The organism is Bdellovibrio sp. ZAP7 (assembly GCF_006874645.1).
Taxonomy (GTDB): Bacteria; Bdellovibrionota; Bdellovibrionia; order Bdellovibrionales; family Bdellovibrionaceae; genus Bdellovibrio.
On record NZ_CP030082.1, the window covers coordinates 57,672 to 173,014 of the forward strand.

Annotated in this window: 108 protein-coding genes and 4 tRNA genes (2 of these 112 cut by a window edge); 54 read left to right on the forward strand and 58 right to left on the reverse strand. The window is 44.4% G+C overall.

Features of this window, described 5'->3' with window-relative positions; all coding sequences use genetic code 11:
• Both DOM22_RS00285 and DOM22_RS00290 read left to right on the forward strand, forming a co-directional pair.
• Nucleotides 1-73, forward strand: the final stretch of a protein-coding gene (locus tag DOM22_RS00285; protein ID WP_142698481.1) for a DUF192 domain-containing protein. Its footprint begins 377 nt before the window's first position; the window shows 73 of its 450 coding nt (coding positions 378-450); its start codon lies beyond the left edge, outside the window; the stop codon is at nt 71-73.
• 105 nt (nt 74-178) lie between these two features.
• On the forward strand, nt 179-1,507 hold the full coding sequence (locus DOM22_RS00290; RefSeq protein WP_142698482.1) for a LysM peptidoglycan-binding domain-containing protein: 1,329 nt from the start codon (nt 179-181) through the stop codon (nt 1,505-1,507).
• A gap of 93 nt (nt 1,508-1,600) precedes the next feature.
• Here the strand turns inward: DOM22_RS00290 and DOM22_RS00295 are convergent, their stop codons facing one another.
• The gene (locus tag DOM22_RS00295; protein ID WP_142698483.1) at nt 1,601-1,969 is read right to left on the reverse strand and encodes a PilZ domain-containing protein; all 369 of its coding nucleotides are present in this window, start codon (nt 1,967-1,969) and stop codon (nt 1,601-1,603) included.
• 375 nt (nt 1,970-2,344) lie between these two features.
• Here DOM22_RS00295 and rho point away from each other — a divergent pair, with 375 nt between their 5' ends.
• On the forward strand, nt 2,345-4,090 hold the full coding sequence (rho, locus tag DOM22_RS00300) for a transcription termination factor Rho (protein WP_142698484.1): 1,746 nt from the start codon (nt 2,345-2,347) through the stop codon (nt 4,088-4,090).
• A gap of 67 nt (nt 4,091-4,157) precedes the next feature.
• Here the strand turns inward: rho and DOM22_RS00305 are convergent, their stop codons facing one another.
• Nucleotides 4,158-4,538, reverse strand: a complete 381-nt coding sequence (locus tag DOM22_RS00305) for a hypothetical protein (protein ID WP_142698485.1) — start codon at nt 4,536-4,538, stop codon at nt 4,158-4,160.
• 310 nt (nt 4,539-4,848) lie between these two features.
• Here DOM22_RS00305 and DOM22_RS00310 point away from each other — a divergent pair, with 310 nt between their 5' ends.
• The 4 genes from DOM22_RS00310 (at nt 4,849) to murA (ending at nt 8,415) form a co-directional block, all read left to right on the forward strand.
• Nucleotides 4,849-5,094 carry a type B 50S ribosomal protein L31 gene (locus DOM22_RS00310; protein WP_142698486.1) on the forward strand — a complete coding sequence of 82 codons (246 nt, stop codon included), beginning with the start codon at nt 4,849-4,851 and terminating at the stop codon, nt 5,092-5,094.
• 114 nt (nt 5,095-5,208) lie between these two features.
• Nucleotides 5,209-6,282, forward strand: a complete 1,074-nt coding sequence (gene prfA / locus DOM22_RS00315; protein ID WP_142698487.1) for a peptide chain release factor 1 — start codon at nt 5,209-5,211, stop codon at nt 6,280-6,282.
• Nucleotides 6,283-6,287: 5 nt separating this feature from the next.
• On the forward strand, nt 6,288-7,169 hold the full coding sequence (prmC, locus tag DOM22_RS00320) for a peptide chain release factor N(5)-glutamine methyltransferase (protein ID WP_142698488.1): 882 nt from the start codon (nt 6,288-6,290) through the stop codon (nt 7,167-7,169).
• Entirely contained in the window at nt 7,162-8,415 is a 1,254-nt protein-coding gene (gene murA / locus DOM22_RS00325; RefSeq protein ID WP_142698489.1) for a UDP-N-acetylglucosamine 1-carboxyvinyltransferase, read from the forward strand. The genes prmC and murA overlap by 8 nt, the downstream gene beginning before the upstream one ends.
• A gap of 90 nt (nt 8,416-8,505) precedes the next feature.
• Here the strand turns inward: murA and DOM22_RS00330 are convergent, their stop codons facing one another.
• On the reverse strand, nt 8,506-9,282 hold the full coding sequence (locus tag DOM22_RS00330; protein WP_142698490.1) for a hypothetical protein: 777 nt from the start codon (nt 9,280-9,282) through the stop codon (nt 8,506-8,508).
• 471 nt (nt 9,283-9,753) lie between these two features.
• Nucleotides 9,754-10,152 carry a hypothetical protein gene (locus DOM22_RS00335; RefSeq protein WP_142698491.1) on the reverse strand — a complete coding sequence of 133 codons (399 nt, stop codon included), beginning with the start codon at nt 10,150-10,152 and terminating at the stop codon, nt 9,754-9,756.
• 259 nt (nt 10,153-10,411) lie between these two features.
• Here DOM22_RS00335 and DOM22_RS00340 point away from each other — a divergent pair, with 259 nt between their 5' ends.
• From DOM22_RS00340 to DOM22_RS00360, 5 genes are all read left to right on the forward strand, one after another.
• A complete protein-coding gene (locus DOM22_RS00340; RefSeq protein ID WP_142698492.1) occupies nt 10,412-13,321 on the forward strand; it encodes a tetratricopeptide repeat protein in 2,910 nt (969 codons plus the stop codon).
• Nucleotides 13,322-13,355: 34 nt separating this feature from the next.
• Nucleotides 13,356-13,664 carry a hypothetical protein gene (locus DOM22_RS00345; protein WP_142698493.1) on the forward strand — a complete coding sequence of 103 codons (309 nt, stop codon included), beginning with the start codon at nt 13,356-13,358 and terminating at the stop codon, nt 13,662-13,664.
• A gap of 17 nt (nt 13,665-13,681) precedes the next feature.
• Nucleotides 13,682-14,974: a serine--tRNA ligase gene (serS, locus tag DOM22_RS00350; protein WP_142698494.1), complete on the forward strand. Its 1,293-nt coding sequence runs from the start codon at nt 13,682-13,684 to the stop codon at nt 14,972-14,974.
• A gap of 100 nt (nt 14,975-15,074) precedes the next feature.
• Nucleotides 15,075-15,164, forward strand: a tRNA-Ser gene (locus DOM22_RS00355).
• 171 nt (nt 15,165-15,335) lie between these two features.
• Nucleotides 15,336-16,418, forward strand: a complete 1,083-nt coding sequence (locus DOM22_RS00360; protein WP_210415658.1) for a hypothetical protein — start codon at nt 15,336-15,338, stop codon at nt 16,416-16,418.
• 6 nt (nt 16,419-16,424) lie between these two features.
• On the opposite strand, the gene DOM22_RS00365 is transcribed toward DOM22_RS00360, so the two are convergent.
• On the reverse strand, nt 16,425-16,976 hold the full coding sequence (locus DOM22_RS00365; protein WP_142698496.1) for a hypothetical protein: 552 nt from the start codon (nt 16,974-16,976) through the stop codon (nt 16,425-16,427).
• 88 nt (nt 16,977-17,064) lie between these two features.
• Here DOM22_RS00365 and DOM22_RS00370 point away from each other — a divergent pair, with 88 nt between their 5' ends.
• Nucleotides 17,065-17,697 carry a DedA family protein gene (locus DOM22_RS00370; protein ID WP_142698497.1) on the forward strand — a complete coding sequence of 211 codons (633 nt, stop codon included), beginning with the start codon at nt 17,065-17,067 and terminating at the stop codon, nt 17,695-17,697.
• Nucleotides 17,698-17,713: 16 nt separating this feature from the next.
• Here DOM22_RS00370 and DOM22_RS00375 read toward each other — a convergent pair whose 3' ends face one another.
• From DOM22_RS00375 to DOM22_RS00385, 3 genes are all read right to left on the reverse strand, one after another.
• Nucleotides 17,714-17,932, reverse strand: a complete 219-nt coding sequence (locus tag DOM22_RS00375; RefSeq protein ID WP_142698498.1) for a hypothetical protein — start codon at nt 17,930-17,932, stop codon at nt 17,714-17,716.
• 160 nt (nt 17,933-18,092) lie between these two features.
• A complete protein-coding gene (locus tag DOM22_RS00380; RefSeq protein WP_246845773.1) occupies nt 18,093-20,045 on the reverse strand; it encodes an adenylate cyclase in 1,953 nt (650 codons plus the stop codon).
• A 112-nt stretch (nt 20,046-20,157) separates the two neighbouring features.
• On the reverse strand, nt 20,158-22,152 hold the full coding sequence (locus tag DOM22_RS00385; RefSeq protein WP_210415659.1) for a hypothetical protein: 1,995 nt from the start codon (nt 22,150-22,152) through the stop codon (nt 20,158-20,160).
• A 116-nt stretch (nt 22,153-22,268) separates the two neighbouring features.
• Here DOM22_RS00385 and DOM22_RS00390 point away from each other — a divergent pair, with 116 nt between their 5' ends.
• The 6 genes from DOM22_RS00390 to DOM22_RS00415 all read left to right on the forward strand — a co-directional run bounded on the left by DOM22_RS00390 (nt 22,269) and on the right by DOM22_RS00415 (nt 29,851).
• Nucleotides 22,269-23,411: a hypothetical protein gene (locus DOM22_RS00390; RefSeq protein ID WP_142698500.1), complete on the forward strand. Its 1,143-nt coding sequence runs from the start codon at nt 22,269-22,271 to the stop codon at nt 23,409-23,411.
• Nucleotides 23,412-23,475: 64 nt separating this feature from the next.
• On the forward strand, nt 23,476-23,943 hold the full coding sequence (locus tag DOM22_RS00395) for a nucleoside deaminase (protein WP_142698501.1): 468 nt from the start codon (nt 23,476-23,478) through the stop codon (nt 23,941-23,943).
• Between the two features lie 61 nt (nt 23,944-24,004).
• Entirely contained in the window at nt 24,005-26,041 is a 2,037-nt protein-coding gene (locus DOM22_RS00400; RefSeq protein ID WP_142698502.1) for a hypothetical protein, read from the forward strand.
• Nucleotides 26,042-26,112: 71 nt separating this feature from the next.
• A complete protein-coding gene (gene queF / locus DOM22_RS00405) occupies nt 26,113-26,622 on the forward strand; it encodes a preQ(1) synthase (RefSeq protein ID WP_142698503.1) in 510 nt (169 codons plus the stop codon).
• Nucleotides 26,623-26,631: 9 nt separating this feature from the next.
• Entirely contained in the window at nt 26,632-28,977 is a 2,346-nt protein-coding gene (locus DOM22_RS00410) for a phosphoenolpyruvate carboxylase (protein ID WP_142698504.1), read from the forward strand.
• Nucleotides 28,978-29,113: 136 nt separating this feature from the next.
• On the forward strand, nt 29,114-29,851 hold the full coding sequence (locus tag DOM22_RS00415) for a hypothetical protein (protein ID WP_142698505.1): 738 nt from the start codon (nt 29,114-29,116) through the stop codon (nt 29,849-29,851).
• Here the strand turns inward: DOM22_RS00415 and DOM22_RS00420 are convergent.
• The 5 genes from DOM22_RS00420 to DOM22_RS00440 are packed head-to-tail and all read right to left on the reverse strand — an operon-like array spanning nt 29,819 to nt 34,897.
• On the reverse strand, nt 29,819-30,886 hold the full coding sequence (locus tag DOM22_RS00420) for a hypothetical protein (RefSeq protein WP_142698507.1): 1,068 nt from the start codon (nt 30,884-30,886) through the stop codon (nt 29,819-29,821). The two genes, DOM22_RS00415 and DOM22_RS00420, sit on opposite strands and share 33 nt — an antisense overlap.
• Nucleotides 30,883-32,418, reverse strand: a complete 1,536-nt coding sequence (locus DOM22_RS00425; RefSeq protein ID WP_142698508.1) for a spermidine synthase — start codon at nt 32,416-32,418, stop codon at nt 30,883-30,885. The genes DOM22_RS00420 and DOM22_RS00425 overlap by 4 nt, the downstream gene beginning before the upstream one ends.
• Nucleotides 32,400-33,092 carry a hypothetical protein gene (locus tag DOM22_RS00430; RefSeq protein ID WP_142698509.1) on the reverse strand — a complete coding sequence of 231 codons (693 nt, stop codon included), beginning with the start codon at nt 33,090-33,092 and terminating at the stop codon, nt 32,400-32,402. Before DOM22_RS00430 ends, DOM22_RS00425 begins: the two co-directional genes overlap by 19 nt.
• Nucleotides 33,093-33,860 carry a hypothetical protein gene (locus DOM22_RS00435; protein WP_142698510.1) on the reverse strand — a complete coding sequence of 256 codons (768 nt, stop codon included), beginning with the start codon at nt 33,858-33,860 and terminating at the stop codon, nt 33,093-33,095.
• An 11-nt stretch (nt 33,861-33,871) separates the two neighbouring features.
• Nucleotides 33,872-34,897: a prepilin-type N-terminal cleavage/methylation domain-containing protein gene (locus DOM22_RS00440; protein ID WP_142698511.1), complete on the reverse strand. Its 1,026-nt coding sequence runs from the start codon at nt 34,895-34,897 to the stop codon at nt 33,872-33,874.
• Between DOM22_RS00440 and DOM22_RS00445 the strand changes: the two genes are divergently transcribed.
• Nucleotides 34,868-37,765 (forward strand): type II secretion system protein, encoded by a 2,898-nt coding sequence (locus DOM22_RS00445; RefSeq protein ID WP_142698512.1) that lies wholly within the window; start codon nt 34,868-34,870, stop codon nt 37,763-37,765. The two genes, DOM22_RS00440 and DOM22_RS00445, sit on opposite strands and share 30 nt — an antisense overlap.
• Nucleotides 37,766-37,767: 2 nt before the next feature.
• Complete coding sequence (locus DOM22_RS00450; RefSeq protein ID WP_142698513.1) at nt 37,768-38,796, forward strand: hypothetical protein; 1,029 nt, start codon at nt 37,768-37,770, stop codon at nt 38,794-38,796.
• On the opposite strand, the gene DOM22_RS00455 is transcribed toward DOM22_RS00450, so the two are convergent.
• Together DOM22_RS00455 and DOM22_RS00460 are read right to left on the reverse strand one after the other, a co-directional pair.
• A complete protein-coding gene (locus DOM22_RS00455) occupies nt 38,797-39,705 on the reverse strand; it encodes a chemotaxis protein CheX (protein ID WP_142698514.1) in 909 nt (302 codons plus the stop codon). It abuts the gene before it with no gap.
• A 265-nt stretch (nt 39,706-39,970) separates the two neighbouring features.
• A tRNA-Ser gene (locus DOM22_RS00460) sits at nt 39,971-40,061 on the reverse strand.
• A gap of 154 nt (nt 40,062-40,215) precedes the next feature.
• Here DOM22_RS00460 and DOM22_RS00465 point away from each other — a divergent pair.
• From DOM22_RS00465 to DOM22_RS00495, 7 genes are all read left to right on the forward strand, one after another.
• A tRNA-Arg gene (locus DOM22_RS00465) sits at nt 40,216-40,292 on the forward strand.
• Nucleotides 40,293-40,372: 80 nt separating this feature from the next.
• Nucleotides 40,373-40,825 (forward strand): hypothetical protein, encoded by a 453-nt coding sequence (locus DOM22_RS00470; protein ID WP_142698515.1) that lies wholly within the window; start codon nt 40,373-40,375, stop codon nt 40,823-40,825.
• A gap of 53 nt (nt 40,826-40,878) precedes the next feature.
• Nucleotides 40,879-40,954, forward strand: a tRNA-Asn gene (locus DOM22_RS00475).
• A 262-nt stretch (nt 40,955-41,216) separates the two neighbouring features.
• Nucleotides 41,217-41,969 (forward strand): formyltransferase family protein, encoded by a 753-nt coding sequence (locus tag DOM22_RS00480; protein WP_142698516.1) that lies wholly within the window; start codon nt 41,217-41,219, stop codon nt 41,967-41,969.
• Nucleotides 41,966-44,347, forward strand: a complete 2,382-nt coding sequence (locus DOM22_RS00485; RefSeq protein ID WP_142698517.1) for an alpha/beta fold hydrolase — start codon at nt 41,966-41,968, stop codon at nt 44,345-44,347. The genes DOM22_RS00480 and DOM22_RS00485 overlap by 4 nt, the downstream gene beginning before the upstream one ends.
• Nucleotides 44,340-45,209, forward strand: a complete 870-nt coding sequence (locus DOM22_RS00490) for a UbiA family prenyltransferase (protein WP_246845774.1) — start codon at nt 44,340-44,342, stop codon at nt 45,207-45,209. The genes DOM22_RS00485 and DOM22_RS00490 overlap by 8 nt, the downstream gene beginning before the upstream one ends.
• Nucleotide 45,210: 1 nt before the next feature.
• Complete coding sequence (locus DOM22_RS00495) at nt 45,211-47,892, forward strand: phosphoenolpyruvate synthase (protein WP_142698518.1); 2,682 nt, start codon at nt 45,211-45,213, stop codon at nt 47,890-47,892.
• A gap of 4 nt (nt 47,893-47,896) precedes the next feature.
• Here the strand turns inward: DOM22_RS00495 and DOM22_RS00500 are convergent, their stop codons facing one another.
• The 3 genes from DOM22_RS00500 to DOM22_RS00510 are packed head-to-tail and all read right to left on the reverse strand — an operon-like array spanning nt 47,897 to nt 50,797.
• Nucleotides 47,897-49,036, reverse strand: a complete 1,140-nt coding sequence (locus DOM22_RS00500) for a DUF3419 family protein (protein ID WP_246845775.1) — start codon at nt 49,034-49,036, stop codon at nt 47,897-47,899.
• A complete protein-coding gene (locus DOM22_RS00505) occupies nt 49,008-50,093 on the reverse strand; it encodes a hypothetical protein (RefSeq protein ID WP_142698519.1) in 1,086 nt (361 codons plus the stop codon). The genes DOM22_RS00500 and DOM22_RS00505 overlap by 29 nt, the downstream gene beginning before the upstream one ends.
• Nucleotides 50,090-50,797, reverse strand: coding sequence for an outer membrane lipoprotein-sorting protein (locus DOM22_RS00510; RefSeq protein ID WP_142698520.1), 708 nt, complete (start codon nt 50,795-50,797; stop codon nt 50,090-50,092). The genes DOM22_RS00505 and DOM22_RS00510 overlap by 4 nt, the downstream gene beginning before the upstream one ends.
• A gap of 76 nt (nt 50,798-50,873) precedes the next feature.
• On the opposite strand from DOM22_RS00510, the gene DOM22_RS00515 reads away from it, so the two are divergent.
• The gene (locus DOM22_RS00515; RefSeq protein WP_142698521.1) at nt 50,874-51,554 is read left to right on the forward strand and encodes an ABC transporter ATP-binding protein; all 681 of its coding nucleotides are present in this window, start codon (nt 50,874-50,876) and stop codon (nt 51,552-51,554) included.
• A 4-nt stretch (nt 51,555-51,558) separates the two neighbouring features.
• Entirely contained in the window at nt 51,559-52,767 is a 1,209-nt protein-coding gene (locus tag DOM22_RS00520; RefSeq protein WP_142698522.1) for an FtsX-like permease family protein, read from the forward strand.
• 4 nt (nt 52,768-52,771) lie between these two features.
• Here the strand turns inward: DOM22_RS00520 and DOM22_RS00525 are convergent, their stop codons facing one another.
• Genes DOM22_RS00525 through DOM22_RS00535 form a run of 3 tightly spaced genes read right to left on the reverse strand, consistent with a single transcriptional unit; the run spans nt 52,772 to nt 56,899 of the window.
• Complete coding sequence (locus DOM22_RS00525; protein ID WP_142698523.1) at nt 52,772-54,895, reverse strand: dehydrogenase; 2,124 nt, start codon at nt 54,893-54,895, stop codon at nt 52,772-52,774.
• Complete coding sequence (locus DOM22_RS00530) at nt 54,864-55,934, reverse strand: SDR family oxidoreductase (protein WP_246845776.1); 1,071 nt, start codon at nt 55,932-55,934, stop codon at nt 54,864-54,866. The genes DOM22_RS00525 and DOM22_RS00530 overlap by 32 nt, the downstream gene beginning before the upstream one ends.
• Nucleotides 55,892-56,899 (reverse strand): diacylglycerol kinase family protein, encoded by a 1,008-nt coding sequence (locus DOM22_RS00535; protein ID WP_142698524.1) that lies wholly within the window; start codon nt 56,897-56,899, stop codon nt 55,892-55,894. The genes DOM22_RS00530 and DOM22_RS00535 overlap by 43 nt, the downstream gene beginning before the upstream one ends.
• Before the next feature lie 262 nt (nt 56,900-57,161).
• Between DOM22_RS00535 and DOM22_RS00540 the strand changes: the two genes are divergently transcribed.
• The gene (locus DOM22_RS00540; protein ID WP_142698525.1) at nt 57,162-57,626 is read left to right on the forward strand and encodes a hypothetical protein; all 465 of its coding nucleotides are present in this window, start codon (nt 57,162-57,164) and stop codon (nt 57,624-57,626) included.
• A gap of 2 nt (nt 57,627-57,628) precedes the next feature.
• On the opposite strand, the gene DOM22_RS00545 is transcribed toward DOM22_RS00540, so the two are convergent.
• Genes DOM22_RS00545 through DOM22_RS00555 form a run of 3 tightly spaced genes read right to left on the reverse strand, consistent with a single transcriptional unit; the run spans nt 57,629 to nt 59,936 of the window.
• Complete coding sequence (locus DOM22_RS00545; RefSeq protein ID WP_246845777.1) at nt 57,629-58,165, reverse strand: hypothetical protein; 537 nt, start codon at nt 58,163-58,165, stop codon at nt 57,629-57,631.
• Nucleotides 58,141-58,971, reverse strand: a complete 831-nt coding sequence (locus DOM22_RS00550) for a metallophosphoesterase (RefSeq protein ID WP_142698526.1) — start codon at nt 58,969-58,971, stop codon at nt 58,141-58,143. The genes DOM22_RS00545 and DOM22_RS00550 overlap by 25 nt, the downstream gene beginning before the upstream one ends.
• Nucleotides 58,968-59,936, reverse strand: coding sequence for a hypothetical protein (locus tag DOM22_RS00555; protein ID WP_246845778.1), 969 nt, complete (start codon nt 59,934-59,936; stop codon nt 58,968-58,970). Before DOM22_RS00555 ends, DOM22_RS00550 begins: the two co-directional genes overlap by 4 nt.
• A 152-nt stretch (nt 59,937-60,088) precedes the next feature.
• On the opposite strand from DOM22_RS00555, the gene DOM22_RS00560 reads away from it, so the two are divergent.
• The 4 genes from DOM22_RS00560 to groL all read left to right on the forward strand — a co-directional run bounded on the left by DOM22_RS00560 (nt 60,089) and on the right by groL (nt 63,504).
• Complete coding sequence (locus DOM22_RS00560) at nt 60,089-60,619, forward strand: hypothetical protein (RefSeq protein WP_210415660.1); 531 nt, start codon at nt 60,089-60,091, stop codon at nt 60,617-60,619.
• 120 nt (nt 60,620-60,739) lie between these two features.
• Nucleotides 60,740-61,318: a hypothetical protein gene (locus DOM22_RS00565; protein WP_142698528.1), complete on the forward strand. Its 579-nt coding sequence runs from the start codon at nt 60,740-60,742 to the stop codon at nt 61,316-61,318.
• Between the two features lie 223 nt (nt 61,319-61,541).
• Nucleotides 61,542-61,829: a co-chaperone GroES gene (gene groES, locus DOM22_RS00570; RefSeq protein WP_168196705.1), complete on the forward strand. Its 288-nt coding sequence runs from the start codon at nt 61,542-61,544 to the stop codon at nt 61,827-61,829.
• A gap of 28 nt (nt 61,830-61,857) precedes the next feature.
• Nucleotides 61,858-63,504, forward strand: coding sequence for a chaperonin GroEL (gene groL / locus DOM22_RS00575; RefSeq protein WP_142698529.1), 1,647 nt, complete (start codon nt 61,858-61,860; stop codon nt 63,502-63,504).
• 102 nt (nt 63,505-63,606) lie between these two features.
• Here the strand turns inward: groL and DOM22_RS00580 are convergent, their stop codons facing one another.
• The gene (locus tag DOM22_RS00580; RefSeq protein WP_246845779.1) at nt 63,607-65,175 is read right to left on the reverse strand and encodes a hypothetical protein; all 1,569 of its coding nucleotides are present in this window, start codon (nt 65,173-65,175) and stop codon (nt 63,607-63,609) included.
• A 76-nt stretch (nt 65,176-65,251) separates the two neighbouring features.
• Between DOM22_RS00580 and DOM22_RS00585 the strand changes: the two genes are divergently transcribed.
• The 3 genes from DOM22_RS00585 to DOM22_RS00595 are packed head-to-tail and all read left to right on the forward strand — an operon-like array spanning nt 65,252 to nt 67,097.
• Entirely contained in the window at nt 65,252-66,415 is a 1,164-nt protein-coding gene (locus tag DOM22_RS00585; protein WP_142698530.1) for a hypothetical protein, read from the forward strand.
• 42 nt (nt 66,416-66,457) lie between these two features.
• Nucleotides 66,458-66,850, forward strand: coding sequence for a response regulator (locus DOM22_RS00590; protein ID WP_142698531.1), 393 nt, complete (start codon nt 66,458-66,460; stop codon nt 66,848-66,850).
• Nucleotides 66,837-67,097 (forward strand): hypothetical protein, encoded by a 261-nt coding sequence (locus tag DOM22_RS00595; RefSeq protein WP_142698532.1) that lies wholly within the window; start codon nt 66,837-66,839, stop codon nt 67,095-67,097. The genes DOM22_RS00590 and DOM22_RS00595 overlap by 14 nt, the downstream gene beginning before the upstream one ends.
• On the opposite strand, the gene DOM22_RS00600 is transcribed toward DOM22_RS00595, so the two are convergent.
• The 19 genes from DOM22_RS00600 to DOM22_RS00690 all read right to left on the reverse strand — a co-directional run bounded on the left by DOM22_RS00600 (nt 67,098) and on the right by DOM22_RS00690 (nt 82,372).
• Nucleotides 67,098-67,280 carry a hypothetical protein gene (locus tag DOM22_RS00600; protein WP_142698533.1) on the reverse strand — a complete coding sequence of 61 codons (183 nt, stop codon included), beginning with the start codon at nt 67,278-67,280 and terminating at the stop codon, nt 67,098-67,100.
• A 246-nt stretch (nt 67,281-67,526) separates the two neighbouring features.
• Nucleotides 67,527-67,736, reverse strand: coding sequence for a hypothetical protein (locus tag DOM22_RS00605; protein WP_142698534.1), 210 nt, complete (start codon nt 67,734-67,736; stop codon nt 67,527-67,529).
• 186 nt (nt 67,737-67,922) lie between these two features.
• Nucleotides 67,923-68,195 carry a hypothetical protein gene (locus DOM22_RS00610; RefSeq protein WP_142698535.1) on the reverse strand — a complete coding sequence of 91 codons (273 nt, stop codon included), beginning with the start codon at nt 68,193-68,195 and terminating at the stop codon, nt 67,923-67,925.
• Between the two features lie 12 nt (nt 68,196-68,207).
• A complete protein-coding gene (locus tag DOM22_RS00615) occupies nt 68,208-69,860 on the reverse strand; it encodes a DUF6531 domain-containing protein (RefSeq protein ID WP_142698536.1) in 1,653 nt (550 codons plus the stop codon).
• Between the two features lie 32 nt (nt 69,861-69,892).
• Nucleotides 69,893-70,792, reverse strand: a complete 900-nt coding sequence (locus tag DOM22_RS00620) for a type II secretion system F family protein (protein WP_142698537.1) — start codon at nt 70,790-70,792, stop codon at nt 69,893-69,895.
• Between the two features lie 3 nt (nt 70,793-70,795).
• Entirely contained in the window at nt 70,796-73,003 is a 2,208-nt protein-coding gene (locus DOM22_RS00625; protein ID WP_142698538.1) for an ATPase, T2SS/T4P/T4SS family, read from the reverse strand.
• 53 nt (nt 73,004-73,056) lie between these two features.
• The gene (locus DOM22_RS00630; RefSeq protein ID WP_142698539.1) at nt 73,057-74,580 is read right to left on the reverse strand and encodes a type II secretion system protein GspD; all 1,524 of its coding nucleotides are present in this window, start codon (nt 74,578-74,580) and stop codon (nt 73,057-73,059) included.
• Nucleotides 74,581-74,630: 50 nt separating this feature from the next.
• Complete coding sequence (gene cpaB, locus DOM22_RS00635; RefSeq protein WP_142698540.1) at nt 74,631-75,542, reverse strand: Flp pilus assembly protein CpaB; 912 nt, start codon at nt 75,540-75,542, stop codon at nt 74,631-74,633.
• 8 nt (nt 75,543-75,550) lie between these two features.
• The gene (locus DOM22_RS00640) at nt 75,551-76,051 is read right to left on the reverse strand and encodes a hypothetical protein (RefSeq protein WP_142698541.1); all 501 of its coding nucleotides are present in this window, start codon (nt 76,049-76,051) and stop codon (nt 75,551-75,553) included.
• Complete coding sequence (locus tag DOM22_RS00645; RefSeq protein ID WP_246845780.1) at nt 76,045-76,662, reverse strand: hypothetical protein; 618 nt, start codon at nt 76,660-76,662, stop codon at nt 76,045-76,047. Before DOM22_RS00645 ends, DOM22_RS00640 begins: the two co-directional genes overlap by 7 nt.
• A 30-nt stretch (nt 76,663-76,692) precedes the next feature.
• Nucleotides 76,693-76,950 carry a hypothetical protein gene (locus DOM22_RS00650; protein ID WP_142698543.1) on the reverse strand — a complete coding sequence of 86 codons (258 nt, stop codon included), beginning with the start codon at nt 76,948-76,950 and terminating at the stop codon, nt 76,693-76,695.
• Entirely contained in the window at nt 76,947-77,135 is a 189-nt protein-coding gene (locus DOM22_RS00655; RefSeq protein WP_142698544.1) for a hypothetical protein, read from the reverse strand. The genes DOM22_RS00650 and DOM22_RS00655 overlap by 4 nt, the downstream gene beginning before the upstream one ends.
• Nucleotides 77,136-77,162: 27 nt before the next feature.
• Nucleotides 77,163-77,351, reverse strand: a complete 189-nt coding sequence (locus DOM22_RS00660; protein ID WP_142698545.1) for a Flp1 family type IVb pilin — start codon at nt 77,349-77,351, stop codon at nt 77,163-77,165.
• Nucleotides 77,352-77,497: 146 nt separating this feature from the next.
• Nucleotides 77,498-77,809: a hypothetical protein gene (locus DOM22_RS00665; RefSeq protein WP_246845781.1), complete on the reverse strand. Its 312-nt coding sequence runs from the start codon at nt 77,807-77,809 to the stop codon at nt 77,498-77,500.
• 13 nt (nt 77,810-77,822) lie between these two features.
• Entirely contained in the window at nt 77,823-79,310 is a 1,488-nt protein-coding gene (locus DOM22_RS00670; RefSeq protein WP_142698546.1) for a methyl-accepting chemotaxis protein, read from the reverse strand.
• A gap of 216 nt (nt 79,311-79,526) precedes the next feature.
• The gene (hpt, locus tag DOM22_RS00675) at nt 79,527-80,045 is read right to left on the reverse strand and encodes a hypoxanthine phosphoribosyltransferase (protein ID WP_142698547.1); all 519 of its coding nucleotides are present in this window, start codon (nt 80,043-80,045) and stop codon (nt 79,527-79,529) included.
• A 17-nt stretch (nt 80,046-80,062) separates the two neighbouring features.
• Nucleotides 80,063-80,788: a lipopolysaccharide assembly protein LapB gene (locus DOM22_RS00680; protein WP_246845782.1), complete on the reverse strand. Its 726-nt coding sequence runs from the start codon at nt 80,786-80,788 to the stop codon at nt 80,063-80,065.
• Nucleotides 80,785-81,504 carry an outer membrane protein assembly factor BamD gene (locus tag DOM22_RS00685; protein WP_246845783.1) on the reverse strand — a complete coding sequence of 240 codons (720 nt, stop codon included), beginning with the start codon at nt 81,502-81,504 and terminating at the stop codon, nt 80,785-80,787. Before DOM22_RS00685 ends, DOM22_RS00680 begins: the two co-directional genes overlap by 4 nt.
• 88 nt (nt 81,505-81,592) lie before the next feature.
• Nucleotides 81,593-82,372, reverse strand: a complete 780-nt coding sequence (locus tag DOM22_RS00690; RefSeq protein WP_142698549.1) for an SH3-like domain-containing protein — start codon at nt 82,370-82,372, stop codon at nt 81,593-81,595.
• A 111-nt stretch (nt 82,373-82,483) separates the two neighbouring features.
• Between DOM22_RS00690 and DOM22_RS00695 the strand changes: the two genes are divergently transcribed.
• Genes DOM22_RS00695 through mltG form a run of 5 tightly spaced genes read left to right on the forward strand, consistent with a single transcriptional unit; the run spans nt 82,484 to nt 88,874 of the window.
• Nucleotides 82,484-83,860: an aminotransferase class III-fold pyridoxal phosphate-dependent enzyme gene (locus tag DOM22_RS00695; protein WP_142698550.1), complete on the forward strand. Its 1,377-nt coding sequence runs from the start codon at nt 82,484-82,486 to the stop codon at nt 83,858-83,860.
• Nucleotides 83,861-85,213 (forward strand): M20 family metallopeptidase, encoded by a 1,353-nt coding sequence (locus tag DOM22_RS00700; RefSeq protein ID WP_142698551.1) that lies wholly within the window; start codon nt 83,861-83,863, stop codon nt 85,211-85,213.
• Entirely contained in the window at nt 85,210-86,238 is a 1,029-nt protein-coding gene (locus DOM22_RS00705; RefSeq protein ID WP_142698552.1) for an arginine N-succinyltransferase, read from the forward strand. Before DOM22_RS00700 ends, DOM22_RS00705 begins: the two co-directional genes overlap by 4 nt.
• A gap of 3 nt (nt 86,239-86,241) precedes the next feature.
• On the forward strand, nt 86,242-87,759 hold the full coding sequence (locus DOM22_RS00710) for a succinylglutamate-semialdehyde dehydrogenase (RefSeq protein WP_142698553.1): 1,518 nt from the start codon (nt 86,242-86,244) through the stop codon (nt 87,757-87,759).
• Nucleotides 87,759-88,874 (forward strand): endolytic transglycosylase MltG, encoded by a 1,116-nt coding sequence (gene mltG / locus DOM22_RS00715; RefSeq protein WP_142698554.1) that lies wholly within the window; start codon nt 87,759-87,761, stop codon nt 88,872-88,874. Before DOM22_RS00710 ends, mltG begins: the two co-directional genes overlap by 1 nt.
• A 1-nt stretch (nt 88,875) precedes the next feature.
• Here mltG and DOM22_RS00720 read toward each other — a convergent pair whose 3' ends face one another.
• The gene (locus DOM22_RS00720) at nt 88,876-89,373 is read right to left on the reverse strand and encodes a hypothetical protein (RefSeq protein ID WP_142698555.1); all 498 of its coding nucleotides are present in this window, start codon (nt 89,371-89,373) and stop codon (nt 88,876-88,878) included.
• Between the two features lie 82 nt (nt 89,374-89,455).
• On the opposite strand from DOM22_RS00720, the gene lysC reads away from it, so the two are divergent.
• The 7 genes from lysC (at nt 89,456) to DOM22_RS00755 (ending at nt 97,730) form a co-directional block, all read left to right on the forward strand.
• Complete coding sequence (gene lysC, locus DOM22_RS00725; RefSeq protein ID WP_142698556.1) at nt 89,456-90,823, forward strand: lysine-sensitive aspartokinase 3; 1,368 nt, start codon at nt 89,456-89,458, stop codon at nt 90,821-90,823.
• Entirely contained in the window at nt 90,820-91,419 is a 600-nt protein-coding gene (locus DOM22_RS00730) for a nitroreductase family protein (RefSeq protein ID WP_142698557.1), read from the forward strand. The genes lysC and DOM22_RS00730 overlap by 4 nt, the downstream gene beginning before the upstream one ends.
• A gap of 110 nt (nt 91,420-91,529) precedes the next feature.
• Nucleotides 91,530-93,035 carry a methyl-accepting chemotaxis protein gene (locus tag DOM22_RS00735; protein WP_168196515.1) on the forward strand — a complete coding sequence of 502 codons (1,506 nt, stop codon included), beginning with the start codon at nt 91,530-91,532 and terminating at the stop codon, nt 93,033-93,035.
• Nucleotides 93,036-93,109: 74 nt separating this feature from the next.
• Nucleotides 93,110-94,123 (forward strand): tRNA dihydrouridine synthase DusB, encoded by a 1,014-nt coding sequence (dusB, locus tag DOM22_RS00740; protein WP_142698559.1) that lies wholly within the window; start codon nt 93,110-93,112, stop codon nt 94,121-94,123.
• A 78-nt stretch (nt 94,124-94,201) separates the two neighbouring features.
• Nucleotides 94,202-96,016 carry a translational GTPase TypA gene (gene typA, locus DOM22_RS00745; protein ID WP_210415661.1) on the forward strand — a complete coding sequence of 605 codons (1,815 nt, stop codon included), beginning with the start codon at nt 94,202-94,204 and terminating at the stop codon, nt 96,014-96,016.
• The gene (locus DOM22_RS00750) at nt 96,016-96,942 is read left to right on the forward strand and encodes an ABC transporter ATP-binding protein (RefSeq protein WP_142698560.1); all 927 of its coding nucleotides are present in this window, start codon (nt 96,016-96,018) and stop codon (nt 96,940-96,942) included. The genes typA and DOM22_RS00750 overlap by 1 nt, the downstream gene beginning before the upstream one ends.
• On the forward strand, nt 96,942-97,730 hold the full coding sequence (locus DOM22_RS00755; protein ID WP_142698561.1) for an ABC transporter permease: 789 nt from the start codon (nt 96,942-96,944) through the stop codon (nt 97,728-97,730). Before DOM22_RS00750 ends, DOM22_RS00755 begins: the two co-directional genes overlap by 1 nt.
• 1 nt (nt 97,731) lies before the next feature.
• Here the strand turns inward: DOM22_RS00755 and DOM22_RS00760 are convergent, their stop codons facing one another.
• From DOM22_RS00760 to DOM22_RS00770, 3 genes are read right to left on the reverse strand one after another with little or no spacing between them, the layout of a single operon-like run.
• Entirely contained in the window at nt 97,732-98,625 is an 894-nt protein-coding gene (locus tag DOM22_RS00760) for a biosynthetic peptidoglycan transglycosylase (RefSeq protein WP_142698562.1), read from the reverse strand.
• A complete protein-coding gene (locus DOM22_RS00765; protein WP_142698563.1) occupies nt 98,626-99,612 on the reverse strand; it encodes an SDR family oxidoreductase in 987 nt (328 codons plus the stop codon).
• Complete coding sequence (locus DOM22_RS00770) at nt 99,609-100,196, reverse strand: phosphatase PAP2 family protein (protein ID WP_142698564.1); 588 nt, start codon at nt 100,194-100,196, stop codon at nt 99,609-99,611. Before DOM22_RS00770 ends, DOM22_RS00765 begins: the two co-directional genes overlap by 4 nt.
• Before the next feature lie 23 nt (nt 100,197-100,219).
• Here DOM22_RS00770 and DOM22_RS00775 point away from each other — a divergent pair, with 23 nt between their 5' ends.
• Together DOM22_RS00775 and DOM22_RS00780 are read left to right on the forward strand one after the other, a co-directional pair.
• Nucleotides 100,220-101,047, forward strand: coding sequence for a flagellar motor protein (locus DOM22_RS00775; protein WP_246845784.1), 828 nt, complete (start codon nt 100,220-100,222; stop codon nt 101,045-101,047).
• 22 nt (nt 101,048-101,069) lie between these two features.
• The gene (locus DOM22_RS00780) at nt 101,070-101,786 is read left to right on the forward strand and encodes an OmpA family protein (RefSeq protein WP_246845785.1); all 717 of its coding nucleotides are present in this window, start codon (nt 101,070-101,072) and stop codon (nt 101,784-101,786) included.
• Between the two features lie 66 nt (nt 101,787-101,852).
• Here DOM22_RS00780 and DOM22_RS00785 read toward each other — a convergent pair whose 3' ends face one another.
• From DOM22_RS00785 to DOM22_RS00800, 4 genes are all read right to left on the reverse strand, one after another.
• Nucleotides 101,853-102,548, reverse strand: coding sequence for a hypothetical protein (locus tag DOM22_RS00785; protein ID WP_142698566.1), 696 nt, complete (start codon nt 102,546-102,548; stop codon nt 101,853-101,855).
• 176 nt (nt 102,549-102,724) lie between these two features.
• On the reverse strand, nt 102,725-105,589 hold the full coding sequence (locus DOM22_RS00790; protein ID WP_142698567.1) for a hypothetical protein: 2,865 nt from the start codon (nt 105,587-105,589) through the stop codon (nt 102,725-102,727).
• Nucleotides 105,590-105,737: 148 nt separating this feature from the next.
• Nucleotides 105,738-107,528 (reverse strand): DUF4105 domain-containing protein, encoded by a 1,791-nt coding sequence (locus tag DOM22_RS00795; protein ID WP_168196516.1) that lies wholly within the window; start codon nt 107,526-107,528, stop codon nt 105,738-105,740.
• Between the two features lie 22 nt (nt 107,529-107,550).
• Nucleotides 107,551-108,027: a DUF3015 family protein gene (locus tag DOM22_RS00800; RefSeq protein WP_142698569.1), complete on the reverse strand. Its 477-nt coding sequence runs from the start codon at nt 108,025-108,027 to the stop codon at nt 107,551-107,553.
• 88 nt (nt 108,028-108,115) lie between these two features.
• Here DOM22_RS00800 and trxA point away from each other — a divergent pair, with 88 nt between their 5' ends.
• Both trxA and DOM22_RS00810 read left to right on the forward strand, forming a co-directional pair.
• Nucleotides 108,116-108,460, forward strand: coding sequence for a thioredoxin (trxA, locus tag DOM22_RS00805; protein WP_142698570.1), 345 nt, complete (start codon nt 108,116-108,118; stop codon nt 108,458-108,460).
• 185 nt (nt 108,461-108,645) lie between these two features.
• Complete coding sequence (locus DOM22_RS00810) at nt 108,646-109,383, forward strand: hypothetical protein (protein ID WP_142698571.1); 738 nt, start codon at nt 108,646-108,648, stop codon at nt 109,381-109,383.
• 73 nt (nt 109,384-109,456) lie between these two features.
• Here DOM22_RS00810 and DOM22_RS00815 read toward each other — a convergent pair whose 3' ends face one another.
• The 6 genes in view from DOM22_RS00815 to tolQ are tightly spaced (at most 33 nt apart) and all read right to left on the reverse strand, a layout consistent with a single transcriptional unit that may run on beyond the window.
• Nucleotides 109,457-110,191, reverse strand: coding sequence for a peptidylprolyl isomerase (locus DOM22_RS00815; RefSeq protein WP_305764560.1), 735 nt, complete (start codon nt 110,189-110,191; stop codon nt 109,457-109,459).
• A gap of 33 nt (nt 110,192-110,224) precedes the next feature.
• Complete coding sequence (locus DOM22_RS00820; protein WP_142698572.1) at nt 110,225-112,528, reverse strand: glutamine-synthetase adenylyltransferase; 2,304 nt, start codon at nt 112,526-112,528, stop codon at nt 110,225-110,227.
• Complete coding sequence (locus DOM22_RS00825) at nt 112,521-113,906, reverse strand: PD40 domain-containing protein (RefSeq protein WP_142698573.1); 1,386 nt, start codon at nt 113,904-113,906, stop codon at nt 112,521-112,523. Before DOM22_RS00825 ends, DOM22_RS00820 begins: the two co-directional genes overlap by 8 nt.
• Before the next feature lie 9 nt (nt 113,907-113,915).
• Entirely contained in the window at nt 113,916-114,749 is an 834-nt protein-coding gene (locus DOM22_RS00830; protein ID WP_142698574.1) for a cell envelope integrity protein TolA, read from the reverse strand.
• On the reverse strand, nt 114,746-115,168 hold the full coding sequence (locus DOM22_RS00835) for a biopolymer transporter ExbD (protein WP_246845786.1): 423 nt from the start codon (nt 115,166-115,168) through the stop codon (nt 114,746-114,748). Before DOM22_RS00835 ends, DOM22_RS00830 begins: the two co-directional genes overlap by 4 nt.
• A gap of 3 nt (nt 115,169-115,171) precedes the next feature.
• Nucleotides 115,172-115,343, reverse strand: partial view of a protein TolQ gene (gene tolQ / locus DOM22_RS00840; RefSeq protein ID WP_142698575.1) — the end only. It continues 566 nt past the right edge of the window; the window shows 172 of its 738 coding nt (coding positions 567-738); its start codon lies beyond the right edge, outside the window; its stop codon occupies nt 115,172-115,174.

Genomic DNA, 115,343 nt, shown 5'->3' on the forward strand with positions numbered 1-115,343 from the left:
TCTGGAGATGAATAAGGGCTGGTTTGACAAAAATAAAATTAAGCTTGGAACAAAGTTAAAAATCAATCCATAGTCTAGGCTAAGCATAAATAATTGCCAGCCTTCTATACTTGGCTTTAGATTGATATTAACGGTTTACTGAAACAGTATGTTTCGTAGCATCACTCAAGGACGAAAAATGATGAAAAAACTCGTTGTACTACTAGCGTGTTTCGGTTTGGTTGCAAATCTTAGTGCCTGCAGCCTTTTTAGTAAGGATTCTAAATCTGGTGAAGAAGTCACTTCTGACTTTGATTCAGCTGATTTGGAAAAACTTGAAGGCGAAGACGCTCTTCAAGCAGAAGGTGGCGCAGCTCCAGCAGCATCCGACCAACTTCCAGAAGATGCACTTGGCGAAACTCACACTGACACTGCGGCAGCGGCTCCAACTGATATGCCAGCTGAAGCTCCAGCAGAACCAACTGTAGCCGATCTTCCAGCAGATCCGTTTGCTCCACAACCAGATGCAGCCGCTCCAACAGACACAGCATCTTCGTCTGTACCAGAGCCAACAACTCCAGATATGCCATCACCAATGTCGGATTCTTCAAGCACGGCTTCGACTACTTATGTAGATCAAAGCTCTGAGCCTGCAGCTCCGAAAGTTTCTAAACCACTTCAAAAAGTTGCAACAGCACCTTGGCAAGTTGGTAAAGTTTGGTACAACACGGTTTATTTTGCGCGCCCAGGTGACTCTTTGAAGAGCATCAGCACAATGATCTATGGCAACAGCAAAAAAGTTGGCGAACTTAAAAAAGGAAATCCAACGATTGCTTCTCGTGGCGTAAAACCAGGTGACAAAGTTTATTACAACTCTCCTCACCGCGCTGACGACTCTGGCCGTTTGATTACTTATTACGAAGACAACGGCATCCAACCAGAAGTTTACACGGCCCAAGAAGGCGATGATCTTAAGAAAATCTCCAAAGAACTTTTGGGTTATAAAGATGCATGGAAAGAAGTTTGGGCAAGCAACTCTGTTGAATCAAAAACAAGTTTGCCTGCAGGAACTCAATTGCAATACTGGAAAGGTGGCCAAGTGGCTGCCGCAGCTCCGGCTGAACAGCATCAAGAGGTAGCAGGAACTCAAGCTCCTCCTCCGATGCCGGAAGCACCAGCAATGCCAGAGGCTCCGCCGATGCCAGAAGCTCCTCCACAACAGGCAGCTGCTGATATTCCGCCTCCACCAGATATGCAACCTCCAGCTGATCAGATGGCACCTCCACCTCCTCCGCCACCTGAAATGGCGCAAAATATGGCGCCGCCCCCACCGCCGCCTCCAATGCCGGTTATGAATCAACCGCACCAGGAAGCAGCTCCAGGTGGTATGGATAACGACACGACTATGGCTTTGGGTGTAGTTGGTTTGGCAGCAGCAGGTCTTGCAATCTTGATCGTGATGAGAAAGAAACGCAGACAACGTGAACTTGAACAACAGTCAATGGACAATACTCACGTAGGAACGTAGTAAAATCGGAGATTCGAAATCTGAAAAAGAAAAAGCCCACTTTATCAGTGGGCTTTTTTATTTTAAACCTACAACGAGCTACTTTGTGATAACCTATCCGACCTTTTTAAAGATCGAATCAATCACTGAGCGAGATTCACTGCGACCGTTCTCAACGAAATAAATCAAATCATCAACGATTTGAACGTCTCTGTTGTTCACGGGCATGAACTTCACTCCGCACCCATTTGAATTTGCCCAAATTATATGAGCGGCAACCTTGCGCTCTCGTCCTGCAACGACAAATATAAGGTGCAACTTTTCATTGGCGCGCACTTGGCCACCTGTAAACTCTAAGAAGGCTCCCGAGATGCTGATATTCTTAAGCGTGCCTTTAGTTTCCTCACGCGCATAATTACGCTTGAAAGAAACCTCTAGGTTTAGAGGGGTTCTTGGTGCCGGAACCTTTGCAGTGTCCTCCACATTAACTCCTTGGAATTGCTTAAAGTAGCTAGATAACTTTTCGGAATTGCGGGCGAAAAATTAAGAGTCTTGCGCTAAAAATACTTATTATTATGGTTACAGATAGGGAACGGAAACGCCTCATAATGAGACTAAGTGTTTGAAATGACGAAGCTTTGATCGAACTCGTAAACTTTCGGTTGGAGCCGGCTTTCGGGTCGCTAAAAAGTGAGCCGTATCCAAATAGGACTCCAAAGACATCCTTTTTCCCATTGACAAGATATCACCATTTCAAGGACAGTGGGGAAAAGCACACGATACCAGGTCCAGTCGGACTATCTCTAATATAGTATTTCCCTTTTCTCTCTTTATTTAAATTCCACAAGGAGTATTTGTTTGTCCGAACCAAAAGATTCATCAGGCGTTGAAGTCGTTAAAAAACGTACTCGCACCACGAAGTCTGCAGAAGCAGCTCCAGTAGAGTCTGCACCAGAAGTTGCTGCCGCGCCGGTCGCAGCAGAACCTCCTCCCCAGGCACCCGCTGCACCAGCTCCAGCTGAAGCCTCCGCAGCCGGTTCTTCAGAACCCGCTCCACAGCAACAACAACAAAGACAAGATCGTCCCCAACAACACCAACGTCGTGACTTCCGCCCCAACAATAGAGACAACCGCGATCGCGGTGACCGTAACGACCGTGGTGATAGAAATGACAGAAACGATCGTAACGACAGAGACCGTGGCCCACGCCACAGCAATGGCCCTCGTCGTGACTTCCACCGCGGAAGAAATGAAGACCACCAACCAGGTGGCGATGATCAAAACGCAACTCAACAACAGCCTGATGTAGATTTGGCAGATATCCAACTGACTGACGAGGAGAAATCTTGGTTATCGTCTAAGGATTTGAAATCCAAAAACATCACTCAGCTGACTGAGCTTGCTACAAAACTTAAAATCGAAAATGCTGCCGGCCTTCGCCGTCAGGATATGATTTTCGAAATCTTGAAACGTGCAGCTAAACTTGGTCAGGACATTTACGGTTCTGGTGTTCTTGAAATCTTGCCAGATGGTTATGGTTTCTTGCGTTCTCCAGACTATAACTATCTTCCAGGTCCGGATGATATCTACGTTTCTCCTTCTCAAATCCGTCGCTTCGGCTTGAGAACTGGTGACACTGTTACGGGGACGGTTCGTCCACCTAAAGAGGGTGAACGTTACTTCGCACTTTTGAAAGTTGATTCTCTAAACTTCGAGACAACTGAAAAAGGTAAAGACAAAATCCTATTCGACAACTTGACGCCGCTTTACCCAAATCAGCGTTTAAAACTTGAACACAATCCGGGCGACTACACGACTCGCGTTGTAGACTTGATGGCGCCACTTGGAAAAGGTCAACGTGCATTGATCGTTGCTCCTCCAAGAACAGGTAAAACAGTTCTAATGCAACAAATCGCCAACGCGATTACTGCAAATCACCCGGAAGTGAAGTTGATCGTTCTATTGATCGATGAACGTCCGGAAGAGGTGACTGACATGCAACGTACCGTTAAAGGTGAAGTTGTATCGTCAACGTTCGATGAACCACCAACTCGTCACGTTCAAGTTGCAGAGATGGTTATCGAAAAAGCAAAACGTTTGGTTGAGCACAAGCACGACGTAGTTATCTTGCTTGATTCCATCACTCGTTTGGCCCGCGCATACAACACAGTTGTTCCGCCGTCAGGAAAAATCTTGTCAGGTGGTGTGGACTCCAACGCCCTTCACAAGCCAAAACGTTTCTTCGGTGCCGCTCGTAATATCGAAGAAGGTGGATCTTTGACAATCATCGCAACAGCGTTGATCGACACAGGTTCTCGTATGGATGAAGTTATCTTCGAGGAATTTAAAGGTACTGGTAATGCTGAGATCCACTTGGATCGTAAGCTTATGGAAAAACGTATCTTCCCTTGTATGGACATCAACAAATCAGGTACTCGTAAAGAGGACTTGTTGATTGATAAAGCAGACTTGAACCGCCTGTGGATCCTAAGAAAAGTATTGGCGCCAATGAACGTTGTCGATGCGATGGACTTCTTGTTGGATAAAGTAGGCAACACGAAATCTAACGCTGACTTCTTGAAAGCGATGTCAGGAAACGGATAAATCCAGGCGAGAATGGAAAATTGAAAATAGATTTATAAGGGAGTCGCTAGACTCCCTTTTTCTTTTTCTATTTTTGGCTGTAGCCATGCAAAGTGCTGAGTTTCTTTTTTAAATGGTCAGTCTCACAGCCACCGTACAAAGTGCCATTGATAATACCTTCAAATGGATAGATAAAATCCGACATACCGTCACTGCCGGCCTTTGTCGTATCAATCACCATGGTGTTGTTAACTCCCACCACGGAAATTTGAATCTTGCCGCCTTTATCAAAGATGACTTGTGCAACACCCGCTTGATCTTCTTCGCCGGGGCTGCTGTGAACAACCTGATTGGTGTCGGAATCATAAGTCAGATTAATGAAGGGCTCCGTAAAAAAGCAGTAGATCTTTTCGGCTTTCGCCGCTTGCGTAGCCAACAAAATTGCGAAAACAGGCAATAAACGTTTCATAAATTCCTCTTTGATTCGGGGAATATCTGTGAGGTGGCAGAAAATCACAAGTTTCAATCAGGCAACGGTGGTGGTGCAAATCAGGTCTGGTTTTAAAGCCAAAAGGGGTCCTATTGGGAATTGACTGGTGGGCCCTGATAATTTGACTAAGATGCTGATATTATGAGATATTTTATAAACTATTTGTGGTAAATTAAGGTCTTTCGGGTGCTAAAAAAAGCAGCGATTAATGCTCGACAGCGGGTAACCCCTGTGTTACATCCTTACAGCTTAAGACCCACAGGTTAAATTATTTAAAAGGAATCAGGTCATGAAACAAAACCTTCATCCAAAAGTTAATACTGTAGTTTTCAAGGATATCTCTTGTGACTTCAGTTTCTTGGGAACTTCTACTCTTCACTCTAACGAAAAAGTTACGTGGGAAGACGGTAAAGAGTACCCTCTAGTTAAAGTTGAGATCTCTTCAGCATCTCACCCATTCTTCACTGGTAAACAGCGTGTAATGGATACTGAAGGTCGTATCGATCGTTTCAAAAAACGTTACGGCAAAAAGTAAATTGCAGACCTCCATCAGGAGGACTCTCTTATGTGAAATGCGGTTCTTAACTCGAACCGCATTTTCATTTCTGAATACCAACTCGATCTTGCAGCTGACCTAGGAGCAATCCCCATGTTCTCGAAATTGGAAGAAGTTGAATCACGTTACGAAGAAGTGAATATGTCACTTCAGCGTCCTGACATTGCTTCAAACCAAACTCAGTACCGCGCTCTCATGAAAGAGCTAGGGAACTTGGAAAAGATTGTGGTCCCATTCCGCGATTACAAGAAAAAGACTGAGAACTTGAAAGCCAGCAAAGAACTTTTGACGGCCGAGCAAGATCCAGAAATGCGCGAGTTGATCCGTGAAGAAGTAAAAGAGCTTGAAGCAGCCCTTCCCATACTTGAAGCAGAGTTAAAAATCGCCCTAATTCCTAAAGATCCAAACGACGACAAGAATATCATTCTTGAGATCCGGGCGGGTGCGGGTGGTGACGAAGCTTCATTGTTCGCCGAAGAAATGTTCCGTGGCTACACTCACTATGCTTCTTCTCAAGGCTGGAAAGTTGAAGTCATTTCTTTCTCCGAAGGTAACGTCGGGGGAGCAAAAGAGATCATCGCTTCTGTGTCTGGGGATTCCGTATTTAGCAAATTGAAATTCGAATCTGGTGTTCACCGTGTTCAGCGTGTTCCTGCTACTGAGGCTGCGGGTCGTATTCATACGTCCACCGTAACAGTTGCGGTGATCCCTGAAGTTGAAATCAAAGAAGTGAATATCCCAATGTCTGACGTACGCATCGAAACAATGCGTTCTCAAGGTTCGGGCGGTCAGTCTGTGAATAGAACTGAGTCAGCAGTGCGCGTTGTGCATTTGCCAACGGGCCTTGATGTAAAGTGCCAAGAGGGTAAATCTCAATCTGCCAACCGTGAGCGTGCATTCCAAATCCTTTACGCTAAACTTCAACAAATTGAAGACGAAAAAGCACGTAAAGAAGCTTCTGATGTTCGTTTGGACCAAATCGGTACTGGCGATCGTTCCGAACGTATCCGTACTTATAACTTCCCTCAGACACGTATCACTGATCACCGTATCGGTCTTACCATCCATCAGCTGGATCAAGTCATGAGCGGATCTTTTGGGTTGCTGATTGACCCACTCATTGCTAACTTCCAAGCAGAGGCTCTTAAAAAACAGACCTCTGCTTAGGGCTAATGAAACTCAAAGAAGTACTCGATAAGACCACCGCTTTTTTCAAAGATAAAAAACTAGAGACGCCTCGCCTCGATGCGGAGCTTTTATTCGCCCATAGTCTAAAGCTTGAGCGTATTCAGCTTTACTTAAAGTTCGACCAGCCTCTTTCCGAAGCCGAACTTGCAGGTCTGCGAGAATTGGTTCGCCGTCGTGGCCAGGGTGAACCCGTCGCATATATCCTGGGTTACCGTGATTTCTATAAATCCCGTTTTGAAGTTTCCCCCGCAACTTTGATCCCTCGTCCAGAAACTGAACAAATAGTTGAAGAAGCTTTGGCGTGGGCCAAAGATAAAGATCAAGCTTACACCCTTTTGGATCTGGGAACCGGCACAGGTTGTTTGGGACTTAGCATTCTTAAAGAGCTTCCAAATGCCAAATTGGTTTCCGTTGATGTGTCGGCTGATGCTATTGCGGTTGCAAAACGTAACGCTCAGTCCTTGGGTTTGGCTGATCGGGTGGAGTTTGTTAATGGCGATGCATCCAATGTCGATCTTGTAATGGCATCTTGCAGGAACTTCATGGGACAGAACACGCTAGACATATTAGTCTCTAATCCTCCCTATATTGCGAACGATGATCCCGCGGTGCAGGAGAACGTAAGAAAGTTTGAACCATCTACTGCACTATTCGCAGAAGACAATGGATTAGCACTTTTGAAATCGTGGTCCAAGGCGTATGCTCCTTACTTGTCATCAGAGTCCGTGATGATGATGGAAATGGGCATGAGCCAAGGCTCTGCAATGCAGAGTTATTATTCTGATTTAAATATTTTTAAAAACGTGCGCGTACTGAAAGATCTTTCAGGGCTTGATAGAGTTATCGCAGGAGTGAAGCATGGATAAAATGGTTGTGATGGGCAATGGCCCACTTAAAGGTACAGTGGCAGCAAGCGGCGCAAAAAATGCGGCACTTCCGATTTTGTTTTCCACGTTGCTGGCTGAAGGCAATCACGTTTTCACAAACATGCCTAAACTAAAAGACATCGAATCAACTTCTGAATTGTTGAATAGCCTTGGTTGCGCAACAAAATGGGTTGGTGACGAATTCCATGTGACTGTCAGCAAACCAGAATCTTTCGAAGCCTCTTACGACCTGGTTCGTAAAATGCGCGCAAGCTTCCTATGCATGGGCCCCATGCTTGCGAAATACGGTGAAGCCGTAGTTTCTCAGCCGGGTGGTTGTGCCATTGGCTCCCGTCCTATCGATTTACACTTGGATGGTTTCAAAGCTTTGGGTGCAACTATCACTCAAAAAGAAGGTTACGTTCACGCAGCTTCTCCAAAACTTCAGGGTGCAACTTTCTTGTTTGAAACTGTGACAGTGGGTGGAACAGAGAACGTGATGATGGCAGCCACTCTTGCAAAAGGTGTGACTATTCTTGAAAACGCAGCGAAAGAACCAGAAATCGTAGACCTTGCTGAGTACCTAAATAAAATGGGTGCGAAAATCACGGGTCACGGTACTTCAGTTATCCGCATCGAAGGTGTTGATAAATTGCATCCAGCAAAACACGCGATCATGCCAGATCGTATCGAAGCAGGAACTTTGTTGATCGCTGGTGCTATCACAAAAGGCCAAGTAACAGTTACTAATTGCGTACCTGCACACTTGGAAGCTTTGATTTTGAAAATGCGTGAATCAGGTTTCAAAATCGAAACAACAAAAGACACAATGACCGTATTCCCTGCTGATAAATGGGAAGCAGTGGATGTTACAACGGCTCCGCACCCATTGTTCCCCACAGATCTTCAAGCGCAATTCATGGCCTTGATGACTGTTGCTAACGGAACAAGCGTGATTACGGAAACAGTTTTCGAAAACCGCTTCATGCACGTAACCGAGCTTTGCCGCCTAGGATCTGACATCACTCCAAAAACCAGAGTAGCCGTCATCCGCGGAAACCCAGGTCAACTTACTGGCGCTCCAGTAATGGCAACCGACCTACGCGCCTCAGCCTCCCTAGTACTAGCGGGCCTAGTAGCAAGCGGCGAAACAGTAGTAAGCCGCATCTATCACTTGGACCGCGGCTACGAAAAACTAGAAGATAAGCTTTCAAGCTTAGGCGCAAAAATCCGCCGCCAGGAATAGCCCTACAAAAAAATCGGAAAACAAAAAAGGCAGGACCAAAAAATCCTGCCTTTTTTTATCGGGTTTGAGCCCCGTCTCCCGCTCAATACTTTAATAAGATAAATTCATATGAAAAGCATAAGCTAGATCGTGATCAGTGAGAGTATCGTATTCAGTCTGCTTAGGGTTGATCATGGGAGTGTAACAAGAAATCTCCTGAATAACTTCTCCAGCGGACCTATTGTCATACCAAAATCGAACGCCAGTAAATTTGGGCAGCAATCGAAAATCAGCTTTCTTCTCAATCACCGAGTAAGAACTCTTTAATTCTGTCTTAATATTTTCTTTGCGACGAACCGTTATTGAACAAAACGGAACATTCTTCACCGCCAACAAAGAAGTCATATGCCCTTCTTGAAAATAAAAAGTCCCAGCAGCTCCCGTATCAACCAGCTTCTGCAAAGCCACACCACTGTGCTCACAAAAATGCCCAAATAAAACACGGCCTCGATTTTCAAATATCAGCCGCTCATTTCGTTTATTTTCAATTCTAGAACCAATGTCGTAGTCCGGAAACTTAAACTTAGAAATAATTTTCTCAGAAGCGTCTGACCGACCTCTCCGCTCATGCACATGCCGAGACTCAACAAGCCACTTACTCAATCGAGCCCGATAAGAACTATTGTTTTGAGGAGAAACAAATGAAGCCGACCACGGCATCGAAGCGGGAGATGAAACCACAGAAGCAACTCGCCGAACCGGCGAAGACTCAACAACCAAAGAAACAGGCTTACGAACAAGCGGAGCAGACTCATCCTCCCCAGAACGAACCCCAACAAAAAAACAAACCCCAGCCAACCCTAAAAGAACCCAATTAGCTCTATCCACCAACTAAATGATACAACCAAGAACCAACAACCCAACTAAACATTTAAAAGATTATCAAAAAGAGATGGAATCCCCCGAACCAACAACGACTCTCACGAATCGATCCGGATCTAATCATGAAAAAGAGTCCGACAATCTTATAAATCCCCTCTTCTGACTGTTTTGTTTGAACATGTTTCAACAAGCCTAGCAAAATTCAGCGAAAGCAATTTGAGCTGCCCGTCCGAAGAGAGGCCTTCGGCGGCGCATGGATGCGCGAACCGGCAAAGCCGGCGCCGATGAGTCACGATGACGTGCCGACCGAAGCGACGGGTAGAACAAATTGATTTCGATGAATCTTCGATCAAGGTCTCTAGTTGCAGAAAAAAGGCAAAAAAAAGGGCCAGCAAGGAGGGGATTTATGCTGACCCTGTTAGGACTAAAAAAAATGATCTCAGCCCACGGAGGGGATTGGGGCTGAGACCTTTACGATTACTGAGTAACCTCAGAGATACCGAACACTACGAAGACAATCGTCTTATTCCCAGAAGCCATTCCAGGGAGGGGATCCACGGAATAACTTCCATATGCGGGAGCAAGCTGATGCTCTTGTTCGATACCGCTAATCATAACTTTGAAACCGATGAAAGGTGTAAGATCGAAGTCGGATTGAAGAAGGATTGTGTTTTGTGCATCAAGAACTAAAACGAAAGTTCCATCAGCCAAAACCGCAACTTCACCTACACGTGTCTGATAGTTGTAGTTTGAGGATTCTGTTCCAGTGATTTCATCGCCGTTAACTGCATTGTTTGGTAATACACCAGCACGAGCCACTGCGGAAATCGCAAGGACTAGTAAGATGTATACTGCAATCAGAGCATTTTTAATCACGAGAGATTCCCCCAAATAACTAAAAGACACTAATCCCTAGAGCAAGGTCTGTGCCAGACTGAGACACTCCCCATCTCGAACGTGCTCGATTTGGCGGCAACTCTGTCGGGGATACGCACTCAAATCGGAACTAGAGGTAATTCCAATATGGGTTTGCAGTTCAACTTTGGAACCAGTTTCCCGACTAAAGCACAGAGTGAGACATCGGAATCAGGGGAGCTTGGTTGTTTGACAAAAAAGCCAGTATTATTAAGCATCTATGTCTCGCATTCAAATCACCTGGGTAGTTCGAACACGCAGTGGGCAAGTTAAAGGCCCTTACTCTACTGAAGCCATTCTTCGCATGATTGGTGAGGGTGTTTTTTCGGGTCAGGAGATGATTTCAAAATTGCCTGATGGTCAGTGGACGCAAATTTCTAAAGAGGCCGCGTTCTATGATAAGTTACTCGAAGCACTTGAGGGTGTTGTCGACGTCGATCCAAAAAAAGTTCAAAAGATGGAAGCAGAAACGGTGATAATGAAACCACCGTCTGGCCAAACGAATTCTTCGTCAACGATCCCTGGTGGGCCGACGAAGGATAGCTTGGCAAATATCAAAGTCGATCCGAATGCGGGTCGAAAAATTGATATCTATGATTCTCCGTCGCACGTAGCACCCGTCACTATTCCGGGAACTATTTCTTCGAATAAAACAAAAACGGATGCGAAAGCAACAGTCATCGATCTTTCAAATTTGAAAAACATGGAGAAAGATCAGCTCGTAAAAACCTTGAAGCTTCCATTGTTGGGGCTTGCTGCAGTCATTCTGATTGGTATCTGGTTGTTGATGGATGACGGTCCTGCGCGCGGAGATAAAATTCATCTTTTAGCTCCAGCCAAGCAGACGTCTCCGATGTCAGATGCTGACGTGAAAAAGAAACTGAACGAAGCCTTGGTCGCAATGGAGTACGATACTTTTGAATCGTATTTGGATGCACAAAATAAACTTGTCTCTATCGTTGAAGGTTCTTCTTCTAATCTTGAAGTGCGTGGCTTACTGTGTGTGGTTTACAGAGAGCTTTGGCCTTTTGCCAAACAAGATGCCCAGGATTTTAAAACCATTTCTGCAGTGACGCAATCCACCCGCGCCATCAATGTCGTAAGCCCATTTGGGCGCGTGTGTGAGGCGGTCAAACTTTTAACGCTTGGTAAATACCGCGAAGCACGCAGTAACATCGAAGCGACCTTGGAAAGCCCCGAGCAATTCTCTTTGGTGCCGATTCTTTACACATATAAGGCTGAGCTTTTAGAATTAGAAAAAGACTATAACAACGCCGTCCCCTATTTTGAAAAAGCCAGTCAGATGTGGGACAAATGGCTTCACCCACAAGTGATGTTGGGTAAGCTTTATATGTCCGTGGATAAATACAACGAGGCATCGCAAGTTTTAAGAAACGTTCTGGCCAAGAATCCAAAGCATCGTGAAGCTAAAATTTTGATGGGCATCACAGAATATCGCGGATTTAAAAAGTCAGATTCTGCATTTAGCTTTTTAAGTGCAGCGCTGGAATCAAAAAGCCAGGTTTCACCTATCGTCGAGTCGACAGGCTTGCAAGTTCTGGCTGAAATTTACGTCGAAAGAAATGAAAAGAAAAAAGCTCTAAGCATGGCGCAAAAGGCGTTCGCTCTGAACCCGAACAACGGTGGTCTTCGTCAGTTGGTATTACGCCTGGGTGGTTCCGATAAAATTTCTGGTGGTAAAAATCAGACTAGCGACATTCTGTTCTTGGGTGACCAATACGTCCGCCAAGGTGACTATCTTGCGGCACAAGCCGAATTTAAAGCGGCTTTTGAATCGGATCCCAAGAATGGGACTGCAGCTCTTAAAGCAGCAAAAGCATTGTGGCAATTAAATCAAAGTTTCGAAGCGATTGAGTGGCTTAACAAAGCTATTAAAGCTGAACCGAAACTGGTTTCTGCTTATGTGACTCAAGCCGACTATCTGTCTCAGCGTTTTGACTTTGCAAAAGCCACGACGGTTTTAACGAATGCCATTCGTATCGCTCCAAATAACTATGAGGTTTTGCGTGGATTGGCGTTGTTAGAGTTCCGTAAAAACAATATGCCTGGCGCAGTTAATTACGGAATGCGTTCGTTGAAAGCTTATGATGGTGACATCGAAACGTATATTTTACTTTCGAAAGCAAATGGTGCTCTTGCCCTTTCGATCATGCCTTTAAATAAAAAGGAAATTGAACGCAAAGAAATCGCTGGGAAAGACGCGGTTCGCTTTGCAACGAAAGCTGTCGAGGTTGATGGAACCAATCCAGAAGCGCAAATCACCTATGCAAAAATGTTGGCTGCCACGAATGGTGTGGATTCCGGCATCACGTATCTTAATGAGTTGATCAAACGATTCTCGTACACGTTAGATTACCGTATTGCCTTGGCAGAGGTGATGAAATCAGAAGATCGTTGGAACCAAGCCAAAGATATTTATGAAAGAGTTGTCGAGGCAGATCAGCGTAATAAAAAAGGTTGGTTGGGTCTTGGTGAAAGCTATAAGGCGTTGGGACTTAACGATAAATCTTTGAAAGCGTTCCTTCAGGCGGCCATTCTTGATCCGTCTGATGGTGAAGCTTTATTTCAAGCAGGGAAATTGTATTTGGAAACGGCTCGTTATGACGATGCGATCAAACAATTTAAACGTGTTCAGGCTACTAACCCGAACTACCCTCGTACCTGGTACAACATTGGTAAAGCGGCCTTTTCTTCGGGTGATTTGAATGGCGCAGTTGAAGCAGCGAAGATGGAAAAAAAACTAAATCCAAATATCGCAGACTCCTACATACTGGCGGCAGAAGTGTATGCGGCTCGCAAACAGTTTACAGAGTGTGCGGGTGAATACTCCCAGGCCATGAAACTCCGTCCTCAAGGGGCGGATATTTATGTACGGGCGGCGCAGTGTTACCGTCAGTCGGCATCATTGGAAGTGGCAGAAGACATGCTCGCGCTGGCTGCGGCTCGCGAAAGTGGATACGCGGAAATTTATCGGGAACAAGGGGCGATCTATGAGATCAAGGGTGATATTCGCTCCGCAGCACAAGCCTACAATAAATACTTAGGCCTCTCCCCAAATGCTCCAGATCGTGCTGAAATAGAAAACAAGTTAAATAGACTTGGTAATTAAAGACTGAGTAGGGACGTTCACGGAGGATGCCATCATGGGAATCGGCGACAAACTAAGTAGCTTTTCAAATAATGTTCAAGAAGGCGTAAAATCCACAACGATGACAGTTTTGCATATTTCATTGCGAATGATCACGGGCTTCTTTGTCGGGATGACTCTGGCTTTGATCGGTCAGGAATTGATCGGTTATGGAACATTCGCCCTGATTTTCGCGACGATCGTTGTCATGGCAGTTATCATAAAACTTCTTTCCCAGTGGAGTTTTGCGCAAATCTTAATTTTTGATTTGATTGTCGTCCTTGTCGGGATGCTTTTAAGAATGTATATACTGGTCGCACCTTAACCGAGGACTTCTGAACAATGATCGATATTAAACTTCTGGAAAAAAAAGCTGAAAATGGGGCTTCTTATTACGATGAGTATAAGCAGGCTTTGATCAATCGTGGTGGTACTCCGGAAATCCTGGATCAAATCATGGAGCTTAATAAAAAGCGCAAAGAGATGATCGCTCAGGCGGAAACTGCGAAAGCCAATCAAAATAAATTGAGTGGCGAGATCGGAAAACTAAAACGGGAAGGCAAAGATGCTTCCTCGCTATTAGCAGAAGTGGAAACAATCAAAGGTTCTGTAAAAGATCTTGAAACAAAAGCTTCTGAAGCTGACCAACAAGTTTTGAATTTGGCTCTTGTGATGCCAAACAAACCGCACTCTTCTGTTCCGGTTGGTTCTTCTGAGAAGGAAAACCAAGTCATTAAAACTTGGGGTGAAATTCCAAAGTTTTCTTTCAAAGCGAAAGAGCACTGGGAACTTGGCGAAAAGCTAAACATCATCGACTTCGAACGCGCTGGTAAAACTACTGGCACTCGCTTTGCTTTCCTTAAAGGGGCGGCGGCTCAGCTTGAGCGTTCATTGATTCAGTTCATGATGGATATGCACTCTACTCGTCATGGTTATACTGAAATGATTCCGCCATTCATGGTGAACTCAAACAGTTTGACGGGTACAGGTAACTTCCCGAAATTTAAAGAAGACGTTTTCCACTTGGAAGGCTCTGATCTTTATTTGATTCCTACTGCGGAAGTTCCAGTTACGAATTACTACAATAACGAGATTTTGGATGAAAAAGATCTTCCACAAAGCTTTTGTGCTTACTCCCCTTGCTTCCGTTCTGAGGCTGGCAGTGCCGGTCGCGATACGAAGGGTTTGATTCGTCAGCATCAGTTCGACAAAGTTGAGCTTATGACTTTCTGTCATCCTGATAAGTCTTATGAAGTTCACGAGGCTTTGACGTCTCATGCAGAGCAGGTTCTGATCGATCTTGAGCTTCCTTTCCGCCGTATGCTTTTGTGCACGGGTGATATGGGCTTTGGATCTGCTAGAACCCATGACCTTGAAGTATGGCTTCCGGGTCAAAACACATATCGCGAGATCAGTTCATGCTCGAACTTTGAAGACTTTCAAGCTCGTCGTGCGAATATCCGCTTCCGTTCTGCTGGTGGTAAGCCTCAGTTCGTTCATACATTGAACGGTTCTGCCCTGGCGGTGGGACGTACTTTGGTGGCGATTCTTGAGAACTACCAACGTGAAGATGGCTCAATCGCAGTTCCTAAAGCGCTTCAGAACTACATGGGCGGAAAAACCGAAATCAAATAGTGCGATTAGGGCCTCACAGATCGTGTGGGCCTTAAAATATGCTGCGCGTCATTACAACAACCGCTTGATAACTCACGTCAAAACCCATAGAACGGTCGACGGAGAGTTGGTAGAGTGGTTGAATACACCAGTCTTGAAAACTGGCAGCCCTTCGCGGGGCTCGAGGGTTCGAATCCCTCACTCTCCGCCATTTGTTTGCTGGACAGCGAAGCTGAATGCAAACGCAAAAAACGAAAAAGCGATCCTTAGTGATCGCTTTTTTTATTTCTGAACATCGTAAGTCTGGTCTATTGGCAAGATTGTTTCGTTGGCCTTCCTCTGTAGTGAATTTCCCCTTTAACATATAGTTATGAAACTGTTTATGGCACTTGGATTGCTGACCTGTCTTGTGAGCCCTGCGGCTAAAGCATGGATGGGGTTTAACATCGTTGGTTCAGAGTATTCCCTTCAGAAGGATTCAGAAGTTCCTAAGAATCCTATTTCTATGCCAGGCCTTCGATCACAAGATACTGTGGGGGTTTGCTATGCTTTCACGGCAGCCGCACTTTTTGATCAAGCTAATTGTGTCGCAAAAAAAATCTCAAACTGCGCCGAGATTCCCGAGAAGGATCGAGTTTCGCCATTGGATATTTCCAGATTTGGCAAAGTGTTAGCAGAAGATGAAGACCGAACTGACCGCTTTAATTATGAGGGCCTGAACTTCGGTGGGTCGAACGCGGCTTTGACTTTGCAAAATGCCATCGGATCCGGTGGGGTTGCACGCGAAACCTGTGCCCCGTTTGATCAATTCACGTCGAGCGTTTCAGATTTAAAAGAGGCGCAAAAAATTGAATCGGAAATTTGGAACAAATTCACCAATGCCTATAATGAATACGTAAAAATCAAAAAGAAAAGCGGTCAGGGAGCCGCAGATATTTTTGCGGCAGAAAAATCAAAAGAGTTAGTGGAAACCTGCCGAATAAGAACGCCTCAAGAAGAAGTGCTTAAGGCGTTCTCTGAAGATACTTATGAAAGATTTTTAGATAAGGCTTTAGTTCCTGATAAATGTTGGGATTTCAAGGAACAGGTCAGCCTAAATGGAGATTGGAAATTAAATATATTTCCGTCTGTCGGTAAAAAATCAAACTACAAAGAAACGTCAGAAAAAATCAAAGAAATCCTGGCTACTGGCCAGCCCGTCGTTTTTGATTTTTGTGCTCAGGAGCCACTTACGGCAAAAAAAATCGCGCAATGTAAAGGCTATGGCCACTCAGTCGTGGTCACGGCATTTAGTAAAGCTTGTAACTCGAAAGGCAAGTGTGTTGATCGAGTGAAAGTGCACAATCCATGGGGTGCCGGCTGGCAGAAAAATTATACAGATGATGGCTGGGTAGAGGCCAAGGTCCTTCTTGATCGTAGTTTTTACGAGAATCAGTCCTTGACCTGGTTATCAGAGAAAAAATAAATCCAACTACTGATTTTTGTTCATCGTACAAAAGATTTTTGTACTTTGCGGGCCGAAGCCGCCGTATGTGATGTAGTAAATTGTTTTAGTCGCGGGATCTTGGCGCATGTAATACACAACTGCCGGGCCTCCTTCAGAGTTCGTCATCACCACTCGTGAGGCGTTACTGCCTTCGGTAATGCGAGCGTTTTGTCTTGCATAGTCTGTTGCCTCTTGGCGTCCTTTTGTCAGATCCCAGCTTGCATACGGATTTTCTGGATAGAAGTAAGCAAACATAGTGGAGAAGTACGTGGTGCCGTTATCCAATTGATCAATCATCAACTCGGCAAAGTGTTCGTGATCGGGATTTAGATTTCCCAGATGATAACAGCCCCCACTGTAGACTGCGGGCTCCAGGCTGACTGCATGTGGAGTGTTATTGAATCCGGAAAGAATGGATTTCATAACTTTTGTGCATTTCAAACTGTCGCAGGCGTCCTCAGGAAGCTCGGCAACAGCTGGCGCTGCATGAATTGACAATGACCACAGTGCGGTAAGAATGATGATGAATTGTTTCATTTATGTCCCCTCGTACTAAAAGCATAAATTTTCTTTGGGGACCGTCAATCGGTTTGTTATGCTCGATTGAATTTAAAAAGGAAACTCTATGTCTCACCTTATCGATATTATTTTGCATCTTGATCAGCATTTGGTTCAGTGGATGGCGTATTTTGGGCCGTGGATCTATGTGATCATGTTTTTGGTGATTTTCTGTGAAACAGGATTGGTAGTGACACCGTTCTTGCCTGGGGATTCTTTATTGTTCGCATTGGGTGCTTTGACGACGGTTGAGGGCGGTTTGAATCTTTGGATTTTGCTAGGCTCTTTGACGATTGCCGGGATCTTGGGTGATACCGTCAACTATCACTTGGGTAAGAAGTTCGGTCCCAAGGTCTTTGAAATCGACAGTCGCTTCTTTAAAAAGCAGTACTTAATCGATACGCAAAATTTTTATGATAAATGGGGAGCATTCACGATCGTGGCGGCTCGCTTTGCACCGATTGTTAGAACATTCGCGCCGTTTGTGGCGGGTATCGGAAACATGAAGTACAGAAAGTTTATTTCGTACAACGTGATTGGGGCGATTGCTTGGGTTTTCATCTTTATCCTGGCGGGACATTTTTTCGGAAACTTGCCAGTGGTAAAAAGAAACTTCCACATCGTGATCTTTGGTGTGATCGGTGTATCTTTGATTCCGATGGTATGGCCTTGGATTTCTTCTCGCCTGAAAAAGGCATAGAAAAAAGCTGCTTGAGTTATCGGTACTCAAGCAGCATTTCGTTTGCTTGCCCAGAGTTATAGTTGATTCTTCCATCAACTCCCACAGACAAGTAATGATTTGAATTTTCGTGAAGATGGGAAGAATGCATATCCCAATTTTCTTCACGGCACTTGTTTTCGTCGCCAAGAATGGCTTCTTTGATAGCGTCTCTAAGATAATAAATAACCTTTGATGAGTGAGCTTTTAGTTCCATTGATCTTCTCCTTTGTTGTCCGGATGTCCGGTTGATTAGGAGTAAAGCAAGGGGCTTGCCGTCCGAAACTGGTGCTCAAGTCTTATATATGGGATTTGATAAGGTTGGTTCTGATTTTAGAAACCCAATTCTAGGAATTGGGTATTTCGCAGAAAGGTTCTTACGCCGCTTTTTTAAGAAGCTTTTTAAGATCCGTATTCGTTTCAAAGAAGACTGGATCAGTTGATTTATAATGGTCAGCCAAATGCTTCACCACAAAGCTTCCGCTCGCACGGAAAAGTGGATTTTTGGATTCCAGGAACTCAAAAAGTTTTTTCGCAAGCTCAGTGTCAAAGTTCTGCTTACCCGTAACCAGCAATGCATCGGCAGAGACACGATTATGGCTTGCATAGATGTATTGACGAAGGAAACTAACGTCGCGAGCAAGGTCACCAAGAACAATGATGGTGTTTGCTTGAGTGCGTGGATCCTTGTGATCAAGACATTTTTCCAGAACCGCCAACAAAGAGCTTTCAACGAAAGCATGTGGGATCAAGTTCGAAGCCAAAGAAACCACTGATGCTAGGACTTTGTCAGAAATGTCTTTTTGCTTATTAAGTTTGTAAGCAGTTTCCACAAGTTTTTCAAAACCGGCCACTTGTTGCAGGCTTGTTTGGTTTACTTTGAAAGTTTTTAAAACTGAGAATACGCGGAAGAAACTGATTTCATCTTTTTCTTGCAACGACTTTTCCAAGAAACGATAGATACAAATCAAATCGCTATCGCTGCGATAGTAAGTCAGCTTTTCAAGCTGATGACGACCCAAAAGCCTGTCAATAGATGTAAAATCATTTACTTTGCACAAAGTTGCTGGAGTCGAGAAACCTTTTAGCATTGTGCTTTTCGTCTCAGCGATCGTGCAAAGATCATTTACCGACGAACTTGCTTCGCTATAGAAAGTGATTGAGCTTTTCGCTTTTTCATCTACTTGGCTTAATAGGCGCGCAGATTCGATAAGTGGCAACCCAGAAAGTCCGTAACCAGAATCCTGAGGGACGAAGCGAATTTTGCCAATAACGAAAGAGCCTTTAACTTTGAAATAGTGATCTGCTCCCGCTGGAAGATGATCTTCGATGTCTTGAGCCACTTCAAAAATCGCGCGCAAGCACGCAAGAGACATAGCTTGAGAATTAACACCCTGACATTCTTTAACGTGGAACACGATTTCGTCACCCACGTATTGGTAAATCAAACCATTATAGCGCTCAATGATTTCACGAGAGCGGATGAAGTATTGATTCATCATATCGCTTACGTATTCGTCTTTTTTATCCAGGAAGATTTGTGTGTAACCGTTTAGATCCACGCGCACCATGGAAGTCTGGAATGCGTAAGGCGCTTTTCTGCCGGACTTCAGTTCGTGAACAATCGCAGGAGTCAAAGTCTCGGTATAGACCTTGTTCTCATAGGCCAGAGTTCTTTGCGTCGCTTCGTAAGTTTGTGCCGCATGCAGAAGAGTCGCGCCTTCTTTAGAAAGAGAGCGGATCTTTGTCATCTTTTCGCGATCGCGAGAAGAAAGTATCTTTGTTAGATCGATAATGTCTTTTAAGAACAACCAAACAATCAATGACAAGAATACTGTCACAGAAACTAGATCGCGCAGAATCATGCCTTTATAGTCCCAAGCTGTTTGCATGATGATGCGGGGTTTGTTTTGGAAAACGCCAACTGTCAGGCGGTAGTCCATGATCTTAATTGTTCTAAAGGCGATGTTTTTCGTCGCTAGAATTTCGTTAAAGACTTTATAGTCTGCATTGATGCTTTCAGCATCGCCGTTGTTGTTGTGGAAGCTCACAAGGTCACTGCCTTTTTGCAGAATATAGAAATGAATTAGATTTAGTTCGCGAGCTTTATCAAGATTGGCTTTTACCAGATCTGTGTTTTCACCAACAAGCGCAGAAATCTGACTGTCTTCAACGAAAGTCATTTGCGCATGTTTTGTTTCAATCACTTGCTCAGTCATTTCAGCAACGTTGAAATAAAATTGAGTCGCAGTAATGCCTACGTAAGCAACCCAAAAGGTTCCCACGATTAACAGCACCATTGATTTGTTGCGCTTACCCTTCGCAAACAAAATGAATCTCCTTATTAAAGACTAGCGACTTCATTTTGTTTATCGGTTTGGTCTGGGAACAACTTAAGTGTTTGTTTTATCTGGATTAATAATTTTTGAAAATATGAGGGAACTATCGCTGACGTATGAAACGGTTGCCATCATCGTAATAGATAGTCGTACCGGACTTCGCACCCCAGCTGCTGCCGTTCCCGTCGACGACCTTCACATTGTTGGCCTCAAGCTCGCTTAAGAAGCTTGGATCTTTCAGTTTTCGCTTCGTTAAAACGTAGTCGTTGTTTGTTAAAGTCGTCATGATTTCCTGCCTTTGTGCAGGGCTACCTTGCTGATTTGTTGAAGCCGGGCCCCGGCTTGCTGACGTAGCTGAGCGGGCTCGGTTTTGTGCCGATTGCGTACCGCCTCCCCCTCCAGAATTGGAACTTATGTTGAGATCTGCTGCGCCCCCGGCGCTGCCGGTTGCGATGGATCCACCGCCGCTTCCGATGTCGCCATTCGAAGCTGAGCCCGTTCTTTTTCTGCCCGTGGTAACTTCGGGATCAACAGATGCTGGCCCCCGAGAGTTTGTCTGACCAGGTTCGACAGGAGCTAAAGTTGCAGGTTGATATGTACCAGATCGAGACACTTGTGTTCTTGTGGTGTTTGCGGCTTTCTTTGCCTGGGATTCAGTATTCTTCGTTAAATCAATTTCTTCCGCTACGTATTCGTCAGCTCCAACTCCACCATTGGACTTAGATTGATAGCGTCCGTAACGCGATTGATATCGTTGGCCAGATGAGGAACTTGATGAACCGCGCGATGATGATCCTGTTTCGGAATCCCCTGATGCATAAGAAGGCGATGAAGACCAAGAAGAAGACGACGATAAGTCTGCCAGTGCGGGCGTATTACTAATGCCCATTGCTTGATTCGCCATTCTAAAAACGGGAGCACTTTCTTGAACGCTATCGCGAAGGGCTTGCTCTTTCCCCGCCGGTGACTTGTCAACTTTCGCAACACTCAACTTCTCTGCGGATGGAATTACTTTTTCAGCATTCGCAATTTCCGATTTCATATCTAATTCGCCGCCGGTTTTCGCAGCCGCGCTTGCAACGCCCCGTTCAATTTTTTTGGGGGTCTTTTTCGTTGTGGATTCTCCGACAATCTTTCCATCGGCTGTTTTTGTAACAGCTGTGCTGCTTCCCAAGTTACTGAGCACACCGGCCTGATTCTCAGGGGTTAGTATGGGAGCTTCGCTTGAGATGTTTTCGGAGTATGTTCCAGATTTCAGGCAGGCCGATACCATGTTTTCCACTCTTGACTCGTCTTTGATCCCTGCGGCATGTAGCAGTTCATGATGAAGAAGTGGTGCTAATTTATTGGGATTTACAATTGGGTCTTGGGAGGAAGTTGGTACCACCAACGTAACACTACCGTCTTCTTTGGTTTGACCATGGAAGCTTCCTTTTTCAATCGCCTGGCAAGTGAATATGCTATTTGCTTGTCCTAAAGAGATTTTGTCATAACTAGCTAATAGTTTCGCAGAAACTAAGTTAACGTCTACGTTTTTAATATTCTTGGCTTCTTGCACGCATTTCGCGAGCTTTATTCCCTCTGAAGGCAGCTTTTGCACGACCCTTGCTAGATTCTTTGAGAATGCAGGTCGTTGTTCAATGTTACAGGAGCTTTTTTGAGTTCCTATAATTGCTGAGATGTCTTCATTTAGCTGAGATGCCTTTGAGATCAATAGCTCGGTCGGAGAACAAACTGAGGGTTGGCCGAACATAGTGATAGTTTGTCTTTGGATGTTAGAAGTGATCTCGAATTTACCATTTACATTCTCAAATCTTTTGAAAGAGAAAATATCATTCTCGACTTTTGAAAATGAGATGCTGCTTTTAATTCCATTTTTATAGCTAATACGAATTTCAAAGCTGCCCTTTTTAAGATACCACTCATCAATCTTCCCATCCAAATTAGAGTCGACGCGAATGTCCTCATAAGACTTAAAGCTTAGAATTCGCTGACTGATTGAAGTGCCATAAGGATTATATGTAATACCAACGTCGTTTCCCGCACGAGCTAGAATAGAAAAAAACAAAAGAATAGTAATTAGAAACGTGGTTCGCATCACTTTGTTAAATCGGCGTAAAATTAAACTTAGTTGAGTTCACGCGGCAAAACTTTAGTCTTGTTTTTAGTGAGTTAACTATTATTTAAGAGGTAAATTTAAGAACATTGAGGAATATGATGCGCCAGATTTTGGTTTTATTTTCTATCTTAATTATTCTTTGTAATGCGAATGCAAAAGAATCGGATTGGGCGACAACGGCTCAATGGGTTCCTAAAGGTGAAGATCAGCAGAATCCTTATGAACTTCCGGGGAAATCCCTTCCTCCAAAAACAACGATAGATACCTTTGGCATCTGCTTTGCGGCATCTGCTGCGACCGTATTGAACTACGAGATGTGCAAGCAAGGGTCAATTAAAGACTGCTCGACTCTTCCAGAGGAGAAGCGTGTTTCTACTCTTGGTATAGCCAGATACGCAGCCAAACCTATTGAAGATGGTCTCACTGATTACGACGATAGTTACCAGCAATTGAAAGAAGGAAGTTCGGGAGCGAAGGTTCTTACTCTAGCTTCCAACATGTTTAAAATGCCAACGGAGAAATGTGTTTCCCTGCAAAGAATCGCCTCAAAAATTCCAGTAGAAGGTGCGAATGATGCAGTGGCGGCCCAACAAGCAATTTGGAAGGATCTTGAAGCCGCATATAAGGGCTATAGAAAGGCTCTTTCAGAGAAATGCGATAGCTGCGCCTCAAAGTTCTATGCAACTGCCGTCGAAACTGTCTCAAAGGGTATCAAACTTGAAGATGATCAGATGATCGATCCAAATCTTAGGAACGATCAAGCAAGAGTTATGCAGGCATTCAAAGAGGATACTTATGAAAAGGCCCTGAATACTCTTCTTTATCCGAAAGCATGTAGTGAAAATGGAATTTCACTTCCCAAGCCTTCTGATGTTACGGTCCGATACTTCCCGCAGAAGGAAAAAATCCTAGATGGCCAATCGCTTATTCCTCAAATAAAGAAAATTCTTGAATCAAAGCAACCTGTAATTCTCGATGGCATTTGCGTTCAGGATTGTGAAACAACGAGGCCGCTATATCACTCAATTGTAGTTGCGGGCTATCGGAAAATTTGTCCTAAAGGCGATACAAAACAGCAGAATTGCCGCGAAGCCTTAAAGGTTGTTAACAGTGCAGGCGCCGGCTGGCAGGCTATCCACAACGATGGGTGGGTAGAAGCTAAGTCATTGATGAAAAATGTTAAAGTTGTTGCCGGAACTTTGAGCTGGTTAGAAGACACATCGAAAAAGGCTCAGTAACCTGAGGTGTACTCGGGCGATGAGGCTTGACTCCAATACTGACTCTGATAGGGTCAGCTCCCTTATGAATAAAGACTTCATGATTAGAGCGGTTGAGCTCTCTAGAAAAAATATGCAAGGTGGCGCTGGCGGTCCTTTTGGGGCTGTGGTTGTTAAGGATGGTAAGATCATCGGTGAGGGTTGGAACAAGGTTACTTCTTCCAATGATCCGACGGCACATGCTGAGGTTTCGGCTATTCGTGATGCTTGCGCTAATGTTAAGAACTTTTCTTTAGAGGGCGCCGAGATTTACACCAGCTGCGAGCCTTGTCCTATGTGCTTGGCCGCGATTTATTGGGCGCGTATTTCTACGATCTATTACGGCAACACTCGCAAAGATGCTGCTGACATTCATTTCGATGATGATTTTCTTTATCAGGAAATTCCCAAAGACATTAAGGATCGCAAAGTCCCGATGATTCAGTGTGGTCATACAGAAGCTCTTGCCGTATTTAAAGAGTGGGAAAACAAAACTGACAAGATCCCCTACTAAGGTCTTGTCGAGTTTATAAACAGGACTCCAATCGAGCTTAGCTTTTGGAGACAATAGAGGAATGAAGTACTTTTCATTCCTCTTTTTATTTTCAGCGTTTTTTATATTCACTTCCTGCGCAACCGTCGAAAAGCAGATTCCTCGAGACATCGCCTCGCTACAATCATCAGGTGCGATGGAAGGAATTTGGTTCCTGCAAGGCACCAGCTCTACACGTGGTCCTTACAATGGTGAACTTGAGTTAAGAAAATCCAGTGATGGCACATACGATGCTATTCGTGTGATCACGTATATCAACTATTTCTATGATGGTTTGAAAGTTCAAGAAGTCTGGTCAGGTAAAGCCGTTGCCGCTGGCGACACTTTGGTGATGAGCTATGATTTACGCCAAGCGGACTTTATTGAAAAGCTGGGAACGCAAAAAAGAGAACCTAGCGATTTTAAAAACCCGATCACGGTGGTCACCCGGTTCGCAGTAACTGATAAAGGTTTGTCGTCGCAATTTTCTGACAAAAAAGTTTCAAATTATACCGAGTGGATTACGACACGCAGAAATCTTGAAGCAAAACCATTGTGGATAAATTTACGCACCAATATCGATGCTCAAGGACCGAAAGTTCCTTTAGCAGTTCGTGGAGTAATCAATTTATTTAAACGTGATGTTGGTTTTACCAAAGATCCCTTTGTACAATCCTTTAAAAACAGAAAAGAATTCAAAGAAGAACGTCCTTTCATCGTTTTCGATCCGACTGATTACGTCTTCTATCAAAACAATAAAGACATCATCCGTGTCGTCAATAAAGTGACCGATGATATTTCAATCACGGAAGCATCCGTAAAAAGAAATGCCTATTCACCGACGTTGAAAGAAAAAGCTGCGAGTTACGAAAAGAACACCGTCACTCATCACATCAACGAAATTGGGATGGTTTCGAAAGCTGATGTCGATGCCAACGGGAAATTGGTTGCGTATCGCTATGACGGTGATTCTGCGTTGTGGACGGGAATGTATATTGGCTCGCAATCGATGCGCTATCTCGCGACCAAAGATCCAGAAGCCTTGGCAAATGTACGTAAATCATTGCGTGCGATCTTTATGCTTATTGATATCACAGATGATCCCAAGGAATTTGCGCGAACCTTGATGCCGTATTCTCCGGGTGAACCGATTCCGAATAAATGGCATCAAGGTAAAGGCATTTATTCAAACGTGCTTTGGTTAGAAGGTGGCAATAACGATATGTACAAGGGCCTGACTCACTCGATGATGTGGGCAAGCTTGGTAATTCCTGAAACAGATCAGGAAATCTGGTCTCACCTTCGTGATAAGTCACGCCGCTTAATGGGATTAAGAACATTCGATGAAAAACCCCAGAATCAGGCTCCCACGTATGGCCTTGTGGCTCTTATAAACAAAGATAAAAATGCTCGTGATAAATACGAATCAACTTATAAAAAATTAAGCTGGAAGCCATCAAGCTATAGCTTGGATACAACGTTCTATTGGCATGGCAGTGCTGACTGGAGTGGTATTAATTTAGGATTGGTTGGTGACATCACAGATATCATGATTGCTGACCGTATGGGCGAATCCAAAATCCGAGATCGTCTGCGCGAGCGCTTGATGGATTCCTGGGTGACGTACAGCCCGGCTCAAAGACATTTGCTGACAATGGTGGCCTATGGTTTTGCATACTCCCATGGGACCCGTGGTGGTAACTTTAGGGAAGAAAGCAGCGACGATAAGTTCATGACGTCTTTGGCGCAGTCAGTTTGGGGCTTGCGTGAGATTCCATATCCACGGCCAAATTTGGATGTATCGATCAATCACTCCCTGCGCCCGGATTGGTGTATTTCTCCGATCCCTCGCCTTTTCTGGAAGGGTTTAAAGCGCCCCGAACCACCGGTGGAGTACTTCTATCAGGGTCTTTATAACTACCCGGTATTCGAGCACCAGGCCTTTACTTCCAACTTTGTCTGGAAAGACACGGCCTTTGGATTTAAGGATGATCACTCCCGTGGTTCAGAAAATGCGGGCGTAGATTATCTGTATGCGTATTGGCTCGCTAAATACGTAGGTATTCCTAACTTTGAATAGGATCTTTTGAAAGATCTACCCTGTCGCAAGAATGATTGAATTTCGGTCTCGGGGGAGTTAAAAATCCCCCTATGAAAAAGACTGGCAGAGACTCAAAAGAGCTAAAGAACTTCGCCCTGGGTGAAGCTAAAACAGACTACGCACAAACTTATTCTCCAGAATCCCTTGAGGCATTCGACAACAAAAATCCAGGCAAGATTGCTTGGACGACTTTTGTTTGCACAGAGTTCACATCACTTTGTCCAAAAACAGGCCAACCTGATTTTGCGAAAGTTTTTATTAACTATATCGCTGATAAAAAGATGGTGGAGTCTAAATCTTTGAAACTTTATTTATTCAGCTTCCGTAACCACGGCGACTTCCACGAAGACTGTATTCAAACAATTTGTGACGACTTGGTTAAACTTATGAAGCCTAAGTACATCGAAGTTATTGGTGAGTTCACTCCGCGCGGAGGGATTGCGATCTTCCCTTATGCAAGCTACGCTTGTAAAGACAAGTTCTATCAGGACTTGTGGAAAAAACGTCTGAGTGAGTTCGCTCCTGGGAAGTATTCTATGGAGTTGAGCAAGCTCTACTAAGAGGGCTTCATGAAACAAAATCTTCCCCAAGAACTTACGAAAATTGTTGATTGGTCAGTAACGGAATTGGGGAAGGTGATTGAGTTCGAAGTCGGTAAATCCGGCTTCAATCGGATCGAACGAATTCGGCGCTATATCAAATCCCCTGCGGGTCAGTCCCTTGAAGGGCTTAAATCACTTCAAGAAGAGCTCGCAAGCCTTTCTGAAAAAGAACAATATCAAATTGCCCATGCCTTTGCCTTGATGCTGGAAATTATTAATTCCTGTGAGGCCGCATATCGCACGTACCGACTTAGAATCGAAGATCGTGATATTGAAGCCATAACTCACAGTTATGGGCGTATCATTCACGTCTTGACTGCACATCCTACAGAATCCAGAAACCCCGATGCTCTGTACTACTTTAAAAAAATTCAAAAGTTGCTAGAACGTCGCTTGGAGAGAATTTCTGAATTAGATGAACCCGAACTGAATATTTTAATCAAATGGGTTTGGAACATCCCGATGTCGAAACAACGTAAGCCATCGGTCATGGACGAAGCTGAATACATTTATAATCTGGGCCTGCAGGACGAAATTATTGAAATGTACATCAAGCAACGCCTTGCCAAGCATCCGTTTTACATTCGCACGTGGGTCGGGGGAGATAAGGACGGCCATCCGGGAGTTGACGAAAAGACGATGTTGCAAAGCTTGAACATGTCGCGAGGACTTTTGGTGAAATGGCTCAGTCGAGCATTTAAGGAATATCAAAAGGACCTGGAGCCGTTGATTCGCAACAAAGGTTTCGAAGCGGCAAAGTCGAAACTGATTAAACAGCTAGGCGCCGAAATTGCTCAGACTTTGGTGCGTTTGAAAAGAATTGAATCAAAAGATGCGAATAAACTTCATCGACTTAAGGAAGCGTTCCTTCATTTAAGTGTCGAGCAAAGAAAAAGTTTTGGAGTGGATTCGCCCGTTTTGATTCGTATCCAAGCATTTTTAAAATCATTTCCTGGCATGGTGGTGCCACTAGAACTTCGGGAAGACAGTGGTCTTGTGCATGAAGCTGTGGATAACCCGGGAAAGAGCTTCAATATTTCTCGCATGATAAAAACTCTTTCTAGAATATCTCCGGATCATGATCCGAAATTCTATGTGCGCGGCTTTGTTTTAAGTAATTGCGAATCAGTAAAAGACATTGTTGCGGGCATGAAATTGACTAAGAAATATCTGGGAGAGTATCGCCTGCCCGTAGTCCCGCTGTTTGAAAGTGCACATTCATTATCTGAAGGTAAATCAATCATCACAGAATTCTTAAGTAGCAAATCTCATCGCTCCATAATTGCTAAGAAATGGTCGGGGAAACTTGAAGTAATGCTGGGGTATTCTGATTCGTCAAAAGAAAACGGTGCATTTGCTTCCAGGTTCTTAATTAAATCTGCAGTGTCAGACCTAGAAAAGGTTATTAGCTCCCATGATATCAAGCCCATCTTCTTTCATGGTTCTGGTGGAAGTATTGAAAGGGGCGGAGGCTCTGTGCAGGAACAAACCGATTGGTGGCCACTGTCAGCTTTGGAAGTGGTTAAGGTCACCATTCAAGGTGAAATGATCTATCGAAGCTATACATCTGCTGAGATCTTAGAAAGACAGCTTGAACGCTTTATGGTTGCTAGGGATCGACAGGCAAAGTCAGCTCGCAAACCTTCATCTGTTCGTATCGATAAAGCATTAAAGCGCATGGCTGAGGCAACCAAAGCCAAATATCAAGATACTTTAAAGCAACCTGAATTTCTGCAGATGATCGAAGAGGCAACGCCGTATTCATATCTTAAAGATTTGCGTATGGGTTCTCGTCCCTCGAAGCGCCAGGGCCCGGTCCAATTGAAAAGCTTACGCGCAATTCCCTGGGTTTTGTGTTGGACACAGACACGCACGTTGTTTCCAACTTGGTGGGGAGTTGGAAGTTTTTGGAAGACTCTGAATAAGCCTGAGAAGGCTGTATATAAAAAAGCTTTTAAGGAATCCCAGCTCTTTAGTTCTTACATAAAGGTATTGGGATTTACGCTTGAGAAAATGGATTTAAATATCTTTGGTTTGTATTTAGCGAATTCCAAATTGTCTCAGAATCAACAAGAGAAATACCTGAAAGACTTTATTCAAGAATTTAAAGAGTGTAAAAAAGCGATGTACGAAATCACGGGAGAAAGAAATCTGTTGTGGTATCGACCGTGGTTGGGAAAAAGCATTTCCCTTCGCTCGCCCCTGATTCATCCTTTGAATGTCTTGCAACTAATAGCTCTGAAGGAGCGCAATTTACTGCTGCTTAGAGAGACCGTTACAGGGGTCGCAAGTGGTATGCTGACGACGGGATAAGTGCCCCAAAAAGCATGCTGTAAATATCTTTTACACTCCCCTTTGCCCTGGCTCAAATAGGATGCAGAGGGCGGAGGCCCGTTATTTGAACATAGGTTCGTGGAATCAATCATTTACGAACCAAAGGATCTTTCAAATGTTCAAACAATCACTTCGCGGCGCCGTTACAGTTTCCCTTCTTCTGATCGGCCAAACTTCTTTCGCTAGTTTGAAACTTTCTGAAATTAAAAAGTGCATTTCAAACGAAATGGACGTGGTTCGTGTTGTTCACCCTTTGAAGGCTGAATACCTAAGAGCTGAGCGTGAAGGATCAGTGGCCGAATTAATCAATATGCTGAAAGAAGACACGGAAGACCTGGATATGCTTTCTGAAGCAGAAGCTTCAAGCACACGCGGTAAAGCTTTGACTAAAGAAATCAGCGAAATAGAAGATGTGTTGGAAAACTCAAAGTCATGTGCTGATGCTCGAAAGGCGATGTTAAAGTTTGCCAATATCTATGAAAAGAAACCGCTTCTTTCATTGAGTGTGTTCTTCGAAAAAGATGTGCACGGTGATTCAGAGTTGCCGCAGTGGAATGCGGAAGCGAAAGAATCTTTGAAAAATGCAGGATATTCTAAGGCTCTTGCGAATTTCGAGGCTTCTCGTCACCCCGCTTTGGCTTTGTTTTTAGCGTCTGGTGAGACGACATCTGTTCTTGATGAACAGTTTATGCTTGAGCGCGATGAAACTATGAGATCTGCATTGAAAGCTATTGTTGGTGACGACGCCTCTGCGGATATCTTGGAAGAGCGACTTGCAGAAAAAATGCGTAAAGAAAGCTTAGTTCGTATGTCGGCAGTATCAGCTGCGGCTAACGAGCTTATTAGAAAGTAATCGGAATTCTTTAAAGTTTTTGACTAGCAATCGAGTCACGATCTCGGTTGCTAGCAACAAACCTAGCCAATAGAGATCAATTAATCTGGGGTGCTCCTTAAAGTGAAGCGACCAATCAGAAGCCCACGGCAGAAATGCAAACTCCACAAAATAGCAAAGTCCAAAAAATCTATTCCATGCCAAATCAGAGATGAATTTTACTGCCTTAAAGTTTCCTAAAAATTCATTCACTTGATTTAAGCATGCAAGTCGAATCCAAATGAACAGAACAATGAAGCGGCTCCAAAAAAACCAAAGGTCACCAGAAAATACGTAATAGTAAAATCCAGTCGGCGTGATGGAGATATTGGGATTCGTGGGGAATACACAAATAAGAGCAAATGCAATACCCAGTAAATACCAGGCTTCGTTCTTCAATCCCTGGTAGACCCACGATTGCTCAGGCTCTAGTCTGATGATCTTTCCCATACTGCATCCCAAAACAGGTATTGCAAGCCAAGGCAGCAGTCCCCAACCAATAGTGGCGTTGACGTCCAGATCCCCGACAAGCATCTGACTTAGAAAAGGGCTTAGATTTGGTTTTAAGATCTGGTACCAATCGATCGGAATGCACAAGGAAGCTATAGCAATAATACTTGCAGCAGACAGAAACTTTCTATTTTGTGGAAAGACCTGAACCACTAATAGACTTACAAAAAGATAGGCGTAAAGATTCCAGCTCCATGTCGTGATATCTGCATTTTCCTGATCATGGACCATCATTCCAATCAATCCGGTTCCAACCAAAAGATATCTTTTCCAGTTAAACTGTGTTCTGGAATACCCAATCAAGAAAAACGAAACCAAAGCTAGGATGAGTCCCGAGTATCCCCAGTAGTTCAAAAAAAATGGCGTCAATAATCCAAAGACTGATTCTGATGCGGTAAAGAGCATTTTGGATTCACCAAAAGATGTTTCCCACACGTGATAAAAGGTCACGACCAGAATCGCACATGTTCTTAGCAAATCTAAAGCATAGAATCTTTGACTCTTCATTCCCACATCCTGGGCAGTTGCGGTTTGAATAAAGAATTCACTAGATCACTACTGGCATCTGGTAATTGAACCGTTTTATAGTTATCCCCCAGATTGTGATTTAGATCAGCAGAAGTACGGTCTGAGGCAAAAACAAAGCTTTCAGTATTTTCATATGCGATTACGCTAGCGAATGGGACTGCCTTAAGCGTGGAGTTAATAATCGACGCACTTTCATTCGTTGGAAAGTCAAAAACGATAAATCCACTCGGGGCTAAACGGTTTTTGATAATGCGATAAAACTCTAAGCTGTAGAGTTTGGAAAGTTCAACACTATAGGGATACGGAAAATCTAAAAAGATTGCGTCCCAGGATCTTTCGGATTTTCTTAAGAAATGAAAGGCATCATCTGTAATAAGCTCAACACGTTTGTCGCTGAGAGAGTTTTCATTAAGGGCCACCCAGCGTGCATCTTCTTTGGCCATTTTTAAAATTTGAGGATCCAACTCTACCATTGTGATTTCAGATTCGCCTGGGAGAGTTTTAAGGGCGTCTCTAAGAAGAAGTCCATCCCCTGCTCCCAAGATGAGGATCTTCTTTGGAATGCTTTGCGCGATCTTTAAAGAACCCTGCAAGAAAGCCTCGTGGTAAGACTTTTCATAACGGGAATCAAACTGAAATTGCCCATTTAACCACAGACTAAAAAAAGGACCATTTTCATCGCGCCCATCCACCAGGTCAATTGCTTGGTAGGGACTGAGGTGTCTGGTGACTTTGATTTCACTATTTAATCCACTGAAGTATTCATTAAGATCATTTTTGCTGGTCACATTCTTAGGGTAATCCCCGTAATAGCGTATTCTTAAAGAAAGCTGTTGTAGAGGGCTTTGTACTAAAGAGAACAACAGGATGGCTATGATGCCGATCGAAACAATTCTAAAGCGGCTTGTGGTCTTTTGAGTTTGTGTCGTTAGATACAGACAAACGCCGCCGCTGGCCAGAGCAATCAAGATCGCGGTTCCATAAATTTCAAATCTGGGAATTAAGATCACCGGCACCACGGCGGAGGCAACCAAAGCTCCAAAGTAGCTGAAGGCAAGAATTTGGTTTAGATGCGTTTGATTGTCTAAATCCTTACGCAATCTAAAGAGCAAAGGAGTTTCAAATCCAGTTAAGAATCCCAGCGCAAGAGAGATAGATCCCGCTGCCAAAACAAAGATCATCATCAACGGGCCTGCAGGCAGCCGGATTCCTGAAAATTCAATTAATTCGAGACTTGGGATAAAAAAAAGATAAGTAACCAGCATGGGAGCGATAGCACCCAGGAACATCAATATCATTTCGATCTTTAATAAATCATGCAGAGGATTTCTGGCGTTTGCTGACCTCTTACTGCCAAGACCAACTCCGTAAATAAATAAAGCTGAAGAAAGGCAAAAGCCTATGATCTCTTCCTGCAAAAACACCGCAAAGGTTTTGGCCATCAGACTTTGATAAGCAAATCCACAAAATGACAAAGCAAAAGCCAGGGCTTTTAATTTACGATGATCCATCTTGCGATTTGCTCCTCGTAAATTATTAGATTTTGAATAACAGCCCAAGTGACCACTAGAAAAATGACGCTGACTAGAGGAACTTCAAATTTTCTAAGATGCTTATCGTGAAATCCCCAGACTAATCCACATATCCAGGCAAGTCCGAGATTTGCCAACGCCAGAAAAAGATTCACTTGAAGAGACCCAAACTGGCGGTTTAGAAAAAGTGCGAACAACAGGCCCGCAATGAACATTCCGAAATAGTCCGCAAAGAGTGCTTTTTCAGTTCTATCACCTGTTGCTGAGTCCGAGTCGAGAATTCGTAGCAAAAGAGGTAGTTCCATACCAGATAGAAATCCAATGGAGACGATCAGAGCATAGCAAACCGCGGGGGAAATAGATTTCAAATGAACGTCGCTATACACAAATAGGAGTGGAGAAACGATTGCCAGCGCCGCAAGAGTAACTTCAATCCAGATGAAAACTTTCTTAGCATTCAACCGAACAGGGGTAAAGTAAGCACCAGCCCCCATAGATGCGATATAGATCCCGGTTGTTACCGTGTATTGTTGAACAACGTTGCCCCAAAGAACAGAAAGCACATTCGCCAAAACGAGTTCATACGCATAGCTGCAAAATGCTGTGATAAATACTAGCAGCAAAATGAAGCGAAAGCGAAAAATGCCATTCATCTAATAACCTTGAGTGGTGGTTGCTGGCCGAGAAAAGATATATGTTTGACGAATCAGATCGGCGTTAGAGCAAGAACTTCCGTTTTTCACGCAAAACGAAACTTTTAAACATTGGTATTGAGCCAGATCGCAATCCGGTGCCTCGGGGCGGTTTCGCATCGCCATATTAATAGGAATGCTATTCACCGAGGGCGTAGCGGGTAGAGCCGGTGCGAAACTATCAAGAGCCGCGTGCGCAGTTTGAAATGACATTTCTTGAACAACTTGGCGAGTGGCTTCTTTAAATATCTCAAGTTGTTGATCGAAAGATTTAGCTTTCGGTGAATAGGCCACCATCCACTCATCAGATGATTGAAGATTCACCTGCAAGCTTCCGGCTTCAAGGCAGATATCAAGTCCCGCATTCAGAGATCGCTTGCTGCAAATGCCTTTCGCGTATTCCCAGCACAGTCGCACGGCTTTTGAGCCGCTACCGATGGTAATGATTTTTCCAGGGCAACCATAGTCGTCTTTGACGGCGGTGCCGCCACTTTGGGGTGGAGTATCTTGAAGATAGTTGGCTTTGTCATACGCATTCTTTAGTGAGACTCCGAAACTTTCGATGGCATTTTCTGAATCATAGAATGCGCGAGCTTTATCGTAGCTTTTATTTAAAGTTCCCATTTTGGAGACCACACCGACGATGATGACCCCGATAACCACGGCGATTGCAACCACCAGCATCGCTCCTGCAAAACCTTTTTCAGAATTGAGATTTTTAGGCATCATAAAATAAACTCCTAGTTTCTCTTAAGCTGCCCGCTCGGGTAAGAAGGTTTTAAGAAATAAATTAAATCATAAGGCCTGCGGTACAATGGACGTCTTTGCGCACGCAAAGTATTGGGGGTTTCTGCAGTTACGCTCATCTGTGCAGATGAAAAACCAAGAACGTTATCTCTGAAGACCACTCGAATCACGCGCTCAACATCTTTGTAGGGACTTGTGGTCTTACAGGCTGTTTGGGTCATAGCGGCAGGAGGACACCAAGTGAAATCACGCTTACTATTTGTTTGCGGGAGGTATTCTCTCACCGTCACTTTGAATGTTACGGAGGAAAGACGATAGCGGGGAGACGTGCTCGGGTCCTGATCGGGATTATTCTGGTCGAAGCGTTCAACTTCTTTTTCGGTTGTTTGAAAATCGACGATGGAGCCAAACCACAGGTCGTCCCGCGTGGGAGAGATACTGACTGTTCCCGCAGCCTGAGATTTTCCAAGGTCGATGTATAAAATCCCGAACGTTTTTGCCGTGGGTTTTTGAAAATAAATTCCCGTAGGCAAAAAACGATCTCCGACACTGGGAACACTCGTGTAGGTGCTGATCAATGTGTCTCGTAAGAAGAAACCAATGGTATCAATAGACGCGGTGGCAGAGGCGGCATTAAACCCTGTGGATGCCAAATAATCTGCTCTGACAAATCCGGTGTTCTGGCTGGATCCGGAAGGACTCCAGTTGTTAAGATTTTTTCCACTGCCGTCTTCAACGTTAATTCCCTGTGAAGCAAAGTGTTTCAAGTAAAAGGAAATTTCGTTTAGCTCTGATTCCGATTGGATTCGGTTGGTGATCGCCTCGTTTTGATTCGTGGCCATGCTGATCAAGGCGCCAACACCATACATAAGCACCGAACCCAGGACGACGGAAAGAAGAAGTTCTACAAGTGAAAAACCTTGTTGACCCAAATACCCACTGTTAGAATTAAGAAAGCAACTTGATTGGCTTTCTGTGGGGGATTTCAAATGTTTCGTAGAGACAGGTCTATTAATCATAAAGGTGTCTCGGGCTTTTCTGCTCTTGAGATGATGGTTGCGATCGGTATCCTTGCCACGATCTTCATTCTAGCAATGCCTTTCTTTAGCCAACAAGGAAAAATTATCAAAGAGATGAGAACGTCTGCGAGCTGCCAGGCCGTTCTTGATACAGCCTTCTCGAGAATCAATTCTTTCGGAAACTCTTTAGACAGTTATCAACCAAAAATTAATGCATCAATGGCGAACGCGACAGGCGCTATGGCTGCGGGTTCCAGAGTGTTTTTGCCGCCCGATATTCCAGTCGATGCATATGCGTTTGATCCTGATTTTAAAGGTCAAAGAAACAAGATGTTTGATCTGGCCCCGGGTCGCATTTTGTATTCTACAAATCCAGGCAAGCAGATTAAAATTCCTCAAAATGGAGGAACAACTAAGAATGTGCCGATTCAGCACGACGGTATTACATTATATACGCCACTCTTGCTTAAAGGTTCAATGGAGTACCTGGCGACGAAGTACAATTCTGGCTATTGCTCGGCATTCTCTCCCGTAAAACTGTTAACAGCTGTGGACAGTCAAGCTTTGAACAATCAGTTTCAAGGCGGTCTTAAAAATTTAGATATCTCTATGAAAGTGAATCGCTACGATCTGGCTTCGAATAATGCCAGTGGTAATTGCGGCACCTTTTGGCCACGACCACGCAACGGTGGTCGTACCAACGTTACTTATGAACCGCAATTTGGCTATTCTCCGACGACTCGTCAGATAATAGGAATTTTCCCCAGCTGGATGGATGATAAAGATGGATTTCGCGTCACTTTGAGGGCCAACTTTACCAACGACAAGGGCCAATCAGAAACTTGCGAGGGCACGAAAGATTTTTCTTTGCCAGAAGATAAGCAAAACGTTGTCGATTATTTCTATGACGTAAACTATGTGAAGAATTCGGCGGCCTCTCCGGGTGCTATCGTTGATAACATCAGTCGTATCAATGGACTTCGCAAAGGGACTGAGTGTTCAGGTAAACCCGATTGCTTAGGACATCCCTTTGAAACAATTCTGACGAACTTGCAGCCTTGGAATAATAGTCCAAAGTGGCCCGAGAATCGTGATAGGCCACTATGTTCTCAAACGCCTGCGAACTCCATGAAAATGGTGATCACATTCCGTGTTTACAACACTCAGAAAGATGGCGGCGTCATCCCGATGTGCTTGGATACATCATATCAGTGGTTTAAAGGTACTAAAGGTAATTGGTGTCCTGGTTCATATAATGGCGGTGCAGAAACAAGCTTTGATAAATCCTGGGACACTCGTTACACAGGCTGGGTTCCTTGCGAACAAATGCAATTCTGTAACTCGCGACCAGATAAGGTTGAGGTTATCAAGTCTGCTGACAAGAACTTTAAATTTCCAGGTCTAAATGCGAATCAGCCCTATGTGGAATATAAATATACTTACGAAAAGATTTCCGGAGACAAAGCGAATCCTCGCATGTGGGGTTGTGAGCTGAAGTTCGGTATTGCTTCAATCGATCTTGCGGGGAATTTAAGTTACGTTCCTGCTCAAGAAAAAATGATGGACTCCCCTGGTATTGCAGGCGACCGTCGTCCCCCACTCAAAGAAATCAATCCGCATGTCTATTTCAAACCGCCGCCTTGTTACACATGTAATTGTAAGCCTTGTAAAGGTGGTAAGGGACTTTTCGGTGGATTGTTTAATTGGATTCTTTTTGCAGTTTTAGTCATCGTATCCGCGGGTACAGCTTTGGCTGTGACGGCATTGATCACGGCAGCAGTCATCGCCGGGGCAACAGCAGGTGTTCTTTGCTATAATGGTGGTTTGGGTTGCAGCAGTGATGGTGGTAAAAACTATGCCCCAGATTCGTCGGGAGGAAAATATCGATCCTGCGACGATAGTAACAATGGGTGTAAGTGCGGTAAAAAATGTAACATCATCAGGCCACCAAGCCCTGGGTGGTCATCGCCACTTGATGATGCGATGGATATTTCTCAGCTAGAAAAGAATTCTTGTGTGCCTGGCAATACTTTCTATGTCGATAACACTGCTTATTCGAGTTTGAATGGTATTAAACCGATGTTTGGATACAAAACATCCAAAGGACCCGGTAAAGGCTACGATTACAACATGGATCCAAATGCGAAAGTTACTCCGGGTGATGAGCTTCTGTATTCCGTGTTTGATTCTAAAAACAAGCAGTTCTGTTATGCGGCTGTTCGTTGTTCCGGCGGAAAATTCCAAGCTATTAAAGAAAGCAGCGAGATTTCGGGTGATAATAACCTTTATCCACTGATGGGATGTTTCCCGGTCAAAGTGGGTAAGAGAATTGCCTTTAATAGTGGTAGTCCGGGCATTGCTCAGGGTGGAAACGCTTGCTTGGAAGTTCAGTTTAATAAAGGTCCGCAGAATCCAACGAACCTGAAGCTTTGGAAGTGGTCTGATTATAACGAACAATGTAGTGTCACCTCCTCAACTGGTTCTTTATCGTCCGATCCGCGCGTGGTCGGTGGGTTCTGTCCAACAACGTCGACAACGGCCCTGGTCGGCGCACAGTACAGCAATACCGGAGCTGGATGTTCTAATCCTACTGCCGATCCAAATGATCTGGTGGGAGTGAATTTTGCTTGTAAGGATACGAAAATTTATTGGGACCCTTGTGCAGCCACGTCATCCAATTCCAAAAACGGTACGATGAGCTGTGCGAAGTGGTGCTATGCAGACTGTAAAGTCCCTGAATACGTTCCAGAGCATCCTTGGTTGGATGCTCCACACAATGTTCAGCGCTATTACGAAGACATGGGATCGAGTGACGCAGGATTGCCATTCTGCACGATGGACCGTACGTTGTTTGATGATAACCTTTAAGCATGTCTGAAAAAAGTACGAGAATTTACGGTTTTGATATTCTAAGAATCGCCACGGTGATGGCGATTCTTTATTTTCACGTCTGGCAGTACACGTTTTTTCAAGACGTGATCTCGCTTCCTGCTGAAATTTCTAACTATCACAACCTTACGGGTTGGGTCGGCGACGTATTTAAGTACGGCGGTCTTTTCATTGTCGCTTTAAGTTTCTTTTTGATTGGTTTAAAAGTGCGCTCCCAGCACAAAATGAGATTTTTTGTGTTGATCGCAGGACTGATAGCTTTGCAGGTTTCAACGGCCGACAATCCTATGGACCCGACAACCTGGGACTGGGATGTTTATTCCTATTTAGTATTATCCTATATTCTCGTACTAGCGCTTCCGCGTAAAGCGATGTTGCGATGGCCGTTGATTGTGGCAAGTATCGCGCTGTTGTGTATTCCCTACGAACAATATGCTGCATTACTAAATATTCCTGAAGCCGTTCAATTCTCGGGTTGGAATTTAATGCCATGGTTAGCACTGCCGGTTTTGTTTCACTCGGCTGGCGTCTTGTGGTCGCAAAACTCCCCACGCCTATTTCAAGTTATGCGCAAGTGGGAGTGGCCAGTGTGGGGTGTTTTGATTGCGTTGCTATTCGTGATGACGCCGGATTATGGACCTTTTCCCGCGGGACCTGGATACGAGGGCTACGTTTTTAAAATGAAGCCTTTGATGTTCTGGAAGCACTTCATCGGGTTTTCTTTCCTGATGAGGCTAAGCATGGATCCAATGATTAATTCGGCACTCGCAAGAATCAAAGGAATGTCGCAATTCTCAAATCTTTCATGGAATAAGCACTTGGGTGTTTCGTATTTTATGCATTTGGCGTTCTTGCCTATGGGACAACATCTGATGGAATTCTGGGGACACTACCCAGGGACGTTTGATTGGTTCTGGTTATTTATTTTTATTGCTGTGGAAATCATTGTCAGAGCCATGTTCGCCATGCGCTTAACTGTTAAAACTAAAGTTGCCCAGCTGATGCGCTAGTTACTTACTGACAGGAACCGCGATCACCTTCAAATAGAAATGACCTTTAGTCGTAGAGAATGGGATCAGCATACCAGCAGATCCCTGTTTGCATTCAATCATGCTATCGGCGCCGATCAAAACTTTTGGTACAGTTAATTGAACACCAAAGTTTGTAATTTCAGATTTAGCATTACCAAAAATGATATTGTTGATCTCACCGACGGCATCCTGATTTTCGGAGTTCAGTTCTGTTTGCTCTTCCATCAGCATTGTTGAAACGACTTCCAGGTAACTCGCTTTATCAAAAGAGATGGCAAGATATCCTTGGTAAGACTGAGACTTGATTTCTACCACGGATGAAATTTCACCCTTAAGTGCGTCATGGGGAGATTTCGTTTCTGGCTTCCCCATCGTGATATTCTGAACACCAAATTGAGCAAAGACATTCATAGTCGCTTTAATCACAGCATTGATCACGCGAACGTCGACAGCATATTTTGCTTGCGGAGCTGCAGAAGCCGACGCTGGTGCGGCGGAAGGAGCGCCTTGGTTTAGGCATTTTACCATCGCATTTACAAGTTCATCCGGATTGATCGGTTTTTTCAGTAAGACACAGCTTTGTAAAGTGTCTGGGAGTTCCGAGCTATCTTTTTGCGTAACGACGATAAGATTTGCGTCTTGGGTATTTTTGTACGAGTGAAGTCCATAGACAAAACCACCGTCCATCAGGCGTGGGACTTCGGTGTCGATCAAGACAACATCAAATTTTTGATTTTCAGTTTTAATAGCGGCTTCGGCACCATCTTTTGCGCGAACTAAAATGGGCGCAACAGTTGAATCACGGAAACGATCGCTCAACGGTTCACGCACTAGATTTTCTAGGCCTGAATTGTTATCAACAATGAGGATGGTTTTTCTTGTCTTCATGTTCGATCCGCTCAAGTTCTTTCTGCAAGGGTGAGGGAATTGCATGAAGTTACCTGTTTCCCAATTAAGGTATCGGCTTCAAGAAAAACTACTTTAACATTCTGTAATTGATCCGATCTGGTTTAATTTTCTCAAGATGAGACGGCGCCAAATGGTTTATAAAGGTCTCATTTCGAACATAAATGAATATTTTCAGAGATAGTGATTGCCGGGTGGAGCTCTAAAAACAGAAAAACCTGCTCGAGGCAGGTTTTTGTAGTCAAAATGGCGGAGAAGGAGGGATTCGAACCCTCGGTACACTTTTGGTGTACGAGCATTTAGCAAACGCTTGGATTCAGCCACTCTCCCACTTCTCCGCGAGACTCTTTTTTGAGCTGAGACGTTAAATTGCCATAGGCCTCCACCCAAATCAAGGATTGGGGGCCTTATAACGGGGTGCTTTTTGCAAATTTCTTTAAGAATGCTTGATTTTTTGATTACTGCGGCTTAAACATACGTCTCTTTCACAGTGCACTCGTAGCTCAGCTGGATAGAGTACTTGACTACGAATCAAGTGGTCAGAGGTTCGAATCCTCTCGAGTGCACCATTTTTTCCCTAAATTCCCCTAAAAAATCAATACCTTAGAAAAAAGAATCACTATAGACTCTGTTTTGCAACGGAGGACTTATGGGTTTTAAATTTTGGCTGAAGGTCGCTTTCATGATTGGTTCGTTTGGGCTGGTGATCTATGGAATGCAGCAACTCCGTTCTTCGGACTTTGCCCGTGAGGCACAAAAAGATGACAGTGCCTTATCACTCCTTTTAGGCGGAGAAACCCGCCCACTGAACTGGTGTTTGCCAGAGACGAAAAAGGTCGAAATCCTCTCTGAAAAAGGTGAAGTCTTAAAAGCACTGACGAGTACCCAAGATATCAGTTCCGTGTGTGAAATCTTGATTGGTCCAATCTCCACGGATGTGGTTCAAAAATCTCAATTTAATCGTCGATTAGTCGCATCTGACGCCAAGGGTGCCACTAAAACTTTGGAACAAGCGGCCAACTCCCCATATTTTAGAGCGGATGAGATGCCGATGAGCTCGGTGATGCTGGAAAAAGTCCTGCAGCGCCTGTTGCAGCCCTGATTTCTGTTTGACAAGATAGGCCCAAAATAATAGTTTGGCTTTCACCGAAACGTTCAGAAGTAGCTCAGTCGGTAGAGCAAGCGGCTGTTAACCGCTGGGTCGGGGGTTCGAGTCCCTCCTTCTGAGCCATTTTTTCTTACTTCGGTAAGACACCAAAACCAGCCTAGAGCTGGTTTTTTCGTTTCTGGGGTACCTCTTAAATACCTGTAATTTCTAAAGATATGCCGAACTGCTGCCACTCTCGGGCACTGTCATGAGCCTATGCAGGTTATCCTACTTCAGAGCGTTCCTATTGCTCCTAAGAGCCCCCTTTTAGGGCACAAAAGCTGCATTTCTTGGCCATGCAACCCCTTTAAGCAACTTTAACCATTAGGATTTTCAAGGACTACTCATGAAAACATTCCTTGTGAGCTCTACCGTCACTTTTGTCCCTGGCAACTACGAGGGATTTATCAATCATCTTGCAAAAAGTGATCGTGTGCATGGCCTGATCTTAGTTGAAAATCGTGATTGGAAAATTGCAGCAAAAGCCTTGCTGCTAATTATCTCCTTCGCGGCGCCTCGCATGGGGATGCATCTTTTGAAAAATTACTTCGGTAAATCAAACGCACGCAAAAAAGCGATGTTTGAAAAACACGGAAAAGCATTTCGAATTGTTTCAGATATTAATTCCGTTGAGACATTGAACTTCATCCAAGAAGAAAACGTTGAACTCATAGTTAACGCTCGCACGCGTTCTTTCTTCAAAAAAAATCTTTTGAAAACTCCACGCTATGGTTGCATCAACATTCATCACGGCCTTCTTCCCGAGCAACGCGGCCTTATGTGCGACTTCTGGGCACATATGGAAAAAACTAAGTTTGGATTTTCGATTCATCAGATGACTTCCAAATTGGACGATGGACCTATTCTTCATGTGGGCGAGGTCAAGACCTCTCCTTCAAACTATATGACATCTATATTCGAAGGGTCTTTAATAGAATCTCAAGCGATCGAAAAGTTACTTAAAGATCTCGAGAAGAATAAAGCTTCAGAGAATATTTTTTCAGGCTTGGAAAATATCAAAACTGAGAAAACAAAATATCGCAGCAATCCCGGCTTGATGGACTTTTACAAACTTCAGTGGAGAGGTACTAAAATATGAAAATCATCTTTGCTCTTCATGGCAATCCTGGCGCTCCTCAAGATTGGTCCTTGCTACAAAATCAGAATGTGAAAATTAAGGCTGTTGATGCTTATTCAGACGATTGGATTAGGGAAATTCAACAAAGCCCCGAGAAAGTGATTTTGTTGGGCCACTCCTGGGGTGCTTATCGTATTTTGAAAGCATTGCCGAAGGTTGCTGCGCACGTTGAAAGAGTCGTTTTGCTTGCTCCTTACGTGAATATCGAAAGACCCCTTTCTGGAGTCGCACAAGCTCTTTTAAAAACACCATGGCTCGGAGAGAAACTGATTCAGGGTAATCATAAGAAAAGCAAAGACGTCTTTTTGAATGATTTGATTTATCCTTTTAAAGTTGAAGGCCTGCCCTACTATAAAGAAATCGAAAACCGCATGCAGCATTGGCAAATGTGGCAGAAAACGGCCTTCGTAAAAATGCAAATGCAAGCAAACCCTTTGAGTAAAGCTGATGTCAGGCAGACACCAATCACGGTGATCTATGGTAATGACGATAAAATCAGCAGTGCCGATTCTCAGAATAAAATCTTAAAACAATATCCAAACATCACGATTAAATATCTAGAAAATGCAGGTCACGGCATGCTGTGGTCTCATCCGGAAATGATCTCGAAGGAGCTTTTAATGACGTCCACAAAAATCGGATATCACGCTGGCGAAAGCGAACAAAACAACGTTATCAGCTATATGGAGAAACATTTGCGTGAATTTCCTGATCGTGTGGCTTTGCGATGGGCTCGTCGTGAATCATTGATGCAATGGAATGGCGATCCGAAAACTCCGTTCCAGCATGATGAAATTAACTATAAAGACTTTTCCACACGTATTTCCTCATTCGCTCAAGGTCTGATTGATATCGGTATCCAAAAAGGCGACAGAGTTATTATCTTTTTGCCAATGAGTCTGGATATGTACACGGCGATGTTCGCCGTTCAAAAAATCGGTGCAATTGCCGTTTTCCTGGATTCCTGGGCGCGCTCTCATCACTTGGGGGCTTCTGCTGAATGTGTGGGCCCTAAAGCCATGATCAGCTTTAAAATGGCGTTTGATTTGGTAGATCAAGTTCCTGAATTTAACTCGATGCCAATCCGTATTCTTTATGGTCCTGGCGAGAAATTCACTCATAAGTTTGAAACTTTATTGAAGGCCCCGATTTCTCCAGTGTGTGCGGTTGAATCTGAATTCTCGGCACTTATTACTTTCACGACGGGTTCGACTGGTAAACCTAAGGGTGCCAACCGTACTCACCGTTTCTTGTCAGCGCAACACCACGCCTTGTCGCATGTTATTCCGTATACTGAGCAAGATCGCGATATGCCAGCTTTCCCTATTTTCAGTTTGAATAACCTGGCTTCAGGTGTAACTACGATTTTGCCAGCGTTGGACTTATCGGCTCCTTCAGAGCGTGATTCCGCGATCCTGGCTTGTCAGATCATTAATGAAAATATTAATTGCACAACGCTTTCGCCTTCTATGTTGGTTGGGCTTGCAAAGTTCTGTAAAGAAAAAAGCATTATCCTAAATAAGCTTCGTCGCGTGGTTACGGGTGGGGCTCCGATTTCAAAAGACGACGTTAAAGCGTTCTATGAAATTGCACCTCAGACGGAACTTTGGATTTTGTATGGTTCTACTGAAGCAGAACCAATGGCCCATATTGAAGGCCGTGACATGTTGAAAGAAACAAAACAAACAGATCCAGAGATTATCGAAGAGGGCGTGAACGTCGGTCATATCAGTGAAGACGTTGATTTTAAATTCGTGATTAGAAAAGACGGTCCAATTGAACTGAAGAATGGCTCATGGACGGGAGTTGAGGTTTCTAAGGGTGAAGTCGGCGAGTTCATCTGTACCGGGGATCATGTGTGCCGCGAGTACTACAATAATGAAGCAGCCTTTAAGACGACTAAAATCATGGATGCTGAAAATCGCGTATGGCACCGCACGGGTGACCTTGCTTATATCGACCAAGATAAAAACTTGTGGATCGTGGGTCGCGTGAATAATGCGATTCAAAGAGCTGGTAAGTACTTCTTCCCGGTGACGGCTGAAGTATTGTTAAAACGCATGCCTTTTGCGTATCGTTGTGCATTTCTGGGTATGGCTGATGAAAAGCTGGGTGAAGCGACTTATGCGGCGATTGAGCTAAAGGCCGAAATCGACAAAGCAACATTTGATTTCGAAGGGGCTCGCAAAGAAATCCAACGCGTCTTTGGGAAAAATGGAATTCCTTTGGACAAAATTCTTTTTGTCGACAAAGTACCGATGGATCCACGCCATCACTCTAAAGTTGAGTATAAAGTACTGCGTGACCAACTTTCTCAACCTGGAGTTGTGATTGCGTAACTGGCTGATTCTTATTAAAGAACGCTTTAGTCCGTTCCAATATATTCCTATGATTGTCGCCTTTACGGTGGCGAATGGTTTGTATTTGGCGAAAATAGAAAGCCATGATTGGAGCTGGAGCCGTTTTGCGATGGCTTTTGTTTTGATGTTGTCGTTCTTTTTCAGGATGCGTCTGTTTGATGAGATTAAAGACTATGAAGTTGATTTAAAAATCAACCCAACACGTCCCTTGGCTCGCGGTATCTTATCCGTTACGCAGGTGAAGCACGCATTAATGATTTTGATCCTGCTTGAGTTAGTGGTTGTATCGCAATTGGGTTTGCCAAGTTTTTTGGTACATGTTCTGGGAATTGGTTATAGCCTTCTCATGTACGAAGAGTTTTTTATCGGAGATATTCTTCGCCCTCACCTGACGACGTACGCTGTCTCTCATACATTCGTTAGTGTGCTGTTGGGGATTTCTGCAGCGGTGGGAATTTCTGGAGCTACAGATCTATCGATTTTGTGTAAACACGCCGCTTTCTTTTTAGTGAACTGGTGTTTCTTTAACCTGTTCGAATTTGCCAGAAAGACCTTTGCTCCTGAGGAAGAAAAAGAAAACGTTCCAAGCTATTCAAATATCTTTGGAACTAAAGGCGCTTATCTTTTGTCGATCAGTCAGGTCGTGTTGGGCTTGGCACTGCTAAGATATCAATTCGGTGAATTCTTGATGTGGCCTTGTCTGCTGGCGGCTGTTTATTTGGTCGCAACTATTGCCTATTTATTTAAGCCGAAAGCGGTAAACGCAAAACTTTTCCGCGGTGTTACGGGTGCCTATTTGCTGGGTCACTTCATCGTTATGTCTATTGTGCTAGGAGCGTAAAATGTTGGTCACAAAAAAATCCACATTGTTATTTGCAAAGAATGAAGCCGGCGGAAAAGGGTATAACCTTTATTTGATGTCTCAAGCCGGGGTGCCAGTTCCTGAGTGGGTGGTATTCGGTAAAAAGTATTTTAATGAATTCCTGGATGCAAAGAATGTCCGTGCGGCTGTCTCTGCGAAAGTGGATCAGGTGATGGCGGGTACTTTGTCTCCGGCTCAGGCCGAGAAAGACATTCTGGCAATCTTTGAATCCACGGCGGCGACTGAATACTTAAGTCAATCTGTGGACCAAGCGCTGACGATGTTAAATCAAAGCACGGTCTTTTCTGTGCGCTCATCGGCGGCAGACGAAGACAGCGTGTCTCATTCATTTGCGGGTCAGTTAAGCAGCTTCCTTTATGTGAGTGGTAAGCAGGACATTTTAGATTTTATTAAAAAGTGCTGGGCGTCGGCTTTCAGCGAGCGTGCTTTGGTTTATCGTCAGGAAAACGGGATTGATCTTAAAAAGATCTCTGTATCCGTCGTCCTTCAGCGCATGCTTGATCCAGATAAATCAGGGGTGATGTTCACTTGTGATCCCGTTGCTAAAAATCTTACGAACTTTGTGATCTCCTCGGTCTATGGTGTCGGCGAAGGCCTGGTTTCAGGTGCATTGGATGCGGATTCTTATTGGTTAAATTCCGCGACGGGTGCTTTGGATAAAAAAGAGATCGTGGAAAAGTCAGAGCAGATGAAAAAGTCTTCTTCTGGCCACTGTCAGTTATTACCAGTTGAGGAATCTAAAAAGAATGCGTCGTCATTGACGGATTCAGAATTGAATGACCTTTATAAATGGGGCATGAAAATTCAAAATAGCTATTACCGTCCTCAGGATATCGAGTGGGCTATTCAAGACGGAAAGCTTTATATTCTACAAACCCGTCCTGTGACGAATCTGGAATCTGATTTAGTCGGCTACCCAAATCTGTGGGATAACTCCAACATCATTGAATCGTATGGTGGTTTGACGTCGCCATTGAGCTTTAGCTTTGCTTTGCGCAACTATAAAGCCGTATATGTGCAGTTCTGCGAAGTTCTGGGTGTCCCTTCCGAAATCATTAAGGATATGGATAACTATTTGTCGTACATGTTGGGTTCGATCAACGGCCGCGTGTATTACAACCTGTTCAACTGGTACAAACTGGTCGGTGTTCTTCCAGGGTTTAAGCAAAACCGCGAGTTTATGGAAACGATGATGGGTGTTTCTGAGTCATTGACGGATGAAATCGCAAATCGCATTAAGCCGCACCCGTCTTGGGATACTCCAGCTGGGAAACTTCGTCAGATGGTGACGGGTTTCAATTTTATTAAGTATCACTTTACGATTCAGACTGTGGTGGATGATTTCCTAAAAACCTTCCATCGCGATTATGACAGGTACCGTGCAATGCCTCTTAAGAGAATGCGTGGCGACCAGTTGATTCAGATCTACGCAGAGCTTGAAAGAAACATGCTGGGTCGTTGGAAAGCACCGATCATTAATGACTTCCTGTGCATGGTGCATTTTGGTTTGCTGAAAAAGCTTACGAATAAATGGCTTTCTGGTTTGGATTCGACAATTCAAAACGACCTGCTTGCGGGCGAAGGCGGTCTTGAGAGTGCAGAGCCGACGAAAGCATTACTTCGTTTGGCAAGCATTGCCGCTAAAAATCCTGGTTTAAAGACATTGATTGAAACGACAGATCCAAAAGATGGTCTGGAAGCTTTGAATCAGTCTAACTATGAAAACTTCTATCATCTGGTATTGGACTACTTGGATAAATACGGTTTCCGCTGTATGAGCGAAATGAAGCTTGAAGAAATCGACCTTTTGACGGATCCAAGCTACTTATTCGTTTGTTTAAAGAACTATCTAAAAGCTGGTAAAGTTGAAGTCCACGACGATGCCCATGAAAAATCATTGCGTGCTCAGGCCGAAGAAAAAGTTGCGGGTCATCTTTCTGGATTCCGTCGCAGCATGTACTTCTGGGTGTTAAAACACGCTCGTAAGGCTGTGAAAAACCGCGAGAACACGCGTTTTGCAAGAACTCGCATCTATGGTATTGCACGCACGATCTTTCAAGCTATCGGCGAAGATCTTGCCAGTTTGAGTGCTTTGGAAAATCCACGTGATATTTTCTGGCTGACGATCGAGGAAGTATTCGGAATCTACAATGGCACTTTGCCAGCGTACAATTTGAATAACTTCGTTCAGCTCCGTAAAAAAGAGTACGATGGCTTCACTGAAGATACGGATCCACGTATTATGACTCGTGGTGCGGCTTATTGGAATAATACGTTCGTAAAACCGGTGGAAGAAGCTCCAATTGATCCAAATGCAACTTACGATCTAAAAGGTCTTCCATGCTGCCCAGGTATTTTAGAGGGCGTGGTGAAAGTTATCCTTAATCCAGGTGATAACTTGGATTTGAATGGCGAGATTTTGGTGACGGCGAGAACAGATCCAGGATGGGTTCCATTGTATCCTGCGATTTCAGGTTTGCTGGTTGAGCGTGGAAGTTTGCTATCGCACTCAGCGATCGTAGCCCGAGAGATGGGTATTCCTGCGGTGGTCAGTATTCCGGGTCTGACGAAGACTTTGAAAACCGGCATGCGCATCCGTATGGATGGCAAAGCCGGTACAGTGGAAATCCTCAGCGAATAGTCGCTTAGGATTTCTTATAAATGTGGAATTGATAAACGCCTGTGCCGTCAGTTTTAGCGGCCCAGGCGTTTTTGTCTTTAAGCTCCTGCCAACCCGTCAAATCCATTTCTTTTGCAGCACGCATGAAAGAACGGATCACCATGCAAGTTCCTGAAGTATTTTCTTTGTTCAGTTTTTGCAAAACCTGATTCGCATCCTGGTCACTTAAGTAAGAGATCGTGTCAGACAGAGAAATGAAGCTGTATTTTTGCTTTGGCAAATACTCGAGCAAGTTACCCAACAGGTAGTTCACTTTTGTATTCGATTTCTTTACCGCTTCAAAGATATGGTGGTGTGCTTCCAGTGGAAGACCTTCTTCGTGACGGATGCTGCCTAAGAATAGAATCTGCATGAAGTAGTTCTTGCGAACTAATTGTGTGCGAAAGATACGGTCAAACTCTTCAACGATGAACTGGCTTGGTGGGCGAGACTCTGTTTTGTGTCCATCGCTACCGCTGAAGTGACCTTTATAAAGGTATTTGTTAAACACAAACTCACTTGCCGCGACCTTGATGAAAGTGTTCCAACGAATTTTTGGCCAGTGTTTTTCATACAGCTCAATTTGTTCAGACAAGCTTTGCGCTGCAAAAACTTTTGAGAAATCACACTTAAGAACTTCGCGGAACAAGTAACCCAATTTTTGGAAGTGAGATTCCCAGCGGCCCAAAAGGATAAAGCCATGGGGAGCCCAACCATTTTTGCGTTCTTCCCAATATTTTTTGGCTGCTTCCGAGAGGTTCAATTTATTGAACATAGCAACACGATCGTCGCCAGTGTCGCTGCCGGATTGCAAAGCACCCCGGTAACCCATAAAGAACAAGTATTCTTCATAAGTCAGAGACTTCATACTTTGGAAGCGTAATTCGCAAAGATAATTTTGGCTTACCGACATATCGATTACATCCAGAACCGCAGGATTTTTGGCAATCAAAGGCATGCAACGTGCGCCGGAGCCCGCAATACTAAATACGCGGTCACAGTTTTCTGGAAGAAGATCAAACTCGATACGAGTGTCTTCGTTGGACAGAGTGTAATTTAAATCTGAAAAATATTCGCTCGCCATCATGTCCTCGTTTCTAAAAAGGTAAGTTTCCAGTAACTTCAAATCGAATTCCAGCAACAGAGCCGCCGGTCATGTTTTTATAAACTGTAAAAAGACTGTCCTCGGTGCCTTCGTAATACTGTACGAATCCAGTCAGCGTAAACCAATCTGTAATGTTGTATCCGTAACTCAAACTTGCAAAGGCATCTTGGTTGATTGAGTTATAATATATTTGCGCCTGTAGATCGTGACGGTTGGGATTCCAGACCATGCTTACGTAGTACAAAGCCTTATAGTCATGCGTGTTCGTACTAAATCTTCCCGAATCATAGAAAGTGACCATGGGAAGGATAACGAAATTACCCAAAAATAAATCAACGCCCAGTGATCCGAAGTATTCGTCCTCGTAATCAGGATCTGCATGAATCGAATAGTCGCGACTTCCACCGATTTCAATCTTAGGAACGGCTTTTTCAAAGGCATAGTTCGCCGTCATTCCATACACGTTTTTCATCGCCACGCGCGCGGCTAAAGCAGTGAATGCGATTCCTTTACCGTTAATTTTAACTCGTGCTCCATAACCTGACGTACCGTCGTCATCGTAGGTCAGGGTTTCCGGCAAAGGTTCAGGGTAATAGGTTTGTGCAAGTTTACTGACGCCGACCAAATCCAACCCGAATGTCTCGGATTCATAGGAATAAGATGCGCCTTGCGAATGTGTTAGCTGGTCCGCAAAGGGATCAAAGAACAACCGGTTGTAGCGTCGGCCTGTCCACACATCCAAAGATGGCACGACCCAGCTATCACTCCAGCGCATGGCTTGTTGACCGACGCGGAAATAGGAAGATCCCGCTCTTAACTCCAAATAGGCTTCTTGAAGATAACCGCGATGCGGAGATCTGCGTTCTTCAGCATTTTGGGCATAATCGAAGTCGCCGAATCCGTCTGCAAACAGTTTGAAATGACCGGCCTCTGCATTCAGTTTTGAATGCAGTATTAGGCGGTTCGCCATCTCTTCCTTGTTTTCCCCACCGATATATTCGTATCGAGAGCCTAAGGTCAGATCAGCACGTGCAGAAAGTGAGGCTAACAATAAAGCCCAGGCAAGCCAAAACCTCACTTCATGCTTTCCATATTGCGGGTCGTGAAGAAGCTGTCATCGAAAGTTTTAGGTTTCATGCTTTTGATGCGGATGTAGCTAACCTGTTTGTTCACGTCTTGAATTTTAATAGTCGTTGGACGAACCGCGCCTGCGATATTTTTATAATCTTCAAAAGAAGCACGCTTCAAGATCGTTTTCCCATCAAGACCCAAGTAATCAGCACGGAGTGGCTGCGCATTTGATTTTTTCAACCACAGACGAATCCATGCATAAGTTAGGTTTTCTTTGGATCCTTTAAGTAACAATTGTACTTCGTTAGCATTCTCAGATTCTTTGGTAACAGTGTAGTCACCAGCCCATCTGGTTCTGGAGATATCACCGTTTGCAACCTGGCCAGAAAGTTTTTGCGCCAAGGATAAGCGCATCGATCTTTTTAAGTTAGGAATGTAGGCATGAAAATCACGGTCAAGCATCAGCATGTTGCGGCCTTTATCGCGAGCCGGTTCTTTCGTGATGATCATTGTTTTATCTTGGCCTTTAAGAGAAACGTCAAAAACGGAAGTGCCCTCTGAAGTTTCCACTTGGATTTGCATTTCGTAGGAATCTGAAGGATTACGAATTTTGTCTGCGGCTTGAATCATTTGGTCGGGAGATGCGGCCTTCGCTGCTAACGCTGAAAAAACCAGACCGAAGATAATTAGTTTAGCCTTTAGGATTTTCATGATGATCTCCACAATTTAAGTATCTATACTGTTTGAGCCTCCTCCACTTTAACCTTCCGTATTCAAAGGAGCAACTGTGAGTGCGCTATACAGACTTCAAAACCTAGATTACTCCTATGAGTGGAATAAACAAAAAGTGCCCGTTTTGAAGACTTTGAATATCTCTTTTGATGAGGCCTGTTTTTGTTGCATCGTCGGTCCCAGTGGATCCGGTAAAACCACGCTATTAAATCTTCTTGGATTATTGGATTCCCCGACAAATGGCCAAATCATTTTTGGGGGTCAAGATGTGGGCAACCTTCCAGAGCGTGAAAAGGAAAATATCCGTCTTCATCAAGTGGGATTTGTTTTTCAAAGCTTCTACTTAATTCCGACTCTGACGATTTTGGAAAATACGTCTTATTTCTTACCATCTTTGGGTTATTCCCAGGCAGATGCAAAAAAGACGGCACTAGAAACTTTGGATTTACTGGGAATTGCGAATCACGCGCACAAAAAACCGTTGGAGTTATCTGGTGGTCAACGTCAAAGGGCAGCGATTGCCCGTGCGATTGCTAAAAAACCATCCGTGGTTCTGGCGGACGAGCCGACCGCGAACTTGGATTCTGAAACGTCTGAAAAAATCATTGGTGCCTTCAAGGAACTTCAGAAATCTCAACGCACTAGTTTTATTTTCTCCACGCACGACGCTCATCTAGTTAAGTATGCAGAGACGATCCATCACATCAAAGACGGCCAAATTTCTACAGGAGCATAAGCACATGACTGAGATTTTTAAAATTGCCTGGAGAAATCTTTTCCGTAACCCGCGCAGAACAGCAGCAAGTCTGTTAACCGTATGTTTGGGTGCTGCCGCTCTTTTGATCTACCAAGGATTCAACAGCGGGATCATGAATCAATACCGCGAGAATACCATCCACGGTTACTATGGTTTTGGCCAAGTTTTTCCTAAAGGTTATTACGGAAAAGTATTCGAACAACCTTGGAAGATGTGGATTGAAAATCCGGAAGAGGCCGAGAAGAAGCTTTTGTCGGCTACCGGTGTGGAACAAGTCTTCCCCCGTCTTTCATTTTATAGCTTTCTAGCCAAGGGTGGAATCACGCTGGGTGGACGTGGCGAGGGGGTTTTGCCGGAAAGAGAAAATAAGTTCTTTGATAAGATGAACTTTATTTCCGGTGGCGACCTTAAAGATGAAAGCGAAATCATTCTTGGTAAGGGTTTGGCTGATTCTTTGGACGTTAAAGCGGGCGACACACTGACTCTTTTAACTCAAACGATCAATGGTCAGCTAAATGGTGCTGATTTAAAAGTTGCCGGTGTTTTTCATATGGGTATTAAGGCCATCGATGATGGTTACTATCGCTTGCACCTGAAGCAAGCTCAACGCCTGCTTGATACTCAGCGCGTGGAATTGTTCTCGCTTGCGACAACGGGTGTGGATCACTGGGATGAAGTAGCCAAGAACATCACTCAAGCGGATCCAAATCTTGAGCCTGTGCGCTTTGAAATTCTGGATAAAGTATACTATCAAAATTCGGTGGACTTTTTGTCAGCACAGTTTGCCTTTATCCGTATGATTATTTTGTTGATCGTGGCATTGGGTATTTTCAATACCATCGCAGTCGGCTTGCTTGAGCGTGGTGGCGAGATTGGTGCCCTAAGAGCCAATGGTGAAAAGCGCAGTCGTCTGTTTAAAATTCTTTTGCTGGAGAATTCATTCTTGGGATTGTTCGGCGGGATCTTGGGGATTTTACTGGCCTTGCTTTGCACGAAGACGGTTTTGGCATCTGGAATCCCGATGCCTCCAGGCCCAGGGATTACTCGTCAGTATTTGATTTTCATTGAGATTCAAGGAAGTCATTATGTGCAGGCATTGTTGTTGCCGATGTTTACGGCGATCATTGCCAGCTGCTGGCCGATCTTCAAACTTTTGCGCAGATCCATTCCAGAATTACTGCGCTCGACGTAAAAGATTATCTTTTCAAAAGAGCAAGTTGGCGGGTTAGTTCAAACTCACGGTCGGTGATAACACCCATGTGACCTTGGATTTCCGCCAATTCGACCCCGTGTTTTACAGCCATCTTATAGATCTGCTTCACTTTGTCCCATTCGATATCACGGCCCATCGTGAATGATTCGTGACGACCTTCCATTGCTAACAGCGCCGTTTCTGCGAGGCAGGCATAAACGGTTTTTCCCGGTAAGCCCAAATCACAAGACATTTGCATTGGACCTGGCAAATTCACTTCGCCGGATTCCATGATCAAAACGTCAGGACGTTTTCTAACGTCTTCCATTTCGAAATCCAATGGACGAGAACAGTCCGCGACAACGCAGCCGGGTTTCAAAAGCATCACATCCACGATTTTTTGATCGAAGGATGAAGTCGCCGTCAACAGCGCATCCGCTTGGGAAGCCAGTTCATTTGCGTTCGTCGATAAAATGATTTCACAGTTTGGCGCAATTTGACGGATCTCTTCACGCAGTTCTTCCAAGCGATTCATTCTTGGCGCCACCAAGCAAAGTTTTTTAAATGTCAGTGCGAGAAGTTTTGCCGAAACCTTACCAATAGAACCCGTCGCACCGATAACCATCGCCATGCCGTTTACGCGATTGTCACTTGGGTCGATGGTAACAAAACCCATTTTTCTAACAGCTTGGTTAAGACCCCACAAAGTCGCAGAAGCACTTAGACTGTTACCAGTGGTCACAGGAATCGGACTGTTTTGATTGATCGTGATACCTTGGTCACCGACGATCTTAGTGTAGGCGCCAAGACCCGCGATCTTAGCACCACGAGCAGCGGCGTCTCGACAGATGCCTTCGATTTGGCGATAGATCACTTCAGGATCAGATTCTTTTAATACTTTTGGTGTCGCCATTAACCCATAGATGATACCGCTGACTTCCTTGCCATTGTGCTGACTGATCACGTGTTTGATTTCACCGTAAACAATCGGTGGAGCTTTAGAAATCAGGCGATCAAATGGATCATTCCATGATTTAGGCATTTGTTTTAAAATTCCAAATCCTGGAACACGTGTAAAGTCATTGTGAGAAAGAGCATGCACAACGAATGCGAAATCAGGTGGCTCTTCTTTTTTAAGTTTACCTCTGACGAAATTGATTCCTTTTGAAACCTTTGCCTGAGTGGAAGTCTGGCGCGTAGTCGTATACTGGCGAGCCACATCACGAACTTCTGTTTCAGTCGCCAGGAGTTGTTCCCACTCCTCATTGGAAAGCGGAGCCGTTCTGTTGTGAGTTAAACGAAGGACGGCGTCCAAGATCGAATAGTTCATATATGGGCTGACGTTAAATTCTTCAGGGAAAAGATTGATGATGGATCTTGGTTCGTATTTTTTAAGCTCTTGCTCCATCAATGGATGATGTGACCAGACGATTACATCTTTGTTGCGAACAACGTCAGCACCAGAGTCATAAAGTAAAATAATCGGAAGATCACCGCAGACGTATTGCAGGTGCTCAGCTTGAGAAACCAAAGATGAACGCATCATCTTTTGAAATTTATTTTCTGCAAAAGGAGTGTTGTTACGCAGGTCACGCATTGTCGCAAAATTAAGAGCTGTTTTGGTGACTGTCTTAAGGCCTTTGAAGGGACGAATAACAAAAGGCAGCCCTAAAAGCGCAAAAGCATCCCCCATGTGCACTGATTTTGGGTAACGATGACGAAGAAACTCTTCTATTTCCAGATTGAGAATTGCAGTTGGAAAGAATACACCCTGTTCCGGCTGAACTTTACCTTGATCGATCATTTTTACGAGTGAATTGATATTGGCAATTTCACGAAGCCCCGTGCCGTCACAAATGGGTACCGAAGACGGTAAACCCATGATCTCAAGATACTGACTGTGAACGTAGCTTTTTCCATCCATGCGGATGACAGGAGGAAGACTTGTCAAAGCGAAGGCATCAACTTGATCACGCAAACTTGTGATCAGATTTTTCATCAGATCGACGGAGAATTGCACTCCAAAGCGTTGTACTTCAAAGTGATTGCCACCGTAATCAAATTCAAAGGAAGCATCCCAGAAGGGGCGACCGAAACTAATCTCTGCGATGCGATATGTACTTTTCATAGCCTCTCCAGAAAGTAGCTTCGTACTCTTTGAACTCAGGACACCAGTTTGCACCTAAAACTGCTTCAGTATCACTGGAGTCGTATTTAGGAAAATGCAGAAGATAGTTTAGTTCTTCCTGGGGAAACTTCAAGGCTAGTTCAGAGACGGCCTTCAGCAGTGTCTCCGGAACGTTATCTACAAGTTTAATGCCCTTGTTGCTGATACTTCGATTTTCCAAAGTCGATTTATAAAGTTCTTCGATATCAAGTCCATGCTTTGGCGTGATATGAAAGCTTCGATAAGAAGTATTGTCTGAATTCAAAGACCAATTACAAAATTTAACAATAGCTTCAGCCGCTTTATCAACGGGTACCAAAGGCAAAGTTCTACCGACTGTTCCAGGAACCGGTAGTACTGTGGGGAATGCTTCAATAACTTTTTTCAAACGATCGAAAGCCACGGGTGCTTGATAAGGGCCATCGATACGTTGAATTTCACCGTCAACGGTGTCCCCGACTAAAACTCCTAGACGAAAATTAACTTTCAAACGGAATTCGTGATTCCAGTTTTGAATGGTTTTTTCGGCTAAAGCTTTGGATTCAGAATAGGGATCGGGGAATGAACTTGAGAAATTTAAATCGTAAGGTTTCACGGCAGGCAATTTTGAATTCACAGCTGCTGCAACGGAGCTTGTATTCATGAACACAGGAATATTTAAAAGACTTGCAACCTTAAGAGCGGTACCAGTTCCAGTGATATTGTGGTGAAAACATTCTTCGTGTGTAGCAGTTAGATCATAAAGACCTGCCATGTGTAACAAGATATCAAATTTTTCAGCTTTTAAAGCTTCAATGTCCAAGCCCGCATTCCACTTGCGCAAGTCACCTTGAACTTCGGTATTGTCCGAGCGGGACATCACGTAAACCTGAAAATTTTCACGCAGCAATGGAACAACCTTCTGACCCAGAAAGCCCGTACCACCCGTCACCAAAATTTTAGGTTTTGATTTGTTCGTCATTTTGCTGCCACCACGATTGGTAAGAAACGGTGCAGACATTTCACAGTCAGTTCACTGACACCTTTATGCAGAACTTCGCCGTCACCAAAGAACGTCAGTGGACGTTTTGAGTTTTTAGTTTTCAATGAAAACTCTTTCAACTCGTAAGATTTAGAATACGGTAGTCTTGCAGCTGTCCCACGACGGATGTTCAAAGCCGTGCGAACGTGTTCTGCTTGAGAGCTAGATTCAGAAATCAATAGGTTCATGGTTCCATCAGTATTTGAGGTAAAAGGAGCAGGAGTAAATGTGGAAGCCACATTCGGTTGATTGTTCACTAGAATGATGGGAGCTGTTGTTTCAAACTTCGATTTATTGGGAATATTAACTTCTAAATTCCAATCTGTGGGATCCCAAGTGCGAATGGCTTCAAGGGCCATCATCGAATAGATCTGTGGTCCCATCTTTTTAACCATCGAATAACTTTGTTTTGCTAAGAACTTGAATGCCAATGTTGCCTTCGGGCAGTCGGATCTTTTTTGCAAATAGCTGCGGAAGTCATTAGACATTTCGGCCGTCATTGCTGGTAGTCCCAATCCACCATTCGTTAGCATATAGGATTTTTTGCCATCACCTGTGACTTCAATCACATCGATATTTTTTGTCGTTCCTTCAAGAATATTGCGCACGGCTTGGTGAATTTTAGTTGAAATACCCATTCTTTCCGCAAGGTCGTTGGCAGTCCCAGAGCGCACCAGAGTAACTGGTGGCATATCGAAACCCAATCTTTCATGGATTCGGATCATAGTTTGGAATGTCACATTGATCGTACCATCACCGCCACAGATGATCAGGGCGTTGGTTTTATTCAACATTTCATGGGCTAAAAAGAGGTCCAATTCCTCAAGAGTTTTGGGGGCAGCAAAATGCAAATCACAACGGAAAAGCGCTTCGCGAACAATAGCTTCCACTTGCCCTTGATTGGACGAGCCTGCCTTCGGATTGATTAGGATCGAAACTCTCATGACATACCTCTATGAATGATCCCCTTAATTGCATGTTATGTGCCCCTACCTGGGAGCGCCGTCTAGCAATAGTTTCTAGGTGGGAAGCTCTAGCTGTCTTAAAGTTAGACAGGGTGACAGGCAGGGCCTATACAGCCGAATTAAGGTAAACCAAATGTAACCAGTTGAAAACACTGGTAGAGGTCTAATTCCATCTCGATAGAGGTATAGTTCCGTGGGTTGGGACTTGTTAAATGAAATGGTGAAAAATACGATATTGTTTATGAAAAACACTGTTCTAATTTTAGCGTTCTTGGGGCTTTCCGCTTGCGCGGGAAAATATAACATCAAATCTTCGGAAGCAGCCATGAACTACGTTGCCCATACTGCGCACGTGATTAACCAGGGTGGTAATTCCAAAGATATGGATACTCACGTGTCTCGTGCATTGATGGTGCGCGGACTTAAGGTGACTGACAGTGAGTCTGTAGCGAATCTGCCTAAGACCGATATTTTGGTTAAGTACACGGATAGCTGGCAGTGGGATATCACGATGTACCTAAGAGCCGTGGACATTACTTTTTATGATAGAAGCGGAAATATCTTAGCTTCTGGAAATTACACGAACTCGTTTTTTCACGAATGGCCAAATGAGGGCCAAGTCGTACAAAAAGTTGTCGATGATATGTTTGCTAAGCTTGGAATCACACCAGGAAAAAGACAGGCTTCGAATCCAACTAAGCCTTAATCCTAAAACAGGTACTGCAAGGTCACGCCAGAGGAAATGTAGTACTGAACATCGCGATTGGAATTGTTAAACATCGCAGTCAATCCATTGTCGAAAATTCGGATTCGGTAGCCAATACCGAATCCACTCGGTAAAAACGTATACGTCGTGCCGAATTCAAGCCCATAGCGAAATGCCGTTTCATCATAGTAACCCTTAGATGGATACTTGTCTGGAGATCGCATAAAGTAACGATCAGTATTGAGGGCATAAACAGCAAATATCCCAAATTGCAACGGTCTCCAAATATTGCCATTGGTGGGAGAGTTCCAGCGCGAATATCTGTAAGCGATGTTGGTTTGATAAAAGATTTCGTGTTCAATTTGATAGCCACCTAAAGTCACATCGATGGCATGTTCTGGAACCCACTCGTAACTTGCACCGGCCGCAAGAGTTCCCATAAAACCTGCGCGCTCCAAAATCACGCGCCAGTCGTCTGCGTGAGCTGAAGAATTCCACAAGAGAGAAAATAAAATTAGGGCTTTAGCGAAAGGCTGCAATCTTCCTCCAAAGTATCCATGCGTTTGACACAAAACTGTTTCGATGTTGTGTCGATAGTGATAATCAACCAGTGTGCACCGTACTCGCTGTCAGATCTCCCGCACTGCATGGTGATCGTGCCATTGTCAGTTCCTAGCTGGTACACATGATTGTGACCATTAAAGACGACTTTGACCTTAGAGTTCGTCATGACGGCGTCCATGTTGGCAGCATCATCACCAAAGAAACGTTCGGGGTCGCGAAGCGGCGTGTGTGTGAAAATAAAAACGTTATTCGGCGCAGACGCACCGGTTGCAGTTTCTTTTAACCAGGCGGAATCAAAGTTTTCCGGGCTTTCAAGATTATTGGTATTAAAGAAAATGAAGCGGTAGTCGCCGCGATCAAAATACATATTCAAGGGACCGAAGGCTTTTTTGAAAAGTTCGGGCCCGGCGCCGATAGAATCGTGATTGCCAATCGCCATGACACTAATACCATTCAGACGAGAAATCGCTTCGATGAAAGAGTCATATTCAAGGTTATAGGCAGAATTGGTATAGTCGCCCAGCCCCGCGATAAAATCGAACGGTTCATTTTGATTGATACCGTATGTGACCTTATCTATGGCTTTATAATTTTGGTGTGGATCTGCAAAAACCGCCAGACGAATTTTACCATCACTATCAACTGCTCCAATTTGACCGACATTTTGGGCGTTCAAATTTCTTTCCGGACGAAGAAGCTTGTCCGAAAAAGGTGAATCAACAAACGGAGCGCACGAGCTTAATGTGACAAAAAATACCAGGTGCAGAAGAATTTTTGTCATAAACGGAACTCCAAAGCTAATCTGCCGTAAAAGTCTCCCTTAATAGTTTGAGTTTTCGCATCCGGATGATACAGATGGTCTGTTTGATAAATGCGACGATCACCCGATCCACCGACGGCAAAGGTCACTTGTGTGGTCGAAGTCACGTCACGGGTAAGATACGCCTCGGCCAGGATTTCCTGATAGTAGAGACGATGATTGTCTTCGATACGCTCGTTCAGAAGATAGGAGCGCACGGTGAATGCGGTAAAGGCCCCGACAGTAGTGTTATCTCCGACATCTGTGGAAACTCGTAAATTAGTTCCAAATGGTGTGGTGAAGAACTGGCCGTGCCAGTCATCTTTGAATATCCAATCAACTTTTACATAGGGAAATCCGAAAGAAACCGTTTTGTCTTCAAGTTCGAACGTCATCCCGAAATATGGAAAAGGCTTCCCGTTGTGAAGGCCCCGATTCCCCGACTGATCAATTCCCAGAAGGTAGCTGTGATCGTTGAATTTTTTAGTGCGATAAATCAGCGCACCATAAAAATAGTTATTGCGGGGTGCACCCCAAGGACTGTCGCTGGCGGTGGCATAGGCTGCAAAGACGCTCATCTCGCTACCATCAGTAAAATTTTTCCTGACGCCAAAACCGCCGATCTGATTACTTAAAGAGTTCGCGATGAAAACGCTTTGATCCCCCAATTCAAAATCGGCACGTCCCAAATTAAGCGCTTCATCGTAAAGTAATGCGGAGGCGGACCACGTCTCTGAATGAAAAAGTGGAATACGAATACTGCCGCCAGATATACGCACCGGGGAGTTTTTGTAAGTATAAGGCGAAGTCCATAAATCCGAGCGTAAATCGAACATGATCTCGAGATTCTGATCTTGAATAGTCGGCACGGTACCCAATGGGCCCGCGACTGCAATGGATTGTTGGATTAGAAATCCTGCGATGATGATGGAAAATATTTTGAGCACTTTTAATTTTTAAATTTGCTACTCGATAGAGTCATCTGAAATATCGCACGAGTGTTTTATAATACATCTTGTACCCCAAAACTCTTTTAGTTAGCATTTCACAGTACATGAGTTGTTTTAAATTTTTTGCCAAATGGCTGTTGAGCTTGTTAGTGATTGGACTTGTTGCATGTGCAGATCAAGGTTCATCCTCTCCAGCGATTCCAGATAATTCAAATCAGAATAACGGGGATAGTCCCGACGTTATCGAATACGCGCGTGGGTCTATCAAAGGTCGCGACTGGAGCTATGTTCAAGGCCGTGCGGTTATCTTTAAAAGAAATAACAAAAACTTTTTAGAGATTCGTTTATGGAATGAGCGATTCGATAATCCATGCGCCGTTGCGGTTGGAACGAACACTCAAGTGCGAATGTATGCCCCCTACTCGCAAGGTACCTGGCGAATTGATCCTTTGGATCCCTTTTCATTGATTCCGACTGTGATCTTTTCTGACTACTCTGCCGGTTCTCATGCGCGTGGAAATTTGATTGCTGATCAGGGCGCTATATCCGTGAATGTCATAAAAAATGATATGGTAAGCGGGGTGGTCCAAGGACGCTTTACCCCTGCTGATGTGGGTGCGACACATATATATGGAAGATTTAGTGTTCCATTGTGTACGCCCTTATTCGGCTCATATTGACACAAAAAGGCCCTGAATACGTTTCAAATCTTATATATTGCTTATGGAGCCTAAATAGGCCGGGCATAAACATTGAATTCCTGGAATCCGAATCACGTATGTTGGAAACTTGGAGGATCGATGAACCTTGTTAAGCACCTTTCTTTGGTGGCCGTTATTTATGTAACTGCAACAGCTTTGTCTGTGCAGGCGGCGGCGCCATCGAAACAATTCATCATCCCAATGCGTTCGACGGTGGCTGCTCCTCAAGTTCAAGCGCCAAAGTTTAAAAGTTATCGTGAGTGGAAAACTGAAATGGTTAGCACTGCTCAAATGAAAGTTACCTACCTGAAAACTCAAATTGATTCTAAGAAAATGAACCGTCGTGCTGCTTCTGGTACAGATCCGAATCTTGCTCGTGGAAGAAATAATCTTGAAGCGGTGGCATCTCAGGATATCTCTGTGGAAAAAATGGAAAAGCAACTTCGCGAAGAGCAGTATGACCTGGAAGTTGCGAAAGATTTGTCAGTGACGGACTATTTTGCCGGCTATTTGACAAAGGTTCCAGATAAGAAAGCGGCTTTCAAGGAAGTGGCTGGTAAGCTTTCTCCTGAAGAAGTGGCCGAGTTGATGAATGCCTATGCGAACTCTGTATTTGGCGCCCATGCGTCAGACCTTCCTGTGAGTGCTACGAACACAAGCAAAGAGTCCGTTCGATAATCTGACTTTCCCCTCTTTAATTCCCTACAAATCATCTTAGCTTTGCGCGTTAAGCGTGCGGAGCTGCTGGTTTTCAATCAAACCGAGTCCAAAGTCATTTTACCGCAAAAAATTTCACTCCCGCGGCTTGACGTTTTCTCAGGGGGGTTCATATTACCTCCATCTATAATTATAACTTAATCAGTTCTAATAACCGGAGGAATACACAATGGCTAAGAACGAAATCGGCGTTCGTCCGCTTCATGACAGAATTCTTGTTCGCAGAATGGCGGAAGAAGAAAAAACTGCAGGCGGTCTTTTCATCCCTGATACAGCAAAAGAAAAACCACAAAAAGGTGAAATCATCGCGACTGGTAAAGGTCGTGTAACTGAAGACGGCAAAATTTTGCCTCTTGAAGTTAAAGTTGGCGACAAAGTTCTTTTCAGCAAATACGCAGGAACTGAGTTGAAACTTGAAGGCGCAGAATACTTGATGATGCGCGAAGAAGACATCCTAGGCGTTTTTAACTAATCGAATAAATTTAAGTACGGAGTAAATCATGTCTAAAGTATTAGTATTCTCAGAAGACGCTCGCGCACACATCCTAAAAGGTGTGAACACTCTTGCGAACGCAGTAAAAGTAACATTGGGACCTAAAGGTCGTAACGTTGTTATCGATAAATCTTTCGGTTCACCAATGATCACTAAAGACGGTGTGACTGTTGCTAAAGAAATCGAATTGGAAAACAAATTCGAAAACATGGGCGCGCAAATGGTTAAGGAAGTTGCTTCCAAAACTAATGACGAAGCCGGTGACGGTACAACAACTGCAACTGTTTTGGCTCAAGCGATCTACCGCGAAGGCGCGAAACTAGTTTCTGCAGGTCACAACCCAATGTCTATCAAACGTGGTATCGACAAAGCGGTTGCGATCATTATCGACGAACTTAAAGCAATGGCGAAACCAGTTAAAGGTTCAAACGAAGTTGCTCAAGTTGGTTCTATTTCTGCAAACAACGATAAAGAAATCGGTCAAATGCTTGCAGACGCTATGGATAAGGTTGGTAAAGAAGGCGTTATCACTATCGAAGAATCTAAAACAGCTAAAACTGAAGTTACAGTTGTTGAAGGTATGCAATTCGACCGTGGTTACTTGTCTCCATACTTCGTAACTAACGCTGAAAGAATGGAAGCGGTTCTGGAAAACGCTTACGTTCTGGTTTACGACAAAAAAATCTCTTCTATGAAAGATATGATCTCGATTCTTGAGGGCGTTGCTAAGCAAGGTCGTCAATTGTTGATCATCGCTGAAGACGTTGACGGTGAAGCATTGGCAACTTTGGTTGTTAATAAACTTCGCGGCACTCTTCACATCTGTGCTGTTAAAGCTCCTGGCTTCGGTGACCGTCGTAAAGCTATGCTTGAAGACATCGCTATCTTGACTGGTGCAAACGTAGTTTCAGAAGATATCGGTCGTAAACTTGAGCAAGCGACTATCGCTGATCTTGGTGTTGCGAAACGTATCGTTGTTGATAAAGACAACACGACAATCATCGATGGTAACGGCAAAAAAGCTGACATCACTGGTCGCGTAAACGCTATCAAAGGTCAAATCGAAGAAACTTCTTCTGACTATGACAAAGAAAAATTGAAAGAGCGTTTGGCTAAATTGGCTGGCGGTGTAGCGGTTATCCACGTTGGGGCTCCTTCTGAAGTTGAAATGAAAGAGAAAAAACACCGCGTAGAAGATGCTTTGAACGCGACTCGCGCAGCCGTTGAAGAAGGTATCGTTGCTGGTGGTGGTACTGCTTTGCTTCGCGCTTCTGTAAAAGTTGATAAAACTAAATTCGCTGAAGAAGAAGCTTTCGGCGCGATGATCATCAAACGTGCTTGTGAAGAGCCTATTCGTCAAATCGCGGCGAATGCAGGTCTTGATGGCGCGATCGTTTTGGATCGTATCCTTCAAAACAAATCTGCTTCTTGGGGTTTCAATGCATACTCTGACGAATACACTGACCTAATCAAAGACGGTGTTATCGATCCAGTTAAAGTTGTTCGTTGTGCTCTAACTAACGCAGCTTCTGTTTCTTCTTTGATGCTTACTACTGAGACTATGATCGCAGAAGCACCTAAGAAAGAATCTCCAATGCCAGCTGGTGGCGGCCATGACATGGGCGGCATGGGTGGTATGGGCGGCATGATGTAAGCCCCAAGCTTACATTAGCTTTCCAAAAAAATAAAAAGCCTGAGTTTTGCGACTCAGGCTTTTTTTATGCGCTGTTTGCTATCAAAAAGCGGCAGGCACTTTTTAGAAGAGGTACTGGATGCCTCCCATGAGGGTTGTCATTTTGTGGCTGACGGTGCTGCGATCGGCGCCACCCTTGTAGTCGGAACTGAAGTTTTCAAATAGCAACTCACCTTTAATCGCAAATTTCTGTCTTAGGCGATAGTTTCCAAAGAAACTGAAGCTGTTGATTTTGCTGCTGTTACCGCCACCGGAATTTGGGCTTTCGCTCATGGTTGGATTTAGGAATAAATCAAAACGACCACCAAGCTCCACCGGGATTTCTGGGCCCAGTGGGAATGAGCCACCCAGGCTCATCAGCAACCCACCATACTTGTTGGATGTGAAGGCCAGCGGTGTGCTGTCGTCGATTTTAAAGTTGGTATCTTGGTATCCAGCGCTGACTTGGATTTTCGGTCCAAAGAAATCGTTGCTCAGTAAAAAATTATATCCTCCCGTTACGGAATACTGGGACATCGATTCATTCAAAGAGCTGGGAGAAGAGCCTGCAAGGCTGTTGTCGATAGAGAATACCGATTGACGAAGGGATGCGCCCACGAACCATTCTGGGTTCAACCACAGCTCGCCACGGATCAATAAATTAGGAGCAAGGCTGGCGTTACCAGAGATCGATTGTGCTGAAGGCGAAGTGATCTTTACGTTTTGAGTATACGAAGAAAAGCCTGCAAGCACTTCCACTTTACCGTATTGGGGAGCTGGTTCCGGAGTCCACTCTTTAGGGTCGTCACCGAAAGCCACGTCTTTATCAGGGCGTGTTGTAACATCGGTCAGAATTTTTCCAGATGGAGTCGTGATGGGTGTTGCGTATTTTACGAATTCATCTGGCATGACTTTCGAGCCGACTGCGATCACTCCTGGTTCTTTTTCAAGTTCAATGTAACCAAAGCTTAGGTACGGTTCCACTTTGAAAAGCTTTACGCGTCCCAATACTTCTTTTTCAGTGCTCACCAGAATCTTCAATTTCGGATGACGATTTACCTTGATGATTTGAACAACAGAAACGCGGCTATCGGGTTTTAAACCATAGTTGCTACCTAAGTTCAAAGTCACTTGCTGACCACGACGACTTAGAATAACCGCGCGGAATGGCATGCGGTTCTTGATATTGTTAAACAAAATGCTCGCCTGCATTTTGATATCAGCCGTATCAAAGCCTTTGTAATCTGTTAGTGTTTCTTGAGTCAGCGGCAAACCTTCGCGGCCGACAAATAAAGTCAGGGTTATGGAAATACCGCGAGGTCCACGAATAATTTTTGAAGTGATGGCAGCATCCGCTTTTGCCGTTTGCAAAAGTTTTTGAACTTCGGCGGGGTTCTCATCCAAAGTCTCTGATTTTATTTCCAGGTTTTTTGGATAATTCACCAAAGACCACTGTTTGTCTTCGTTCAATTGAGTGCGAATTTGCTCCTCAACGGGTTTCGCGTAAATGCCACCAATGTTGTCCGTAGTGGGAACTAAAACGATAGACTTGATCGCCAGATCTTGGTCGACAGTGCTGACGTATGCGTTCTGGGCAAAGGTCTTAAAGCTAAGTGCAAAAACCACGGTGCTAATGAGCATTTTTATTTTCATATTTTAATTCTGCACGGTGAATGAAAAGTCGTCAATTTTGGGTCAAGTAATTCGGACCGTTGCCGAAACTATTTTTATGAAATTTCATTCTCAAATTACTTTATTGATCGCCGCTGCTTTGATGTCTTCAACTTCTTATGCACAGTCTAGTCTGGAAGGGTTTTCGACTGGACGTTATGAGGTTCGTAAGACGGTAACTCCGCCTGCAAAAACAAAGCGAAATCCTGCGCAAGCGGTAACAGCTGAATCTGTGGAAGCAAAAAAAGCGGACCCAGGGGTAGCAACTTCAGCCGCGGTAGCAGCCGCGACGACAGCGGCACCTCAAGCATCAGCGACGACGGCGACAGCGGTGGCCGTTGTAACTACGACACCAGCCACGACACCGGCTCCATCAGTTGCTCCCGGACCCTCTGCGACTCCTGTCGTGATGGCAGAACCAAGCATCGGGGATCAGGCCGAAGCTTTATTCACGAATAAAGCTGATAAAATCTATGACTACTATGCGGAAGCTATTCACCCAGATGATATTCGTAACAATCGCTTGGAAGTCGAGATTTCTCCTGTGGCAGTTTATAATGAATCAAAATCAAACTATTCATTCCGGGAGTATCAAAGCTTTTATGATGCCCTTCGCTTTAAAGCGAACGTTTGGCTAACACCTCTAATTGGGGTGAGCGGAAAATTTATGTTCTCGATGACTTCGGACATTGATTCTATGGAAGCGGATAAATCCCGTGTACCAGCCAAATATGAATTTTTAGATTTAGGTTTGAATTTCCGTAAGTACTTCGGTAATTCTCGCAAGTCAAACTCCCTGGAGTTTTCAATTCTTTATAGCCAGAATAAAATGAACACGCCAAGCGATGCTGAAAACCGTATGCGTATCAGCAGCACAGGATTTGGCTTGGGTCTGAAAGCCCGCATTCCAACTTCGGTGGAATACGCTTGGGTATTGGGCGGAAGTTTCTTTCCGCGTTTACAACATAAAGAGTCAACAACCAGCACGGGTGTAAACTCGGGCAACGTGGAGGAGAGCTCTCGCTTAGGTGTTGAGTTCGGTGGGGAGTGGCGTCTGTCACGCTCTAGCCAGCTTCTATGGGGTCTGGAAGCATCTGCTGAACGAAATATGTTTGATGGACCTACCAGTCAACCCGACCCAAGTACGGGTTCTACCCCTAAGAACGTCAGCGTGACGAATTCGTTGTATCTGTTCTCCCTAGGCTATCGTTGGGGCCAATAAAATCCACTCATCAAAAGGCTGCATGGCTTCTATACTGAAGCCATGAAGATACGTTTCACTGTTATCGATGATGCCGCATTTCTGCGCGAGCTGATTAAAAATATCATGAGCTCTGCTGGACACATTTGTGTCGGTGAAGCAGAAAATGGAAACGATGGCATTCGCCTGGTTTCTTCTGTTCTGCCCGATCTTGTATTCCTGGATATGGTAATGCCGTTACGTAATGGCTTAGAGTCTGCCCGCGCGATCAAAGAATCTCATCCTGACATTATGATCATTGGATGCTCGACGATTGATAGCGACGCCATGATTGAAAAAGCGCACGAAGCTGGCTTTGATGCCTATATCACTAAGCCGTTCACCAAAGAGAATTTATTAATGGTCGTTTCAAAAGTGTTACCGCAGGCGGGAGAATCAACACATGGAAGAACTTAAATTTGTATTGAAGACTTTGGCATTCACGATGGTTTTGATTGTGCTTGCTCAGGTAAAAGTTGGTGGGGCTTCAATTGAATCCTACACATTTCGCTGGTTGCAAAGATCGACGGTGTCTCAGTACATTCAAAGTGCGGCTGCAGGTGGCGCAATGGCTTTAAAAAATCTGACAGTTCACGTAAAAGATGGCGTGGTTAGCACTGTCGACGGTTTCCAGGAAGGCTCTCACGAAAAGGCTGTTCGTTAATTATCTAACGGCTTTTGTTGTTTTAGTAGAAGCAACAGATACAGATGATTGAGTCTTAGCAGCGATATTTGAAGATGTTGCTGCTGTGTTTTTGAAAAGACCGTTGTTAGAGCGTGGGCATGAACCGTAAGAAGTTGAAGACATTGCCAAAGCTGCGATTACGATAAGTGTTGCTAGTTTCATGTGAACTCCTTTGTGCGTTGGATACTTACATCTAATGCATCCCACATGCCAAAGAAGGCGTTTCAGACTGAGAATTCAGTCACGAAGAATCAAGGACTTAGAAATTTCAAATCTCAAAATGAGACACGCGTGCCAAGCGACGCCGTTTTGCGCGCACCTGTGACAAGGCATTGATCATTACCCAAAAAGGAGTGAACGACCTGGGGGTTGAAGGTCGCTCACTCGGTAAGGGCTTTAATCAACATTTTAAGAGCCTCGAATACCTTTAACAGCTTTGGTTTTTGTTGAACCAGAAGATGAAGTGTTCTTGGCCATCTTGTAGTCGGAAGCTGTTTTATCCATCATGCGACCCGCGATCTTTTGATTGCAAATTGGCGCTGCCGTGGATACAGATGCATGGGATACAGACGCAGCTGTGGCAATAGTTACCGCGATCATCAATGTAATAGCTTTCATACTATCTCCTTTGAAGTGAAATAAGACTTCATAGAGGTGTATTGCAGCGGGTGTGCCAGAATGCCCGTCTCAGGGTGGGATGTAATCTTTGTGATATCAATAGGTTAGGGATTAGAGGGGCGAAATAAAAAAGGCTCTCTTTGCAGAGAGCCTTTTTAGGCGCTTCCATTGTTTAGGAAGTTAACACTAATCGTTTAAGCCGCCTTGGCCTTTTGCAGGTGTAGTGTCTGAAGACCCAGCGCCTGTCTTTTGAGAAGGATTTGTGTTTTTTGTAAGAGGTACGTCAGTTACGTGTTTGTTTGCGCAATTAGCACAGCCTTCTTTATTGAGTCCGCCAGTTGTTCCTGTTTTTTGATCAGGATAGCCAATCTTTTCATTGGATTGGTCACCGCTAACTGACTGCGCTTGAGCCGCTGTTGCCATCAGAGTACATACCGCCACTAACAATATTTTCTTCATAACAATCTCTCCTTAGAGATATAGCTCTGCAGTTGCAGGCGCGATAATGTCGAGCAAGTTATTGAATGTAGAGGCTACTTGCATTGCCACTGATGGACCTTCTTTACTATCGACCTTGTTAATCTCACCATTTGATTTATATGAAACCTGAATAGTGCCCAAGCCCGGGCGAGTCACGATTGCTGGTTTACCATAGCGCTCTTCGTACTCGATCTTAACGACTTTCTTAGCTTGATCGGTGATGGTAGCAATACGTCCACGGTTATCATAAGTCATGGAGATTTTCTGACCATCAGAGTTCTGTGCGTAGTTTAGGTTACCCTTGCCATCGTATTTAAACTGAGTGGCTTTCGTCGTTACTTTCTGACCTTTTTGGTTGAAGAAAGTAGTCGATACCTGGCTGACCTTTTTAATTGTCTGGTCATATTCAAACGCCATACGTGTTGCTGGAGTGGCTTTTACTTTCACCAAGCCGTCTGTGTAGTATTCGTAAGAGATACGCTCAGCATTTCTGCGGATGCTTGTCGGTTTACCAAAAAGCTCGTGATAGCTGATATCTGTTACATTGCCATTCACAGTCGTCATCACACGTTGCAAGAAGAACTGACCATCTGCGCGTTGTTTATGCCAGAATTCGTATTTGTTATCTGCAACAGTCTCTTTGCCGCAAACTTTCTTAACGGTAGACCAGTAGTGATTTTGCGGGTCGTTTTGAGAGAACTCGTACTTGTAGGCCTCTGTACATTTATCACGATCAGTAAATGACGTTACCCAGTCGTTCTTTTTATCGTATTTAACAGCGATAAAAGTTTTATCCGGCCAAGAAGCTTTTGTCAGATTGTGAAGATCATCGTACTCATAAGTATAAGTTTTTTGCCAAGCATTCTTCACAGAAGACAAGTCATCCAAGTTCGCAAACTTATAATCCACATTCAAACCATTCGGTCCTGTGATGGATTTAACTTTCTTATTTTGGTAATACTTGAAAGTCAGGCGACGACCGTTGTTATCTTCAACTTTTGTAACCAGGTCTTTATCGTATTCGAATTTCAAGAAATTGCCGTTTTTATCGTAGATGTGAGTCAACTTACCTTGTGGGCTAAAACGTTGAGCGCTGCCGTCTGGAAGAGTGCGCGTGTAATACGTTTTATTGAAAGTAAAGTTCTCAACTTCACGGCCGTTGGCAAAGAATTTTGTGCCTTCTTTAACTTGAACGGCGACGCCATATTTTTTTGCGAAATCCGCACGGGCATTGTCGTCTTCAAGCAACTGAGTTTTAAGAGAAGTCAGGTACGCTTCAGTAACGCCGACTTTCTTTTCAGCCTTCATCTTTGTGATGATGGAGTTGATGGTATTTTCAACATCTTTACGAGTGACTTCGCGTTGGGAGTAGGTAACTTCCATACCGCCGCCGCACTCTTTGATTTTGATATTACCTTCACCATTAACTTCCATGCTGGTTTCGAAATCAGAGCACCATCCGAAACCAAACATTCCGTTGAAAAGTGAACGGCTATTGTAAGTTCTGATAATTTTAAGATCGTAACCAGTGCCTGGTACGTCCATGTCTATCCACGTATTGGAATAGTTGGCATTCTTCATGTCGACAAGAGCATACGCTTGCGCCGAGAAAAGAACGGCCACTGCAATAAGTGCCTTCTTCATTATGTCTACCTCTTCCCTGAAACTCTGACGGACTACACTTTGATAGTAACAAGTTTTTTGATGATGACACCACCGATAATTTGCAGAGCCAGCATGGCGAACAGCAACACTAGACCTAAGGTGGTACTAAACATGGGCTTGATGAAGGCGGGATCGATGACCAAAAAAACGATCATCAAAAAGAATGGAATCAAAGTAACGATAATACCTTGCATGAGGCCTTGTGCCGTCATTGCCTGGATTTTTTTCTCGACCTTTTGTCTTTCACGAATCACTAGGACGATGGTCTGGAAAGTCTCTGCCAGATTACCACCAGTCTCTTTTAAAATGTTGATGGAGGTTACAAACATCTGCACATCGGGACGTGGAATGCGATTTCCCAAGTCGTTCAATGCGCTTTCAAAGCTGTCACCGACCTGCATTTGGTAAAGGACTTGTGAGAATTCCTGACTGATAGGATTTCCCATGATTTCCACCACACGCTTCATGGACTCCTGAGGATTTGAGCCGGCTTTAATACCGTTCGCCATGATCGTAATACCGTCAACCATCTGATCTACGAAACTTGTACAACGACGTTCGTACAACATGCGCACAATTAAGAGTGGCAGCTGCCAGCCTGCAATCGTTACAGAGGCACCAAAAAATGCACCCACCAGAACGCTTGGCCAGAAGATCAAAAAGACCAAGGCACCTAATCCAAAACTCATCAGTAAAATAAGTATCGTGATTTTCTTTTGGTCCGCTTCCATACCCATCAGACGCATGATGCGAATGACTTCTTCACGTTGACCCAGGCTGCGCTTATGAAGAAGCGCAATAGCCTTTTCAGCCCACAGAATGACCATGATAAAAACGATCGCACCAAAGAGTGGAATCAAAATCCATTCTTTAGCGAGCAATGTTTTTAAGAAGGCCAAAACTGCTGCCATACTTTATCCAACCTTTTTCGGTGGCACTACGCCACCTGGCATTTTCGGCATCAATCCACCTTGTGCAGGAGGATTAGGCCCTGTTGGTTTTGCTTGTGCCGCAGGATCGTTGCTGAAAATTTCACGCGGGATCACAACGCCTTTATCACTCAATTTTTGAATGAAGCTTGGTATTGTCCCTGTCGCTTGAAAGACACCTTGGATCTTGCGGTTTTTATCGTAACCAGTTTCTTTAAAGCGGAAGATTTCGGCCAAAGTGACAACGTCACCCTGCATGCCGGCTACTTCCGTGATGCTCATGATTTTACGGCTACCATCTGATTGGCGGGAGATCTGTACGATCAAATTAACTGCACCAGCGATTTGTTCGCGGATCGCGCGTACTGGAAGATCCATACCGGCCATCATCGACAAAGTTTCCAAACGGGCAATACACTCACGGGCACTGTTCGCATGGGTTGTTGTCATCGAGCCATCATGACCTGTGTTCATCGCTTGCAACATATCCAAAGCGGCGCCGTCACGGCACTCACCGACAATGATGCGGTCAGGACGCATACGCAGAGCATTTTTGATCAAGTCACGGATATGAATGGCATTGTTACCTTCCATAGAAGCCGGGCGAGTTTCCAGACGAACCACGTGTTCCTGTTGCAATTGCAACTCGGCTGCGTCCTCGACTGTGATCACACGTTCATTGGATGGAATGTATGAAGAAAGCATATTCAGCAACGAGGTTTTACCAGAACCGGTACCACCCGAGATCACCACGTTCAAACCATTTTCCACGCAGATGCGCAGGAAATCGATCATGTTCTTAGTGATACTTCCGTACTCAATATATTTCTCAGCGGTGATACCGCCTTTTTTAAATTTACGAATTGTCAGTGCTGGACCGTCAATGGAAAGAGGCTCGATCACCGCGTTAACACGGGAACCATCTTTCAAGCGGGCATCCACGTAAGGAGTCGAATCATTGATCTGACGACCCAGTGGCGTCACGATACGCTCGATAATACGGCGTAAGTGATCATTGGAAGTAAATGTCACCGGACTCAGTGCGACTTTACCACTTTTCTCGACAAAGATTTTTTTGTGACCGTTCACCATGATCTCGGTTACAGCCGGATCAGCCAGCAAGTCTTCCAAGGGACCTAATCCCAAAGCTTCCTCTAAAACCTCTTTGATAATTTTAGACCGTTCTTCGCGTGCAAGTTCCGGAGCTTCCTTGTCGACGATGACAGTGATTTCACGCTTGGTTTTTTCGCGAACTTCTTTTTCTTTATTCTCGTCTTTGGTATCTGTCAGAAGTTTTTTAAGATCCACGGTGCGGATCAATTCATTGTGCACACGGATCTTCATCAATGTGCGCGGGTCCATACCATTGGAGCCAGGAACAGGGGCGCTAGCGCCTTCAGATGCTGGCGGAGCTGGTTTTGGACGAGACAGAGTTTTAAGTCTTTGCAAAACCCCGCCCGTAAGTTTACGAGACAGATCAAAATATGAAGCAGTCAGTGGAGTTTTTGGCGCACTGATAATGAACGGCTGATATTTTTGCAAAGCCATATTGGTTGTTGCTTCATCCTGAGGAATGATTCCCAAGAATGGCAATTGCAACTGATTGGAAATAGCTTGCGGAGACAAACCTGTTGGGGAGGCTTTGTTCACGACAAGTTGGAACATGTCTTTAGGGAATGTCGCTGACAACAACTCATTCACAAGTCTTTGTGTCTGAGTCACAACCAGAACTTCTGGAGTAGTCACGATCATAATCGCCGTGGCTTCCTGAAGAACAGCCATCTGCGCCGGTCCCAAGTCATTACCGACGTCAACTACGACAAATTTAAATGCACGAGAGAAAAACTCCATGAGCTTGCCAAGAAGATCAGGAGAGATGTTTAAAGATTCTTCCGGTCCACGCACGGCGCCCACATAGCCAAGGCCTGAGGGATGCATCGTTACCAAAGTATTCATTGGTTGAGAATTCAAAGAGCCCGTGAATGTCGAAAGCTCTTTCAGAGTTTTTACAGGCTTCAGACCCATGATCACGTTTTGATCACCGACGGATTTAGAGTCAGCATCAATAAGTAGAACCTGAGTACGCAGTTCAGTCATCAAGGCGCAGGCAAAGTTAGCGGCGAAGACGCTTTTACCCACGCCCCCTTTACCACCAACAACAGCGATGAGATTACAATTCGGATTGATAGCCAATGCGGACCTCCGCTAAACTTATCGGCTTCGATGATCAAACCGTATACGCGACATTAGTCGCGCAGACGGAATTTTTTCTTAATTTGTTCAGAGCCCGCACTTGCGGAGGTCTTAACAACTGGAGTTACGAAAACCACAAATTGACTTTGTTGTTTTGCGAATTCTTTGGATGCATACAAGCTGATGATAGGGTTCTTTTGTCCAGATGGACGGTTGTAACCAGTCGAGGATGAGTTACGGATCAAACCACCCACCGCAGCACTTTGACGGTCACGAACAACCACGGAGCTGGACATTTCATTCGAGCTCGTGATGGGTGCACCGGCAGGAGTACTACCGATCATGCTGGATACCTTAAAGGCCATATCCATACGAACGCTACCAGACTTTTCACCCATCAGAACCGGAGTGATCGTCGTTACGATACCTACTTCGGCAAAGGCCGTACCTTGAGTACCGTTTTGCCCAATAACTGCGTAAGGCTGATTCGTTACCTGTTTAATTTCACCTTTTTTGCCGTCTTCCACAATCATGCTTGTGCTCTCAAGAACGCGGGCTTGACCATGTTGTTTCGCCCAGTTCAGTTTCGGCAACAAGTTTGAAACTGTACCTGTGATTGAGCTCACGACACCACCAGCTGCTTCACCGCCAGTTTGGAAAGTCATTTGCGAGTTATCACCAAGCTCCGGCGTAAACTGGAACTTAAAGTTCTTAGAGTAGTCTTTTTGCAATTCTACGTAGTGAACAACCAACTGAATCATCTTTGGAGGTGGCTTCGGTGCTGATTCTTTAATTTGAATCAGATTAATGACACCTTCATTCGCTGGATTACGAGTCTTGATAAGACCTTTTTCCACAGCGGCTTCCACAATGCGGTCCGGAAGATAAGTTTTTGCGATGATCTCGGCACGAGCTGATTCGTCAGCACTGTTTGCCCAGCCTTGAAGAATGATTTTCTCATTCACGGCACGAACTTCGATTTCAGGGTTATTGATGTCGCGGGCGATGAACTCAGCAATCTTCTTTTGAGCAAGGGGGCTTAAGCTCACGATAGAAGAAGCCTGGTTACCGAACTGGGAGACAACGTTGAAAATACGCGCCATATCTTTAGGGAGAAGAATCTGACCGTCGACAACGACTTTATCATTTACGATTTTGATATTAATACCTTCGATGTCACCCAATAAAGAGCGCATCTCGCGAACGATTTTATCAAGTTTGGATTTTTTAACGTCAATACGATATTCCGCAACGATTTTACCATTGCGTTTATCGTGGATAGTTAAGGTCGCAAAACCCTCAGTGCGTGGAGTGAAGCGAATGACGTTAAGGTCTTTCGCATAACTCGCAGTCACGATGCGACGGAAGTCACCTTTGAATTCCACATTATCTGGAATCGGAGGAAGTTTTTCGTCCAACTCAATTCCCAACGTCAAGTTGATGAACTTGCGTGAACGGAAAGCTCCACTGCTATCTTCGCTGGATGTTGACGGTGATGCAGAAAGATCGTCCTCTGCATGCGCAACCGGTACGCAAAGACTGACTACAAGCCCCATTGTAAGCAGCATATGTTTCATTGGTTCCCCCTTAACTCACTAACCCAAAACCCAATAACTCAATCTCAATACTACAAAGTCTTAAACCCGTTTCGACGTTGCTGCGTCGGTTGTGGTGCTCGTTGCTGCATTGGCTGTATCATCTGCGGTCGCTGTTGTGGAATCATCACTGGAGGAGCTGCGGGAGCCGAATCCAGAGTTACCACCGGTTTGCCCAGGACCGAATCCGATGTCGAGCTAGGTGCTCTGACTGGGATTGTACGATCACTTGGGTTTCTAAGCGCAAAGAACAAATTTCCTGGCGCTGTAGATAAAATATAAAATAAATCCTGTGCTTCCTTCGGTGTCGCTTCGACTGTGATCGTCGTATATTTCGTATCACCAGTCAGTGCGATCTGATTCAAATTCTTACCCGAAGAATCCAGTTCGAACATACGAGGAATGTTGTTTACAACACTTAAACCTGTTGCCAGAACTGGGACGTCACTCATCAAAGTAAACACTTCACGACGTTGCGCCACACCTTTACCTGAATCCACAGCGGCATAGATATCTACGCGATCGCCAGGACGGATAAGTTTAGCAACACCACGAATCTCATCCACGGGGATAGAAACGGCGCGCTTACTTGGTGCGACTTGCAACGAGATACCTGTATCCGGACCTGGTGTAAGAAGATTGTTCTTCACAACCATTTGGCCTTTACGAATTGGTACCGCCGCTACGTTGCCGATGATTTCGTCTGGAATTGTGACAGCATCCGGTTGAATGAAATCGGCCGGCATATCCTTTGTCTCTACCATTGTATCATAAATTGTCTGCATTTCAGCGATATCTTCTTTTGCAACAACCACACGCTTAGTGGAACCGAAGCGCTTATCGTATTCAGCTTTCTTTTCCTGGGAATAGCTATAAAGCAAGAAGGTAGCGAATATACCCGCTGCAATCGATAGCCATAGATTTCTAGTGTCGTTAGATCCCATATATTCTCCTACGCTCCACAAGCTGCATTCAGACAAATCCCATATTGAGACTTGAGCCAAATGGGGTTCACGCCAACTTTGTCGTTTCGTTCGTTATTTACAGTAGGTACCTTTTGATTATGTTCACTATCTGATCCAGCGGCTTCCACTTCTTTCTGCGATGACAACATATTGATGTTGATCGGGCGAGTGGTTGCGTACCAGATGTCGGAGCCCTTCGGTGATTTTTCCGAAGTAACACCGTGGATGCGAATACCTAACTTGTTATAGCTAAGCTGCGCATTTTCCTTGTCCGTGTTGTTACGGAAATAAACCAGATTCGAGCGGTGTCTGAAAGTTTCAAACGCATAGTTACGAGAAGCGATGGAATTCAAAATGCCCGAGTGAATGGCACCAAAGAATCCCAGCGAAAAAGTGATGAAGGTGACAATAACGAAAATCACCGGGATGACTTCGATCATCGCGGATCCTTTTTCATTACTCAGGAGGCTGCGTTTGGATTTCAACATCCATTATCCTCCATCGGTACATACTTGTTCTTATAGCGGTCAGCCAAAATCGCAAAGCGGGAGTCGAGGCCAATGATCGCGTCGTAACGTTTTTTAATTTGTAAATCCCAGCATTCCTGCTGAGTGGGTTCGCGAATTAAAAAGGCAGTGAGATTTGCCTTAGGTGCTTCGCCATCTTCCGTGGTGGATCCCAGGAAGGGAATGCGCAAAGCCATTACGCGCGCACTGAAAAGCAGGCGAGCGCCGGTCTGTGGAATACGGCCATCCGAATACGGATAGTCTTTAGAAAAGTCCTGGCCACTGGCGCCACCACCACGAAGTTCAAGATCGGAAAGTTTAAACCATCCCGCTCCTGTCTTGGAGAAAAGTGGGCTCAAAGTTTTATTGGCCATTAAACTATCAAATTTATTTTTGCCCATTTCACTTTGCTTGTCCGGATCGATGTGACCAGCAACATAGGCACGAGAAGTCGAGAAAGTGATGTACTGAGCGATCTCAGCCATCGACAAAGTAAACGTCAATGCAAACATAACACTGCAAAGACCCGCACAAAGGACCAATGAAAAAATAAAATCCACAGTGATAATACCGTGGGAATTATTAATAATCATGTGAGGGCTCTTTTGTGCTCTCATTATTCCTCAGTTCGGAGGTCGGTTGGTGATGCTGCGGTCTCTTTGGTTAGGGTGTTGTTGACGAGCTTCCTTAGCTGGAGCCCAAACACCACTTTCCATCATACCTGCAACTCGTTCCCAGGGACCCGAAACCAGTTTCGATAAAAATTTTGAATCACGAAGAGCGTTCATGCTGGCTACAAAAATTCCAACCATCACGATCATCAGTAAAACTGCTTCGATCACGAATTGGCCTTTCTGATTTCCCAGCGATGAGTTCTTCATTTCACTGCGCTCCATTCAAGACGGGCCCCATTTTCTTTGAAGCCTTGTCCTGTATCCAATTGCCTTTCCACACGGGCGGCCAAACGTGGACCTGATCCACGGAAAGCCTCAGAGGGGGCTGAAAGAAATGCTTTCAACCCGATCCCCAGAATTGCAATCATTAGCAGGACATATTCAATCGTCATGCGATCTCCGTCTTTGCTAAAGTGAAATTACTCAGCAGTTACGCCGCCGATATTTCCTTGAAGCTCAGCAATTTTTTCTTTTACTGTAGTTTGGATATCTTTTTTGAAGATCATCACAAGTCCGACAACAACTACGAGTAGCAAAATGTACTCAGTTGCACCTTGACCGCGTTTATTCTTCAAAAGATTCTTAGAAAAGTTCTTAAACTTTTTCATTGATGTTCCCCCTTGTACTTCCGTTATCGGCTCATTTGGGGATTGTCTTGAGAGTTTTCACTACACTTTGTGGGAAATTGGTCCTGTCTCAGAATGAGAAAAAGGGAGGTGCTGGACCTCCCTTTTAGAAAAACTGGGTGTCTAGATTATTTACACTCAGCTTTGTCGGAAAATGACTTGCCTAAATCTTTGCCATCGAATTTCGCGGATACTTTCTTTTCAGTCAAAGTCCCCTTGCGCACGATTTTGGAAGTTTTCTCGGCCCACTTTTCACAAGCTTCAGCCGAGTCTAGTTTTTTTGTCTCATCAGTCGGGTTTTTACCGTTGTAAGGCTTCATCGCTTCAACTTCTTTACCGGGACAAGCTTTGCGATCAACGGAAATATTGCAATCACCGGCAAAAGCGGCCTGAGCCATCATCAAAGTTGCAACGGTCATCATCACTGTGGTTTTAATCATTACAGTCTCCTGTTTATGCTGCAGAGGATTCTTGGTCCTCATTATTGTTAAAATCATTTTCATTATTTGATTTCTGTTTTTCGCCCACAAGCACATGAAGTTGCGACATCATAGTACCAAGTTCTCCGGCCTGATTTTGCATATCTTCAGAGGCACTGGTGACATTACCCATTGAAGCGGCAACTCCTTGAAGGCTTTCATCAATCGAGGTCAGGGCTTGTTTCACTTGTTCAATGCCATGTGATTGCTCTTGAGAGCCTTGTGCAACTTCTTGAATTAATTGGAACACGCGATTCGTATTTTCAACAATCGCTTTTAAGGATTTTTCACTGTCAGCTGCCAAACCCACGCCAGTCTCGCTTTTCGTGTTGGCCTCATTAATTAGTCCTGAAATTTCTTTTGCAGCTTCAGCACTTTTTTGCGCAAGCGCACGAACTGCATCTGCAACAACTGCGAATCCTTTTCCTTGTTCGCCAGCGCGCGCGGCCTCAACCGCAGCGTTCAACGCCAGAAGATTTGTCTGAAATGCGATGTCATCAATCATCACCAAGATCTCTGTGATCTTTTTCGAGTTTGTCGAAATTTCTGACATGACACTGATCAAAGATTGGATCTTTTGTTGGCCATACAACACGGCTTCCTGACCATCTTTGGAGATTTTGGCAGCTTCTGTAGAGCTGTCGGAATTCTTGCGAACCGTTTGGGTCAAGTCTTCCATGGTGGCCACGATTTCTTCGAGCGCTGCTGCTGTGCTGGTCGTGTTACTTGAAATAGATTCGCTTGATTTCACTAGACCCTGAGTACGACTTTCCACGATGTGGGAGCTGGAATCCAATCCATCAGCGACATTTCGTAAAGAATTTTGCACGCTACGGATATTCAAAACACTGGTCAGCAAACCCAGCAAAACAAAGAAACTTGTAACGCCAATAATTGCGTAAAATGTGATTTTGAAAAGCTTTGCAGCAGATTCAGCCTTATCAACACCCATCATATAGCTGGCGTCTGTGAGGGCTTTCAGTGATTTGTAAGCGGCTTCATAGTGTTTTGCAGAACTGTCTTGAAGAATCTTTTCTGCTAAAGAGTTGTCTTCTTTATCCAAGGCGGCTTTGAATTTGTCGCTTTCGGTTTGATAGTTATCCCAGGAAGCGATGAATTCCTCATAAGATTTACGAAGAGAATCTGTCGTCAAAAGTGGCTCTAACACTTTTGAATAGATCGTGATGTTACCCATTAAAGAATCCATCTCTTCGATGACCAATTTTCTTTCATCTGTGCTTTGAGTTGCGAGTAGATTGAACTCAAGCTTGCGGTATGTGACCACATTGATATTGATGTCTGCGGTTTTACCCACGATCGGGAGCCAAGTTTCAGCAACTTCGGAGGTCACCGTGTTCTGGGATTTTAATTCAAAGAGTGAAAAGGCATTTGTCAGCACACAAATGAGGGTGAGTAGTGCGGTAATGAATAAAAAGCGGCCTTTCAAAGAGAGCTTAGACATTTCGTCCTCCGAAGCTCTTTGTCGGCTCTTTAACAGGTAACCATAGGTCCAGTTCTCATATATCCAAAAAATTTGAATGGGGACACAGTTGACCAAGGTCCTAAAGACCCCTAAATTGGATTTCAGGAGTTCCCATGCAAAAACAGATGGTTCTATTGTACGTATTTTGTGTCGTTATATTCTTTGTAGTTAACGTCGTCGTATCTTAAGACCCGACTAGTTTTTCATATTATAGATATCAGGATAATTTCTTCCGATTTCCTCTGAATCCATTCCGTATCCAATTACGTAACGATCATCGATTGTTTTGCCAATGTAGTCAGCTCTGATAGGTAGTTCACGACGGGCTGGTTTATCAAGCAATGTCACGATTTTTAAAGATGCGGGAGCAGACGCGAACAGACGGCTTCTTAGGAAGCTCAAAGTGCGGCCTGTATCGATGATTTCTTCAACGATCAATACGTGTTTGCCAGCGATGTTCACGGAAATATCTTTAACGATTTTAATCGCGCCACCGCGCTCAACTGCTTGCACGTAAACGAAATCAACCTGCTGAGGAAGATCTACTTTTCTCATCAAGTCCGCTGTTAAGTGCATGGAACCGCGCAAAGGGCAGATAAAGATAATTTCTTTCCCTTCGTAATCGCTTTCAATTTGTGAAGCCAGTTCAGAAACTAGCTCTGCGATTTCTTCTTTAGTGATGAAGGGAACCATTTGTTCTTTAAGTTGTGCCATGTTCTGCGCCTCTGATTTTACAAATCAATTGATGTAATGCCTGCTGCTTGCGCCATCTTCAGATAACGAAGAGCTTCGGGGTGTTGTGGGTCCCGAATAAGGATATTCTCCCACTGTTCAGTGGCTTCAGCAATGTTGTTTGAGTTGTAGTAGATTGCCCCAAGCTTTAGGCGAGCTGGAATTAGGTGCGGGTACTCGCGGATAAGGCCTTTCAAATCTTTGATGGCTCTTTCCGTTTGATTTAACTGTACGTTAACTTCAGCGATACGCAAAGTGATCTCTGCCTTGCGGCTGGACAGCTTCTGCGCCTTTAAAAGTTGTTCCAAAGCTTCGTTGTAGCGCTTGTATTGATAGTACAAGTCAGCCAATTCCTCGTGTTTAGAAGCAAGTTTTTCATCAACGAATGGATCTTGTTTGCCGGACTTTTTATCCAACTGGGCCTGTGCATCCAGGAAAACCTGTTTGCCTTCGTCGTATTTACCCAGATCATTCAGAATGATCGACAACCCCACGCTGGCGTCAGTGTAAGTAGGATCAATTTCCAAAGCGCGCTTAAAAGTTTTAATCGCTTTGCTGAATTGGCCTTTGTCATAAGCAATCGTCGCCAGCATCTGATAAACCTCGGGATTGCGAGTGTTTTGCAGAAGCATTTGATTCAAAATGGGTTCAGCCATTTTGTAGTTCCCGTTGATAAAATATCCACGGGCTTCAGAGATCATATCGTCTTGAAGAGAAGAGATCACTTCATCTCCTTTTCAGCCTGTTTTAATTCAGAGCTGCCAGGGAAATCGCTGGAAAGGATCGCCATATATTTATTTGCTTTTGGATCGTCACCGATCTTTTTCGCAGAAATTACAATGCGTGAAAGTGCGCGAGCATCAAAACCCAAGTTTTTATAGTTCGAGTAAAGACCTTCATAGCGTTTCAAAGCGCTGTCATAGATCTCGCGGATGAAATAGAAGTTACCGATATAATCTTCTTTTTCGGCCAGCATTTTGATTGTTGCAGAACGCTTTTCTTTGGCTTCCGCCACGTACTCAGAGTTCGGATATTTCTTAATCAAATCGCTAAGATTGATAATAGTATCATTCGCCAAAGTTAAATCGCGGTCGATAGAAGATGGCAGCTGATTATAGTAGCTCATCCCCAAACGGAATTGAACATAGTCAGAGTTTGGAACTGTCGGATGAAGTTCTTTGAACATTTGATACGCCACTTGAGCTTCAGCGAAAGATTCCTGCTTATAGTAAACATCTGCGATTGCAAGTTCTGCTTTCGTCGCAAAGTTGCTGTAAGGGAATTTGTTTTTAACTTCGGTATAACGACGGATCGCTTCCTCGTAACGTTCTCCCTTATCGAATTCCTCAGCAATAGCGAAGGCACCGTCTGGAGTGTCAGAGTTTTTTTCCATTGTGGAGCATGCAGAAAGTAAAAATCCTGATGCGCAAATAAGTGTCATGACTCGGAGCGTTTTTAGCATGCCGTTATCATATTTTGGTCCAGAACCCACTGTCAATGAAGCGACTCATGGCGCACTGCTATCAGAGTCAATTGGTACGAAGAACAGCAGATTTTTTCACCCAACCCGTGATTGAGCCAGGATATGTGACTTGGACCCAGTCATTGTTTTCATTTTGAACAATAACTTCCATGCCACCATACAAATCCAAAAGGGCCACTTGGTTGTCGCCCGGAGCAGATTGCAGGGACACTTTGTCATCCACAACTGTCGCGCGAACGATGGATTGGTCATACATTTTTAAGCTCAAAAGTGTGAGTGAAACCAGGAAGCACAATGCCAGGAAAGTTCCAATCATCGGGAAGCCCGGCAGAGCTTTTTCTTCTGCCAAAGCGCGACGCCGCTGCCCCATAAATCCAATCAAAATCCATCCCGCTGCGAAGAGGAAAAGAGCCGTCATGATCAGATAAGCAATCACAGAAACTGGCGCTAAAAGTTTTGCGCGAACGCTCTCATAAGTTTCGATTTGATGAGGGATTTCTTTGATTTCCATTTGCGTTAACGCAAACTTTAGTCCAGCTCGGGCTGGTGTTAACTCGGGGTCGCTATTGAGCGCTTTTCGAAATAAACCGATCGCCAGTGGTTTTTTACCCAATTGAAACTGGGCTAAAGCCAAGTTTGTGAGTGTAGTTGCGTTATGAGGATCCTGCTCAAGGGCTTTGGCGAATGCGTCACGGGACTGCTCGTACTCTTTTGCTGTGTAATGCTGAGTTCCTTGCTTAAAGAGCGCAGCAAAATCGGCGTCTTGAGTCCAAGCTAAAGTGGGCAAAACAAGAGTAAAAAAGAACACAATGAGTCGCGTTGTCATAGTCTCGAAGTTTAGCTGGGTGTCTTGTCTTAGTCCAGAGCGAAGAGTAAACTGGACGGGCATTTCAAATAACATGGAGATGAAGGATTTTATATCTCCGCGAAAGGTATTATGAGCTCTCTTGTAGGCCATCAGATTCAGCAATCCGAAAAAGTAAATTCTTTGATCAAAGATCTTGTCGGTGAAGTTACAAAATTAAATTCATCTCTTGAAGGCATTCGTGCCCCGCAAGACGCAAACAAAGAAGCTGGAAAGCAAAAAATTGAACAAACTGGATTGTTGCGTGGTCGTCCATTGCATTACCAATACATGGGTTCAGGCGCAGGACGTGGTCCTTACGTTGAGCTTGAAGACGGCAGCGTAAAACTTGATTTGATCAACGGCATCGGGATTCACTTGATGGGTCACGCACATCCTCGCGTGATGACAGCTGCGGTGCGTGGTTCTCTTGCTGACATTTTGAATCAAGGGAATTTGCAGCCGAACAATGAATATCGCTTGTTTACAGAGAAGCTGGTTCAAATCGCTTCTAAAAATTCACGTTTGAAGTATGCATGGATCGCGACTTGCGGAACTATGGCGAATGAAAACGCGGTTAAAATTTCTCGTCAAAAAAATTCTCCGGCTCGGTTTATTATGTCATTCAAAGATGCCTTCGCAGGTCGTTCAACGATGATGGCAGAAGTAACGGACAATCCAGCTTATAAACAAGGTTTGCCGGAATACCACGAAGTATTGCGCGTTCCGTTCTATGATAAACGCGATCCTAAGTCTGGCGAAAAAGCATTAGCTGCGATGAAAGAACACGTGGCAAAACACGAAGGCAATATCTGTGCATTCGGCTTTGAGCCAATGCTGGGTGAGGGCGGTTACCAAGCGGCTCCGCGTGAGTTCTTCGTTCCACTTTTGGAATACTGTAAATCTAAAAATATCGCAGTATGGGCTGACGAAGTTCAAACGTTCACTCGCACGGGTGAATACTTTGCGTTTGAAACATTGGGCTTGGGTCAATACATCGACATTTGCACAATCGCAAAGACAGCACAAATTGGCGCGACTCTTTACACTGAAGAGTACAACCCAAAACCAGGTTTGATCGCTGGTACTTTCTCTGGCGCTTCTCCTTGTCTGGCTGCTGGTGTTGAAATGTTGAACATGCTTTCTGAAGGCTTCTTGGGTCCTCAAGGTCGCATCCAACAAATTCACAAGCGCTTTATCGATGGCATCAACAAAATGAACGACACAACTTGCAAAGGCATTGCGACTGATGCAGGTGGTATGGGCTTGATGGTAGCTTTCACTCCGCATGACGGTAAGAAAGACAACGTAAATGCTTTCTTAAATAAGCTATATGCGAACGGCGTTATTGCATTCCCGTGCGGTAAAGATCCAGTACGTGCGCGTTTCTTGATCCCGGCAATTATTCAAGATCAAGACATTGATATCGCATTGAAGGTGATCGAAAAAACGCTTCTTGAAGGGGTGTAATTGGATTTCGTTGAGTCTTGCCGTCAGTTCATAGCTATCGACAGCACCCCCGCTCATGGTAACAAAGAGTTGGCGCGTTGGGCGGCTGCATTTTGTCGTCAGCGCGGACTGATCGTTGAAGAACAAGTGGAAGTTGTCGGGGACTTGGAGCAGATCAATATCATCGCTCGCCCGGCATCTTTATTAGAGCGTCCGGGTGCAGAGTTCCTGCTGCAAACGCATTTGGATACGGCAGACCCAGGGCCCTTTGCATTGTGGACTGAAACGGGGAGCAATCCCTACGATGCTCACATTATTGATGGTAAGATTTACGGTTTAGGTACAGCCGACGTAAAACTTGATTTCCTGTGCAAGCTTGAAGCCATGGCTTCCTTCGCAGGATCTCGTAACTGGCGCTTGCCACCGGTTTTGGTGGGTACGTTTGGTGAAGAGACAGGAATGCAGGGTGCGCTCAAATTGATTCGTAAAAACAAGGTCGCCGCAAAGATGGCTTTGATTGGTGAGCCCAGTGACCTGCAATTAGTTAACGCTGCCAAAGGTTTTGCGACTGTGGAGATCAGAGTTCCTTTTTCGGAAGAGGAAATTCGCTATCGCGACGAACACAATCTTCGCGAAAGTACGTCAACACAGTCGAAACTTTTCAGAGGTAAGGCTGCGCACTCTTCCATGCCTCATTTGGGCGAAAGTGCGATCACGAAAATGCTGGAGTATTTAACGATGCTTCCAGATACGGTGAACATCATGGAAATTGATGGCGGCATCAATTTTAATACAGTTCCGAGTAATGCATTTTTAGAGATCGATATGATCTCGACTGTAAAAACTCCGATTGCAACCAAGCTTGCGAATATTTATCGCGGTTTAAAGGAATTGGAAAAAGAGTTTTTAAAATATGAAGACAAAGAGTTCTTCCCAAGTACGCCGACTTTGAACATCGGTTTGGTGCGCACGAATGAAAATGACGTGCAGATCTCGGGAAGCTGCAGACTGCCACCTATCATTACTCATGAGATTTATGAGAAATGGATGGAGCAGCTGCGCAGTCTTTGTGAACAAAACGGCGCGGTCTTCAGCGTGAATGATTATAAAAAACCATTCCGCACAGAAGTAAATTCTATTCTGGTTAAAGGTTGTCTGGATGAATTGCGTGCGTTGGGTTTAAAGGCCGAGCCGACGACACAACCGTCGACAAATGAAGCGAGTATTTTTTCGCGCATTGGTGTCGAGTGTGCTTGTTTCGGTCCGGGCAAGCGAGAAGGTAACGTTCACACTCCTCAGGAACATGTGGCCATTGAGGATTTGTATAAGGCCACTGAATTTTATAAGAAAGTCATCGAAAGGTTTTGCTTATGAGTTTTCTGATAAGACCTGTTCGGCACGACGATTTGAACCAGTTGGTTGATTTAGCAAAACAATTTAATTTGCTGAATCTGCCGGGTGATAAAAAAGTTTTAAGTGAAAAGATTGATCGAAGTGAGCAGTCTTTCGCAGATAAACTGGTTAAAACTAAAGCCGAATATCTATTTGTAGTTGAAGACATTGAAGAGAAACAAATTGTGGGAAGCTCATTGATCCTTGCCAAGCATGGCAACGATGAAGTGCCGCACAGTTATTTCAAAATTATAAAACGCGATCACTTTTCCCAGGATTTGGGAATCGGGTTCATCCATCAAGTATTGCGCTTCCAGCTGGATTTTGACGGTCCAACTGAAATCGGAGGACTTCTTGTCGATAGATCCTATCGCCGTCGTCCGGAAAAATTAGGTAAGCAAATCAGTCTTTCCCGTTTCTTGTATATGGCGATTCATCCTGACAAGTTCGAAGAGCGCGTTTTGTGTGAACTGACGCCGCCCCTGACGGATGAAGGTCGAAGTGAATTCTGGGAGGCCTTGGGTCGTCGATTCACTGGTTTGCCTTATCAGGAAGCGGATGCTTTAAGTCAGTCGCATAAAGAGTTTATCGAAAGTCTGTTCCCCCAAGACGATATTTATATGGCCCTTTTGGATTCCAAGGCGCGCTTGGTTTTAGGTCGTGTAGGTGAGGCGACGAAACCGGCGCAACATCTTTTGGAAAGTATCGGATTTAATTACCTGGATGAGGTCGATCCATTTGATGGCGGACCTCACTATGGTGCACAAACAGCGGATATTTTACCCATTAGACAGGGTAAACGCTTGATAGTTGCGAATGGAAAAGATTGTACCTTTAAAGAACAGTATTTAGTTGCCACCACCGGGGACGAATTCAGAGCCACGATGTGTTCTGTGGATATTCGGGACGGTGAAGTGAATCTTCCCGCAAAAGCGCTGCAAATTTTAGGCGTGGAAGTTGGCGAAGAAGTTTTTGCAGCCCCCTTTCACTACAACAGAGGAAGTTAACACATGAGCACCACCATTTTTCCGATCAATTACAAAGGTGATTTTATCAACGGTCGTTTCATTCCGGTTACTAAAGGCGATGGTGAAGTTAAAAACTTAAGCCCTGCTGATTTGAATGACCTGATCATGACGGTGCCATTTAAGCATGACCACATGGACGAAGCTTGTGTCGCAGCAAAAAAAGCCTATCCCAAATGGGCGACACTTTCGATGGACGAAAGAAAAACTTATCTGCTGCGCCTGAAAGAGATGTTTGATTCTCATGCAGAACAGTTTGCGCAGATTATTTCACGCGATACTGGTAAACCCGCGTGGGAAGCGATGACTGAAGCGAAAGCTTTGGGTGCAAAGATCGATATCACATTGAATCACTCAACAAAGCTGGTTGCTGATGAAAGAATTCCAAATGCTTTGCCACAAGTGGAGGGGGTTATCCGTCATCGCTCGCGTGGGGTGATGGCTGTTGTCGGTCCTTTCAACTTTCCAGCGCATTTGCCAAATGGTCATATCATTCCGGCATTGATTGTGGGAAACACGGTTGTTTTTAAACCTTCCGAACAAACGCCGGCTGTGGGTCAATTCATGGCAGAGATGTTTGAAAAGGCTCAGTTCCCTCCTGGCGTATTCAATATGGTTCAGGGTGATGGAGCTGGTGGTGGTCGCTTGGTGGCAAATGAACACGTGGATGGCGTCCTGTTCACCGGTTCTTACGAAGTCGGTTTGAAAATCAAACAAGAGACTTTGAATCACTATTGGAAAATTCTTGCTCTTGAAATGGGCGGTAAGAATGCGACAGTGGTTTGGGAAGATGCGGACATGGATAAAGCGGTTTATGAATCGCTGGTGGGTGCGTATATGACTGCGGGTCAACGTTGCTCTTGCACAAGCCGAATCATCGTTCATCCAAAAATTGCGGATGAGTTTACGGAAAGATTCTATCAAGCCGCTAAAAAACTTTCGATTGGCCACTGGACTGAAAATACATTCATGGGCCCATTGATTACGTCGGCGTCTGTGGAAAAATACATCCGCTTCCAGGAAATCGCGAATCGTGAAAACTGTGAAAGCTTGATGCGTGGTAAATCTTTGGATCTAAAGAACAAAGGTTACTATGTGACGCCTTCGATTCACTTGGTGAAAAAGTTTGATCCGAACTCTGTATATCAAAAATCAGAGATCTTTGGACCTAACGTGGCGATTTACACGACTGGCGACTGGAATCATGCGATGGAAATCGTTAATTCCACGGGCTATGGCTTGGTCATGGCGTTGTTCTCTAAAAACAAAGAGCTTTACGAAGATGCTTTGTTTAAAGCGCGTGTGGGCTTGCTAAATTGGAATCGTACAACGAATGGTGCAAGTTCTCGTCTGCCATTTGGTGGTATGGGTAAATCTGGTAACGACAGAGCTTCAGCTCACTATGCGATTCAGTATTGCACAGTGCCTGTGGCAAGCCTTGAGGATCCAACTCCATTTGATCCAACTAAGATTCTTCCAGGTATGAATTTGGATATGAAGTAATGAAAAAAACAGTAGTTGTTCTTGTTAGTGCATTTGTTGCTTTAGTGGTCGCAGTTGGCGTGTGTGTAGGTTTTTTAGGCTACCAATACGCCAGTACGGCTCCAAGTAGCGTGGCCCAAGATGTGGTTTATGAAGTTGTGCCGGGTAAGGCATTTAACACTATCGCCAAAGATCTTGAGAACAAGGGCTTGGTCCGTAATGCTTTCTTTTTTTCTATGTACGCGCGTTTTAAAAACGAACGTTCGAAAGTGAAAGTGGGCGAGTATTTATTAAGAACCAATATGACTCCGAATGAAGTTCTGGATGTGATTACATCTGGAAAAAGCATTGCACGTGCCTTTACGGTCAGTGAAGGTCTAAGTATCTACGAAATTTCAGACCTTTATGAAAAAGAAGGCTTCGGAACAGCTGCTGAATTTATGCGCCTGGTGCGCGATCCCGCTTTTATTCAGTCTGTTTTGGGTGAAAAGCAGGAAAGCTTAGAGGGTTACCTATTTCCAGAAACTTACATGCTAACGAAGTTCACAGATACCAAGGGACTTCTGCAGGCGATGGTGAAAAGATTCTTGTACGTGTACAACGAAATCCAGCCGCAATCTCATTTGCAGGGTTGGAGTCGTCATCAGATCGTGACGTTGGCAAGTATTGTGGAAAAAGAGACGGGTGCTCCGGAAGAACGTCCTCGTATTTCCTCGGTCTTTCATAATCGTATCCAAAAAAACATGAAGTTACAGACGGATCCGACGATCATTTACGGCAAAGCTGAAACTTTAGGTAAAATCGTGATCAATATCACTCGTGCTGATCTGTCGACGCCGACTCGCTATAATACTTATGTGATTTCCGGTCTGCCTCCAGGTCCTATCGCAAATCCGGGTCGTGAAGCCCTGCTAGCTGCGATGAATCCTGCGAAGACGGAATATCTATTCTTTGTAAGTCAAAATGATGGTACGCATGTGTTTTCAGAAAACTATCAGGCCCACGAGGCGGCAGTTAAACGCTTCCAGGTGAATGCAAAAGCTCGCGAAGGTAAGTCTTGGAGAGACCTTAAGAATCGTCCTGCTGGCGAAAAAGAAGTCGGGGCAGGGACGGGAGCAAAGAAAGTAACGAAGTAATCTACTTCGTTACGTTTTCTTCGGGTGAGCTCACTTTATCAAAACCATGAGTCGTCGAGTTGTATTTAAAGATATTTAGTCTTGGCACCATTTGATCATCAAATGTCGGTGCCACGATTTCTGAAGTCCCGTCACCATCAACATCGGTCAAAGCCAGATTCGTAGAATTTCCTTTTAAAGAAAAATATCCGTCTCGTGACTCTGCTAATGGAATTTTTGCCATAAGGGTCATGCCATCGGCTGCTTCCAGGTTATAGACTTCAAGCTCTAGGAAGTTCTTGCTTTGAATTTTCAGAACCGTGACTTTGGGGCCCTGCTGAGTTAACGAACCGCTTACTTTTGCAATGACCACGCGACTTTCAGGGGAGAAAAGATCCTTCACTGACGTACGCAGATTTGGAATTACCGCAATTGTGGTCACAACCATTGCGACAATGGCCAAACTGACCATCAGGATGATTTCTTTTTTAGTGAAAGTAGAATCTGTTTTGGAAGTCATAGAAAAAAGTTTGCCATAAAGTCATTGAAGTAAAAACAAGAAAAGACTTAAGATCTTGGAGATTCTTACTGCGGAGGGTTTGATGGCTAAGCTTATCGTTTCAAAATTCGGTGGAACCTCCATGGGAGATGCAGAGTGCATGCTCCGAAGCGCCGAAGTCGCTTTTCGACAAAATTCCAGCATGGTCGTGGTTTCTGCCACTTCAGGAACCACCAATGACCTAATCAGCCTGGGAGCTCAGGCAGAAAAAGGCCACTGGCCCGAGTGCGAAGCTCTTTTAGTGAAAATGAAAGCCCGTCACAGAAAAATCGCATCTGACCTGAATTCCAACAGTGAATCCTCTAAAAAGCTGGAAATCTTGTTCGAAGAAATGCAATCCCTAGCCAAGGGTGTACATTTGCTAAGAGATTGCTCTGTTAAAGCCATGGATGCATTGATGAGCCTAGGGGAGCGTATGTCTTCGGTGCTATTCACTGATGCCATGGCAACGGTGTTAAAGAATCAGGGCTCGGCAAAATCAGCTCAGCTTTTGGATGCACGGGATGTTTTGAAAACGGATGATTCATTTGGAAAGGCGAAGCCACTAACCACAGTGGTGGCGAGCCATTGCCAGCGTCATTTGTCGAAAATTCGCGATATGAAGACGGTCGTGGTTACTCAAGGCTATATTGGCAGCACTGAGGAAGGGATGACAACGACGTTAGGTCGTGGAGGTAGTGATTACTCCGCTGCGATTTTGGCGGAAGGAATTGCGGCTGACGTTCTGGAAATTTGGACAGATGTGGCGGGAATAGCGACAACGGATCCTCGCTTGTGTGCAAAGGCGAAACCTATAGCTGAAATTTCTTTTAAGGAAGCTTCTGAGCTTGCAACATTCGGAGCAAAAGTTTTGCATCCAGCGACATTGCTTCCAGCAATTCGTAAGAACATTCCTGTCTTCGTGGGATCAAGCTTTGATGTTGAAGCCAAGGGCACCTGGGTTCGCAAAGAAGTCGAACACCATCCTTTGATTCGTGCGATGGCGCTTCGTAAAAAACAGATTTTGGTAACATTATCTACCCCTGAGATGCTTCACGCCCATGGTTTCTTGTTCCAGATTTTTAAAATCTTCAATGATCATAAAGTCAGTATTGATGCGATCACGACTTCTGAAATTTCAGTGAGTGTGACGTTGGATGACTCGACGTTGTTGAATAAGAAATTAATAGCTGATCTTTCTGAAATTGCAGACGTCCAGGTCGAAGAAAATTTAAGTCTGGTGTCGTTGATTGGAAATAATATCAATCACACTTCGGGCCTGGGTAAAGACATCTTTGATACGATTTCTGATATCAACGTACGTATGATTTGCCTTGGAGCAAGTAAGCACAACTTCTGCTTTTTGGTGAACGAAGAACAGGGAACAGAAACGATCCAACGCCTACATAAAAAGTTTGTGGAGCTTGCATGATCAAAGAAGATTTCTACCAGCTTTTATCCTCTAGAAAATCCATTCGAAAATTCAAACCCGATGCAGTTCCTAAGGAAGTTTTAGATCGTCTTCTAGCGGCGGCCATGGAGGCCCCATCGGGAAAAAATCGTCAGAACTGGCGTTTTTTTGTCGTTACTGGAAAAAAGCGTGATGAATACATACAGTATTCTCAAAAATCCTGGCTAGGAATCAAAGATGTTCTTCAGCAACGTTTGAAACCGTCTTTATATGCGTTCACCGAACGTTTCTTTTTTACCTTAGGGGACGCTCCAGTTTTGGTTTTCGCTTATTCTCATAATGATTCAGAAGAACGTTATCACACAAGTATCGGTTCCGTTTATATGGCTGTGGAAAATTTGAATCTTGCCTGCCTAGTGGAAGGACTAGGCTGTTGCACGATGGGAGCACCACTAGAAATAAAAGAAGAAGTGGATAAGTTTCTGGGTGTGGATAAACTTCCGGAATACCAACGAGGCGAGCTGGAACTTCTTTGTGGAGTCGTAATTGGATACCCTGATCACAATCCTCCCAAGGCTCCTCGACAAACCGAAGGCCGAGTTTTCTGGTTGAGTTAAGGCAGTATTGTCAGGATACCTAAACTAAAATGGGTACATAAAGTAGAATTGTTTACAGAAAACCGCTCCTTCCTCCGATGAATTTACAATTGTTAAATCGGGGGAATGTTGTGAAGAGTTTCAGTCTGTATGCAAAAGTTTGGTCAGTCGTGGGTGTGTTGATTGCCGGAAGCGCTGTCATCGCCTTTATCGGGATCACTAAGCTTGAGTCATTTGATCGTGAGGTCGATGACATTGTCAGTGAGACTGCCGTCAAAGTTGAAATTGCAAACGAGCTTCGTGCTTCTTTGTACAAACAACTTTATTTACAACAGACCTATATTCTAGCGAATACCCCAGCGGAAATGTCCGAAATCTCCTCTGAAATCAAAAAGACTGAAGAAGAGTTGGTTCAAGAAATTTCAGCTTACAGAGAATATCATCTAACTGAAGATGCGCAGACTTTGAAATTATTTGAAGAGACCTATAAAACCTGGTTGCAGCTTTCCCAAGAAGTTCGCGAACACGCGGCAGCCAGTAACGATGCGAAAGCCGTAGAGCTGTTTCAAGGCAAGGGTCATAAAATCAGAGATGAAATTTTGGACTATTCGGATAAGCTGGCGCAGTTTAACCGCGTAAAAATGAGTAAAGCCGCAGATACGGTTCGTGCAGATTACAACATATCGCACTCTCTGATCGTGATGGTGAGCTCTTTAGTCGGAGCTTTAAGTATTCTTATTTCCGTTCTGGTTTTAACTCGTTTGAAAAAATCTATCAGTCTGTTGATTTCAAATCTTTCAGATAATTCGCGTAACGTCGCCCTGGCATCTCATCAGATTGCATCGTCTTCAGAAGAGTTAGCCCAGGCGGCTAGCGAGCAAGCCAATTCATTAGAGGAGGCCGTTGGCACTCTTGAAAAAGTGAATGAAATGCTCGGCTCGACTTTAAAAAATACACATGAGGCAGCGGCGTTAGCTGAGGGCACTTGTCGGGCGGCTTTGTCAGGAGAAAATGAAATCCGCGAGCTGAGCATGTCTATTCGTGAAATTTCAGAAGACTCGGTTAAGATCACAGAAATTACTCATGTGATAGACGACATCGCTTTTCAAATTAATGTTCTTGCCCTGAACGCAGCGGTCGAAGCTGCACGCGCTGGTGAGCAGGGCAAAGGTTTCGCTGTGGTTGCCGAAGCTGTTCGAGAGCTTGCGCAAAAAAGTGCCTCGGCTGCCAGTGATATTTCGGCTTTGATCAAAGGAAGCAACGATAAGATCTCTGAGAAATCCCAGCAAGTTGATCAAAGTGTTTTGGCTCTGAAAAACATTGTCGAGTCTGCGAAAAAAGTGGCGACTCTCAATTCTGAGATCGCAGGAACTTTCGACAGCCAGTCAGAGGGTCTAAGCCAAGTGAATAAAGCGATGCTGCAAATCGATCAAGCGACACAGATGAACGCCGCAACATCTGAAGAGGCGGCGGCGGCGGCCGAAGAATTAGCCAATCAGTCGGACTCGATGAATGATACGATTCTTTCATTAGAGGTGACTATAAATGGGTTCGTAAAACGGGCGGAAGAGTCGCATTCCTTGGGGGCGACTCCCCAAATGTTATTCAGATCGAATAGGTTGGCTTTGAAGGCATAAACCTATGAAATAACGACATTTTTTAAAAACAAAAAGTACCTTTTTGGGCGCATTTTTGATATACCGCATCCCTTATGAATCCACTTCACGCCCTTAAGACGAATCCGTTTGTCCTTGCGCCTATGGCCGGGATCACAGATCACGCATTTCGTACATTCATGAAAAAGCTCGACGCCAGTGTTGTCGTTACTGAGCTTGTGAGTGCGTCGGGCATTGAATATAAATCTGAAAAGACATTGAAGCTGATGAGCTTTGACGAAACTCAAAGACCCATCGGCGTGCAACTTTTTGGTGAAGACCCGGAAATCCTGGCGCGTGGTGCTCAGTTCGCTGAGGCCGACGGTTGTGATTTCATCGATTTGAATTTCGGTTGTCCTGTTCCCAAAGTCGTAAAAAAGGGCGCAGGTTCGGCGATGATGAAAGACCCTGTGCAAATGCAAAAGGTTTTGTCTGCAGTTAAAGCCGCAGTGAAAATTCCCGTGACGATTAAAATCCGTACCGGTTGGGATTCCACGACTCGCAATGCTTCGGAAATTTGCAATATCGCATACAACGAAGGCATGGAGTGGGTCGCAATTCACGGCCGCACTCGTAATCAAGGTTACTCTGGGTTTGCGGATTGGGATTTTATCACTGAAGTTAAGGCCAACGCGAAACTGCCTATTCTTGGAAACGGAGACATCCTCACACCAAGACAGGCCGTTTTGAGACTAGAGCAGTCGGGCTGTGATGGTGTAATGATCGGTCGTGGTTGTCTGAAAAATCCGTTTATCTTTATGGACGCCTTGTCCTTATGGCGGGGCGAGTCTGTAAAAGACGTAAAAAGAGACTATGTTAGCTTGTTTAACAGCCTGAAAAATGAGGTTGTTGCGCATTGTGATGAACACATCACTGGTATTCAGTTGAGAAAGTTTGCAGCTTGGTTCTCGACAGGGTATCCTGGAGCGGCACAATTCAGGAAGAATCTTTTCCAATCCAAAAGCAATGAAGAGATCATGACCCTTGCTAACGAATTTTTCGCTAGTATCGGCTCTGTTGAGCAAGAAGATCAGTCTAAGGATGAGTTCCTTATGGGTGGCCATGGTTAGTGTGCTAACCAAATCCTGAAATGTTTTATTTAAATTTTTGATTTAGTTTACAAGTTTCAATTTAATGAAGGGTTAAATATGATTCAAGATCCAAAGAAGATTAGAAATATCGCGATCATCGCGCACGTCGACCACGGTAAAACAACTCTGGTTGACCATTTGATTAAACAAGCCGGTACATTCCGTGACAACGAGCACGTTGATGAACGCTTGATGGACTCCATGGATCTTGAAAGAGAACGTGGTATCACGATTGCGGCGAAAAATGCCTCTTTCGTTTATAAAGATATCAAAGTTAACATCGTCGATACACCGGGACATAGTGACTTCGGTGGTGAAGTTGAACGTATCTTGAACATGGTTGATGGCTGTATCCTTCTTTGCGACGCCTCTGAAGGTCCACTTCCACAAACACGTTTCGTATTGAAAAAAGCCCTTGAGCAAAATTTGAAAGTTATCGTTTGTATCAATAAGATCGACCGTTCCGACGCTCGTATCCAAGAAGTTCACAATGAACTTTTCGATTTGTTCATCGATCTTGAAGCTACTGAAGAACAATGTGATTTCCACACTGTTTACGCGATCGCGCGTGAAGGTATGGCGACTTTGGATCCAGCGGTTAACACTGGTACTCTAGAAGTTCTTTACGATGCTATCGTAAACCTAGTTCCTCCTCCAAAAATTGATGAAGAAGCTCCATTGCAAGTAATGGTATCTAACATCTCTTACAATGATTACGTAGGTCGTTTGGCGATCGGTCGTATGCGTGCAGGTACAATCAAAGTTGGTGACGAAGTTCTTTGTGTTCAAGAAAACGCTCAGAAAAAAGTTAAAGTCTCTGCTTTGTACCAATACAAAGTGAACTCGCAAGTTCCAGCTCAAGAAGTTGGAGCAGGTGACATCGTTGTTATCGCGGGTATGGAAGACTTCACTATCGGTGATACTATCACTTCAGCTTTGGATCCTCGTCCACTTCCGCGTATCCGCGTTGATGAGCCGACAGTGGGAATGGTTTTCTCGGTAAATAACGGTCCTTTCGCAGGTATGGAAGGTAAGAACGTTACTTCTCGTAAGATCCTTGAGCGTCTTGAGAGAGAACTTTTGTACAACGTTGCGATCCGCGTAGAAAAAACTGCGAACACTGATGCTTTCAAAGTTATCGGTCGTGGTGAGTTGCAATTGGGCGTTTTGATCGAACAAATGCGCCGTGAAAACTTCGAACTTCTGGTTTCTAAACCGACAGTTATCTTCAAAGAAGAAAACGGTCAAAAAATGGAACCAATGGAGATCGCGGTTATCGATATCGAAGATTCTTATGTTGGTGCGGTTACTGAGAAACTTGGTAAACGTAAAGGTGTCATGCAAAACATGGTACAAAAAGGTTCAGGACGTACTCGTCTTGAGTTCTTGATCCCGTCACGTGGTTTGATCGGTTATCGTTCTGAATTCTTAACTGACACTCGCGGTACAGGTCTTTTGAATACACAATTCAATGGCTGGGAAAGCTACAAAGGCGAAATCGAACACCGTATGAATGGTGCGATGATTTCTGACCGTAAAGGTCAAGCGACAGCATTCGCTATCTGGAATCTTCAAGAGCGCGGTATTATGTACGTTACTCACGGTCAAGACGTGTACGAAGGCATGATCGTAGGTGAGCATGCTAAGGACAATGATCTAGAAGTAAACATCACTCGCGAGAAGAAATTGTCAAACGTACGTGCTTCGGGTTCTGATGAAGCTATCCGTCTAGTTCCAGTTCGTCCAATGACGTTGGAAAAAGCAATGGAATGGATCAAAGACTCTGAGTTGATCGAGGTGACACCGAAGAACATCCGTCTTCGTTGCCGCGAAACAGATCCAAACAAACGTGCAAGAGCAGCGAAGGAATAATGAACTCGAACGTCGCCATTGAAATCAAAGATTTAACCAAAAAATACGACGACAAAGTCGCCGTTGATGGAATAGATCTGGAGATTTACAAGGGCGAATGTTTCGGTCTCTTAGGTCCAAACGGGGCTGGCAAAACAACAGCAATGAAGATGATGTATTGCTCGGCCCTCGTAACAAGCGGGGAGCTCTATGTACTAGGGCTCAACGTCAAAAAGAACTACCGCGAAATCAAATCCAGAATCGGTGTTGTTCCTCAAGAGGACGGCCTTGATCCCGATTTTACAGTCCTTGAAAATCTCTCAGTCTACGCGAGCTATCACAATATCAACCCTGCAGAAGCCGATTTGCGTGCTCAGGCATTGTTGCGTTTGATGAAGCTTGAAGAATACCAAGATCGCTCCGTGGAAACGTTAAGCGGTGGTATGAAGCGCCGTTTGGCGATTGCGCGTGGCTTGATCAACTCTCCTGAAGTGATTTTCTTGGATGAGCCTACGACGGGCCTGGACCCGCAGGCACGTATCTGGATTTGGGATTTCTTTAAGCATTTAAAATCTGAAAAAAGCACATTGGTTCTGACGACTCACTATATGGAAGAAGCCGAGCAGATGTGTGATCGTGTTGCGATCATCGATGGCGGTAAAATTTTGACGATCGGTAAGCCTAAGGATTTGATCCGCGATCTGATCGGTAAAGAAGTGGTCGAGTTCGACACGAATCCCGTGGATTTAAATTATTACCTGGGCCGTTTGCGTGCCGAGGGTTTTGCTTATCAAGTTATCAAAGACACTGTATCTGTACTGGTTAAGGAAAATCAGGAAGGCCGTCGTGTCGTGGACCTTATTGCCTCTGATAAAATCTTTATTCGTAAACCGACATTGAATGATGTGTTCCTGAAACTTGCGGGACATCAGTTGAGGGACGAATAATGAAGTTAAAGCAGCTTCTTTCAATTCCTAAGTTCAATGATGGAGCCTTGAAAGTTTGGCAGCGTAATTTCCTGTATTTTAAAAAGACCATGATGGTGTCTTTGTTCTGGATCGTATTGGAACCGGTTATTTACCTAGGGGCAATCGGATTTGGTCTGGGCTCGTTCGTAAATAATATGGGCGGTATGTCCTATATCGAATATTTCTTTCCGGCACTTTTGTGTACGACGGCGATGTTGGTATCTTTCTTTGAAGGAACTTACGGGAATTATACCAAGCTTACTCATCAAAAAACTTATGCGACGATCATGCTGACCCGTGTGGGTCCTGAAGAAATCGTGGCGGGGGAGTTGATGTGGGCCGCGACTAAAGGATTCTTTGGTGTGATCGGTGTCACGATTGTGGCCGTATTCTTTGGTCTGATTGATTCTTATAAAATCTTGCTGACGTTACCGGTGCTGTTTTTGATTGCGGCTTTGTTTTCTTGTATCGGGATGATCTTTACTTCGATTGCCCGTAACTATGATTCTTTTATTTATTCCACTTCTGGTTTGATTGTTCCAATGAGTTTGTTAAGCGGAACTTATTTTCCGTTAGAACAATTGCCGTCAGGAATGCGCTATTTGGCTTATTTGTTTCCGCTGACCCACGGTGTGGCAGCGGTTCGTGGGATTTTACATGATGGCAACGTGGTTAAAATCGCCGTGCATATCTTGATCTTGCTGGTGCTGACGTGGATCTTTATGAATATTTCGTTCCACCGCATTCGCAATAAACTTCTGAAATAATCTAATTATCCAAATTATGTTCAGGCTTGATTTCTAAATCCGAAGAATCAATGTCGCTGTTTTCGTCGCGAATTTCTTGTTCCAAGCGATCAATCTCGTCATTGCTAAGTGAATTCACCTGCTCTGCTGACATTCCCTTTAAGCCAGGGATTTCATCCATAGGCGGGGGAGCGGGGCTTAGGAAAGACTGAATTCTCTCCATCGCGACTTCGTACTCTGCCTGATCAATGCTGTGGAATTGATACAGATTTTGTACGATCTGACTCATGCGTTTGCGCGCAAATCCTGTCAGTTCTTTTTTATAGTATGACTGAGAATACTTAATTGGACTTGGCAGAACCATTGCCATGAAGGCACTTTCCACGACATCAAGCTCGGCTGGTGATTTTTTAAAATAGAATTGAGCTGCTTGTTTGATGCCGTAAATGTTTTTACCGAACTCAACCACGTTCAGATACTTTTCCAGGATTTCTTTCTTTGTCAGAGTTTTTTCGATTCGGTCAGTTATTATTGCTTCCAGGGCTTTTCTAAAGAAAGTTCTGTCGGCATTTAGGAACATATTCTTTGCAAGCTGCTGGGTGATTGTGGAACCACCGCGTTTATAGACGCCAGTTTCCCAGCCTTGGCGGAAGTTCTTTTCAATCGTTCCCCACTCAAAGCCGTGATGCTTATAGAAGTTTCCATCCTCAGTCATGATGATGGTTCTTTGCAGGTACGAAGAAATCTGTTTCAAAGGAACATAGTTTTTAGAAGTCGGGCACAGATCGACTTTGTACATCGTCGTGATAATGCAGCCTTTGATTTCTTTTTCGTTAGGAAGCGTTGACCAGATATAAGCCGCAGCAGAACCCATGATCGCAACAATAATGGTAAAAAATAATCCAGCAGCCTTCATTTATTTCAACATCCCTTGATCTTTAACCCATTGAATACTGTTATGGATGGCTTGGCGAGCAGGGCGAGGTTTGAAATCCAATTCGCGCTGTGCTTTTGAGGAATCAAACCAGTGGTACATAGTTGCCGTGTAGGCATTTTCTTTACTCAGTGGACCTTTCAGTCCCATCTTTTCCATAAAGTCGCCAATCGTTCCAACCACGTGCAGAACTTGATCCGGCATTTGCTTATTTGGAGCAGACACACCGGCTTCTTCAGCGATCATGCGGAAAAGATCTTTGATCAGAATATTTTCGCCAGCCAGGATATAGCGCTCTCCCGTTTTACCGATTTTCCAAGCGCTTAAGATTCCTTGAATCACGTCTTCGACAGCAACGACATTCACACCACCGGAAGTGTAGAACTTAAGTTTTCCTTGAGCCACTTTCAGCATCATCTTGCGGCTGCCTTTTTTGGCGTCGCCAAATCCATAGATAGTCGCAGGATTTAAAATGACAGCATCCACTTCGCCTTTGTCGCAGGCTTTTTTAACCAGCATTTCGGCGTCATGCTTAGTTTCAAAGTATCCAAGGTTCAAATCGTGGATATTGAATGCGGAAGTTTCGTTGAGAATTTCTTGAGGATTGCGCCCTGCACCGACCGCTACAACTGAGGAAAGGTGAACCAGACGGCGGACTTTGCGTTCTTTGCAAACTTCAAGGACATTGGCCGTGCCTTGAACATTTACTTTTTCCATTAAGGGGCGATCTGCCGCTTTATATGCAACAACTCCCGCCAGATGGAAAACTGTATCGATATCTACAAAGGCTTCCAACAGGGACACAACATCAGTGACATCACCGTAGCGATATTGGCAGTTCACACCTTTTAGTTCTGACAGATCACTGTTCTTACGAACCAGTGCGAAGACTTCGTGACCTTGATCGACCAGGGCACGTGTCAGCCAGCTACCTAAAAATCCATTCGCTCCAGTGACTAATACTTTCATGTTGCTTCAGCCTCGTTGTCAGTTTCATCAAAACGTTCCATTAATTTTTGGCACAACCGAGCCATCAGAATCCCCAGAATAATACCCAGTATCGCTCCCGCCAGAACATCGGTAGGAAAGTGCACTCCATTGTAGACTCGACTGTAACCAACGAGTACCGCGAGTGAAAACATGGGAATAGCCATTACTGGAAAGATGACCGAAGTGAAGGTCGCGAAATTGAACATATTCGTCGCGTGATTTGAGACAAAACTATAACCACCAAAAGGAGCGCGCACGTTTACTTGTAAACCTTGAGTCTCGGCCGGACGGGGGCGCTGGACGGTTTTCTTAAACGCCCAATTGCCGACACCATCAGAGAGAGAAACACTTAATACCGCCATGATAAAAATAGTGCAGCCTTTTTTCCAACCTCGGCGCCAGATGAAGAGCGCAATGATCAGGGGAAGCATGATTAGCTTCACAGGATTCTTTTTATGAAGATCAGTGATAAATGGAAAAAACAAGTCTGCCCACGGAGCAGTCCAATCTGAATTGATCAGTAGGAAAAGACGTTTATCGAGGTTCAAAATAAAATCGAGCATGATAGGGATCTTAACTTAGTTTTTTGCTCGCAGAAAGTCTAGGTCTTCCAGTGGCCACAGTGCCTCGTTCAACTCGCTATGGCATCATTGTGTTTATGGACATTGCGACATTATTAGGCCTTCTTATCGGCTTTGGTGGGATCATTTTTGGAAACCTGATTGAAGGTGGCCATATGAGCTCGCTGATGCAGCTAACAGCATTCATCATCGTGTTCACCGGCACTGCTGGAGCGGTGATGGTTTCCAGTTCTGAACATGCGTTAAAAACGGGTTTGGAACTTGCGAAAAAAGCATTCAAACGTCACGAAAGTGAAGCGCACAGCAAACTGGAAGACATCGTTGAGTACGCAAGACTTGCAAAAAAAGAATCCATTCTTTCATTAGAGCCAAGAATTGGTAAAATCGGTGACCCATTAATGCAAAATGTTTTGCGCAATGTGGTTGATGGCGTTGATGAGTCAGTGATCCGCGATATTTTTGAAACTCAAATCTACACCGAGGAAGATGAGCTTCTTTCTGGTGCAAAGATTTGGGCTGATGCTGGTGGCTTTGCACCTACTATAGGTATCATCGGTGCAGTATTGGGATTGATCCATGTGATGGGTAATTTGACTGATACAAGTAAACTGGGTGCAGGTATCGCGGTTGCGTTCGTAGCGACTGTTTACGGAGTTGCCTCTGCTAATCTTTTGTTTTTGCCAATGGGGAACAAAATCAAAAAACGCGTTGAAGATATGACTCGTGAAAAGATGATGGTACTTGAGGGCGGTTTAATGATCGCTAAAGGTGCGAACCACATCGTGATCGAACAAAAATTAAGGTCGTACCTGCCTCATGCAAGCAAAGCGTAGACACAGAAGACACGAAGAACATGTGAATCATGAAAGATGGTTGGTCTCTTATGCGGACTTTATCACTCTTTTATTCGCCTTCTTTGTGGTGATGTACGCGACCTCGACTGCCAATGAGAATAAGCAAAAAGATTTCGAACAATCGATTAAATTGAATTTCCACTTGGTGGGTAAAGGTGGCTCGGATCAAAACGCCGAAACCATTGACTCAGCCATTGCCGAACTAGAAATTCCTGTCGGTAACTTTCCCAAAAAAGGCGGACCTGCGGAAGCCGCTGACTATGTTGAGCGTGCGTTAGGCAAGGCGATGAGCAAGGACGATAAAAAGAAGGACATCCAGGACATCTATCATGACTCTGTCGGTGTTCGTGTGTCATTGACTGCTTCAAGTTTCTTTACGCCGGGCTCGGCAAAGCTTCGTCTGTCTTCATTACCAGCGTTGGATAAGGTCGCAGAGATCCTGTCCGCGAATGATAAAAGAATTATCGTTGAAGGTCATACCGATGATACTCCGATCGCAGATCCGCAGTATCCAAGTAACTGGGAGCTAGCAGGGGATCGTTCTGCAGCAGTTGTTCGTTATTTCGTGAAGTACCACAAGCTAAATCCAAAACGTTTCGTTTCAATTTCTTATGGTGATCAAAAGCCAATCGTTCCCAACGATACGGAAGAGCACAAGGCCATGAACCGCCGAATTGAAATCCTGATCGTCACCGATAACAACAAGGTCGGCATCTAATTTACAAATTAAAAAAGCCAAGGTTTTGAGGCCTTGGCTTTAGGGTTTTGGAGGAGTGGTTGCGGTCTATACGCAGTCTTTAAGTTTTCTCAAGATCTCGATCGCTTTTTCTCTCGAAACTTTTTGTGATTCCATTACAGAATCAACTAGAATTTCAGAAGGAAGCTTGTTGCTGTTCGCAGACAATTCAGTAAATTTCGCCAAAACACGAGCGTAAGATGAACGCTCAGCTCCTTGGAATTGAGTCAAAATTTGAGTGCCAAGGCGTACTGATTTATCGAAAGCTTCAATAGCAATCGAATTTTGCTCTTTAGTTAGTTCGCGAGATTCAGCAGCTTTCAAAAGGTGCATTTTTCCAAGCATATTCGCCAAACCAGAAGCGGAATCAGATACTTCTTTTGCTTCAGCAGGATCAGTGATTTTCTCAGATGCTTTTTTTGCTGCTACAATCGATACTAAATTCTTCATAACTTCGGACTTCATTTTTGGATCACCGAAGCCAAATTCTTTAGTGCCGTATTTCAATGCATTATCAACGATTTGAGTTTCATTTTTGGAAATATCTCTCAAAGATTGCTCAAGATATTTCTTTTCAGCATTTTTACCCGATGCATTTTTCAGATTGCCGCTAGAATCCAAAAAATACTCTTGGCTTGTTTTATCGAATTTAGCCAATCTTTCAGTTGTTGTCATTTTCCCTGGAGCTGCGAATGCAGTTGCAGAGAACGCTAGTGTCATACCGATAATAAATGCCTTTTTCATGAAATCTCCTCTTTTAAAATTCGTTTCCTATATAAGTCTATTAAGCAAAACCTTTACCAACCCAAAAACTCGTATATTTCAACTGGGCCCGATTCCGTGTTTAACCTCTGAAATCAGTGACCTTTTCTGCGCTCGTCGTTATCCTTCCGATAACCGCGTCTCATATTGATACGCTCTTAGTTTCCCTGGGCAGATGCCGTCATGTTTTGAGCGGCTTTCTCTACAGCTTTATCAAACTTCTGTTGATCCTTGCTCATCTGTTCAAGACTATTGATCTTGTCCCAGCTGACGGCATTTGCGATGGATCCGTAGGATTTCATTTCCACTGACAAGCCTTGAAGGGCTTCGAGTACACTCACCACCAAGTTGGTTTGAGTTTTCGTCAAAGTGAACTTTTTTGTCTCATGTTTTTCTTTTGCCGGAGCCGAGTCGTCTTCCAGGCCTGCAAAAGGATCTACCTCGGCTGGTTTGCCGGAATTTGGAACTGCAACGCCCAATGTCTCAGCAACCTTCGTCAGGGATTGATTGATCTTTTCACCTTGAGCTTCAAGTTGAGAGTTTTGCAAACTTGATTGAATGCGTTCGCGACCATTGATCGTAACAATTTTGATCTGCTTGATCAGACGGTTCATCGTTGCAAATTCTGCCTCTACTTGTTTTAGCAGAGAGTCTGTGGGTGCCTTGTCCATGTTGTTTTCAAAATCCATTTTGTATTCTTTAGCCGGGTTCATGATGTCGTTAAGAATAGAAAGATACACTCTTTCCTCTTGGAAAATAGCATTCATCACACCGTTGTATGACGGGCCCGTGTTGATCGCGATTTTGCCTGGGCGATAAAGATCACGCATCATGTTTACTACGATTTTGTCGTATTCAAGGCCGTAAGTATCAAACGCCGACTTCATTTGCGCATAAGTGTTTTGCTTCCACCAAGAATCAAATGGAACTTGTTCTTTTGTTCCAATAACTGAAGGGCGAGCTTCTGCTAGCAAGTATTCAACCCAGCCATTGTAAGTCACATTTTTCCCATTCGCTTTTGCAATTTTCACTGGCCAAGCATAGGGCATTGGAGCGCTATTCTTAAAGCGGTCCATATTCATATTGCTGCACTCTTCGAACTTTTGACCGGAAATACCAATTGATGGAGCAAGGAATACAGAAGGGAAACCGACAGAGTTGCGAACGGCAAGTTCGCCTTTCTCGATATCAGGACCACAGGCCATTTGCATGATCAAATTGTCTGAGATCTGTGGAGTCGAGAAAATACCCACGCGGCGGTAAAAGTTCGTGTCTTTTACTTTCTCATAAGTGGCAGGGCTCGATACATAGGTCGCGGCCCACGCAGCGCCCGTGCTCATTTGTGGATTTGGATTCCCCAACATTGAGCGAACTTGGCTCAGAAGAGTTTGATAGACGTTTACGGTGTAAGCAGAGACGCGAAGTTCGTTGTTAAGCATCGTCAAAGTTTGAGCCGCTTTATTCAGATCTTTTTCGCCAAGACCATTTACGATCGTCGTGAATTTCTTTTGTTGATCAGTGGTCAACTGTTTGAACTGTGGGGATTGCAAAAGAAGTGAAGCTGCAGCGGCTGCGTCTTCCATTGTGTAAGCCTGTTGGTGCTGCACGAACATTGGATCCGTGTGGAAAGCATCGTCGGAAGCTTTCATTTCACCAGCACGAACTCCGAACAAAGGTGCTTTATAAGTAATATTAGCAGGTCTGTCGCCATAGCGATGGTCACGCACTTGAGAGACGAAATCTCCATAGAAATTCTCTGCAGATTTATAGCCTTGAGTCAGCTGGAACAAAGCACTTTGCCAGTTGGCGCTTGCCTCTTGAACAGACGCCATATTAGCGCCTCTCCAAGCGATCATTTTATCTTTGAACGTTTTTAGTTTCGTTTGCAGTGGAACATCATAGGTAGCAAGCCACTGAGATTTCTTCATTGCATTGATTTCTTGCTCAAGCTCGCTGGAGTAACCGTAAAGTTCATGAGCGTCGACCACGTTTCTCCAAGTGTAAGTTACTGCACGCATGAATAACTGATCCAGGGCTACGAAAGTCGCAAGTTTCAAACCTTTCGTCAGCAAGAAACGAAGACCTTTTACTTGCATAGATCCTGGGATAAACCAAGCAACGATATCAACGCCAGTCCAACGGATCAGAGCACCTTGAACCGCTTGTTTCGTCAGAAGATTAACAGCACCTTTTTCCAAAGTTGCAGCCACCGCAGAGGAGATAAGCATAGAGGTAATGTTGGGTGCCATTTCCCAAAGCTTCCTGTGAATAACCAAATACTCATAAGCTTTCGAGCATGGATCTTTATCCACACCTTTATCCAGATCTTGCTGGGTAACTTTTTTGCCCATCCAAACTTTTGCGCACATTTTTACGTTAGGATCTGCAACCAGTTGTGAAGCCAAACCTTGAACTGTCGCACCCACAACCATCCCCAAGTAAGGAATCATCACGTGGTAGCGCGGATTTTTCATATACATCGCCATGACATTCGAAGCTGCGCCTTGGGAGTACATGAATAGTTGGAAACCAATGATACCCATTGGCGAGAATGAGTGAGTGATATGTTGATCAATAGCGACAGGATTTTGAGAGTAATTAACTACAAGCTCACCCATCATAACCAAGCCCATTGCAGAGAAGAACATAACTGATTCAGGAGCTAAGTTTTTAAGTGAATGAGAGAATGCAGCTTTATTAGCGCTCCAAACGCCACCCATTTCTTTTAAAAGACGGCGCTCTAAGTTTTTGGGATCGTATTGACGAAGTACTTTTTCATCGGCAAACGGAATTTCCATAACTGGAATATTGGTTTTCTTATCGAAAACACGCGTGATTTTATTATCATAATCAACTTTTACGGAATAGCCAATGGATTCAAGCATGGCTTTATCTTGCGTGGCTCTTTGGTCCTCAGATTTAGTGATGGAGGCAGCAAGTGCAGGAGACAATGAAGAAAAGCCGACTACCAAAGCGGTTAGGAAGCTGATCGTTCTTTTATATGTTAAAGACGCCTTAAACATAGGATCTCCTCAAAAGGCAATTTGCCTTACTCAAGAGATAAGCAAGTCAGGGGCCTGTCATTAGCGATATAAAGGAACTGGAACGCCTCAAAGTGAGACGGGGCCTTATTCGGTCAATGGCCTGTCTATAATAATGACGGTCGGGTGTTTAGAAAGGAGCCGGAAGAATTAGTGAGAGACCCCACTGGTCAACGGTGTCTTTTCGCTCGGCTTCGGCGCGAATCTCTATTTTTCTATAGGAGAAAGAGCCTGCAACAAGGTGATTCCAATGGAATTCGCCTTGAGTTGTCGAGTAAAGATATTCCGACTGAAACAGAGTTCTAAATTGATCAACCCATTTCATCATGAACATCGATTTCGCTCCCAAATAGGGTTGCGCGATGTCGGTAAGGTAGGAGTTTTCACTCACCGCGAACAGAGACCAACGAGTTGCTTTCATTAAAGGTAAATCAAAGCTCGCACCGATGCCGCCATTCACGTAAGGATTTAGTTTTGGCTCGGTACCCACTTCAAGCGACCACGAAATCGGTTTTTCTAGCTGAGTCCACGGTGATGTCGAAAGAATGCTTAAGAAAACAAACTGATTTAAATCCCAGTTTTGCCTGGTTGGAGTATAGCGAACATCAAAGACAAAAAAGTTTAATTGCGAAAATGGCGCCAGCCCGCTGTCATCGGATAACAAATCGTGAAATCCACGGCGGAATTTAAACTGGAAATAGTCTTGCTGATCGTTTTGCCCATATCCCAGGTAAAACGCTGCTGTCGCAGGGCTTAGCAAGGGAGATTTCGGCGGAGTGATCGTTACGGGCTCCGTGATCGCTCCTAATTTCGCGCGGGCGACGGAGAGTTTATACTTTTCATCATTGTACTCTTTTTGATCGCGATACTCTCGAATTGAAAGATAGCTAAGAGCAGCCTCGAGGGTTTCGGCTTTCTCTTTTTTCGAAAGTTCCAAATAGTTTTTATTAGTGTCCTGCTCTTTTAATAAAACGGAACGAAGAGCAGGGCGTTCGGAAAAGTTAAGCTTTGCATAACGTGCGCGCCATTCAGTTTGCAAAGATGTGCGAAGTTTTTCTCCACCGATCAGCCCCGCATTAGCGACGGCTTTAAGAGTGTCCAGAGGTATCGCCATGGCGTGAAATTGCGAAGTGAGATCACTGGCTGGTGATGCGACTTCAATAAGTTCCAACATCTGGGAGGAACAATTTTCATCAGCGAAATAGTAAGGAGCAAAACTACCTTCAAGCTCTAAAAGATGGTCAATCATCAATTCGACTTGCTGCGGAGTCAGATTCAGTTTGTACTCCCAGAGGTCGCGCCCTTCCAGATTAGAATATTCCTGAATCTTTTGATGATAGGGAAGCATCGAGTAACTGCCTGGATAATATCCGAATATACCCTTAAGTGCGTAAAGGGCGCCTCCCTCGGTTCCTGTGAACGCGGCATAGTTAATTCCATAATCTAACAAATCCAGTTGTCCTGTATTTTTGGGATTGTGCAGACGTAAAAATGTATGACCAAAACTAGAGGGTGCACTTGATAAATCAGAGGCGGCGAAAATCAGATATGCTTCGGATGCGCCCAACTGAGCTTTCCAGTCTTTTCTTTCAGGACAATCTTCAAGATCGCCCGCTTTAATATCCAAGACAGATTTTAGCCAAGAGGTGCGAGCCAGGTAACGGCATTGAGATTTTGAGGTTTTTGCGTCGAATAGAAGATCAAGTGTAGCAAGAAGTTCGGCGCGAGGATCTTTAGAACCCTCAGACGCGATAAAAAAATTTCCACGAATCGGGGAGTTAAAATTTCCAGAGAGGTTTTTGCGATAGTGACCAAGTTTTAACCAGGCGGTCGACTGATCGAGGTTTTTTGCCAGAGCCTGCTCTTTGTAAAGAGCAGTATCCTGCAATGAAAAGCCCCACGCAAATAGTGGGGCTGTCATTAATATAACGGTAACTAGAAAATTAAGAACCATGGCAAAGGCTTTGAAGATCCTTTTGACCGGCAAGTTCATTGTTCAAGTTAGAAACCATTTCAGCTGCAGATGTGTTAGATGCTGGAATGATGTTTGTGTAAGAACCTTGAGTGAAGGTACCGAATGCATTTTGTGCTTCAGTATTTTTGCAACCCTTCATCTCAGCCAAAGTCGCAAGAAGTTGACCGTGACCTTGAGCCATTTCACGAGAAAGTTCTTTTTGGTTCACTTCAACGAAGTATTGAACTTCTTTATCGTTCATTACGATACCGCTCGCAGAACAACCGGAAGTACCCGAAGTAATACCGAAAGCTTGAGAGAAGAATGATGCATTTGTAGTGATTGCGAATAGTTGCAAAAGTTTAGAGTTTTTAGAGATGATTACTGAACCCAAACCGCAACCCGCGTCACCGGCAAAAGCGTGAGCAGAGAACATAAATAGAACTGTAAAAAGAACCTTTTTCAATGGAGCCTCCTGTTGTTGAATACTATTTATGCTGACTCATTCTGTGTTTTCCATCAAACTCTAATTATGAAAGGCTAGGGCTTAAACTATGTCTGTTACTGAGATCACAAAGGAAAATTTCAAGCAAGTTGTTGAAGAAAACCAGATTGTTATCGTGGACTTCTGGGCGGTGTGGTGTGGTCCTTGTAAAAGATTTGCGCCTGTTTTTGAAGCCGTAGCAGCTAAACATCCTGGAGTTAAGTTCATTAAGATCAATACGGACGAGGAACCGGAAATTGCAGCAAGTTTTGAAGTGCGGTCAATTCCCACATTAGCTGTCATCAAAGAACAGTCTATTATATTCGTCCAGCCCGGTGCCGTGAACGAAGAAGTTTTGGAACAAATCGTTCAAAGAGCTAAAGAGATCGATATGTCTCAGGTTGAAAAAGAATAAGTTCGCTCGTCTAAGCAGCTCCATTTTTTGTCACGAATTGATTTCTTAGACAACATGGCGGAATTGCACAGTCTTTCCACAATCAAAATTAAGATAGCAAGCTCGCACGATTAACTCGTGTGTGCTTTTTCCGGCTTACACCTTGCTCTTCTAGTTTTCTGAAAAACTAAAACGAGAGAGGTCGTATGAGTAACGTATTTCCGAAAATTACACTAATAGTTCTGGCATTTAGTATCGCACTTCAAGCACAAACAGCTAAGGCAGCTGATCGCGGGACGGAGATCGCTGCGACCATTGGTGGTGCTATTATCGGTGGCTTGATCGGTGCGAACATCGCTCAAGACTTTGATGATGATGACAATCGCCAATCACAGCGCATGTGGAATAAAGCTTTAAGCAATGACTTTCGCGATACTCCTTATGCATGGGATGGACACGGACATCGTGGACGCATCGTCTTCACCGGAGAAGGATATTTTGATGGATACTATTGCCGCATTTATCGCAGTGAAGTTTGGAATCGCAGAACTGATACGCCGATGATCACGCGCGGTTATGTTTGTCGTGCCGGTGATGGTTCCTGGTTTAGAAGAGAAGAATCCGACATCGCACAGTCTCGTCCAAATCGTCCTGACCGTGGTCAACGTTTCGATCCACCTCGCCCAGAAATGCGGGATGATCGTATGGACGACCGTCGTGAGCCACCAAGATTTGGTGGTCGCCAACAACAACAAGGTGGTATGGGCATGGGCCCAGGTCGCAGTATGGGCGGCGGCATGCAAGGAATGCCTGGTGGAGGAATGCAACAAGGCGGTGGCTTCGGTCGCGGCGGCGGAGGTTTCTCTCAAGGTGGTACCAGTGGCGGCACAAGTTCCGGCACTGTGATTACGAACGGGGATGCCTTACCAATCGGTGTTCAATAGTTTCTAACAAATTTTGGACATAAAAAAACCCGCTCTTTCGAAGCGGGTTTTTTATTTCGTCATTTAATAATGACTACTCTCTTACGATTTTAACTGACTTGATGATCATTGGCTCAACTGGACGATCCATTGGGCCTACTTTAGTATTTTCGATAGCGTGAACTACGTCCATACCTTCAACAACTTCACCGAAAACAACGTGACGACCATCCAACCAAGGAGTTGCAACTGTCGTAACAAAGAATTGGGAACCGTTCGTGTTAGGACCCGCGTTCGCCATAGAAAGCATACCCGGTTTAGAGTGCTTAGGTTGACCTGGAAGGAACTCGTCGTCGAAACGGTAACCCGGACCACCAGTACCAGTTCCAAGTGGGCAACCACCTTGAATCATGAAATCTTTGATCACACGGTGGAAAGACAAGCCATCATAAAAAGGCTTTTTAACTTTCGAACCAGTTTTAGGATCAGTCCATTCTTTAGAGCCTTCAGCAAGACCCGCAAAGTTTTCAACTGTTTTAGGTGCAGTCTCAGTCAAAAGTTTAACTTTGAAATTGCCTTTAGTTGTTTCGAAAAGTGCAAACATCGGTTTTCCCTTCTTAGTGGCAGTATCTTCTTTAGCTTTTTTGGAATCCGCTTTTGATTTCTTTGCTGGTTTTTCAGCTTTTACGTCAGCCGTTTTTTCAACTGCCGCATCTGTTGATTTTTCAGCTGTTGTTTCTGCGGCATCCGCACGGAAACTGAAAGCAGCAAGCAAGAAAGCGAAAAGGTAGATCCAAAATACCTTTTTAATATCGATATTCTTCGACATTGGAATACTCCTGATTTGTTAGAGCCTTAACTTTTAGTGATGGCCACGACGAGGGTCAAGCGCCTTCAAGGTGATGAGATTTTCGGAAATCCTCTCGGAAATATCTTCGAGAAGCTTCGAAGGCGAAGTATTAAACGCCACAGCAAGACCATGAAAGGACTCGTGATTTAAAGACACTTCAGCCGTCGACTCTGACGCTATCAGCTGGAGCATCTGTTCGATTTGACGCATATAGGTGTAGTTCTTCGCAAGACTCGAGTGTTGTGCTGACTCCACGGATAGGAAACCCTCTGTAGATGAATTTGGTGGAGCAAGCCTTTTATTCAGCAAAACAGTTTGAATCGCGAGCTCAATATCGACCATTCCACCTTCACTGTATTTTAGATTCAAGGTTGGAGATTTGCTAACAAGCTCCTGACGAATGCGATTCAATTCCAAAAGTTGCGCAGCGGTCAGACCCTGATCAATATAACAGTCCACCAACGATGGCCCTGCGAAATTCACCCAGCGAGATTTCAAATACGCCTGACGTTCCCAAATTTCAGATTCATTGGTTAGGTAACTTTGCAAATCAGAGAGAGGAATTACGATAGGCCCCGCTTTGCCAGAAGGCCGAAGTCTCATATCGATGGAATAGATATTTCCGCCACGATGGGACTCAGTCATGCGCGAAATAAATCGTTTCGCCAGTTTGAAATCGTTGTCAGAAGGTTCACCGGTGATCACGAACAGGAAATCCAAATCCGATTTGAATCCCAATTCTTTGCCACCCCATTTGCCCAGCGCCAGGATTTCTACTGAACACGGGTAGTCTTTCTTTAAAGCTGTCAGCAAGGCCGAAGCAATCGAATCCGCCGTGAACGTCAAATTCTGCAAAAGAGTATCCAGATCACGGTCTTCCAAGTACTGACTGCCATTGATCAGTTCCGATAGAAGTTTTTTCTCGGCAAGTTCTTCCAGCAACCGATCCAGATCTTCCGAGAGTTCGTTTTGCGCACGGAACACAAAAGAATCCAAAAGCTCGGGGCGACTGCAAAGAATGCGCGACAAATAAGGGGAGTGCGCAAACAACCACGCCAATTTTTTCAAAAGTTCATTCTCGCGCAGAAGAAGAGTAAAGAAACTCGCCTTAGCTCGAGTGCTGCGAATAAAATCTTTTAAAAACGACAAAGCTCGGCGGCTGTCGCCACCTTGAGCCTGCAGGATGTTTACGAACTCCTGCAGGAAAGATTTACGAGCCGTTTCATCACGGCCTTTGTTACGTGAAAGGACTTCCTGCTCGATAATCTCATTCCACAGTTCTTTGATATCGTCCTCAGGCAATCCCAAAGTGCTGAGTTCGTTTTCTAACGAAACCGCTTTGGGAGATTCTCCCAGCAAAGTTTTTACGATCTGATCACAATTCTGCATTTCCGAAGATAAAGTTTTAAGTGCCGTCGTTACAAACTCTGGATGAGTGTCATTTAAACGCAATAGATGGGTTTGTTCATCGTTAAGTGCTTGAACGTAATTCTCAAGCCCACGCAGATTGCGATAATGAGCAACCAAGAAATCAGATTCATCTTGCGGCAAGATTGCCTTAGCTGAAAGAAGTTTCAAAGCCTCGATGGTTCCACGCGTTTGTAGCGATGGATCTTTGCCTCCGTGAACAACTAAAAGGGCATGGCAGAAAAGTTCCAGATCCCTGATTCCGCCAATACCCATTTTCAAATCGATCACGTCAGCATTTGCGGGAGTATGATAGGCATTTTGAATTTTTCCGCGCAGATGCTTTAAATCATCAAACAGCGTGAAATCCAAATGTCTGCGGAAAGAAAACTTCTTAGCAAAAGCTTCGACCTGCCGAATGATTTCAGGATTACCGGTAATTGCGCGCAAGCGAACAAAGGCCAGTCGCTCCCAGGTTTCGCCATAGTTTCCATAGTAATCGCGGAAGTGTTCGACCGTGGGAATCAGCGGCCCATGACGACCGCCAGGGCGCAAATCAAAATCCACACGAAAAACAAAGCCTTCAGCAGTTCTTTCGCTCAGTAACTTTTGAAATTGGCGTAAGCCGCGCAAATGTTTGTCATTGTCAGCATCAGATACAAACAGAACATCGACATCAGAGCTTAAATTCAGCTCTTCAGAACCCAGTTTACCTAAAGCAAACAGTGCGATATCGTTTTCCGGAAAGCAGTGCTTAAAAGCTTCAGTTAAAAGCTCATCAGCAGCGGTACTCCAGTCATGGCATATTTGAATTGAATCTTGGGAATTATTTTTGGCAGAGTCAGCGCAGCGGGACCAGATCCCGTTGCGCTTGATTCTTAGAGAAGATTCTAACGAGGAATTACTCAAGGTTTACGGACCACTTCGGTTTGAAGTAGTTGTAGTTGTCATTCGTTACGCGGCGCTCTTCAGTTCCATCAACCGTGGAAAGATAGATTTGATTCTTTCCTGTGCGATTGCTGGAGTACATAACAAAACGGCCGTCTGGAGAGAATGAAGGGTCTTCATTCGATGACATTTTGCCGTTTGATTTCTTAGCCGAAGTCAGACGAATCATATCAGACCCATCTGCATTCATAACAAAGATATCAAAGTTGTTATCGCTTTGACCTGCAAAGGCGATTTTTTTGCAATCAGGGGACCAAGACGGAGAAGAGTTGAAAACACCTGCGAAAGTCAGACGTTTTACGTTTCCACCGTTTGCATCCATTGTGTAAATCATCGGTTTACCAGCGCGGTCTGAAGAGAAAGCAATTTTATTTGCATCACCCGGGCAGACAACTGGTTCAACGTTCATCGCACCAGCAGGACCGTTGGTGATTTTACCGTTCAAAGTTCCATCGTAAGACATTTTATAAATGTCAGGGCTGTTTCCTTGAGAAATCGTCAAAAAGATTGTTTTACCATCTGGAGAGAACGAAGCACCCGAGTTGATACCTTGGCGATATGAAATCAAAGAACGTTTTCCTGACTTCAAATCCAACATCAACATGTCGGCATTTCTAAATTTGGAACCAACGCGCTTCACATAGGACGTATAAGCCACTTTTGAACCATCTGGAGACCATGCCGGGGAGATCGCCACACTGGAATGTTTGGAAATCTGCATCGAGTTCGCGCTATCCCAGTCCATGATGTAGACTTCACGGGCCTGGCCGCCAGCTTTATCTGAAGTCAGAACCACGCGGGACAAGAACATACCATCTGTACCCGTCAAAGCCTTCATCACGTCATTCGCGAACGTATGACCGATACGACGAGCACTCGATACAGGGCCTTTATATTTTTTGCCTGCGATCAAAGTCGCTTTGCTAACAGAGTAAAGGTACGTTTCCAAAGTCACTTCATTGCCAGCAATTGAAAAACCAGCGCGGATCAAAAAGTCAGCACCAATTGCTGACCAGCTTTGGAACTTAAAACCACCAGGATTTCCCGGAGCCGGTGTCAGACCTGTTTTGCTTGGATCTTCAAGGAAGGCTTTTGAATCGATAAATTGAAAGTACGAAGAAACTGAAAGGTCGTTATTAACGACATTAAAGATCTCAGCCCCCGTTGCTTGATAGTGTGAAGCCGTCGTCGGAGTACCGAAGTATTGCAACGCCGGGAACGCCAACATACTTTTTTTAGTGCGGGCTTCACCAAGTTTAATATAAATGCCATTGTCCTGAGCCATGCTGACTTGAGACAGCGAAATAACTGCGAGTAATACACATAGAAGTCGGATCATAGTTTCTCCTTACTCTGGGAAGCCGATTAAAATCCCATCCACACTAACAAGTGATACAAATTTTTCCGGTGGTGGAGGGAAAGGTGCCGATTGATCAATCGTCTTCAACACCTCTTCATCATAACTGGGATTTCCGCTCGATTTAATAATCTTACGATCTAAAATATTTCCACGAGAATCAATATATACGCGAGCTTGCGCTTTTAAATCGCGTTTCGCTAGCCACTCAGGCAAGGCCCAATGCTGTTTGATGTGGCGATCTAAATCCGCCCCATAAGTGTCATGCTGCAATTTAGTTAAACCCGTAAGCGCTGTTCCGGGTGAAACTTGATTCCCCTTGATGGGCGCAGCTCCCACCGTGGATTTTCCAGTGCCCGCTGGAGGAGTCGGCTTTTTAGCGTCTTCCTCTTTTAATTTTTCAATCGCGGCCATCGCTTTTAGTTTTTCCAAGGCATCTTGCTGCTTGGATTTAACTTTTTCTAAGTTTACGCCGTCATCTTTTTTAGCAGTCTTAGTCGGAAGCTTAACTTCAGGCTTGGTTTCAACTTTAGGTTCTGGCTTTTTTTCCGCAGGCTTTTCAACAACCGGAGAGGGTTCTGGTTTTTTCTCAGCGGGCTTCGCATTTTCTTTAGCTTCTGGCTTCGGTGGCAGATTGTTGGGGTCTAATTTATCGGGTAGACCCACAATATCCACGCGAACAGCTTGAGTGAAATCAATAGACTCGGGCGTAAAGAACGCCGCCTTCACAATGAAGAATAGAACTAAACCGACGTGGAATCCAATAGAGATCACCAAGCCGCGATTTAGAGAGTCAATCTGAGGTTTATCGTTTAATGCGCTCACTTGTCTTTTGGTACTGTCACTAAGCCGATGTTAAAGATCCCTGCAGCGCGAATTTCCGCCATAGCTTCCGCGACGAAGCCGTAATCTACTTTGCGATCTGCTTGGATGAATATTTGTTTGTTCTTTTTATTTTCAAAAATGGCTTTTAACTTTGTTTTAAGATCGGCCATTTGAATACGTGTCTTCGCGATGGTCATTTTTTGATCGTGACCAATTACCAGGACAAAAGGTTCTTCATTCATCTCTACGCCAGAAGCCGAAGTTTTTGGCAGGTCGACGTCGATCCCTTGTTGCATCAGGGGAGTCGTCACCATGAACATGATCAGAAGAACCAGCATGACGTCCACTAAAGGCGTCACGTTGATTTCACTTAATGTCGCGCGACTTTTTTTGCCGCCGCCACCACTGCCCATTCCCATGATTTAGTTTCCTTGAAAGAAGTTACGTTTAACGATGTTCAGAAAGTCTGCACCGAAGTTATTCAAAGTAATTTCTTGTTTGCGAATGCGGGAAATAAAGTTGTTATACAAAACCACGGCTGGAATAGCTGCTGCCAGACCAATTGCTGTGGAGATCAAGGCTTCCGAGATACCA

Coding starts and splice junctions, on each gene's coding strand:
- DOM22_RS00290 (WP_142698482.1), top strand. CDS start 179: ATGATGAAAAAACTCGTTGTACTACTAGCGTGTTTCGGTTTGGTTGCA.
- DOM22_RS00305 (WP_142698485.1), bottom strand. CDS start 4,538: ATGAAACGTTTATTGCCTGTTTTCGCAATTTTGTTGGCTACGCAAGCG.
- DOM22_RS00310 (WP_142698486.1), top strand. CDS start 4,849: ATGAAACAAAACCTTCATCCAAAAGTTAATACTGTAGTTTTCAAGGAT.
- prfA (WP_142698487.1), top strand. CDS start 5,209: ATGTTCTCGAAATTGGAAGAAGTTGAATCACGTTACGAAGAAGTGAAT.
- prmC (WP_142698488.1), top strand. CDS start 6,288: ATGAAACTCAAAGAAGTACTCGATAAGACCACCGCTTTTTTCAAAGAT.
- murA (WP_142698489.1), top strand. CDS start 7,162: ATGGATAAAATGGTTGTGATGGGCAATGGCCCACTTAAAGGTACAGTG.
- DOM22_RS00340 (WP_142698492.1), top strand. CDS start 10,412: ATGTCTCGCATTCAAATCACCTGGGTAGTTCGAACACGCAGTGGGCAA.
- DOM22_RS00345 (WP_142698493.1), top strand. CDS start 13,356: ATGGGAATCGGCGACAAACTAAGTAGCTTTTCAAATAATGTTCAAGAA.
- serS (WP_142698494.1), top strand. CDS start 13,682: ATGATCGATATTAAACTTCTGGAAAAAAAAGCTGAAAATGGGGCTTCT.
- DOM22_RS00360 (WP_210415658.1), top strand. CDS start 15,336: ATGGCACTTGGATTGCTGACCTGTCTTGTGAGCCCTGCGGCTAAAGCA.
- DOM22_RS00365 (WP_142698496.1), bottom strand. CDS start 16,976: ATGAAACAATTCATCATCATTCTTACCGCACTGTGGTCATTGTCAATT.
- DOM22_RS00370 (WP_142698497.1), top strand. CDS start 17,065: ATGTCTCACCTTATCGATATTATTTTGCATCTTGATCAGCATTTGGTT.
- DOM22_RS00375 (WP_142698498.1), bottom strand. CDS start 17,932: ATGGAACTAAAAGCTCACTCATCAAAGGTTATTTATTATCTTAGAGAC.
- DOM22_RS00385 (WP_210415659.1), bottom strand. CDS start 22,152: ATGCGAACCACGTTTCTAATTACTATTCTTTTGTTTTTTTCTATTCTA.
- DOM22_RS00390 (WP_142698500.1), top strand. CDS start 22,269: ATGATGCGCCAGATTTTGGTTTTATTTTCTATCTTAATTATTCTTTGT.
- DOM22_RS00395 (WP_142698501.1), top strand. CDS start 23,476: ATGAATAAAGACTTCATGATTAGAGCGGTTGAGCTCTCTAGAAAAAAT.
- DOM22_RS00400 (WP_142698502.1), top strand. CDS start 24,005: ATGAAGTACTTTTCATTCCTCTTTTTATTTTCAGCGTTTTTTATATTC.
- queF (WP_142698503.1), top strand. CDS start 26,113: ATGAAAAAGACTGGCAGAGACTCAAAAGAGCTAAAGAACTTCGCCCTG.
- DOM22_RS00410 (WP_142698504.1), top strand. CDS start 26,632: ATGAAACAAAATCTTCCCCAAGAACTTACGAAAATTGTTGATTGGTCA.
- DOM22_RS00415 (WP_142698505.1), top strand. CDS start 29,114: ATGTTCAAACAATCACTTCGCGGCGCCGTTACAGTTTCCCTTCTTCTG.
- DOM22_RS00420 (WP_142698507.1), bottom strand. CDS start 30,886: ATGAAGAGTCAAAGATTCTATGCTTTAGATTTGCTAAGAACATGTGCG.
- DOM22_RS00425 (WP_142698508.1), bottom strand. CDS start 32,418: ATGGATCATCGTAAATTAAAAGCCCTGGCTTTTGCTTTGTCATTTTGT.
- DOM22_RS00430 (WP_142698509.1), bottom strand. CDS start 33,092: ATGAATGGCATTTTTCGCTTTCGCTTCATTTTGCTGCTAGTATTTATC.
- DOM22_RS00435 (WP_142698510.1), bottom strand. CDS start 33,860: ATGATGCCTAAAAATCTCAATTCTGAAAAAGGTTTTGCAGGAGCGATG.
- DOM22_RS00445 (WP_142698512.1), top strand. CDS start 34,868: ATGTTTCGTAGAGACAGGTCTATTAATCATAAAGGTGTCTCGGGCTTT.
- DOM22_RS00440 (WP_142698511.1), bottom strand. CDS start 34,897: ATGATTAATAGACCTGTCTCTACGAAACATTTGAAATCCCCCACAGAA.
- DOM22_RS00450 (WP_142698513.1), top strand. CDS start 37,768: ATGTCTGAAAAAAGTACGAGAATTTACGGTTTTGATATTCTAAGAATC.
- DOM22_RS00455 (WP_142698514.1), bottom strand. CDS start 39,705: ATGAAGACAAGAAAAACCATCCTCATTGTTGATAACAATTCAGGCCTA.
- DOM22_RS00470 (WP_142698515.1), top strand. CDS start 40,373: ATGGGTTTTAAATTTTGGCTGAAGGTCGCTTTCATGATTGGTTCGTTT.
- DOM22_RS00480 (WP_142698516.1), top strand. CDS start 41,217: ATGAAAACATTCCTTGTGAGCTCTACCGTCACTTTTGTCCCTGGCAAC.
- DOM22_RS00485 (WP_142698517.1), top strand. CDS start 41,966: ATGAAAATCATCTTTGCTCTTCATGGCAATCCTGGCGCTCCTCAAGAT.
- DOM22_RS00495 (WP_142698518.1), top strand. CDS start 45,211: ATGTTGGTCACAAAAAAATCCACATTGTTATTTGCAAAGAATGAAGCC.
- DOM22_RS00510 (WP_142698520.1), bottom strand. CDS start 50,797: ATGAAAATCCTAAAGGCTAAACTAATTATCTTCGGTCTGGTTTTTTCA.
- DOM22_RS00520 (WP_142698522.1), top strand. CDS start 51,559: ATGACTGAGATTTTTAAAATTGCCTGGAGAAATCTTTTCCGTAACCCG.
- DOM22_RS00525 (WP_142698523.1), bottom strand. CDS start 54,895: ATGAAAAGTACATATCGCATCGCAGAGATTAGTTTCGGTCGCCCCTTC.
- DOM22_RS00530 (WP_246845776.1), bottom strand. CDS start 55,934: ATGTCTGCACCGTTTCTTACCAATCGTGGTGGCAGCAAAATGACGAAC.
- DOM22_RS00535 (WP_142698524.1), bottom strand. CDS start 56,899: ATGAGAGTTTCGATCCTAATCAATCCGAAGGCAGGCTCGTCCAATCAA.
- DOM22_RS00540 (WP_142698525.1), top strand. CDS start 57,162: ATGAAAAACACTGTTCTAATTTTAGCGTTCTTGGGGCTTTCCGCTTGC.
- DOM22_RS00550 (WP_142698526.1), bottom strand. CDS start 58,971: ATGACAAAAATTCTTCTGCACCTGGTATTTTTTGTCACATTAAGCTCG.
- DOM22_RS00565 (WP_142698528.1), top strand. CDS start 60,740: ATGAACCTTGTTAAGCACCTTTCTTTGGTGGCCGTTATTTATGTAACT.
- groL (WP_142698529.1), top strand. CDS start 61,858: ATGTCTAAAGTATTAGTATTCTCAGAAGACGCTCGCGCACACATCCTA.
- DOM22_RS00580 (WP_246845779.1), bottom strand. CDS start 65,175: ATGAAAATAAAAATGCTCATTAGCACCGTGGTTTTTGCACTTAGCTTT.
- DOM22_RS00585 (WP_142698530.1), top strand. CDS start 65,252: ATGAAATTTCATTCTCAAATTACTTTATTGATCGCCGCTGCTTTGATG.
- DOM22_RS00590 (WP_142698531.1), top strand. CDS start 66,458: ATGAAGATACGTTTCACTGTTATCGATGATGCCGCATTTCTGCGCGAG.
- DOM22_RS00595 (WP_142698532.1), top strand. CDS start 66,837: ATGGAAGAACTTAAATTTGTATTGAAGACTTTGGCATTCACGATGGTT.
- DOM22_RS00600 (WP_142698533.1), bottom strand. CDS start 67,280: ATGAAACTAGCAACACTTATCGTAATCGCAGCTTTGGCAATGTCTTCA.
- DOM22_RS00605 (WP_142698534.1), bottom strand. CDS start 67,736: ATGAAAGCTATTACATTGATGATCGCGGTAACTATTGCCACAGCTGCG.
- DOM22_RS00610 (WP_142698535.1), bottom strand. CDS start 68,195: ATGAAGAAAATATTGTTAGTGGCGGTATGTACTCTGATGGCAACAGCG.
- DOM22_RS00615 (WP_142698536.1), bottom strand. CDS start 69,860: ATGAAGAAGGCACTTATTGCAGTGGCCGTTCTTTTCTCGGCGCAAGCG.
- DOM22_RS00620 (WP_142698537.1), bottom strand. CDS start 70,792: ATGGCAGCAGTTTTGGCCTTCTTAAAAACATTGCTCGCTAAAGAATGG.
- DOM22_RS00630 (WP_142698539.1), bottom strand. CDS start 74,580: ATGAAACATATGCTGCTTACAATGGGGCTTGTAGTCAGTCTTTGCGTA.
- cpaB (WP_142698540.1), bottom strand. CDS start 75,542: ATGGGATCTAACGACACTAGAAATCTATGGCTATCGATTGCAGCGGGT.
- DOM22_RS00640 (WP_142698541.1), bottom strand. CDS start 76,051: ATGTTGAAATCCAAACGCAGCCTCCTGAGTAATGAAAAAGGATCCGCG.
- DOM22_RS00645 (WP_246845780.1), bottom strand. CDS start 76,662: ATGATTATTAATAATTCCCACGGTATTATCACTGTGGATTTTATTTTT.
- DOM22_RS00650 (WP_142698543.1), bottom strand. CDS start 76,950: ATGAAGAACTCATCGCTGGGAAATCAGAAAGGCCAATTCGTGATCGAA.
- DOM22_RS00655 (WP_142698544.1), bottom strand. CDS start 77,135: ATGACGATTGAATATGTCCTGCTAATGATTGCAATTCTGGGGATCGGG.
- DOM22_RS00660 (WP_142698545.1), bottom strand. CDS start 77,351: ATGAAAAAGTTTAAGAACTTTTCTAAGAATCTTTTGAAGAATAAACGC.
- DOM22_RS00665 (WP_246845781.1), bottom strand. CDS start 77,809: ATGATTAAAACCACAGTGATGATGACCGTTGCAACTTTGATGATGGCT.
- DOM22_RS00670 (WP_142698546.1), bottom strand. CDS start 79,310: ATGTCTAAGCTCTCTTTGAAAGGCCGCTTTTTATTCATTACCGCACTA.
- hpt (WP_142698547.1), bottom strand. CDS start 80,045: ATGGCACAACTTAAAGAACAAATGGTTCCCTTCATCACTAAAGAAGAA.
- DOM22_RS00685 (WP_246845783.1), bottom strand. CDS start 81,504: ATGACACTTATTTGCGCATCAGGATTTTTACTTTCTGCATGCTCCACA.
- DOM22_RS00690 (WP_142698549.1), bottom strand. CDS start 82,372: ATGACAACGCGACTCATTGTGTTCTTTTTTACTCTTGTTTTGCCCACT.
- DOM22_RS00695 (WP_142698550.1), top strand. CDS start 82,484: ATGAGCTCTCTTGTAGGCCATCAGATTCAGCAATCCGAAAAAGTAAAT.
- DOM22_RS00705 (WP_142698552.1), top strand. CDS start 85,210: ATGAGTTTTCTGATAAGACCTGTTCGGCACGACGATTTGAACCAGTTG.
- DOM22_RS00710 (WP_142698553.1), top strand. CDS start 86,242: ATGAGCACCACCATTTTTCCGATCAATTACAAAGGTGATTTTATCAAC.
- mltG (WP_142698554.1), top strand. CDS start 87,759: ATGAAAAAAACAGTAGTTGTTCTTGTTAGTGCATTTGTTGCTTTAGTG.
- DOM22_RS00720 (WP_142698555.1), bottom strand. CDS start 89,373: ATGACTTCCAAAACAGATTCTACTTTCACTAAAAAAGAAATCATCCTG.
- lysC (WP_142698556.1), top strand. CDS start 89,456: ATGGCTAAGCTTATCGTTTCAAAATTCGGTGGAACCTCCATGGGAGAT.
- DOM22_RS00730 (WP_142698557.1), top strand. CDS start 90,820: ATGATCAAAGAAGATTTCTACCAGCTTTTATCCTCTAGAAAATCCATT.
- dusB (WP_142698559.1), top strand. CDS start 93,110: ATGAATCCACTTCACGCCCTTAAGACGAATCCGTTTGTCCTTGCGCCT.
- typA (WP_210415661.1), top strand. CDS start 94,202: ATGATTCAAGATCCAAAGAAGATTAGAAATATCGCGATCATCGCGCAC.
- DOM22_RS00750 (WP_142698560.1), top strand. CDS start 96,016: ATGAACTCGAACGTCGCCATTGAAATCAAAGATTTAACCAAAAAATAC.
- DOM22_RS00755 (WP_142698561.1), top strand. CDS start 96,942: ATGAAGTTAAAGCAGCTTCTTTCAATTCCTAAGTTCAATGATGGAGCC.
- DOM22_RS00760 (WP_142698562.1), bottom strand. CDS start 98,625: ATGAAGGCTGCTGGATTATTTTTTACCATTATTGTTGCGATCATGGGT.
- DOM22_RS00765 (WP_142698563.1), bottom strand. CDS start 99,612: ATGAAAGTATTAGTCACTGGAGCGAATGGATTTTTAGGTAGCTGGCTG.
- DOM22_RS00770 (WP_142698564.1), bottom strand. CDS start 100,196: ATGCTCGATTTTATTTTGAACCTCGATAAACGTCTTTTCCTACTGATC.
- DOM22_RS00785 (WP_142698566.1), bottom strand. CDS start 102,548: ATGAAAAAGGCATTTATTATCGGTATGACACTAGCGTTCTCTGCAACT.
- DOM22_RS00790 (WP_142698567.1), bottom strand. CDS start 105,589: ATGTTTAAGGCGTCTTTAACATATAAAAGAACGATCAGCTTCCTAACC.
- DOM22_RS00795 (WP_168196516.1), bottom strand. CDS start 107,528: ATGACAGCCCCACTATTTGCGTGGGGCTTTTCATTGCAGGATACTGCT.
- trxA (WP_142698570.1), top strand. CDS start 108,116: ATGTCTGTTACTGAGATCACAAAGGAAAATTTCAAGCAAGTTGTTGAA.
- DOM22_RS00810 (WP_142698571.1), top strand. CDS start 108,646: ATGAGTAACGTATTTCCGAAAATTACACTAATAGTTCTGGCATTTAGT.
- DOM22_RS00815 (WP_305764560.1), bottom strand. CDS start 110,191: ATGTCGAAGAATATCGATATTAAAAAGGTATTTTGGATCTACCTTTTC.
- DOM22_RS00825 (WP_142698573.1), bottom strand. CDS start 113,906: ATGATCCGACTTCTATGTGTATTACTCGCAGTTATTTCGCTGTCTCAA.
- DOM22_RS00835 (WP_246845786.1), bottom strand. CDS start 115,168: ATGGGAATGGGCAGTGGTGGCGGCGGCAAAAAAAGTCGCGCGACATTA.